The 90,082-nt window shown below is 65.9% G+C and carries 84 protein-coding genes, 1 rRNA gene and 1 pseudogene; 42 read left to right on the top strand and 44 right to left on the bottom strand.

The window, feature by feature from the left end; genetic code table 11:
* Positions 1–87 (top strand): 5S ribosomal RNA (gene rrf / locus E3N85_RS15005); the annotation flags it as partial.
* 425 nt (positions 88–512) lie between these two features.
* Here rrf and E3N85_RS15000 read toward each other — a convergent pair.
* A complete protein-coding gene (locus tag E3N85_RS15000) occupies positions 513–1,379 on the bottom strand; it encodes an RDD family protein (protein ID WP_134464484.1) in 867 nt (288 codons plus the stop codon).
* A gap of 17 nt (positions 1,380–1,396) precedes the next feature.
* On the opposite strand from E3N85_RS15000, the gene E3N85_RS14995 reads away from it, so the two are divergent.
* On the top strand, positions 1,397–2,392 hold the full coding sequence (locus E3N85_RS14995) for a stage II sporulation protein M (RefSeq protein ID WP_134464482.1): 996 nt from the start codon (positions 1,397–1,399) through the stop codon (positions 2,390–2,392).
* A 13-nt stretch (positions 2,393–2,405) separates the two neighbouring features.
* Here the strand turns inward: E3N85_RS14995 and E3N85_RS14990 are convergent, their stop codons facing one another.
* From E3N85_RS14990 to E3N85_RS14970, 5 genes are read right to left on the bottom strand one after another with little or no spacing between them, the layout of a single operon-like run.
* Positions 2,406–3,713: a DUF58 domain-containing protein gene (locus E3N85_RS14990; RefSeq protein ID WP_134464480.1), complete on the bottom strand. Its 1,308-nt coding sequence runs from the start codon at positions 3,711–3,713 to the stop codon at positions 2,406–2,408.
* 2 nt (positions 3,714–3,715) lie between these two features.
* The gene (locus E3N85_RS14985; protein ID WP_134464478.1) at positions 3,716–4,741 is read right to left on the bottom strand and encodes a MoxR family ATPase; all 1,026 of its coding nucleotides are present in this window, start codon (positions 4,739–4,741) and stop codon (positions 3,716–3,718) included.
* Complete coding sequence (locus E3N85_RS14980) at positions 4,738–6,078, bottom strand: DUF4350 domain-containing protein (protein WP_134464476.1); 1,341 nt, start codon at positions 6,076–6,078, stop codon at positions 4,738–4,740. The genes E3N85_RS14985 and E3N85_RS14980 overlap by 4 nt, the downstream gene beginning before the upstream one ends.
* Complete coding sequence (locus E3N85_RS14975) at positions 6,075–6,749, bottom strand: DUF4129 domain-containing protein (protein WP_241978534.1); 675 nt, start codon at positions 6,747–6,749, stop codon at positions 6,075–6,077. Before E3N85_RS14975 ends, E3N85_RS14980 begins: the two co-directional genes overlap by 4 nt.
* Before the next feature lie 41 nt (positions 6,750–6,790).
* Positions 6,791–7,945, bottom strand: a complete 1,155-nt coding sequence (locus E3N85_RS14970) for a glycerophosphoryl diester phosphodiesterase membrane domain-containing protein (protein WP_206751249.1) — start codon at positions 7,943–7,945, stop codon at positions 6,791–6,793.
* A 151-nt stretch (positions 7,946–8,096) separates the two neighbouring features.
* On the opposite strand from E3N85_RS14970, the gene mtrA reads away from it, so the two are divergent.
* The 6 genes from mtrA (at position 8,097) to secA (ending at position 16,827) form a co-directional block, all read left to right on the top strand.
* Positions 8,097–8,777, top strand: coding sequence for an MtrAB system response regulator MtrA (gene mtrA, locus E3N85_RS14965; RefSeq protein ID WP_134464472.1), 681 nt, complete (start codon positions 8,097–8,099; stop codon positions 8,775–8,777).
* Between the two features lie 23 nt (positions 8,778–8,800).
* The gene (gene mtrB / locus E3N85_RS14960; protein WP_134464470.1) at positions 8,801–10,471 is read left to right on the top strand and encodes an MtrAB system histidine kinase MtrB; all 1,671 of its coding nucleotides are present in this window, start codon (positions 8,801–8,803) and stop codon (positions 10,469–10,471) included.
* Complete coding sequence (locus E3N85_RS14955; protein WP_166783972.1) at positions 10,464–12,200, top strand: LpqB family beta-propeller domain-containing protein; 1,737 nt, start codon at positions 10,464–10,466, stop codon at positions 12,198–12,200. The genes mtrB and E3N85_RS14955 overlap by 8 nt, the downstream gene beginning before the upstream one ends.
* Positions 12,201–12,353: 153 nt before the next feature.
* Positions 12,354–13,091 carry a ComF family protein gene (locus E3N85_RS14950; RefSeq protein ID WP_134464466.1) on the top strand — a complete coding sequence of 246 codons (738 nt, stop codon included), beginning with the start codon at positions 12,354–12,356 and terminating at the stop codon, positions 13,089–13,091.
* An 86-nt stretch (positions 13,092–13,177) separates the two neighbouring features.
* Positions 13,178–13,882 (top strand): ribosome hibernation-promoting factor, HPF/YfiA family, encoded by a 705-nt coding sequence (hpf, locus tag E3N85_RS14945; protein ID WP_134464464.1) that lies wholly within the window; start codon positions 13,178–13,180, stop codon positions 13,880–13,882.
* Positions 13,883–14,019: 137 nt separating this feature from the next.
* Entirely contained in the window at positions 14,020–16,827 is a 2,808-nt protein-coding gene (secA, locus tag E3N85_RS14940) for a preprotein translocase subunit SecA (protein ID WP_134464462.1), read from the top strand.
* 72 nt (positions 16,828–16,899) lie between these two features.
* Here secA and E3N85_RS14935 read toward each other — a convergent pair whose 3' ends face one another.
* Entirely contained in the window at positions 16,900–17,328 is a 429-nt protein-coding gene (locus E3N85_RS14935) for an Rv3235 family protein (RefSeq protein WP_134464460.1), read from the bottom strand.
* Between the two features lie 93 nt (positions 17,329–17,421).
* Here E3N85_RS14935 and E3N85_RS14930 point away from each other — a divergent pair, with 93 nt between their 5' ends.
* From E3N85_RS14930 to E3N85_RS14915, 4 genes are all read left to right on the top strand, one after another.
* Complete coding sequence (locus tag E3N85_RS14930) at positions 17,422–18,060, top strand: hypothetical protein (protein WP_134464458.1); 639 nt, start codon at positions 17,422–17,424, stop codon at positions 18,058–18,060.
* A 75-nt stretch (positions 18,061–18,135) separates the two neighbouring features.
* On the top strand, positions 18,136–18,774 hold the full coding sequence (locus E3N85_RS14925) for a hypothetical protein (RefSeq protein WP_134464456.1): 639 nt from the start codon (positions 18,136–18,138) through the stop codon (positions 18,772–18,774).
* Positions 18,774–20,024: a regulator gene (locus E3N85_RS14920; protein ID WP_134464454.1), complete on the top strand. Its 1,251-nt coding sequence runs from the start codon at positions 18,774–18,776 to the stop codon at positions 20,022–20,024. Before E3N85_RS14925 ends, E3N85_RS14920 begins: the two co-directional genes overlap by 1 nt.
* Before the next feature lie 28 nt (positions 20,025–20,052).
* Positions 20,053–21,546 carry a sensor histidine kinase gene (locus E3N85_RS14915; RefSeq protein ID WP_134464452.1) on the top strand — a complete coding sequence of 498 codons (1,494 nt, stop codon included), beginning with the start codon at positions 20,053–20,055 and terminating at the stop codon, positions 21,544–21,546.
* 187 nt (positions 21,547–21,733) lie between these two features.
* Here the strand turns inward: E3N85_RS14915 and E3N85_RS14910 are convergent, their stop codons facing one another.
* Positions 21,734–21,982 carry a WhiB family transcriptional regulator gene (locus E3N85_RS14910; protein WP_035837005.1) on the bottom strand — a complete coding sequence of 83 codons (249 nt, stop codon included), beginning with the start codon at positions 21,980–21,982 and terminating at the stop codon, positions 21,734–21,736.
* A gap of 193 nt (positions 21,983–22,175) precedes the next feature.
* Between E3N85_RS14910 and E3N85_RS14905 the strand changes: the two genes are divergently transcribed.
* Positions 22,176–22,625, top strand: coding sequence for a hypothetical protein (locus E3N85_RS14905; RefSeq protein WP_134464450.1), 450 nt, complete (start codon positions 22,176–22,178; stop codon positions 22,623–22,625).
* 46 nt (positions 22,626–22,671) lie between these two features.
* Here E3N85_RS14905 and bcp read toward each other — a convergent pair whose 3' ends face one another.
* From bcp to aroA, 3 genes are read right to left on the bottom strand one after another with little or no spacing between them, the layout of a single operon-like run.
* Positions 22,672–23,151 (bottom strand): thioredoxin-dependent thiol peroxidase, encoded by a 480-nt coding sequence (gene bcp / locus E3N85_RS14900; RefSeq protein WP_134464448.1) that lies wholly within the window; start codon positions 23,149–23,151, stop codon positions 22,672–22,674.
* 39 nt (positions 23,152–23,190) lie between these two features.
* The gene (rsgA, locus tag E3N85_RS14895; RefSeq protein WP_134464446.1) at positions 23,191–24,351 is read right to left on the bottom strand and encodes a ribosome small subunit-dependent GTPase A; all 1,161 of its coding nucleotides are present in this window, start codon (positions 24,349–24,351) and stop codon (positions 23,191–23,193) included.
* The gene (gene aroA / locus E3N85_RS14890) at positions 24,352–25,713 is read right to left on the bottom strand and encodes a 3-phosphoshikimate 1-carboxyvinyltransferase (protein WP_134464444.1); all 1,362 of its coding nucleotides are present in this window, start codon (positions 25,711–25,713) and stop codon (positions 24,352–24,354) included.
* Positions 25,714–25,767: 54 nt separating this feature from the next.
* Between aroA and E3N85_RS14885 the strand changes: the two genes are divergently transcribed.
* Both E3N85_RS14885 and E3N85_RS14880 read left to right on the top strand, forming a co-directional pair.
* Positions 25,768–26,499 carry a sigma-70 family RNA polymerase sigma factor gene (locus tag E3N85_RS14885; RefSeq protein WP_241978533.1) on the top strand — a complete coding sequence of 244 codons (732 nt, stop codon included), beginning with the start codon at positions 25,768–25,770 and terminating at the stop codon, positions 26,497–26,499.
* Positions 26,496–26,738, top strand: coding sequence for a zf-HC2 domain-containing protein (locus E3N85_RS14880; RefSeq protein WP_134464442.1), 243 nt, complete (start codon positions 26,496–26,498; stop codon positions 26,736–26,738). The genes E3N85_RS14885 and E3N85_RS14880 overlap by 4 nt, the downstream gene beginning before the upstream one ends.
* Before the next feature lie 492 nt (positions 26,739–27,230).
* On the opposite strand, the gene E3N85_RS14875 is transcribed toward E3N85_RS14880, so the two are convergent.
* Positions 27,231–31,028, bottom strand: coding sequence for a multifunctional oxoglutarate decarboxylase/oxoglutarate dehydrogenase thiamine pyrophosphate-binding subunit/dihydrolipoyllysine-residue succinyltransferase subunit (locus tag E3N85_RS14875; protein ID WP_134464440.1), 3,798 nt, complete (start codon positions 31,026–31,028; stop codon positions 27,231–27,233).
* Positions 31,029–31,209: 181 nt separating this feature from the next.
* Here E3N85_RS14875 and E3N85_RS14870 point away from each other — a divergent pair, with 181 nt between their 5' ends.
* The 8 genes from E3N85_RS14870 to E3N85_RS14835 all read left to right on the top strand — a co-directional run bounded on the left by E3N85_RS14870 (position 31,210) and on the right by E3N85_RS14835 (position 41,095).
* Positions 31,210–32,649, top strand: a complete 1,440-nt coding sequence (locus E3N85_RS14870; RefSeq protein ID WP_134464438.1) for a GuaB1 family IMP dehydrogenase-related protein — start codon at positions 31,210–31,212, stop codon at positions 32,647–32,649.
* 142 nt (positions 32,650–32,791) lie between these two features.
* Complete coding sequence (locus tag E3N85_RS14865) at positions 32,792–34,129, top strand: hemolysin family protein (RefSeq protein WP_134464604.1); 1,338 nt, start codon at positions 32,792–32,794, stop codon at positions 34,127–34,129.
* Entirely contained in the window at positions 34,126–35,208 is a 1,083-nt protein-coding gene (locus E3N85_RS14860) for a hemolysin family protein (RefSeq protein ID WP_134464436.1), read from the top strand. Before E3N85_RS14865 ends, E3N85_RS14860 begins: the two co-directional genes overlap by 4 nt.
* Before the next feature lie 133 nt (positions 35,209–35,341).
* Positions 35,342–35,551 carry a hypothetical protein gene (locus E3N85_RS14855; RefSeq protein ID WP_134464434.1) on the top strand — a complete coding sequence of 70 codons (210 nt, stop codon included), beginning with the start codon at positions 35,342–35,344 and terminating at the stop codon, positions 35,549–35,551.
* A 21-nt stretch (positions 35,552–35,572) separates the two neighbouring features.
* Positions 35,573–36,448, top strand: coding sequence for an ADP/ATP-dependent (S)-NAD(P)H-hydrate dehydratase (locus tag E3N85_RS14850; RefSeq protein WP_134464432.1), 876 nt, complete (start codon positions 35,573–35,575; stop codon positions 36,446–36,448).
* A gap of 46 nt (positions 36,449–36,494) precedes the next feature.
* A complete protein-coding gene (locus E3N85_RS14845) occupies positions 36,495–37,742 on the top strand; it encodes a glycosyltransferase 87 family protein (RefSeq protein WP_134464430.1) in 1,248 nt (415 codons plus the stop codon).
* Positions 37,743–37,936: 194 nt separating this feature from the next.
* Complete coding sequence (locus tag E3N85_RS14840; protein WP_241978532.1) at positions 37,937–40,771, top strand: cation-transporting P-type ATPase; 2,835 nt, start codon at positions 37,937–37,939, stop codon at positions 40,769–40,771.
* A gap of 9 nt (positions 40,772–40,780) precedes the next feature.
* The gene (locus E3N85_RS14835) at positions 40,781–41,095 is read left to right on the top strand and encodes a thiamine-binding protein (protein ID WP_134464428.1); all 315 of its coding nucleotides are present in this window, start codon (positions 40,781–40,783) and stop codon (positions 41,093–41,095) included.
* 37 nt (positions 41,096–41,132) lie between these two features.
* On the opposite strand, the gene E3N85_RS14830 is transcribed toward E3N85_RS14835, so the two are convergent.
* The gene (locus E3N85_RS14830; protein ID WP_134464426.1) at positions 41,133–42,137 is read right to left on the bottom strand and encodes a TerC/Alx family metal homeostasis membrane protein; all 1,005 of its coding nucleotides are present in this window, start codon (positions 42,135–42,137) and stop codon (positions 41,133–41,135) included.
* Positions 42,138–42,254: 117 nt separating this feature from the next.
* On the opposite strand from E3N85_RS14830, the gene E3N85_RS14825 reads away from it, so the two are divergent.
* On the top strand, positions 42,255–42,755 hold the full coding sequence (locus E3N85_RS14825; RefSeq protein WP_241978531.1) for a universal stress protein: 501 nt from the start codon (positions 42,255–42,257) through the stop codon (positions 42,753–42,755).
* 103 nt (positions 42,756–42,858) lie between these two features.
* On the opposite strand, the gene E3N85_RS14820 is transcribed toward E3N85_RS14825, so the two are convergent.
* Together E3N85_RS14820 and E3N85_RS14815 are read right to left on the bottom strand one after the other, a co-directional pair.
* A complete protein-coding gene (locus E3N85_RS14820) occupies positions 42,859–43,137 on the bottom strand; it encodes a transcriptional regulator (protein WP_241978530.1) in 279 nt (92 codons plus the stop codon).
* Between the two features lie 29 nt (positions 43,138–43,166).
* Entirely contained in the window at positions 43,167–44,111 is a 945-nt protein-coding gene (locus E3N85_RS14815; RefSeq protein WP_134464422.1) for a sodium-dependent bicarbonate transport family permease, read from the bottom strand.
* 139 nt (positions 44,112–44,250) lie between these two features.
* Between E3N85_RS14815 and E3N85_RS14810 the strand changes: the two genes are divergently transcribed.
* Both E3N85_RS14810 and E3N85_RS14805 read left to right on the top strand, forming a co-directional pair.
* On the top strand, positions 44,251–44,535 hold the full coding sequence (locus E3N85_RS14810) for a helix-turn-helix domain-containing protein (protein ID WP_134464420.1): 285 nt from the start codon (positions 44,251–44,253) through the stop codon (positions 44,533–44,535).
* Positions 44,536–44,754: 219 nt separating this feature from the next.
* Positions 44,755–46,032 carry an MFS transporter gene (locus E3N85_RS14805; RefSeq protein WP_134464418.1) on the top strand — a complete coding sequence of 426 codons (1,278 nt, stop codon included), beginning with the start codon at positions 44,755–44,757 and terminating at the stop codon, positions 46,030–46,032.
* A gap of 59 nt (positions 46,033–46,091) precedes the next feature.
* On the opposite strand, the gene E3N85_RS14800 is transcribed toward E3N85_RS14805, so the two are convergent.
* From E3N85_RS14800 to E3N85_RS14775, 6 genes are all read right to left on the bottom strand, one after another.
* Positions 46,092–46,748: a response regulator transcription factor gene (locus E3N85_RS14800; protein ID WP_134464416.1), complete on the bottom strand. Its 657-nt coding sequence runs from the start codon at positions 46,746–46,748 to the stop codon at positions 46,092–46,094.
* A 45-nt stretch (positions 46,749–46,793) separates the two neighbouring features.
* On the bottom strand, positions 46,794–48,131 hold the full coding sequence (locus E3N85_RS14795; protein WP_134464414.1) for a hypothetical protein: 1,338 nt from the start codon (positions 48,129–48,131) through the stop codon (positions 46,794–46,796).
* Positions 48,128–49,297, bottom strand: a complete 1,170-nt coding sequence (locus E3N85_RS14790) for a sensor histidine kinase (protein WP_134464412.1) — start codon at positions 49,295–49,297, stop codon at positions 48,128–48,130. Before E3N85_RS14790 ends, E3N85_RS14795 begins: the two co-directional genes overlap by 4 nt.
* 71 nt (positions 49,298–49,368) lie before the next feature.
* Positions 49,369–50,571, bottom strand: a complete 1,203-nt coding sequence (locus E3N85_RS14785) for a homoserine O-acetyltransferase (RefSeq protein ID WP_134464410.1) — start codon at positions 50,569–50,571, stop codon at positions 49,369–49,371.
* A 111-nt stretch (positions 50,572–50,682) separates the two neighbouring features.
* Positions 50,683–52,014: a bifunctional o-acetylhomoserine/o-acetylserine sulfhydrylase gene (locus E3N85_RS14780; RefSeq protein WP_134464408.1), complete on the bottom strand. Its 1,332-nt coding sequence runs from the start codon at positions 52,012–52,014 to the stop codon at positions 50,683–50,685.
* 110 nt (positions 52,015–52,124) lie between these two features.
* Positions 52,125–53,222, bottom strand: a complete 1,098-nt coding sequence (locus E3N85_RS14775; protein WP_241978528.1) for an acyltransferase family protein — start codon at positions 53,220–53,222, stop codon at positions 52,125–52,127.
* A gap of 29 nt (positions 53,223–53,251) precedes the next feature.
* Between E3N85_RS14775 and E3N85_RS14770 the strand changes: the two genes are divergently transcribed.
* Entirely contained in the window at positions 53,252–54,034 is a 783-nt protein-coding gene (locus E3N85_RS14770; RefSeq protein ID WP_174722495.1) for an SDR family NAD(P)-dependent oxidoreductase, read from the top strand.
* A gap of 190 nt (positions 54,035–54,224) precedes the next feature.
* Here E3N85_RS14770 and E3N85_RS14765 read toward each other — a convergent pair whose 3' ends face one another.
* From E3N85_RS14765 to E3N85_RS14755, 3 genes are all read right to left on the bottom strand, one after another.
* Complete coding sequence (locus E3N85_RS14765) at positions 54,225–55,841, bottom strand: cation acetate symporter (protein WP_134464404.1); 1,617 nt, start codon at positions 55,839–55,841, stop codon at positions 54,225–54,227.
* Positions 55,838–56,185, bottom strand: a complete 348-nt coding sequence (locus tag E3N85_RS14760) for a DUF485 domain-containing protein (RefSeq protein ID WP_134464402.1) — start codon at positions 56,183–56,185, stop codon at positions 55,838–55,840. The genes E3N85_RS14765 and E3N85_RS14760 overlap by 4 nt, the downstream gene beginning before the upstream one ends.
* A 91-nt stretch (positions 56,186–56,276) precedes the next feature.
* Positions 56,277–58,205 carry an AMP-binding protein gene (locus E3N85_RS14755; RefSeq protein WP_134464400.1) on the bottom strand — a complete coding sequence of 643 codons (1,929 nt, stop codon included), beginning with the start codon at positions 58,203–58,205 and terminating at the stop codon, positions 56,277–56,279.
* Between the two features lie 88 nt (positions 58,206–58,293).
* On the opposite strand from E3N85_RS14755, the gene E3N85_RS14750 reads away from it, so the two are divergent.
* From E3N85_RS14750 to E3N85_RS14715, 8 genes are all read left to right on the top strand, one after another.
* Entirely contained in the window at positions 58,294–58,983 is a 690-nt protein-coding gene (locus tag E3N85_RS14750) for a GntR family transcriptional regulator (protein ID WP_241978527.1), read from the top strand.
* A 39-nt stretch (positions 58,984–59,022) separates the two neighbouring features.
* The gene (locus E3N85_RS14745; protein WP_134464398.1) at positions 59,023–60,558 is read left to right on the top strand and encodes an MmgE/PrpD family protein; all 1,536 of its coding nucleotides are present in this window, start codon (positions 59,023–59,025) and stop codon (positions 60,556–60,558) included.
* Positions 60,558–61,505 carry a methylisocitrate lyase gene (gene prpB, locus E3N85_RS14740; protein ID WP_134464396.1) on the top strand — a complete coding sequence of 316 codons (948 nt, stop codon included), beginning with the start codon at positions 60,558–60,560 and terminating at the stop codon, positions 61,503–61,505. The genes E3N85_RS14745 and prpB overlap by 1 nt, the downstream gene beginning before the upstream one ends.
* The gene (locus tag E3N85_RS14735; protein ID WP_134464394.1) at positions 61,498–62,646 is read left to right on the top strand and encodes a bifunctional 2-methylcitrate synthase/citrate synthase; all 1,149 of its coding nucleotides are present in this window, start codon (positions 61,498–61,500) and stop codon (positions 62,644–62,646) included. Before prpB ends, E3N85_RS14735 begins: the two co-directional genes overlap by 8 nt.
* 84 nt (positions 62,647–62,730) lie before the next feature.
* A complete protein-coding gene (locus E3N85_RS14730; protein WP_134464392.1) occupies positions 62,731–63,294 on the top strand; it encodes a phosphoribosyltransferase in 564 nt (187 codons plus the stop codon).
* Positions 63,291–63,998 carry a Type 1 glutamine amidotransferase-like domain-containing protein gene (locus E3N85_RS14725; protein WP_134464390.1) on the top strand — a complete coding sequence of 236 codons (708 nt, stop codon included), beginning with the start codon at positions 63,291–63,293 and terminating at the stop codon, positions 63,996–63,998. The genes E3N85_RS14730 and E3N85_RS14725 overlap by 4 nt, the downstream gene beginning before the upstream one ends.
* A gap of 7 nt (positions 63,999–64,005) precedes the next feature.
* Positions 64,006–64,728 (top strand): uracil-DNA glycosylase, encoded by a 723-nt coding sequence (locus tag E3N85_RS14720; RefSeq protein ID WP_134464388.1) that lies wholly within the window; start codon positions 64,006–64,008, stop codon positions 64,726–64,728.
* A complete protein-coding gene (locus E3N85_RS14715) occupies positions 64,721–65,299 on the top strand; it encodes a GNAT family N-acetyltransferase (protein ID WP_134464386.1) in 579 nt (192 codons plus the stop codon). The genes E3N85_RS14720 and E3N85_RS14715 overlap by 8 nt, the downstream gene beginning before the upstream one ends.
* A 106-nt stretch (positions 65,300–65,405) precedes the next feature.
* Here E3N85_RS14715 and E3N85_RS14710 read toward each other — a convergent pair whose 3' ends face one another.
* Together E3N85_RS14710 and E3N85_RS14705 are read right to left on the bottom strand one after the other, a co-directional pair.
* The gene (locus E3N85_RS14710; RefSeq protein ID WP_134464384.1) at positions 65,406–66,059 is read right to left on the bottom strand and encodes a YigZ family protein; all 654 of its coding nucleotides are present in this window, start codon (positions 66,057–66,059) and stop codon (positions 65,406–65,408) included.
* 99 nt (positions 66,060–66,158) lie between these two features.
* Positions 66,159–66,983 carry an SDR family oxidoreductase gene (locus tag E3N85_RS14705; RefSeq protein ID WP_134464382.1) on the bottom strand — a complete coding sequence of 275 codons (825 nt, stop codon included), beginning with the start codon at positions 66,981–66,983 and terminating at the stop codon, positions 66,159–66,161.
* Positions 66,984–67,059: 76 nt separating this feature from the next.
* Between E3N85_RS14705 and E3N85_RS14700 the strand changes: the two genes are divergently transcribed.
* On the top strand, positions 67,060–68,490 hold the full coding sequence (locus E3N85_RS14700) for an amidase (RefSeq protein ID WP_134464380.1): 1,431 nt from the start codon (positions 67,060–67,062) through the stop codon (positions 68,488–68,490).
* A 60-nt stretch (positions 68,491–68,550) separates the two neighbouring features.
* On the opposite strand, the pseudogene E3N85_RS17190 reads toward E3N85_RS14700, so the two are convergent.
* Positions 68,551–68,598: pseudogene (locus tag E3N85_RS17190) on the bottom strand (hypothetical protein); the annotation flags it as partial.
* 14 nt (positions 68,599–68,612) lie between these two features.
* Positions 68,613–68,921: an MMPL family transporter gene (locus E3N85_RS14695; protein ID WP_370289352.1), complete on the bottom strand. Its 309-nt coding sequence runs from the start codon at positions 68,919–68,921 to the stop codon at positions 68,613–68,615.
* Positions 68,922–69,028: 107 nt separating this feature from the next.
* Between E3N85_RS14695 and E3N85_RS14690 the strand changes: the two genes are divergently transcribed.
* On the top strand, positions 69,029–69,541 hold the full coding sequence (locus tag E3N85_RS14690) for a Fur family transcriptional regulator (RefSeq protein ID WP_134464378.1): 513 nt from the start codon (positions 69,029–69,031) through the stop codon (positions 69,539–69,541).
* Between the two features lie 48 nt (positions 69,542–69,589).
* Entirely contained in the window at positions 69,590–71,080 is a 1,491-nt protein-coding gene (locus tag E3N85_RS14685; protein WP_134464376.1) for a catalase, read from the top strand.
* Positions 71,081–71,243: 163 nt separating this feature from the next.
* On the opposite strand, the gene E3N85_RS14680 is transcribed toward E3N85_RS14685, so the two are convergent.
* Together E3N85_RS14680 and E3N85_RS14675 are read right to left on the bottom strand one after the other, a co-directional pair.
* Positions 71,244–71,603 (bottom strand): Fe-S oxidoreductase, encoded by a 360-nt coding sequence (locus E3N85_RS14680; RefSeq protein ID WP_134464374.1) that lies wholly within the window; start codon positions 71,601–71,603, stop codon positions 71,244–71,246.
* Positions 71,604–71,606: 3 nt separating this feature from the next.
* Positions 71,607–73,067 carry an NAD(P)/FAD-dependent oxidoreductase gene (locus E3N85_RS14675; RefSeq protein ID WP_134464372.1) on the bottom strand — a complete coding sequence of 487 codons (1,461 nt, stop codon included), beginning with the start codon at positions 73,065–73,067 and terminating at the stop codon, positions 71,607–71,609.
* Between the two features lie 311 nt (positions 73,068–73,378).
* Between E3N85_RS14675 and E3N85_RS14670 the strand changes: the two genes are divergently transcribed.
* Positions 73,379–74,362, top strand: a complete 984-nt coding sequence (locus E3N85_RS14670) for a diacylglycerol kinase family protein (protein WP_134464370.1) — start codon at positions 73,379–73,381, stop codon at positions 74,360–74,362.
* Positions 74,363–74,664: 302 nt separating this feature from the next.
* Here the strand turns inward: E3N85_RS14670 and E3N85_RS14665 are convergent, their stop codons facing one another.
* The 3 genes from E3N85_RS14665 to E3N85_RS14655 all read right to left on the bottom strand — a co-directional run bounded on the left by E3N85_RS14665 (position 74,665) and on the right by E3N85_RS14655 (position 77,150).
* On the bottom strand, positions 74,665–75,453 hold the full coding sequence (locus E3N85_RS14665; protein ID WP_134464368.1) for a crotonase/enoyl-CoA hydratase family protein: 789 nt from the start codon (positions 75,451–75,453) through the stop codon (positions 74,665–74,667).
* A 39-nt stretch (positions 75,454–75,492) separates the two neighbouring features.
* Positions 75,493–76,326: an arginase family protein gene (locus E3N85_RS14660; protein WP_134464594.1), complete on the bottom strand. Its 834-nt coding sequence runs from the start codon at positions 76,324–76,326 to the stop codon at positions 75,493–75,495.
* Between the two features lie 92 nt (positions 76,327–76,418).
* Positions 76,419–77,150 carry a PspA/IM30 family protein gene (locus E3N85_RS14655; protein WP_134464366.1) on the bottom strand — a complete coding sequence of 244 codons (732 nt, stop codon included), beginning with the start codon at positions 77,148–77,150 and terminating at the stop codon, positions 76,419–76,421.
* Positions 77,151–77,370: 220 nt separating this feature from the next.
* Here E3N85_RS14655 and E3N85_RS14650 point away from each other — a divergent pair, with 220 nt between their 5' ends.
* The gene (locus E3N85_RS14650) at positions 77,371–78,150 is read left to right on the top strand and encodes a gamma-glutamyl-gamma-aminobutyrate hydrolase family protein (protein ID WP_134464364.1); all 780 of its coding nucleotides are present in this window, start codon (positions 77,371–77,373) and stop codon (positions 78,148–78,150) included.
* Between the two features lie 274 nt (positions 78,151–78,424).
* On the opposite strand, the gene E3N85_RS17185 is transcribed toward E3N85_RS14650, so the two are convergent.
* Complete coding sequence (locus tag E3N85_RS17185; RefSeq protein ID WP_166783971.1) at positions 78,425–78,655, bottom strand: hypothetical protein; 231 nt, start codon at positions 78,653–78,655, stop codon at positions 78,425–78,427.
* A gap of 23 nt (positions 78,656–78,678) precedes the next feature.
* Between E3N85_RS17185 and E3N85_RS16395 the strand changes: the two genes are divergently transcribed.
* Positions 78,679–78,828 carry a hypothetical protein gene (locus E3N85_RS16395; protein ID WP_166783970.1) on the top strand — a complete coding sequence of 50 codons (150 nt, stop codon included), beginning with the start codon at positions 78,679–78,681 and terminating at the stop codon, positions 78,826–78,828.
* Between the two features lie 64 nt (positions 78,829–78,892).
* On the opposite strand, the gene E3N85_RS16390 is transcribed toward E3N85_RS16395, so the two are convergent.
* The 3 genes from E3N85_RS16390 to E3N85_RS14635 form a co-directional block, all read right to left on the bottom strand.
* Positions 78,893–79,063: a hypothetical protein gene (locus E3N85_RS16390; RefSeq protein WP_166783969.1), complete on the bottom strand. Its 171-nt coding sequence runs from the start codon at positions 79,061–79,063 to the stop codon at positions 78,893–78,895.
* Between the two features lie 198 nt (positions 79,064–79,261).
* Complete coding sequence (locus E3N85_RS14640) at positions 79,262–81,118, bottom strand: gamma-glutamyltransferase family protein (protein WP_134464362.1); 1,857 nt, start codon at positions 81,116–81,118, stop codon at positions 79,262–79,264.
* Between the two features lie 35 nt (positions 81,119–81,153).
* Entirely contained in the window at positions 81,154–81,792 is a 639-nt protein-coding gene (locus tag E3N85_RS14635; RefSeq protein WP_206751248.1) for a multicopper oxidase domain-containing protein, read from the bottom strand.
* Positions 81,793–82,081: 289 nt separating this feature from the next.
* Here E3N85_RS14635 and E3N85_RS14630 point away from each other — a divergent pair, with 289 nt between their 5' ends.
* A complete protein-coding gene (locus E3N85_RS14630; RefSeq protein WP_134464358.1) occupies positions 82,082–82,588 on the top strand; it encodes a hypothetical protein in 507 nt (168 codons plus the stop codon).
* Between the two features lie 110 nt (positions 82,589–82,698).
* Here E3N85_RS14630 and E3N85_RS14620 read toward each other — a convergent pair whose 3' ends face one another.
* The 7 genes from E3N85_RS14620 to E3N85_RS14590 form a co-directional block, all read right to left on the bottom strand.
* The gene (locus E3N85_RS14620; protein ID WP_134464356.1) at positions 82,699–83,631 is read right to left on the bottom strand and encodes an FHA domain-containing protein; all 933 of its coding nucleotides are present in this window, start codon (positions 83,629–83,631) and stop codon (positions 82,699–82,701) included.
* 2 nt (positions 83,632–83,633) lie between these two features.
* On the bottom strand, positions 83,634–83,906 hold the full coding sequence (locus tag E3N85_RS14615) for a hypothetical protein (RefSeq protein ID WP_370289349.1): 273 nt from the start codon (positions 83,904–83,906) through the stop codon (positions 83,634–83,636).
* 151 nt (positions 83,907–84,057) lie between these two features.
* Positions 84,058–84,336, bottom strand: coding sequence for an HPr family phosphocarrier protein (locus tag E3N85_RS14610; RefSeq protein WP_105035781.1), 279 nt, complete (start codon positions 84,334–84,336; stop codon positions 84,058–84,060).
* Between the two features lie 70 nt (positions 84,337–84,406).
* On the bottom strand, positions 84,407–86,149 hold the full coding sequence (ptsP, locus tag E3N85_RS14605; RefSeq protein WP_134464354.1) for a phosphoenolpyruvate--protein phosphotransferase: 1,743 nt from the start codon (positions 86,147–86,149) through the stop codon (positions 84,407–84,409).
* Between the two features lie 75 nt (positions 86,150–86,224).
* Positions 86,225–88,249, bottom strand: a complete 2,025-nt coding sequence (locus E3N85_RS14600) for a fructose-specific PTS transporter subunit EIIC (RefSeq protein ID WP_134464352.1) — start codon at positions 88,247–88,249, stop codon at positions 86,225–86,227.
* Positions 88,246–89,247, bottom strand: coding sequence for a 1-phosphofructokinase family hexose kinase (locus E3N85_RS14595; protein WP_134464350.1), 1,002 nt, complete (start codon positions 89,245–89,247; stop codon positions 88,246–88,248). Before E3N85_RS14595 ends, E3N85_RS14600 begins: the two co-directional genes overlap by 4 nt.
* On the bottom strand, positions 89,244–90,032 hold the full coding sequence (locus E3N85_RS14590) for a DeoR/GlpR family DNA-binding transcription regulator (protein WP_134464590.1): 789 nt from the start codon (positions 90,030–90,032) through the stop codon (positions 89,244–89,246). The genes E3N85_RS14595 and E3N85_RS14590 overlap by 4 nt, the downstream gene beginning before the upstream one ends.
* Positions 90,033–90,082 lie beyond the last annotated feature (50 nt).

The raw sequence follows: 90,082 nt of genomic DNA, 5'->3' as shown, positions 1-90,082 counted from the left end.
GGTCACATTCCGAACCCGGAAGCTAAGACTCTCAGCGCCGATGGTACTGCAGGGGGGACCCTGTGGGAGAGTAGGACACCGCCGGACTTAACTTAGAAAAACCAGAAACACCAGGAAAGCCATCCCTCAGGGGGTGGCTTTCCTGCGTTAACGGCCACCCAAGGGTGGCCTTTTCGCGTTAACCCGCTGTCACGATGCCTGCCACGCGCGGAGCCCACCACAACACCCCGACACGGCCCCACCACACACACAACCCACCACCACACACACAACCCACCACCCCACCCACGCGACGGAAGTCACGGGCTGTCGTGTGTGTGAAGCCGAGGGTCGGCGTACGTGGCGAAGCCAGGATCCCGCCCACGCGTCTGTCGCGGCGGGCGCAGCATCCGCTTGCGTACGTGTGGTCGCCTGTAGCCGGGCATCTGTTCGCACTGCACCGCCTGGGGTATCCGGTCTGCGCGCCGGCAAGCTGTTAGGCCACGCACTCACTGCAGGGCCTTGCTGTTTGATCAGCGGTCGGGGAAACCGTGGGGAAGCCCGGTCAGGACCGGGGCGAGGCGAGTAAGGCGCTCACGCTCGAGCAGGAGAGCGGTGTACTCACGTTCGCGGCGCACGGCCGCGACTCCGACCAGAAAGAACTCGGCCGGAACGTCGGGCAGCGGGGAGACGAAGGGGGAGACCTCTGCGGCCAGGGTCTGAGCCAGCCGTTCGCGGGTGAACGGCGTCAGGTGGACGGACTGCCGCAGGAACTGGGCGACGCGACGCGCCAGCCGGTCGGGCAGCCGAGCGATATCAACGGTCTGCGACCACGGCAGTAATGCCTCGGGCAGTGGCCGCGCAACTTCGCGGTTGCGCTGCACGCGTTCGTGCTGGCTGTAGGTGCCGGCAAGCAGATCGCCCAGACGTTTGGAGCGGTTGTTGAGCAGGGCCGTGGTTGCGGCCAAGCCGCCGAGGGTCATGATGACCTCGAGCACGCCGGTGAGGGCGCGAATGAAGGCGTGGCGCAGCGAAATTGCTCCACCGTCGTCACGCACAATGCGCGCGCCGATGGCCAACTTGCCGAGAGACCGGCCGTGCGTGAGCGTCTCGACCAGCACCGGCACGATCAGCAGGGAGAAGACGAAACCGGCAATCGACACAGCCTGGGTGAGCGCCGAATCGATGTCGCCCGCCAGGGTCGAAAAGAACGCCAGAAGAATGAGCAGATACAAGATCAAATAGGAGACCGTGTCGATGATCGAGCCGGCAGCGCGCAGAATGATGCTGGTCGGCCGCACGTCGAGCGCGACCGCCTCGCCGGTGATGAGCTCGTCGCCCGGGCGCAGTTCGTCGTCGTTCGTGGCGGCACGATCGGTGGGACGCGCGGTCTCCTTCATGTCTACTATTGAACCAGATGGATCTAGACGCATATACGGCCGCGCATCGCGCCGACTGGGACCGCCTGACCGAGCTCGGCGCCCGGCGGCGTCTGAGTGGTGCCCAGTCTGATGAACTCATCGAGCGCTATCAGGCCGGGGCCACCCAGCTCTCGGCGATCAAATCCACTGCCGGATCGACGCTGGAGGGTGACCGCTTGTCGGTTGGCCTGTCCCGTGCCCGGCTTCGGTTCACCGGGGTGAGCGCGAATGTGTTCGTGCAGATTCCGAAGTTTTTCGTCGCCCAGCTGCCGGCGGCCCTCTACCGGCTGCGCTGGCTCACCCTCGCGGTAGCCGTGGTCACCTTCGTCGTCGCCGGGCTCTACGCTGTGTGGGCCTACAACGACCCGCGCGTGCTGGCTAATCTTGGAACGGATGCCCAACTCGCCCAGTTGGCCAACGAGGACTTCGTCGGCTACTACTCCGCGAACCCGGCGGCCACCTTCACTGGTTTCGTCTGGACCAACAACGCCTGGATCGCGGCGCAGTGCATCGCCTTCGGCATCGTCGGCGTCTACGTGCCCTTCATCATTCTGCAAAATGCCATGAGTCTCGGTACCACCGCTGCGATCATGTTCGCCTACGACAAGGGCGACGTGTTCTTTCTCTACATCGCTCCGCACGGGTTGCTGGAGCTCACCGCGATCTTCGTCGCTGCGGCCGGCGGGCTGCTCATCTTCTGGGCCTGGATCGCCCCCGGCGCACGCACGCGCGGGCAGGCACTGGCTGAAGACGGCCGGGCGCTGTTCACGGTGGCCATCGGCCTCGTCTTCGTGCTGCTGGTATCGGGCATCATCGAAGGCTTTGTCACGTCGCAACCCTGGCCGTGGCCGATCAAGATCGGCATTGGAGCCATCGCGCTCGGCGCATTCCTGACCTACATGATCGGGCTCGGCGGCCGCGCGAGCCGGGCCGGTGAAACCGGCGACCTCGGCGAGTTCGAGGCCGGCAGCACGCGCATCTACGCCGCTTGACACGCCGCCCCGTTCAGAGCCGGCCGGCGGCCTTTAACGCGATGTACCGGTCGGCCAGGCCCGGCGGAAGCTGCGCGGGGGAGGCGGTGACCACATCCGCTCCCAGCTGACGGATGGCGGCCGACACTCGGGCCACGTCCAGCAGGGCCCGTTCCGCGGCGGCCGCCCGGTAGATCTCGTCACGTCCGCCGCGGGTAGCGGCCGCCTCGACGGTGGCCGGGTCGAGCACGGACGCCACGACGACTGTGTGCCGTTTCGTGAGCTGGGGCAGAACCGACAGCAGCCCCGTCGATGCCCCGGCAGCGTCGATCGAGGTGAGCAGCACGATCAGGGCGTGCTGGCTCGTGACAGACCGCACCTGGCCGGGAACTGCCGCCCAGTCCATCTCGATGAGTTCCGGGTCGATCATGGCCATGGAATCGACCAGCTGCGCAAGCAACGCCGCGCCAGTCGCGCCCTGCACGCGGCCGCGCACGCGGCGGTCAAAGGCGAGAAAGTCCACCCGGTCGCCGGCGACCGAGGTGAGGGCCGCGAGCAGCAGGGCGGCCTCGAATGCTGTGTCCAGCCGAGGCTCGTTGTTCACCCGTGCCGCCGACGTGCGCCCGGTGTCGAGCACGATGACGACGCGGCGATCGCGCTCCGGCCGCCAGGTGCGCACCGTCACGTCGTTGCGCCTGGCCGTGGCCCGCCAATCGATCGAGCGCACATCGTCACCGCGCACATACTCGCGCAGCGAGTCGAACTCGGTGCCCTGGCCGCGCACCATCACGCTCGTGCGCCCGTCCAGTTCCTTGAGCCGAGCAATTCTCGACGGCAAGTGCTTCCGGGCGTGAAACGGCGGCAAGACCCGGATGCGCCCCGGCGCATTGAGCGTGGCCTGACGGTTCCACAGACCCAGCGGTCCACGCGTGCGCACCGTCACGTGTTCGACCCGGCGTTCCCCACGACGAAACGGCGTGAGGGTGAGGGAGACGAGCCGTCGTTCCCCGCGCGGAATCACGACCCGGCTGCGATTGCGGCCGGCACCCGCAGACGGCTGCCAGGCATCCCGTACCACGGCGACCAGACGCCGGTGCCCGGTGTTGGTCAGGAATAATTCGCTCGTGACCGATTCGCCGAGTCGAACGCGGGTCGGCAGCATCCGCTCCACCGTGACGGCGCGTGGCGATGCCGCGAGCGCAAGGTCGATGCCGCCGAGCAGAAGCACGAACAGCAGCCAGAGCGCGAGCACGCCGGCGGCCGCTGTGAGGTCGGGCCCGAACAGCACGATGGGCACGACGCCGAGAGCGACGAGAAGAACGAACCGTCCGCTGAGCGTCATCGTTAGATCGGAACCTGAACCTGCTGCAAAACGCCGCGCAGAATGGCATCGACCGAGACACCCTCGAGTTCGGCTTCGGGGCGCAGCTGCACGCGGTGTCGCCAGACCGGCAGTGCCATCGCTTGCACGTGATCGGGCGTGATCGAGTTGTAGCCGTTCAGCCAGGCCCACGCCTTCGTGGCGGCGAGCAGCGCGGTCGTTCCGCGGGGGCTGACGCCGAGCTTGACCGAGGGGCTCGTGCGCGTGGCGCGCGCCAGGTCGACGATGTAGGCGAGCACATCCGCGCTGGACCCGACCCGCGAGACGGCCGTCTGGGCCGCAGCGAGTTCGGCAGCGCCGAGCACCGCGTTCACGCCGGCTCCGGCCAGGTCGCGTGGGTTGAATCCCGCCGCGTGGCGACGCAGCACCTCGATCTCATCGGTACGGGCGGGCACATCGAGTACGAGCTTGAGCAGAAACCTGTCGAGCTGCGCCTCGGGCAGCGTGTACGTGCCTTCGTATTCGATCGGGTTCATGGTCGCGGCCACGATGAACGGCTCCGGCAGTTTCAGCGACTCGCCGTCGACGCTGACCTGCCGCTCCTCCATGGCCTCGAGCAACGCCGACTGCGTCTTTGGCGGTGTGCGGTTGATCTCGTCGGCGAGCATGATGTTGGTGAACACCGGACCCTGCCGAAACTCAAACTCACCCGCACGAGCGTCGTAGATGAGCGATCCGGTCACATCGCCCGGCATCAGGTCGGGCGTGAACTGAATACGCTTGGTGTCGAGGCTCAGCGCGTGGCTGAGAGTGCGCACGAGCAGCGTCTTGGCGACGCCCGGCACGCCCTCGAGCAGCACGTGACCGCGGGCGAGCAGTGCGATGATCAATCCGGTCACCGCGCCGTCCTGACCGACGACGGCCTTGCCGACCTCGGTGCGCACCCGGTTGAGCGCCGCGCGCAGCTCGGCGGCATCCTCTGCGCTAAAGAATTCGGCGTCCCCAAGAACGGCATCGATGGGAGTGCTGGGAGTGGTGGGAGTCGTCATGGGTCCATTCTTTCGGCCGGTGGAGATACAAATTCATGAGTAGCGGATGCCGGCACAGCCCCGGCCCGCACGGCCTGACTGGTCGCCTGTTCGAGGGCTTGTAGGGCCTCAGAGAACGCCATCAGCTGCGCGTCGGAGCGGGGGAACGCATCGACCAGCACTCGCCGTACCTCATCCGGCGCACGGCCGGTGATCAGGGCGACCGAACCGATGACGTCTTCCAAATGCGCGAGACGCCCCAGACCGACGGTTCGGGCGAGGCGTTGCACGGCACCGACGCGCAGGGCATCGAGTGCGCGCAGCCGGGCGTTGCTCCGCGCATAGAGTCGGGCGCGACCCTCCATGGTCTCGCTCGCCTTTACCGTGACCGGCAGGTTCTCGGCTACGAGCGGCCCAAATCGCCGTCCGCGCCAGAAGGCGGCGGCGGCGGCGGCGAATACGAGCAACACGAGTGCGGGGCTGACCCAGCCCGGTGTCAACTCGGCGAGCGAGGGAGGTCCTGTGCGGGGAAGATCGGCCAGGGTTGGCAAATACCAGACCAGCGAGTCGCTCGGCCCGAGCAGCCCGAGGGCGAGCGCCGCATTGCCGTAGCCGGCCACGTTCTCGTTGTTGAATACGCGGGCGTCGGGCACGAGGGTGACGATGCCGCCGGTCGTGTCGTTCGATACCTGAACCAGCGAGTAGGTGTCGGAGCCGCTGGCAAAACACCCAGTGATCAGCGGATGCCCATCCCGGTTCGAAAGTGACAGGGTATCCCCGCCCGGCAGTAGCTCTTCGGCTCGGATCGCGGCTGGCACCGAGCAGCCGGCTGTCAGTGACTCCACTTTTGACACGCCGCCGAAGCCCACGGTCGCCGCCACCGCCTGAAGGGTCAGAAAATCGGGTGCGACGACGACGGTGCGCGCGGCGAGCGCGGTCAGCTCGGTCAGCTGATCACCGTCTAGGTAGCCGTTCTCGTCATAGAGCAGCACGGTCGAATCGCTCCCGACCGCGTCGCGCACCTCGGCCAGAGAGTCGGCTAACGTCACCGCGACGCCCTGCTGACGCAGCACCTCCACGAGTGCCATCGAGCCGGCCGGAGCCGCGTTGTCCCCGGCCAGCGCCCGACCAGCCGCGTTATTGGCGCCGGACAGGAACACGGCGACACTCGCGACCGCCACGATGCTGATAGCGGCAACCACCCAGAACGAAAAGCGGCGCAGCAGGGCGCGCAGGGTCGGCGTCGCCACGGTCGTCACGATCGGATCGCGCGCTGCGGCAACGCCGCCTGCCTCGCCGCTAGTGCGGCCGTTGCGGGCAGCGATGACCGTCTGCGACTCGAGTCGTGGCCTGCTCATGACCGGCCCGCCTCGGCCAACGGGGTGAGCGCGACCGGCGCCGCCGCACGCATCTCAGCTTCAAGCGTGGCGAGGGCGCGGTACTCGAGCTCGGTTCCGTCTTGTTCGAGGTAGCGCACCCGGTCGAAGATGTCTGCCGCCAGGGCCAGGGCCGGGCCATTCGACGGAAACGCGAGCCGGGCCCGCGCGGCGAAATCGTGTGCGGTTGTGCCCGGAGTGACCGAGAGCACCGTGCGCTCGGCGAGCCCGCGGGCCAGGGCGCGAAAAATTTCCTGGCAGGCCAGGCTCCAGTCGCCGCCGTTGGCCGCTGCGTCGGCCGCTGAGCGCATCGCCGCGCTGCTGCGCTGGTCGATCGTGCCGAACAGGCCGTCGGTAAACCGGCGTCGCCTGGCCAGTTTGGGAGCGCCGAACAGCAGCCAGCCCGTCACGAGCCCCGCAAGCACCAGAATGATCGCGACAACCGGCAGCCAGCCCTGCAAACCGCCGTCGCCGCCGATGGTCAGCGCGTTCAACCAATCGAGAAAGCCCTGTGACGCCCGGTCGAACCAGGTCGGCCTGGCCGCTTCGTAGGGAGCCTTGGCGAGTTCTTCGCGCAGCCACTGGCGAGCGTCAGGAGCGTCGGGAATCACCGGCACATCGCCCGGCGCGCCGGCGGCGATCCGGTCAACCACAGACCCAACCGACGATCCAAGCTGCGCTAGGCCCATCGTTGTCATGCCGCTGGGCGCCCGGTGCCGGAAACGGCCGGCAGCAGATACGGGTCGGGCACGTCGCCGCCCTGCGCGGCCGATTCGACGAAGCGGGCCAGTTCAAGATCAAGGCCCTCCTTGCGCATGCGCAGGTCGAGGTAGACGAGCGCGACGGCTGCCGACTGCACGACGGCTGCGACCGCCGCCACCGGAATGGCGATGATGAGGCTGAGGATCACGCTGAGAATCGACGATTGCTCGGCCAATGCGCCGGTCGGGTCGACCAGCATCGTACCCACTCCGAACAGCAACGAGACGGGTAGGGTGACGATCTGGCTGATCACCTGCACGATCAGGCCGACCAGCAGCAGCACTCCCAGGGTGCGCCAGAAATAGCCGCGGGTCAGCGACCACGACCGAATAACGGATGCCCGCACGCCCAGTTTCTCCAGCACGATCAGGCTCGGCACCGCGCTGGTTTTGGTATACAGGAATGCGCTCGCTGCCGTGAGCAGCAGACCGCCGAAGACGCCGACCAGCACACCGGCGACGATACCGGCGACATCGCCGACGCTCACCAGCAGCACGACGACACCGGCGATCACGGCCACGCCGAGCAGCAGGGCGACGGTCAGCAGCAGGGTCCACAGGGTCAGTGGCCAGAGGCGGGTCGCCGCCCGGCGCCACAGGGTGCCGAGCCGCAGTTTCTCGCCCAGGGTGGCGCGGGCCACCTCGACCACAATGACGGCCTGCAGCAGCGCGGACGCGATGACGGACAGCGCGATCGGAACGATCGCCGACAGAGCGCCTGCCAGCACTGATCCGGCGGTGACGGCATCGCGCTGGTCGAACGGGGCGCTATCGATGCGGTCGAGAGCCCAGAGAGTCACGAGTCCCATAATGACGACGGTGACGAGCATGATCACCGCCTGCACGATGAGGCCGCTGCCGAAGGTGGCCTTCGGATTGCGGCGCAACACCTGGAACGACGCACCGAGCAGCGTGCCGAACCCGATCGGTCGCAGTGGAATCAGCCCCGGTTTGGGCGGAGGTGCCCACCCCCGGCCGGCGTCACCGCTGTGGTGCGGTGCACTCTGGTACGGCGAGACGGGCGCCGAAAACTCCCCGCCGGGTAATGGAACGGAAGCATCGGGGGCTTGCCAGGGGTCGGTCACCATTCCATGCTGGCACAGGTCGATCAAGAAATGCGCTCGCAGGCACTCTGTCAGCGCGCTCGGCTACGCTTATGCCAGACTTTGTCCTACTCATCGGGCAATCTGTCCCGCGCACAATCGGAACACACGACGACTGTGTTTTGGAAAGAGAACTATGACCGCACGCATTTTGGTTATCGATGACGATACCGCCCTGTCCGAGATGATCGGCATCGTTTTGCAAGGGGAGGGCTTCAACCCGGGGTTCTGCGCCGACGGATCGCTCGCCCTCGAGACGTTTCGCGACGAGAAGCCCGACCTGGTCCTGCTCGACCTCATGTTGCCCGGCCTCGACGGCATCGAGGTGTGCCGGCTGATCCGCGCCGAATCAGGCGTACCGATCATCATGCTGACTGCGCGGTCTGACACCACCGACGTGGTCAAGGGCCTCGAGTCTGGTGCCGACGACTACATGGTGAAGCCGTTCAATCCCAAGGAACTCGTCGCTCGCATTCGCACCCGTCTGCGCCCGCCTGCCGCGGACGGCGCGCTCACCCTCCACGTCGGTGACCTTGTGGTGAACGCGGTCGGCCACGAAGTCACCCGCGGAACGGCCGCGATCAACCTCACCCCGCTTGAGTTCGACCTGCTGTTGGCCCTCGCCTCGAAACCCCAGCAGGTCTTCACCCGTGAAATGTTGCTGGAACAGGTCTGGGGTTACCACTACAAGGCCGACACCCGACTCGTGAATGTACACGTGCAGCGGCTGCGCGCCAAGGTTGAGCACGATCCCGACAATCCCAAGATCGTCATGACGGTGCGCGGCGTCGGTTACCGTGCTGGCACGGTCAGCTAGAGACCCAGGACCGGCATGAGGGCATGGCGACACCCGCAGGAACGGTTCAGGGCACCGTGCCGCAGCTGACGTATTGGAGCAGGCCGCGCGCCTGGCCGAGGCTGGTGCGCGCCTCCTGGCGTTCTTCCCTGCAATTTCGCACGATAACCGTTTCGGTCGCCCTCTCCGGGCTGGCGATTCTCGTCGTCGGCGTGTACATGTCGGTCAGCATCGGCAACGACTTGTTTCAATCTCGGCTCAGCCAGGTGCTGTTCGAATCGGACCGTGCGACCAGTGCCGCGCAGAGCCTGTTCGACTCCTCCGATGCCACCGACCGGGTGCAGGTGCAAAACCTACTCAGCTCGGCGCGCACCTCGATCTCCGCAACCTCGTCGAGCCGGCTGGTCGCCGTGCTGCGGGTGCCAGGCCAGGATCCGTCGACCGTCGCGCCGCTCGATTCGTCGACGTTCGGGCAATCCACCGGGGTGATCGGCGCCGATCTGCGCACCGAGGTGCAGGCCAACGACGGCGACCAGTTTTGGCAGTCGGTTACCCTGACCGGCAACGAGGCCGAGAGCATGCCGGGAATAGTTGTCGGGTCGCAGATCGCGGTTCCGGTGGCCGGCCGTTACGAGCTGTACATCGCCTACAGCCTGCAGGATGCCGAAGCGACACTGCTCTTCGTGCAGCAGACACTCGGGGTGGCCGGTGTCACCCTCGTTCTGCTGATCGGCGCTGTGTCGTGGATTGTCGTGCGTTTCGTCGTCACACCGCTGCGGGTAGCCGCCGAAACGAGCCAGAAACTCGCCTCCGGCGACCTCGCTGTGCGCATCCCCGAGAAGGGCGAAGACGTCATCGCCACCCTCGCCCGCTCCTTCAACGGTATGGCCGACAGCCTGCAGAGCCAGATTCGTGAACTCGCCGACCTCTCTGAGGTGCAGCAACGCTTCGTGTCGGATGTCTCGCACGAACTGCGCACGCCGCTGACGACCATCCGCCTGGCCGGGGATGTGCTCTACGACCAGCGGGCGAGTTTCCCCCCGGCTACCGGCCGCACCGCCGAGCTGCTGCACACCCAGGTCGAGCGGTTTGAGCTGCTGCTGAGCGACCTGCTCGAAATCAGCCGCTACGACGCCGGGTCGGTAGAACTGGAAAGCGAGCCGACCAACCTGGTCCATCTCGCCGAAGATGCCATCGACAGCCTGCGCTCCCTCGCCGAATCCAAGGGCAGCGACCTGCGACTGGTGGCGCCGGGAGGGTATCTGAACGCCGACGTCGATCCGCGGCGTATCCGCCGGGTGCTGCACAACCTCATCGGCAACGCGATCGAGCACGGTGAGGGCAAACCCGTCGTGGTGTCGGTCGACAGCGACGCGAGTGCGGTTGCGCTCGCCGTGCGCGACTACGGGCTGGGCATGAGCCAGGGCGAGGTCGCGCACGTCTTCGACCGGTTCTGGCGGGCGGATCCGTCTCGTCAGCGCACGATCGGCGGCACCGGGCTCGGGCTAGCCATCGCCCGCGAAGACGCGAGCGCGCACAACGGCTGGCTGCAGGTCTGGTCGAGTCCGGGCGCGGGTTCATGTTTTCGGTTGACCCTGCCGCGCACGACGCGGGGCCGGCTCGAATCGTCGCCGATCCCGCTGCCGCCCGACGACGCCGCGGGCATCGGCGAGGCCGGGCATGTGCCGGGAATGCGCGGAGGCCCGCATGACTAGTCCAGCACGGCTCCACACGTTACGGGGCCACGCCGTTCGGGGCCACGGCTCGGTGCGCGTCCTTCCGGCGCTGCTGGTGGCCATCAGCCTCGCCGTCGGTCTGGGCGCCTGCACCGGAATTCCACGCGACGGTGTGGTGCACGCCGGCAACGATATTGCGCCCGACGACAATCCGGCCCCGGTTTTTCTGCCGGCGCTGCCGCAAAAGGACGCGTCGACGGAATCCATCCTGCGCGGTTTCATCGATGCTTCCTCGAGCCCCGAGAACAATTACGACATCGCCCGCCAATTCCTGACCCCGGCCTTTCGCAGCAGTTGGGATCCCACCGCGGGGGTCACCGTCGACAACGGCTCCGGGCGCACCCTGACCGTCATCGAGGACAGCGCCACGCTCGTGGCCGTCACACCGCTCGCCGAGGTGGACCAGTCCGGGGAATATCGTGAGGTCGACGCCAGCCCGGTGCCACTGCGCTACGAATTTCAGCAGATCGGCGGCCAGTGGCGCATCAGCGCGGCCCCGAACGGCACTGTCATCGACGAGAACACGTTCAATGACGTGTTCAGCGCCCAGCCGGTCTACTTCTACGACCCGGGCTTTCGGTTTCTGGTTCCGGACCTGCGTTGGTTTCCGCGCGGTGCATCCGCTCCCACCAAACTCGTCAACGCCGTTTTGAACGGACCGAGTGCCTGGTTGGACGGCGCGGTGGCCACCGCATTCCCGGAAGGCTCCGCACTCACGGCCGACGCCGTGCAGGTGGTTCGGCGTCGGGCCATGGTCGACCTGAACAGCGAAGCGCTCAACGCCGACCGGCAAGCCCTCCAACGCATGAAAGCGCAGCTGGCAGCGAGCCTGCCGGCCGGCCTGTCGGTGGAGATCACCATCGACCAAAACTCTCAGGCCATCGATGATCTGGATGCTGGGGCTCCGCTCGTCGATCCGCGCGTCGACGCCCGGGCGCTCGTGCTGCGCGGTGCGGAGTTCGGTTTTCTTGCCGCGACCGGGCAGAATGTCACCGTGCTCGACGGTTTGTCCGACACGATTGCCCAGCTCGACCCGAGCGCGGTGACGCTCGCGTCGGGTCAGGGTGTGGCTGCCGTGCTCGCGAACGACGGCGTCTACGTCGTGCGAGCCGGTGACGAACCGAAACTGCTTGATTCGCGCGCGGGCTTGCTCGCGCCGTCCATCGACAACGACCGCTTCGTGTGGTCGGTGCCGGCAAACGATCCGAGCGCACTGGTCGTCTATAGCCCAGCAGGGGAGGCTACCGTGCTGACGACGCCGTGGCCAGAAGCCACCTCGATCACGGCCCTGAAAATCTCCCGCGACGGGGCTCGAATAATCGCACTGCTTGGCACCGGCACCGAAACTCGATTTGTCGTCGCCTCAATTACTCGCACGGGTGCAGCGCCGACCGGAATCGGCGCGCCGGTGCTGTTGGCGTCCGGCGGCGGAACCGGCCTCGACGCGACCTGGATCGATGAATTGACCGTCGCGTCGCTGAGCATCCTGCCTAGTGGCGACACACGCATCGTCGCGCAACAGATCGGCGGCGTCAGCTCCGTTCTGGAATCACCCGCGAGCAGCCGATTCATCGTCGGCAGTAACTCGGTGCGCGACCTGCGCACCCTCACCGACACCGGCAACCTCGAGGTACAACGCGGAGCGGGCTGGCAGGCCCGCATCGACGGCGTGACCCTGCTCGCCACCCAGCAGGGCATCGGCGGCTAAACCGGCTCGCACGAGCACCGGCCGGTGCCCGCCCAGCGGTCGGCAGCGCGCCGGCCAACCCGACAGCTCCTCCCCTGAAGTAGTCGCGTCCCGATTCTCCACCGCCAGCGAAGCCGGGCAGCACCGACCGACAGCCGGCGGCACACTGACGCCATGAGCCGACGGCTGCGTGACTATTTGACCCGCGCGGCCCGGGATGCGTGGGCTACCGTACTGCCCACCGAGTGCAGCGGCTGCGGAGTCGTCGACCGCGCGCTGTGCGCGAGCTGCCGACGGGCGCTGCTGCCTGCCGTGCACCCGGTCACCCGCGACGACGCTCGTATTTGGGCTGCGCTCACCTACGAGGGGGTAGCCCGCCATGTGATTGCCGCCTACAAGGACGGCGGGCGAACAGATGCCGCCGCCACGCTCGCCGCACCGCTGCGAGCGGCCATCGTGGCCGCACTCGCTGCCGTCCCCGGCGCTGTCCAACGGAGTGAGGCCGCGCCCCGCCGCCCCAGCAGCACCGGAATCCAGCTGGTAACCATCCCCTCGTCCACCCGGGCCTGGCGGGTGCGCGGATACCACCCGGTCGATGCCCTGCTGCACCGTGCCGGCCTGCATCCGTTCCCGGTATTGGCACAGCGCCAGGAGACCCTCGACCAGGTCGGCCTGGGCCGGGCGGCGCGGGCCGCGAACAAAGATCACAGCCTCGTAGCGACACGATCGCTTGTTGGCAGGCGGCTGATCCTCGTCGATGACATTGTGACCACCGGAGCGACCCTGCTCGAGGCGCAGCGTGCCGTGTTCGCAGCGGGCGGCACCGTCGTCGGCCTGGCGGTACTGGCGGAAACGCGGCGTCGGCAGCCCCAGCCGTCGCCCCCTGGGCAAACTGATCGACAAATACTGTGACATATCTGACTCCCACGGCTACGGTGGAGACAAAGGCGCGAAATGATCGCCCGGTTTTGGGGCGGTCCGCCAAATTGGAGGTCGTCATGGAAACTAACATCGTCGGACGCAACCTTGGGATCACGGATCGCTTCCGGGATTACGCGACGGAGAAGGCTGAGAAAATCGCCCTCCTCGCCGATAAGGCTCTTGCGCTCGAGATCAAGGTCAGCCGCCACCACGAGAAAAACGGCGCTGCCGCTGGCAACGATCGGGTCGAACTCACCCTGATCGGCAAGGGCCCGCTGGTGCGGGCCGAAGCAGACGGTTCCGACAAATACGCCGCCTTCGATGTGGCCCTCGGTCGTCTGCTCGAGCGGGTTCGCCGTGCCAAAGACCGCAAGAAGGTGCACCGCGGCGGCGCCCACCGTCCTACCTCGCTGCACGAGGCGTCCGCCGTCGGCTTCAGCGTCATCGACATCACACCGGCCGACGCCAAAACGCTCGAACGGGTACGCACCGGCGCGATCCCAATAGTGCAAGCGGATGCCCCCGAAGCCTCCGCCGAGGAAGACTACTGCCCCGTCGTCATCCGTCGCAAAGTATTCGCGGCGGCCCCCATGTCCGTTGACGATGCTCTCTATTTCATGGAGCTCGTCGGTCACGACTTCTACCTATTCCAGGACATCGAAACCAAGCGTCCAAGTGTGGTCTACCGCCGCAAGGGGTGGGACTACGGAGTCATCGAACTCGACGGTTCGGTCTCTGAGCTGCAGGAGGCCGTGCTCGTTGCCAGCGGGCGTGCCAACTGACCAACTAGCATTGCCTTAGCCGCCGACCAGGTCGGTGCTCTGGCATCTGCCAGACGAGAGGCGCAGGCGTGCGCTGCGGTGGTCCGATTGGATTGCCGCAGCGCAGGCATGCACCGTTTGACTAGTGGAGTACATTCGTGGCGTCAATTCTTGAAAAGGTTCTTCGTGTTGGTGAAGGCCGCGTCCTGCGCCGCCTGGAAAACTACGCGAAAGCCATCAACGCGCTGGAAGAAGACTTCCGCGAGCTCACCGACGACGAGCTGAAGAACGAGACCGTTACCCTTCGGGAACGGTACTCCAACGGCGAATCGCTCGATGATCTGCTGCCCGAGGCCTTCGCGGCCGTGCGCGAGGCCAGCACCCGCACCCTCGGCCTGCGTCACTTCGACGTGCAGCTCATGGGTGGCGCAGCCCTGCACCTCGGCAACATCGCCGAGATGAAGACCGGCGAGGGCAAGACTCTCGTCGCCACCACTGCCGCTTACCTCAACGCGATCAGCAGCCGAGGCGTGCACGTCATCACCGTCAACGACTACCTCGCGAGCTACCAGAGCGAGCTCATGGGTCGTGTCTTCCGCGCCCTCGGAATGACGACCGGATGCATCGTCTCCGGTCAGACTCCGGCGCAGCGTCGCGAAATGTATGCGGCCGACATTACCTACGGCACCAACAACGAGTTCGGTTTCGACTACCTGCGTGACAACATGGCGTGGCAGTCCAGCGACATGGTGCAGCGCGGCCACTACTTCGCTATCGTCGACGAGGTCGACTCGATCCTCATCGACGAGGCCCGCACGCCGCTGATCATCTCCGGACCGGCCTCGGGGGAAGCGAACCGCTGGTTCAACGAGTTCGCGAGTTTGGCCAAGCGCCTCGTCGCCGACGAAGACTTCGAAGTCGACGAGAAGAAGCGCACCATCGGTGTCCTCGAACCCGGCATCGAAAAGGTCGAGGACTATCTCGGCATCGACAACCTCTACGAATCGGCCAACACGCCGCTCATCTCCTTTCTGAACAACGCCATCAAGGCCAACGCCCTGTTCAAGAAAGACAAGGACTACGTCGTCATGAACGGCGAGGTGCTCATCGTCGACGAGCACACCGGCCGTATCCTGATGGGACGCCGCTACAACGAGGGTATCCACCAGGCGATCGAGGCCAAGGAGGGTGTCGCCGTCAAAGCAGAAAACCAGACCCTGGCCACCGTCACCCTGCAGAACTACTTCCGCCTGTACTCGAAGATCTCCGGTATGACCGGGACGGCCGAGACCGAGGCTGCCGAGTTCATGAGCACCTACAAGCTCGGTGTGGTGCCGATTCCCACCAACAAGCCGATGCAGCGCATCGACCAGTCCGACCTGATCTACAAGAACGAAGAGTCCAAGTTCCGCCAGGTCGTCGAAGACATCGCCCTGCGTCACGAGGCCGGCCAGCCGGTTCTGGTGGGCACGACGAGCGTCGAGAAAAGCGAATACCTGTCACGCCTGCTCGCCAAGAAGGGCGTGCGTCACGAGGTGCTCAACGCCAAGAACCACGCCAGAGAGGCCGCAATCGTCGCGCAGGCCGGCCGACTCGGTTCGGTCACCGTCGCCACCAACATGGCCGGTCGTGGTACCGACGTGATGCTCGGCGGCAACGCCGAATTCCTCGCCGTTGCGCAGATGAACGCGAAGGGCCTCAGCCCGGTCGAAACCCCCGACGAATACGAAATCGCCTGGGACGACGTGTTCACGGCGGTGAAGGCCGACGTCTCCGAAGAGGCCGAGAAAGTCATCGCCGCTGGAGGACTCTACGTGCTCGGCACCGAACGGCACGAGTCACGCCGCATCGACAACCAGCTGCGCGGACGCAGCGGACGACAGGGCGACCCGGGCGAGAGCCGGTTCTACCTCTCACTCACCGACGACCTCATGCGCCTGTTCAACGCCGGCGCCGCGGAGGCCCTCATGGGCCGCCAGGGCGTGCCCGACGATATGGCGATCGAATCCAAGGTCGTCAGCCGCGCCATTCGCAGCGCCCAGTCGCAGGTCGAGGGCCGAAACGCCGAGATCCGCAAGAACGTGCTCAAGTACGATGACGTTCTCAACCGTCAGCGCGAAGCCATCTACGGCGACCGCCGCCACATCCTCGAGGGCGACGACCTGCACGAGCGCACCCAAACCTTCCTCACCAACGTCATCGACGAGGTGCTCGGTGTGCACGCCGGCGATGGCAACGGCGACGACTGGGACTTCGACGCGATGTGGACCGAGCTCAAGTCCCTCTATCCGGTGGGGCTGACCATCGACGAGGTCGTGTCGGAGGCCGGCGACAAGGGCAGGATCAACCGCGACTTCATGCGCCGAGAGATCCTCTCCGACGCCAAGCTCGCCTACTCGCGTCGGGAAGAGTCCCTCGGGGCGCCGGCAATGCGCGAACTGGAACGCCGCGTGGTGCTTTCGGTGATCGACCGCCGCTGGCGCGACCACCTCTATGAGATGGACTATCTGAAAGACGGCATCGGGCTGCGCGCCATGGCCCAGCGTGACCCGTTGGTGGAGTACCAGCGCGAGGGTTTCGCGATGTTCCAGCAGATGATGGGTCAGATTCGCGAGGAGACCGTCGGATTCCTGTTCAACCTCGACGTCGAGGTGACGGCCGGTACCGGTGCCGTCGCCGGACCGGTCGTCGCGGCCAAGGGGCTCACCCCGGCCGACGCCTCCGAGGAGAAGCGGAGCTACACCGCCCCGAGCGATTCCGGCGGAGTCGAGGTGCGCAACCAGCGCGGCCAGATTCAGCAGGCTGCCACCGACCGGGCGCGACGCTCGACCACGGTCACAGCGAGCGACGACGAGTCGGCCGACGCAGGCGGCCCGCCCGGGCGCGGAGCGTTCGGGCAGAAAACCGCGGGTGACGCTCCGGTGAACCGGGCCGAGCGCCGTTCCCAGGGTAAGAAGACCACCTAGCGTCGGGCATCCGTTGGCTGGTCGGGCTCTGCGGCGCTTCGCGAGGCGTCCCGGCGTTTCAGGGCCTGAACCTCACATGACGACGATGACGGTGGCCTGCCAGCGCTGATCCAAACCCTCCAGCTGCAACGAGACGACGTGCGCCCGTCGTTTGTCGTAGACCAGGATGACGGCGTTAAATCCACCGGTATCGGTCGGCCAGGTCGTCACGTGGTCGATCCAGAGTCTCGGACGTTCGGCGGCCACGCCCGTGATGGCTCGCGCCCGGGCCGCGATGGATGCGCGAAAACGCAGGTGGGCATAGACGTCGTCGGTGACCCAGCGCGCGAGCTGCTCCAGGTCTCGTGCCCCGGCGATGACCTCGACGGCCCGGATGGCGAGGGCCCGCAGCACCGGCTCCGCCTCGGGCCGGTGCGAGATGCGCGTCGGTTGCGAACTTATCTGCTGCGCGTCGTGGCGACCCTGGTGGGCGGGGGATTGGCCGGTACCGGATGGCGTCATCGTTCCTCCATAGCTCGAACGTGCATCTTCTGTGGCGCAAAACCTAAGCAGCTTCGTCTCTAAGCTGTCGAGCGCTTATAGAGCCTGTGCACAATGCGAGCGGGAATGCTCTGCGTCGGCTACTTTCGACGTGTGCGCTGGGACGATCTGTTTGATGACCTTGAAGGGCAACTCGAACGCGAGCTGCATTCGGAGGCCGCTGACCTGCGCCTGCACGAGGAGCGCCAGCGCCTGGAAAAGCTCTCCCTGCGCACGCGCTTGAGTAACGTGGCGCGCTCGGCCGCGCTCGGTGACCCGCTGCGACTGCGCGTTGTGCTGGTGTCCGGAGAGACCCTCGCGTTACGCCCGACGACGCTCGGCCGCGACTGGCTCGCGGCCGATTTGCTCGATACGCAGAACGGTCGGGTGCAGTGCGTGATTCCGCTGTCGGCCATCGCCGGCGTGTTGCTCACCGAGGAGCAGAGTCTGATTTCCCTCGCCGTCGAGTCCGACGCCACCGGGAAGCTGATCGAACGCGTCGGCTTTCCCTTTGTACTGCGCGACCTATGCCGACGACGGCGCACCGTGGATCTCGACACCCGTGGCGGTGTCCTGGTCGGCACCATCGACCGGGTAGCGCGTGACCACCTGGATCTGGCGGTGCATCCCCTTGGAACGCTGCGCCGCGCATCGGAAGTTCTGCACTACCGTCTCGTACCGCTCTGGCAGATCCATGCCATTCGGCTCAGATAACTGTGGATAACTTTTCCGCGATGAGCCGCAGTCGGCCACGATAGAGGCCACCGATTCAGACAAGCGAGGTAAGGCATGAAAAAAGCCGGTCCCACCCGCACAACACGCCGCCGATTCTGGGTTGACCCCCGCTTCGTCATCGGCTTTGTGCTTGTCGTCGCGTCGATCGCGGGAGTCGGGGCGATTGTCGTCGGGAGCGATCAAACCACGGCGGTCTACACTGCGCGGCACACGCTCACCGTCGGCGACCAACTGCGCTCAACCGACCTCATCGAGACCCGCGTGCAACTCGGCGTTACCGCTGAGCTGTACCTCGTGCCAGCGTCCAACCTGAAGCGTGGCCTGCTGGTCACCCAGACGATTCTGGCCGGCGAACTCGTCGCTCGGTCGGCGGTCGCGGCGTCCTCGGGAAGTGATGCGACGAGTGTCGTCGTCGACGTTCCCGGTCGACTGGCTGCGTCCATCGTGGCCGGGTCCGTCGTCGACATTTGGTCGGCGCGGGCGACCGAGCCGAGCGAATACGCGCCGCCGACGGTCCTGGTGGGGCAGGCATCCGTCGTACGAATCGTCGAACCGACCGGCATCATCGCCGCCGACAACGGTCAATCCGTCGAGATGCTCGTGCCGAAGACCAACGTGGGTGCGGTTCTCGAAGCGATCATGAACGGTGATGCCCTCGCGATCGTGCCCGTGAACACTCCGGTGGGGCCGTAATGGCCAAACTCGCCCTCGTGCTGGACCGGGCGACCGAGCAACGCATGCTGGCGGACATCATCGATTGTGGGCACAGTCTGGTCACGCGCGTCGATACCGCGCGGGAATTTCTCGAGACGCTGTCGCACGGGCAGCCCCACGTCGTCGTGGTCAGTGGCCGGAGGGAATCCCTGACCGGTCAGCTGATCGCAGCGTGCGACGAACGCGGCATCCGGGTGGTCGCCCTCACCGCGACGGAACAGGAACGCCGGCACGCCGGCACGCTCGGCCTCTACGAAACAGTCGCTATCCCCTGCGACTGGTCGGAGATCGAAGACCTGCTCGTGTCGGGCGTCGTCTTTCCCTTGCGCGTAGGGGAGCGGCACTTCACTGGCGGCGCGCTCAACACCGGTTCGGTGATCGCGGTATGGGGGCCGTCCGGCGCTCCGGGGCGCACCACGCTGGCCATCAACATCGCGGCGGAAATCGCCGCCGTCGGCCACACCGTGGTGTTGGCCGACGTCGACACCTACAGCGCGTCGATCGCCCCGAGTCTCGGCATGCTCGATGAGGCTCCCGGGTTCGCCGCGGCGTGCCGGCTGGCCGGCAGCGACAGTTTGAACCAGTCGGAGCTCGAGCGCATCGCACAACGCTACAACTCGCCCAAGGGTGCCTTCTGGGTGCTCACCGGCCTTGGCCGGCCGTCGCGCTGGCCGGAATTATCGACCGAGCGCGTCTCCCGCACCATCGATGCGTTGCGGCACTGGGTGGATTACGTGGTGATTGACACCGGGTTCAGTCTGGAGAGCGACGAAGAACTGACCAGTGACATATTGGCGCCGCGCCGTAATGCTGCCACCATCACGGCCTTGCGGGCGGCCGACCATGTCGTCGCCTGCGGGCTCGCCGACCCGGTCGGCATGGCCCGGTTTTTGCGCGCGTGGAGCGACCTCGCCGACGTTACCGCGGGTAGTGCGGTCAGCGTCGTCATGAATCAGGTGCGGGCGAGCGCTGTCGGTTTGAATCCACGCGGGCAGGTAGCGGCCATGCTGTTACGCTTCGGCGGCATCGAGTCGCCTATTCTGGTGCCGTGCGACCAGGGCGCACTCGATGCGGCGGTGTTGACCGGTCGCACGCTGCGGGACGCGAGCCCGAAGTCTCCGGCTCGTCTGAGCATTCGTCGTTTTGTGCTCGACGACCTTATCGTCGCTCCAGCCGAAGAATCCAAGCGGATGCCGCGGCGCGGCCGCAAGGCAGCTCCGGCGGCATAAGGCCGGAGTTACACCTAGGCTATGGAGAGTGTCGACGCTCAGTGATCTCGTACTTGCCCAGGGCCGCAGCAGTGCGGAAGACGTGGACTGGCTGCACATGCTTGTCGCGGATGGTCAGCTGCTCGCCGACCTCGCCTTCGCCGACATTGTGGTGTGGGTTCCGACGAACTCTGGTAGCTTCGTCGCCGTCGCGCACTCGCGCCCGTCCAGTGCCGCCACCCTGTTCTACCGCGACTTCGTCGGCCAGCACATCAAGGTGGAGTGGCGCAACCAGGTCACCGAAGCCTTCGAGACCGCCAAGATCGTCGACACCACCGCGCCCGACTGGTACGAGGAGACTCCCACCCGGGTGCGCGCGATCCCGGTGCTGCGGAGACTGAGTACAACCGGTTCCGCGGTGACGGATGCCCCGGTGGCGGTGCTCACCCGCCACACCAACCTGAGTGAGACGCGCACACCCAGCCGCCAGGAACTGACCTTCGGCGACTGCGCCAATGACCTGTTCGCCATGATCGCGTCTGGCGACTTTCCCGACCTCGGAGCCCCGACCGGGCCGCGTCGCGGCGCACCGCGCGCGTCGGACGGGCTGTTGAGACTCGACGTCGACGGTCTGACCACCTTCGCCAGCCCGAACGCGCTCTCCGCGTTCAATCGCATGGGCTTCGCCGAGGAGCTCGAGGGGGAGTCCCTCGCCGAGGTCACCACGGGCCTGCTCACCGGCGCTGCCGTCGTCGACGAGTCGCTGCCGCTCGTGGTCACCGGGCGGGCGCCGTGGCGTACCGACATCGAGGCGCGCGGCGTGACGGTGTCGTTGCGGGCGATTCCCATTCGCAATCGCGGCGAACGGGTTGGTGCGATCATCCTGTCGCGGGATGTCACCGAACTGCGCCACCAGGAACGTGAGCTGATCACCAAGGATGCCACCATCCGGGAAATTCACCACCGGGTGAAAAACAACCTACAGACCGTCGCGTCGCTGCTGCGCATCCAGGCGCGGCGGACCCAGTCCGATCGAGCGCGGGAGGCACTGACCCAGGCGATGCGTCGGGTCGCGGCCATCGCCGTCGTGCACGACACCCTGTCGGAGGGGCTCAGTCAGATCGTCGACTTCGACGCCGTGTTCGAACGCGTGCTCCTGCTCACGGTGGAGGTCGCATCCTCGCACAACACGATTGTGCACCCCAAATCACGCGGAAGTTTTGGAACCCTGCCGAGCGCCTACGCCACGCCGCTCGCGCTCGTGCTGACCGAGCTCGTCACCAACGCGGTGGAACACGGCCTCGCCGGACGAGAGGGTGAGGTATCGATCGATGCCCAGCGCAGCGACGAGACCCTCACCGTCGTGGTGCGCGACACCGGGGCTGGACTGCCGGAGGGCAAGGTCGGGTCGGGCCTCGGAACGCAGATTGTGCGCACGCTCATTCAGGGTGAGCTCGGTGGCACGATCGACTGGCACACCATGATGGGCAGCGGCACCGAGGTGACGATCGAGATTCCCCTGCGCTTCGTGGAGGAAGGCTGACCTCGCCGCTCGTACGTTTTGAGCCCGCACGGTAGGTAGCTGCCGGGGCCAGTGCGTCACATCCGGACCGGGAGCGGATGGTGCGCTGTGCGCCCGCGCACTGCGGCTGGCGGGCATAAAAAAACGAGCCCACGGCCTCCGGGATTACCGGATGGCCATAGGCTCACGTTTTATGTTGTGCGGCTCGCTAGGAGGCGCGTCGGGCGCGTGCGGCGCGACGTTTGAGCGCGCGGCGCTCGTCTTCGCTCAGACCGCCCCAGACTCCCGAGTCCTGACCGGTCTCGAGTGCGTATTGCAGGCACACCTCGGTGACGTTGCATCGGGCGCACACCGACTTTGCCTTTTCGATCTGGTCCACGGCGGGTCCAGTATTGCCGACCGGAAAGAAAAGTTCCGGGTCGGCGGTGAGGCAGGCAGCTTTATCGCGCCAGTCCATAGGGATGCTCCTTTTGTTACATGGGTGCACGGCCGATTGGCCAGAGTTGCAGGGGTGACGGCCGGTTGCAGGAAAGTGGAATCTGCGCGATAACCGCGTTGAAACAGCTCACGTCCCTGTGAGCGTCAACCGGGCCTCAAATATCGTCCCATAATAGAGGTATCAAATCAATAGTTTTGTATGGCTTTTCGCTGTGAACAGCGGCTCTGGAGCGGGGCGCCCAGCCTGGATTGATCTCCGGGCGCTTCGCCGCGCCCCCCTGTTGGGGGCGTTGATTGCTTTCCTCGGCCTGGAAGCGCTCGCCCTGTGGGCCTTCAGTGCCTGGTGGGTGCTCGAACTGCTCATCGCCACCCCGAACTCGGTCGGTGCATCGCTGGCCCTGTTAGCCCTCCTCCTGGTCGCTGCCGTCTGGGTCAGCGCGATCACTGTCGGTGCGTTGCGCAGGCGTCCGTGGATCCGCGGCGCCGCGGTCACCTGGCAGCTCGTGCAGGTCATGATCGCTATCGGCAGTTTTCAGGGCATTGACGCCCGGCCTGATGTCGGCTGGGCGCTGCTGCTACCGTCGATCATCGTGCTCGTGCTGGTCTTCAACCCACGCGTGATCGCCGCGACCAGCCACGAACCCGAACCCGACGGCGACTGACCGGTCCCGTGCGGGCGCGGGTCACCGCAGCGGGGACAGGCGGAGCTCAGGAATCGAGGCCGAGCTTCTTGCGCAGGCCCGCGACGTGACCGGTGGCCTTGACGTTGTACAGGGCGTGGGTGATGATTCCCGCTTCGTCGAGGACAAACGTCGACCGGAGCACGCCGGTCACGATCTTTCCATACAGGTTCTTCTCGCCGTAGGCACCGTAGGCGCGGTGCACGTCAAGGTCGGTGTCGCTGAGCAGCGGAAAGTTGACAGCGTCGTTCTCCTGGAACTTCTTGAGCTTGGCCGGAGCATCTTTCGACAAGCCAAGCACCTGGTAACCGGCCGATTTGAGCGAGCCGAGGTTGTCCCGGAAGTCACAGGCCTGGGTCGTGCAACCAGGGCTCATCGCGGCCGGGTAGAAATACACGACGACCTTGCTGCCGGCAAAATCGGCCAACGAAACGGATGCCCCATCCTGGTCGGTCAGGGTGAACTGGGGGGCCGTGTCGCCGACTGCAAGGCGCGCTGAATCTGTCATGCTTCCATCGTATCCGCGCCGCGCGATCAGGGTTCCTTCTCAGCGGGCGGGCGCGAAGGTCGCGAGCAGGCGTTGCAGGGAGTCCAGACGGACCCGGCCGGTGTCGCCGAGTTCACCGGCCTCGACCGCCTCGACGATCGCGCAGTCCGGCGAACCGGGCAGGTGCGTGCAGCCGCGCGGGCAACGTTCCGCGATCGTGGCGAGATCGGTGAAAGCCTTTAGAATGTTGTCGGTGTTGATGTGACCCAGGCCGAAGGATCGCACGCCGGGAGTGTCGATGACCCAACCGCGGCCGGCCTCCGTTTCGAGGCGCAGCGACACCGTCGACGACGAGGTGTGGCGCCCGCGGCCGGTGACCGTGTTGACGACACCGATGGCCCGGTTCGTGCCCGGCACCAGCGCGTTCACGAGGGTGGACTTGCCGACGCCGGAATGTCCGACAAAGACCGTATCGTGACCGATGAGCGCCGCCGAGATAGCCTCGATCGGCATGCCGGCCTCGCCGCTTTGAAACACGGGCAGGTCGAGGCCGGCAAAGTTGGCCAGAAACGCTGCCGGGTCGGCGAGGTCGGTCTTGGTGATGCACAGTATGGGCTTCACGCCGGCGTCATAGGCCGCCACCAGGTAGCGATCTACCAGACGGATGCGCGGCTCCGGGTTGGCCGCAGCGACCACGATCAGCATCTGGTCGGCATTGGCGACGATGACGCGCTCGACGGCGTCGGTGTCGTCGGCGCTGCGTCGCAGCAGGGTGTCGCGCGGAACAAGGCGTACGATGCGCGCCAGGCTGCCCTCGGCGCCGGTTGTATCGCCGACGATGTCGACGCGGTCGCCGTTGACGACGGCTTTCTTGCGCAGTTCGCTCGCTCGGGCGGTCGTGATGCGGCGTTCGGTGGGCAGGTTCTCGTCGAGCATGACCGTATACCGTCCGCGGTCAACCGAGAGGATGCGTCCGGTCAGCGCATTCTCATGGCCCGGCCTGGTCTTCGTGCGGGGTTTACTGCCCTTGCGTCCGGCACGCACACGCACGCTCGACTCGTCGAACTCCGGTTCGTCGTCGTCGGGGGAGGCCCACCAGATATCGCCGGGATCGCCGACCAGGTCGTCAGTATGGTCAGGACCGGTGGAATGGTCAGGACCGACGGGATCGTCAGGACCGACGGGATCGTCAGGACCATTCGCGGCCGGCGCGACGGGCATCTACAGCGCCGTTCCGGTGATCAGAGTGTGCCACAGCTCGGGAAACTGGGGGAGGGTCTTGGCGGTCGTGCCGATGTTTTCGACCTCGACACCGGCCACTCGCAGGCCGATGAGCGCACCGGCCGTTGCCATGCGGTGGTCGGCGTAGCTGAGCCACTGGCCGCCGTGCAAGGGGGCCGGCTCGACGTGCAGGCCATCGGGCAGCTCGGTGACCTGGCCACCGAGTCGGTTGATCTCGGTGGCCAGTGCGGCGAGACGGTCGGTCTCGTGATTGCGAATGTGCCCGATGCCGGTGATGGTGCTCGGCGTCTCGGCGAGGGCGGCCAGGGCCACGAGGGTGCAGGCGAGTTCGCCGCCGGTGGAGAGATCAAGGTCGACGCCGAGAATGTGCTCGCCGCCCGTGACGGTGAGCCGGTCGCCAGCCCGGGTGACCGTAGCGCCGAACAGCGGGAGCAGCTGCTCCAGGTCGGCGCCGACCTGTGTGGTCGTCTTCGGCCAGCCGGTGATCGTGACACTGCCGCCGGATACGAGCGCGGCGCAGAGGAACGGCGCGGCGTTCGAGAGATCGGGTTCGATGTCGACGGTGCGACCGGCGATCTCACCCGGCTCGACAATCCATTCGCCGACCTTCGGCGTCGCCACGACGACTCCGCGCGAGCGCAGCACCTCGATGGTCATCTCGATGTGCGGCAGGCTCGGCAGCCGCTCGCCGGAGTGGGTGAGGTGCAACCCCTGCTCGAAGCGTGCTCCGGCCAGGAGCAGCCCCGAGACAAATTGGCTGGACGTGCCGGCGTCGATCGTCACGGCGCCGCCAGCGACCGCTCCGCGGCCATGTACGGTGAAGGGCAGCGCGCGCTTGCCATCGTCGTTGATATCGCCGCCGAGGTCCCGCAGCGCACCGATGATGGGTCCCATGGGGCGGCGGCGCGCACCGGCATCACCGTCGAAGGTCGTCGGGCCGAGGGCGAGGGCGGCCAACGCTGGCAGAAAGCGCATGACGGTGCCAGCCAGGCCGCAGTCGATTGTGGTGGAGCCGAGCAATTCGACTGGCGGAGTCACGCGCAGGTCGGTGCCGAACGCGCCGGCGCCGGCAACGGCCTCGATCGTGGCGCCGAGCTGGCGCAGTGCGTCGACCATGAGATCGCTGTCGCGCGAGTGCAGTGGCGCCCGCAACAGAGATGGCTCGCTGGCAAGAGCGGATGCCACCAGCTCCCGGTTGGTCAGCGATTTCGAGCCCGGCAGGGCCAGCACAGCCTGCAACGGAACGTCCGTGGTCGGCGCGGGCCACCAGACATCCTCTTCGGTCGGTGAATTGTCGCCGTACGGATCAAACTCCGGCTTGGAATATCTCGAGATCAACATCGGTTATCAGAATAGTCGGTCATAACAATCTGAGGGAGATCTAGAACGGTGTCAATGCTGCTGGAACGTCCCTTCGCTGTGGGTAAGAGCCTAGAATTGCCCGTGATGACTTCAGACACGCCCGTGAACTCGGAAGACCTTTCGAGCAGCGACATAGAACTCACACCACTCGCACCGACAAAAGCTGAACTGCGCGAGCAGACCCGCGGATTGTTCGAGGAGCAGGCGTTGCCGTTCCTCGACCAGCTGTATGCGGCAGCAATGCGCATGACGCGCAACCCGTCGGACGCGCAAGATCTCGTGCAGGAAACCTTTGTGAAGGCCTTTGCCGCGTTCGCGCAGTACGAGCAGGGCACCAATCTCAAGGCGTGGTTGTACCGAATTCTCACCAACACCTTCATCAATGCGTATCGCAAGAAGCAGCGTGAGCCCTATCAGGGCACCATTGATGAACTGGAAGACTGGCAGCTTGGCGGCGCCGAGTCGACCACCGCCATGTCGGGACGTTCGGCCGAGGCCGAGGCAATCGACCACCTGCCCGACAGTGCCGTCAAAGACGCACTGCAGTCCATTCCCGAAGACTTCCGACTCGCCGTGTACTTCGCCGACGTCGAAGGGTTCTCCTACCAGGAGATCGCCGAAATTATGAAAACCCCCATTGGCACAGTGATGAGCCGCCTGCACCGTGGCCGGCGGCTCCTGCGCGAGCTGTTGGCCGGCTACGCGGCTGAGCGCGGGCTGGGCACGGGCGAAGGCCAGAAAACATCCAGGAGCACACAAAAATGACCGACTGTGGTTGCGAGAAGGCCAAGGCCGAACTCGAAGAATACCTGCACAACGAACTGCGCAAGAACGATGCGGCCGACATCCAGGAGCACCTCGCCCATTGTTCTGACTGCAGCAGCGAACATCTCGTCGGGCGCACCCTGACCGAGGTAATGCAGCGTGCCTGCAAGGAGACCGCGCCCGAAGACCTGCGCGACCAGGTCTTGCTCAGGCTGCGCGCTCTGCAGGCGTCGCACTAAGCGCCGCCCCTGCGCCTGCAAGGCCCGAGATGGGTCGTCCCGAAATCTTTCTTTCCGCGACGGGTCCTGCGCGGTCGGACCGGCGATAGCGGCGTCGCCGCGGAAGAACATCGGGTAGCGACCAGATCCTGACCCGGTATCGACGGCTCGCCAGCCGAGCTCCTCGGTGTAGAACGCGATCGACCGATCGACCGATCGACGGACCGGCCGCGTCGGTTGTCATCGGGTTGATCCAACACTGCTCTGCGAGTCGGTTTTCCGTGCGAACGGGCCCCTGTTCGGATGGCCCGGGCCGAGAACCCTCGGCGGACTCGGGAAACGCACGTCCCGGCCGGGCGCATTCACACCGGGCGCATTCACACCGGGCGCATTCACACCGGGCGCATTCACACCGGGCGGGCAGCGCCGCTGCGCCAGCGTCGAGTCCGCCGGGGATACAGCAAGGGAGGGTGACGGTGTCGCCCTCCCTAGCATCACGTTGCCGCTACCGGGCTAGAGCGTCAGAGCCTCGCGTTGCAGCTTGGCCTGCTCGATCGCGTGGCGCTTGGCCGAACCCGCGGCCGGCGAGGCCGAAGCCGGACGGGAGAACAGACGCATGGCGCGCGGGCCGAGCTTGCTGGTCTCCAGGTAGAAGAAGGGCCAGGCACCCTGGTTCTCCGGTTCGTCCTGCACCCAGGCCAGTTCGGCATTCGGGTACTGGGCGGCCACGTTCTTCAAAGCGACGGCGGGCAGCGGGTAGAACTGCTCGACACGCACGAGGGCGATCTCGGGGTTCGGGTTCTTCTCGAGTTCGTTCAGCAGGTCGTAGTAGATCTTGCCAGCCATGAACAAGACGCGCTTGACGGCGTTCTTGTCGACGATACGGGCATCGTCGATGACCGTCTCGAACTTGCCGCTGGTGAGTTCGGCCACGGAACTCGTCGCGCCGCGCAAGCGCAGCATCGACTTGGGCGTGAACACGATCAACGGGCGGCGCGGGCGCATGTACGCCTGGCGGCGCAGAAGGTGGAAGTACGACGCGGGCGTCGACGGGCGCGCCACGGTCATGTTCTCCTCGGCACACAGCTGCAGGAACCGCTCGATGCGGGCCGACGAGTGGTCGGGGCCCTGGCCCTCGTAGCCGTGCGGCAGCAACAGCACCACGGATGACCGCTGGCCCCACTTCTGCTCGGCGGACGAGACGAACTGGTCGATGATGGTCTGCGCCCCATTGGCGAAGTCGCCGAACTGCGCCTCCCAAAGCACGAGGGCGTCGGCGCGTTCCACCGAGTAACCGTACTCGAAGCCCATGGCGGCGTATTCGCTCAGCAGCGAGTCGTAGATCCAGAATCGAGCCTGGTTGTCCTTCAGGTTGGCCAGTGGCAGCCATTCCTGGCCGTTCACCCGGTCGTGCAGCACCGCGTGACGCTGAACGAATGTGCCGCGGCGGGCATCCTGTCCGGCGAAACGCACCGGGGTACCCTCGACCAGCAGCGATCCGAGTGCGAGCAGTTCGCCGAAGCTCCAGTCGATGTTGCCGTTGCGGCTCATGTCGAGGCGCTTCTGCAGCAGCTGCTGTAGCTTGCTGTGCACGGTGAACCCGGCTGGCTTGTTGTTGAACGCGTCGCCGATGAGCTGAATGACACTCTCGGGAACGCCGGTCGTCTCGGGCTCGCCAGCGGCGTCCTCCCTGGCCTGCGCTTCCGCGTCGGCCCTGGCCTCGGCGGCCATTTCCGGGGTGATGATCGGAATCGACGCGGTCTGCGCGGCGTGGGTTTCGAGGAAAGCGCGCTCGAGGCGGTCCTGGAAGTCGCGGTGGGCGGCTTCGTATTCTTCCTCGGTGATGTCGCCACGGCCGACGAGCGCCTCGGTGTACAGCTTGCGCACACTGCGCTTGGCCTCGACCAGGTTATACATCAGCGGCTGGGTCATCGAGGGGTCGTCGCCCTCGTTGTGGCCACGACGGCGGTAGCAGATGAGGTCGACGACGACATCTTTCTTGAACTCCTGGCGGTAGGCGAACGCGAGTTCTCCCGCGCGCACGACGGCCTCGGGGTCATCCCCGTTGACGTGAAAGATCGGCGCCTGGATGGTCTTGGCGACGTCGGTCGCGTAGACGCTGGTGCGGGCATCCTGCGGCAGGGTCGTGAAGCCGAGCTGGTTGTTGACGACGATGTGCACGGTACCGCCGGTGCGGTAGCCGCGCAGCTGGGACATCTGCAGGGTTTCGAGCACGACGCCCTGGCCGGCCATCGCGGCGTCGCCGTGGATGAGGATCGGCAGGGTGGAGAAGGTGCCGATCGGCTTGCGATCCTGCTTGGCCCGCACGATGCCCTCGAGCACGCCGTCGCCGGCCTCGAGGTGGGATGGGTTCGCGGCCAGCGATACCGGAATCTCGGCACCGTCTTCACCGCGGAACATGCCCGTCGTGCCGAGGTGGTACTTCACGTCGCCGGAACCGTGCACGGTGCGCGGGTCCTGCGTTCCCTCGAACTCGCGGAAGATCTCACCGTAGGTCTTGCCGGCGATATTGGTGAGCACGTTCAGGCGGCCGCGGTGGGCCATGCCGATCGCGACCTCGTCGAGGCCCTGCTCGGCTGCGCCCTGCAGAATGGTGTCGAGCAGCGGAATGGTGCACTCGCCGCCTTCGAGGCTGAAGCGCTTCTGCCCCACGTACTTGGTCTGCAGGAACGTCTCGAAGGCTTCGGCCTCGTTGAGCTTGGCCAGAATGCGCATCTGCTCGTGGTGGGTGGGCTTGACGTACGACTTCTCGATCTTCTCCTGCACCCACTTGCGCTGCGCCGGGTCCTGAATATGCATGTACTCGATGCCGGTGGTGCGGCAGTACGAGTCGCGCAGCACTCCCAGGATGTCGCGCAGCAGCATCTGGCGCTTCGCTCCGAAACCGCCGGTCACGAAGGACCGGTCGAGGTCCCAGAAGGTGAGCCCGTGCGTGGCGATATCGAGGTCGGGGTGGCTGCGCTGTGAGTACTCGAGCGGGTCGATGTCGGCCATCAGGTGGCCGCGCACGCGGAACGAGTTGATCAGTTCCTGTACGCGAGCGGTCTTGTCAACGGCGCTCGCGAGGTCGACGCTGATATCCGGTGCCCAGTGGATCGGGTCGTACGGGATGCGCAGCGCTGAGAAGATCTCTTCGTAGAAGTTGTGCTGGCCGATCAAAAGCTCGTGCACGATCTTAAGGAACTCGCCCGAACCGGCTCCCTGGATGACGCGGTGGTCGTAGGTGCTCGTGAGGGTGATGGTCTTCGAGATGGCCAGGCCGGTGAGGGTCTTGACGCTCGATCCCTGGAACTCGGCGGGGTAGTCGAGGGCGCCGGCACCGATGATGCAGCCCTGGCCCTTCATGAGGCGCGGCACCGAATGCACGGTGCCGATACCGCCCGGGTTGGTCAAAGACAGGGTTGCGCCGGCGAAGTCGTCCGCGGTGAGCTTGTTCTGCCGTGCCCGGGTGACGAGGTCTTCGTAGGCGGCGAGGTACTCGCCGAACGTCATCGTGTCAGCGCGCTTGATTGCCGGGACCAGCAGGGCGCGGGTGCCGTCGGGCTTGGGCATGTCGATGGCCAGTCCCATGCCGACGTGGGCGGGGGCGACGACCGAGGGCTTGCCCTCGACCTCGTCGTAGTAGACATTCTGGCTGGGGAACATCTTGAGTGCACGAATCAGCGCCCACCCGATCAAGTGCGTGAAGGAGACCTTGCCGCCACGAGCTCGCTTCATGTGATTGTTCATGACGATGCGGTTGTCGATGAGCAGCTTGGCCGGAATCGTGCGCACGCTCGTGGCGGTTGGTACGGTCAGGCTCGTCACCATGTTGGTCGCGAGTGACTTTGCCATTCCGCGCAGCGGCGCGACTTTGTCTTGCCTGACCGGCGCGGACGTGTCGACGACGACAGCCTGCGGGCTCGTGACGGGGGCATCGGCTGGAACAGGGGTCGGCTTCGGCGCACTCGAGGTGGTGCGGGCCGTCGGCTGGTTCTCGGTGACGGGAACCGGAGCGGCGCCGCCGGGAGCGGCCTGCGCCAGCGGTGCTGCCGGCGCTGCTGCTGCGAGCGCTGCTGCAGGGGGAGCGGATGGTGCCGGGGGAGCGGATGGTGCCGATACGGCCGCCGGGGCGACCGTCGGGGTGTGCGCGGTCTGGTGGTAGCTCTCGAGCACCGGCCACCACGATTCATCAACCAACGTCTTGTCGATCAAATAGCGTTCATACAATTCGTCAACGAGCCACTCGTTTGCTCCGAATTCGCCCGACGTTGTTTCGTCAGAAGCTCCACCGGTTACCTGGCCTGACACCGTGGGATCGCCCACTCTCTGCTTTGAATTTGGATGCCCTCGGCGAGGTCGGTCGCCGGGTCAATCTGAGCTTTCATGAGCCTGTCGCTGACGATGTCGACCGCCAGGTCAGTCTGCATAACCAGCCTAATCCCATCAGACGCGACCATGGACACCCTTCTGAACGGCTAGCGTTCTTGGTATGCAGTTCTATGGAACCACGCCCAGCCACGATTTGACCTACTCCGACGTGTTCCTGGTGCCCGGACAGTCGGCCGTCACCAGCCGCCTGGATGTCTCGCTGGCTCCGAACGACGGGACCGGCGCCACAATACCGATCGTGTCGGCGAATATGAACTCGGTCACCGGGCCGCGCCTGGCGGCCTCGCTGGCCCGACGCGGCGGACTCGGGGTGCTGCCGCAGGACATGCACTTGCAAGACCTCGATGCGGCCATCCGCTGGGTGAAAGACCAGTCGGTTCGTTTCGATACGCCGTTCGTGTTTGCCCCCGACGCCACCGTCGAGACGGCACTGCGGCAAGTTCCGGCCGTTCCCGGGCAGGGAATTGTCATCCATTCCGCTGATGGTGGCTACCTCGGCTGCATCGTCGCCAGTCGTCTGGCGACCGCCCTGCCCGATGCTCGCCTCGGTGATCTGCTGCACGGTGAACTGACCGCGCTCGACGCCGATGACGTCGAGGGGCCGCGCCGTGCGTTCGACCTGATGATCGACGCCGACATCGACTTCGCCCCGGTGCTGCACCACGGCGTCGTCGTCGGAACGCTCAGTCGCAAGAGCGCTTTGCGCTCCACCCTCTACCAGCCCACGCTCGACGCGCACGGACGGCTCAAGGTCGCGGCGGCGATCGGCATCAATGGCGACGTCGCCGCGAAGGCTCGCGCGCTTGCCGCGGCCGGTGTCGACATTCTCGTGATCGATACCGCGCACGGCCATCAGGAGGGCATGCTGCGCGCGCTCGGCATTATCGCCGGCCTGAACCTCGGACTGCCGATCGTGGCAGGCAACGTGGTGACCAAGGACGCCGTGCGCGACCTGGTCGGTGCCGGCGCGACGATCGTCAAGGTCGGAGTCGGTCCGGGCGCCATGTGCACCACCCGCATGATGACCGCAGTGGGTCGGCCGCAATTCTCGGCCGTGCTCGAAACGGCGACCGCCGCACGTGAACTCGGCGCGCACGTCTGGGCAGACGGCGGGGTGCGCTACCCGCGGGACGTGGCCCTCGCGCTCGCCGCTGGTGCGGCATCCGTCATGATCGGTTCCTGGTTCGCCGGAACCACCGAAGCTCCCGGCACGCTGAATGTGGATGCCCGCGGCGGGGTCTACAAGGAAAGCTGGGGAATGGCGTCGACCAAAGCCGTTCAGGCGCGTTTCGAGCGCCTCGATGCGTACGACCTCGCCCGCAAGACCCTCTTCGCCGAGGGAATCTCGAGTTCGAAGATCTACCTCGACCCGCTGCGGCCGTCGATCGAGGACCTGCTCGACATGATCACCTCGGGCGTGCGCTCCTCGTTCACCTACGCCGGAGCCACCACCGTCGCCGACTTTCACGCAAAGGCTCTCGTCGGCATACAGTCGGCCGCTGGCTATGAAGAGGGCAAGGCACTGCCGGTCTCCTGGTAGTCGGGCGGTTCGAGGGCCGGGCGCGCAGACGGGGCGCCCGGTATACTCGGTGAGATAATGGATGACCCTCCCACCGCTGAACCCTCTCCCCATAAACCCTCGCCCGTAGTCGCCGGCGGTGAACTCCTTGTCTGAGCTAATCATGCTTGGGCTTGGCCTCATCCTGACCGTCGGCACGGGCCTTTTCGTCGCCAGTGAGTTCGCCCTGGTGAATCTCGACCGCGCCGACCTCGAAGCGCGGCAGGAGCGCGGGGCGACCCGCCTCGGCCTCACCATTGCGGCGCTGAAAATCACCTCGACGCACTTGTCGAGCGCGCAGCTAGGTATCACCTTGACCACCCTGCTCACCGGGTACACGATCGAACCGGCACTGTCGTCGCTGCTGTATGGCCCGCTCACGGCGGCCGGACTGCCCGTCGACCTGGTCCCGGTGTTCGGCACCACGATCGCCATCGTCGCGGCGACCCTCGTGTCGATGGTCATCGGTGAGCTGGTTCCGAAGAATTTCGCGCTCGCCCTGCCCATTCAGACTGCACGCCTGGTGATTCCGTTCCAGACCGTGTTCACGACCGTGTTCAAACCGGCCGTGCTGATGCTCAATAACAGCGCCAACGGTCTACTGCGCCTGGTCGGCATCGAACCGAAGGAAGAACTGTCGGGCGCCCGCACAGCCGAGGAACTCTCGTCGCTCGTGCGCCGTTCGGCCAGCGCCGGACTGCTCGAAAAAGACACCGCCACGTTGCTGCACCGCACGCTGTTGTTCTCCGGACACACGGCCTCGGATGTGATGACGCCGCGTCCACGCGTCGCGAGCATCCACCGCACCGATTCGGCGCAGGCCGTCATTGACCTCACCCGCTCCACCGGCTACTCGCGTTTTCCTGTCGTCGACGAAAGCGTCGACGACGTCGTGGGCATCGTGCACGTCAAGCAGGCGGTAGCCGTACCCCGCGCACGCCGAGCGGATGTGCCGGTGTCAGCCCTGCAGACCGACCCGGTCCGTGTGCCCGAGACCATGAAGCTCGACGACCTGCTCGGTGAACTGCGCGGCCGCGGCTATCAGATGGCGATCGTCGTCGACGAGTACGGCGGCACGGGCGGCGTCGTCACGCTGGAAGACCTGGTCGAGGAACTGGTCGGCGAGGTCGCCGACGAGCACGACCGGGCGCGGGCCGGCGTCGTGCGCTCACCCGACTCGCTGACCTTTCCCGGTATGCTCCGCCCCGACGAACTACTCGAACGCACGAGCGTTGTCGTGCCGGAGCAGGGCCCGTACGAGACCGTGGCCGGTTTTGTCATGAGCGAGCTGGGCCGGCTGCCGGTGATCGGCGATCGAGTGCCGGTTCGAGGCGGTTCCCTCACCGTGGAACGCCTCGAGGGGCGCCGCATCGACCGTCTGCGCTTCACCCCCGCGGCCGTGCCGCAACCCGCACTGGCAGTTGAAACGAAAACCGATCGAAAAAAGGTGAGCGACAAATGAGCGACTGGGCCGGAATCGCCTGGTTGGTCGTGCTCCTGGCCGCCAACGCTTTTTTCGTCGGAGCGGAGTTCGCCGTCATCTCGGCCCGCCGCTCGCAGATCGAACCGCTCGCCGAGGCCGGAAAACGCAGCGCCAAGACCGCGCTGTGGGCGATGGAACATGCCACGCTCATGCTCGCGACCTCCCAGCTGGGCATCACGGTGTGCTCGCTGCTCATTCTGAACGTCTCCGAGCCGGCGATCCACCACCTGCTGGAGGTGCCGCTGGCCCTGACCGGTCTGACCGACGCCACCATCGCCACCATCGCCTTCATCGTCGCGCTGCTGCTGGTCTCCTACCTCCACGTCGTATTCGGCGAGATGGTTCCGAAGAACCTGTCGTTCTCGGTGCCGGACCGGGCCGTGCTGCTGCTCGCGCCGCCGCTCGTGTTTGTCGCCCGGGTTTTCAAACCGCTGATCGTGACCCTCAACGCCTGCGCTAACGGTGTGTTGCGTTTGTTCGGAGTGCAGCCCAAAAGCGAGGCGACGAGCGCGTATACCCTCGACGAGGTCGCCACCATCGTCACTCAGTCCACCCGGGAGGGTGTGCTGAGCGACGGTACCGGCGCCCTCACCGCGGCGTTCGAGTTCACCAACCTCAAGGTGCGTGACGTGGCCGTCGGCCTCGGCAAACTGGTCAGCCTGCCGGAGTCGGCCACGGCGGCCGACGTGGAGCGGGCCGTGACACGCCATGGCTTCTCGCGCTATGTGCTCGCCGACGCTGAGGGTTACCTCACCGGCTATGTGCACCTGAAGGACGTGCTCGACCTCGATGCTGGGTCTGCTTCGGCTTCGGCCTCTGCTGCGACGCTGGCCGCACCCGACAGCTACGCGGGGCAGATCCCGGCCAAGCGCATCCGGGCCCTGATCTCTATTTTCGAAGACACCGACCTCGAAGACGCCCTCGCCACCATGCGTCGTTCGGGCGCGCACCTCGCGCGCTCGTTCACGGCCGAGGGCGAGACCACCGGGGTGCTCTTTCTCGAGGACATCATCGAGGAACTCGTCGGCGAAGTGCAAGACGCCACCCGCCGCGAGTAGCCGGTGCAACCGCGCGCAGCTCGCGCGTGATCTGGCGCGTGCCCGGCGTTTCCAGCGGGACGTGCTCGGGATGGGACCCGGGGAGGAACGCGTGGAAGGGGTGCTCTGCCGCACTTCGAATGGTGCCGCCGTCATGATCCAGGAAACCGACAATGCCGACACCGCGGCGAACACCGCGATCGGTTTCGACACCGACGGCAAGATCCTCTGCCTGTCGCAGACCAACCCGGTGGAGGACCTGCCGCGGCGCGAGCGGGACGGGTTGCAGTCCGCCAACTGCTGCCCGTCAGGGTGGCTGCCGACCCGGCGGGGCGGGTGGCGGCATCCGTCTGCGCAAATCTGAGAAACGACCTATCGTGGAGGCATGGTGAATCCCGGCGGTTGGCTTGAATGGGAGGCTGAACAGGCCCGCGACTGGATCTACCGGCCCCAGGCCGGCGACGACAAGTATTCGCGCGGCGTCCTCGGAGTGCGCACCGGTTCCAAGGACTACCCGGGGGCTGCGGTGCTCGGCGTTGACGCGGCCGTGCGCACCGGCGTCGGCATGGTGCGGTACCTCGGTCCGCGCCGCGCGGCCAACCTCGTGCTGCAGCGCCGGCCCGAAATAGTCACCGTGCCCGGCCGAGTGCAGGCCTGGCTGCTCGGCTCCGGCATCAACGCGACAACGAGAACGGATGCCGTCACCACCGCCCTGGCGGCAGCCCTCACCGATGGCCTGCCCACGGTCGTCGACGCGGGCGCCCTCGACCTGGTGTCGCGTGCGATCGGGCCGACCGTGATCACCCCGCACGCCGGCGAACTGGCCGCAATGCTCGAGGATGAGGCCGAGCCGGGCTCCGCCTCGCAGATCGCGGCCAATCCGGGCGAGTGGGCCATTCGCGCCGCCCGCCTGTTTGATGTGACGGTGCTGCTCAAGGGCGCCGTCACCCACGTGGCATCGCCGTCGGGCGCCCGACTGACCGTGTCGACCGGGCCGGCCTGGCTGGCCACCGCCGGGTCGGGCGACGTACTCGGCGGAATTCTGGGGGCGCTCCTCGCCACCCACGTCGACCAGATCGAAGCGGACGCCTCCTCCCTTGCCCCGCTCGCCGCGACCGCCGCGCTCCTGCACGCCCACGCTGCGAATCTCGCTTCCGCCGGCGGTCCGATCGCGGCCCTCGACGTGGCCGACGCCGTGCCGCAGGCCGTCGCCGCGTTGCTCGACCACGGTGTCGATGCAGGGCCTCACGTGACGCGCTAGAGCGGGATCGGACCCGGCAAGGCGGTTGGCTGTGCCAAGGTAAAGCGTGCGAATTCACGATAAGACCCGCAGTGCGCCCGGAACGCGGCTGGCGCTGCGGCATCCGCTCGCCGCACTGTGGTCGGCCTTTGTGCTCGTGCACCTGCTGCTGATCGTTTTAGCCCAGTACGGGCCGGGGTATCCGCTCGGCGACGTCGAAGTCGTGTACCGCCGCTGGGCCGAGAACGCGACGGCTGGCAGCATCGCGGGGATCACCGAGGATTTCGTGTACCCGGTGCTCGCCCTCGTGCCGATTGTCAGCGCGCTCGTCCTCGGCGGCCCGGCCTACCTCGGAACCTGGTTTGTGCTGGTGACGGGGTTGAACGCGGGGGCGTTCTTCGTGCTCCTGCGCCGGCCTTCGCAGTGGCTCGCAGCCGGGTGGTGGTTGGTCTTTCTGGCCATGCTCGGCCCGATCGCGCTCGTGCGCATCGACTCCGTGACAGTGCCGCTCTGCATTGTCGCCCTGCTCTGGCTGCGCCGGCGCCCGCTCTGGGGCACGGTGCTGCTCACGATCGCGACCTGGATCAAGATCTGGCCGGTGGCCGCGCTCGCCGCCCTGTTCGTGGCGTCGAGACTGCGCTGGCGGATGCTCGGAGTCGCTTCGGCAGTCACCGCGGCGGTCGTCGCTGCGGCCGCGATGCTCAGCCTGAGCCAAGGCAGCGGAATTCACGTGCTGAGCTTTGTGGCAGAGCAGGCCGGGCGGGGGATCCAGATCGAGTCGCCCGTCGCCGTGCCCTGGCTGTGGCAGGCCGCGCTCGGCGTGCCGGGCAGTCTCATCTATTACGATCATCAGATTCTCACGTTCCAGGTCGCCGGTGCGGGTGCCACTGCAATGAGTGCTCTGATGACGCCACTGCTCGCGCTGGCCGCCATCGCCGTATTACTGCTCGGCCTGCGAGCCCAGCGCCGGGGAGTGGGCTGGCTGGCTGTGCTGCCGCCGTTGACGCTCGCGTTGACGGTGTCCCTGATCGCGTTCAACAAGGTCGGATCGCCGCAGTTCATCAGCTGGCTGGCCGCACCGATCATTCTGGGGCTGGTCCTCAACGGCCGCGCGTGGCGTACGCCAGCACGCATCACTCTTGTGCTCGCCGTACTCACCCAGCTTGTCTACCCATACTTGTACGACTGGGTGCTCGTGGCGAACCCGCTCTTAGTCCTCGTGCTGAGCCTGCGCAACCTGCTCGAATTCGTGCTGCTCGGCTGGGCGCTCCGGGCGCTCTATCGGCCGAGTCCCGCGCAAATCCGGGCTACCTGACCACCCCACTCCAGGTGCACCCCTCGAAGCCGGAACAGGCGTCGATCAGGCGGAGAGCCTCAGGGACCTCTGACGAGACGCTCGTATACTCGGTGTTGGATTCCACGGTCGTGGTGTGGCTTGCGGGGCTGCTGATCTCAATGGCCCACCCGCGGTACTGCTATCGACCTCCACCGGTATTCAGGAGCATTCTTGTGAGTTCTCGATCCCGCCCGTCGCCGTCCGTCGGTGTCGGTGCTGAGCCCGCAGTGAAGCCCGTGGCGTGGCACACCCTCTCTGCCACGGTCGTCGCCACGATGTTGGACGTTGATCCCGGTGCCGGTCTGCACGACGGCTCGGTTGAGGCGCGACAGGGAGAGTACGGACCCAATCTCCTGGCCGAGCCCAGAAGAATACCGGCCTGGCGCAAGATCATCCGTCTGTTGGCGGAGAAAATGACGCTCGTGCTGGTGATCGCCGCGGTGGTGAGCGCCGTCGTCTCACGGGAATGGGAGACGCCCGTCGTTATCCTGGCGGTGATCATCCTGAACACGGCGTTGAATTATCTGCAGGAACGACGGGCCGAAAACAGCCTCCAGGCGTTGCGAACCATGTCTGCGGGAACGGCGGTGGTTCGCCGTAACGGCATCGAGCTGGAGGTTCCTCGGTCCGCGCTGGTGCCCGGAGATATTGTTCTGCTGGATGCCGGGGACTCCATTCCGGCCGACGGCCGCATCGTTGAAGAATCGCGGTTGCAGGTAGCCGAGGCCACACTGACCGGAGAATCCGAACCCGTCGGAAAGACGACGCATGCACTCACGGTTGCGAGCCTGCCGCCCGGCGACCGCGACAATATGGTCTTCATGAACACCGAGGTCACCCGTGGTCGGGCCACCATGATCGTCACCGCTACCGGTATGCGCACGGAGGTCGGTGCAATTGCGGCTTTGATCAGCGAGGTGAAGGGCGAAGGTACCCCCCTCCAAAAGAGGATTGACCAGTTGGCGCAGATGCTGACCCTGGTGGCCCTGCTCGTGGTGGCCGTTGTCTTCGTGCTGGGTCTCATGCGTGGGCAGTCGTGGTCCGACCTGCTGATCACCGCGGTGTCGCTGGCCGTGGCGACAATTCCAGAGGGACTCACGGCGGTCGTCGCATTCACTCTGGCGATGGGAGCCGCGCGGCTAGCGGGCCGTGGGGCCATTCTCAAGCAGCTCGCGGCGGTGGAAACCCTGGGCAGCGTCACTCATATCGCCACGGACAAGACCGGCACGCTGACCATGAACGAGATGACGGCACATCGCCTACACATTCATGGACACGATTTTCTGGTCACCGGCGAGGGCTATTCGACAAACGGGAAAATCCTGACCCCGGAGGACCTGCCGGTGCCCGACCTGACCGAGGCGTTATTGACGATGGCGCTGTGCAACGATGCCGTCATCCGTGACGGCAGGCTGGTGGGAGATCCGACGGAAGGTGCGTTGGTCGTGTTGGCCGAAAAGGGCGGTCTCGACGTTGAGGCGGCCCGGCAAGATCACCCGCGCGTGGCGGAGGTCCCGTTCGATTCTGAGTATAAATACATGGCCACCTTCCACCGTCTGGCGTCGACAACGTCCAATTCGAACCCGTCCGCGCCGCTGACCGTCGAACAGTGTCTGGCAAAGGGTGCCCCGGTCGCGCTGATGCAGCTGGCCGATTCGGTACTCACCGCGCAAGGAATCCGGCCGATCACCGAGGAACATCGCCGACGGATCCACGATGCCATCCAGAAACTAGCCGGAGAGGGCCTGCGCACACTCATGATCGCCGGGCGGCGGCTGGACACCGTTCTCCCAGATGACGAAAAATCGTTGCAGGCCATGGTCACCGCATTGACGATCTACGCAATCGTGGGAATTGTCGATCCTGCCCGTGCGGAGGCTGCCGAGGCCATCGCCGTGGCGCGGAGAGCTGGCATCCAAGTGCACATGATCACGGGCGATCACCTGATCACGGCTTCGGCCATCGCCAAGAATTTGGGTATCCCCGGCGACGCCGCGTCCGGTCTGGACCTGGACGAACTGGACGACGGCGAGCTTGGCCGACGTGCTGCCGGCTACGGCGTGTTGGCGCGGGTCACCCCGGCACACAAGATTCGAATGGTCAAGGCTCTGCAGAAGGGGGGCAATATCGTGGCGATGACCGGGGACGGTGTCAACGACGCCCCTGCCCTGAAGCAGGCCGACATCGGCATCGCAATGGGCATCACCGGGACGGATGTGTCCAAAGGCGCCGCGAATATGATCCTCACCGACGACAACTTCGCCACCATCGTGGCCGCGGTCAGAGAAGGCCGCGGCATCTATGCCAACATCCTGAAGTTCGTGAGATTCCAGCTCACCACAGCGTGGGGGTTCGTGCTCATCTTTTTGATTGCGGGCGTCACCGGGCTGGCCGGCGGTGCGCCGTTCACCGCCCTGCAGATCCTCTGGGTCAACATCATCATGGACGGCCCGCCCGCGCTCGCCCTCGGCGTGGATGCGGCGGAGCCGGGCACGATGTTGGAACAGCCTCGCCCGGCAAATGAACGGCTGCTGACCCGAGGTCGGCTCCTCCGAATCCTCGGGTTGGGGATCGTCATGGCCGCTGGCACCATCGCCGTCCTGACCCTCGCGCCGGTCGTGTTCCCGGACAGGGCCGATGATGCGGCATTCGCCAGCACCCTGGCGTTTACCACGTTCGTGTTCTACCAGGTGTTCAATCTGCTCAACGTGCGTTCGGACACGCACTCCGTATTCTCGATCCAGACCTTGACGAACCGGAGCATCTGGGGCGCCCTGGCGGCCGTGATCATCCTGCAGATCTGTGTGGTGCAGCTCCATGTTCTGCAGGGGCTCTTCGACACCACTGAACTCACTGCATCCCACTGGGGCCTGGCCGTCCTGGTGGGGTCTTCCGTGCTCTGGGTCGAGGAAATCGGTAAGTTCCTGGTGCGGTCGCGGGGCCGCCATCGGCGGGGCCAGGCCCCGAGTCGCAGTGCGCGCAATCCCAGCTCAGACCATCACATCTAAGGAGTCACAATGCTTGTAGCCTTTTCCGTTGCACCGTCCGTCGCCGCCGACTCGCAGGGGTCGGTGCACGACGCGGTCGCCGCGGCCGTGCGCATCGTGCGCGACTCCGGGCTGCCCAACCACACCGATTCCATGTTCACCACCATCGAGGGCGACTGGGACGAAGTCTTTGCCGTGATTAAGGCGGCGACCGCGGCGGTGGGAGCCTTCGGGCCGCGCGTTTCCCTCGTGCTGAAGGCCGACATCCGCCCAGGTCACTCTGAAGAGCTGATCGGCAAGCTCGAGCGCTTGGAGAAGGCACTGAAACACGGGGAATCCGACTGAGCCAAATGCCACACGGGCTGCACATCCCGACCGGCGGTTAGCTTGTCCGTTCGGAGTCGGGCGGATCCTCGGCAGACAGTGAGCCGGCGTGGGCGCGTATGGTCGGGTCCAGATGAACCTTGATCAGGCTGGCGATCGTGGTCACCGTCAAGACGACAGCGATGACGACAAGGCTCAGGTTGGTGCTGATCTCCGGCACGCGGTCGTCGATGCCGTGTCCCCAGTGCAGAACGAGTTTCACGCCGATGAAAGCGAGGATGAGCGCCAGACCGGTGGAGAGGTACACCAACCGGTCCAGGAGTCCCTTGACGAGAAAGAAAAGCGCACGCAGCCCGAGCAGGGCGAAGGCGTTGGCGGTGAAGACGATGTACGGTTCCTCGGTGATACCGAAGATCGCCGGGATCGAGTCGAGCGCGAACAAGAGATCGGTACTGCCGATTGCCAGCAGCACGATAAAAAGTGGCGTCACTGCGCGGCGGCCGGCGCTGCGGGTGAAGAGTCGACCGCCGTCATATTCCGTCGTAACGGTCAGGCCGCGACGGGCCACACGGACCAGAACGTTGTCGTGCACGTCAGGGTCGACGTTGCGGTGCCGGTAGAGCTGCACGGCCGTCACGACCAACACCAGGCCGAAGATCAGGAACATGAAAGAGAACAGCGAGAGAAGTGCTGCCCCCAGAGCGATGAAGATCGCTCGCAGGAGCAGGGCCAGTGCTATTCCGAAGATCAGAACCTTCTGCTGATACTGTGCCGGAACGGCGAAAGTTGACATGATGATCACAAAAACGAAGAGGTTGTCAATGGACAGGCTCTTCTCGACGATGTAGCCGGCGAAGTATTCCGAACCGAAGGCCCAACCCACCTGGGCGGCGAAAACCAAGCCGAAGACGATCGCCACAGCGATGTAGAGGACCGAAGAGAGTGCAGCTTCGCGGAACTTGACCACGTGCGGTCGAGCGGCGGCCAGGCCCAGGTCCAGCGCGAGCAACCCGAGAATGAGTCCGATGGTCAACGTCCAGCGGAGCGCAGTAACTTCGAGCATCGGTGACCTTCCTGTCGTCGTGAGCGAGTGCATCCGCGGTTCGTCCACTAATGATAGACGTATGAAACATAATTCAGTAATCTGAAGGCGTGCTTTTACCGATAAGGAGGACTACCCATGAGCGTTGACGGCGCGATGGACATCGTTGAATTTCTGCCCGCTGCGAGCAACAGCATCGTGGTCGGACATGATGGCTCGGACTGTGCCGATCACGCATTGGCCATGGCCCTTGAACTCGCCGACCAGTTGCACGTCCCCGTCGTTGTCGTGCGCGCGTGGTCCATTGCGACAGCTCCACGGCCATCAAGCTGGCAGTTCGGATACGTTTCTTCGTTCGATGAGTACTTCTCAGCGGTGCACGATGAACTGGTGCAGGACGCGCGGACCAGCGTCGAGAACCATCCCGCCGTCTTGGTGAGTTACCGGGCGGTTCATGCCAGCCCCGCAAAGAGCCTCATCGCCGTCTCCCGGAACGCGCGTATTCTCGTTGTTGGATCCCGCGGTCGAGGCGGCCTCGCGGGGATGCTGCTCGGTTCCGTGAGTGAGCAGTGCGTGCGGCACTCGACATCCCCCGTCCTGGTCGTGCGGCAGCGGGCGCTCAAGCTGGAACACGAATAAACCTGACCGATGCAGGAGTTTCAGTGGCCCACCCTGCATCGGTGCAGACTTACGGACGGGCACCGATGCCGCAGGCAGATCACCGGAGGACCCTGGGTGGGTCTCAGAACTTTTCAGGCCGGAGTACCTCGATATCGCTCACGAACAGGATCATGGCGTAGTCGTCGTAGTACTGCTCCTGAAAGTAGGTGGTGATATTTTCAGCCGTCGCTGTGTCGCACACCACCTCGATGCGGATGTTCCCACTCGCTTCCCAGCCGGCGTTGCGAGTACCACGGCTCCCCTTGCCACGCGCGTCGGTGATGGTGTACCCGTGGGCGTGAAGCCGATCGATATCCCGGACGAGCGTGCTCTCCAGAGCAGCTTCGGTGATGACGGTCAAGAGCTTGCGTGTATGCCGGAGCATCGGGTTCAACCTTTCGCGAACGTATGAGCCCACACTGCGAGCGCGTGGTAGAGCGGGATCCCGATCAGGACGTTGAACGGGAATGTTATCCCGAGCGCACCGGCCAGGGACAGGGTGGGGTTGGCTTCGGGTACAGAGATGCGCATGGCCGCCGGTACCGCGATGTAGGACGCACTGGCCGCCAGAGTCGCCAGGATGGTCGTTCCTCCGATGGAGAGGCCCAGAGACCACCCCAGCCACGTTCCCACCAGCGCCGAAAAAAGCGGCATTGCGATTGCAAAGACCACCAGAAATGGGCCGTGTCGGCGCAGGCTTCCCATCTGTGTCGCCATAATCAAGCCCATCTCCAGCAGAAAAAGAGCGAGAATTCCCTTGAAGAGATCCACGAACAGCGGTTCGATGGACGACAACCCGTCCGGGCCAGCTACCCAGCCGATGAGCAGTCCGCCCAGGAGCAGCACGATGCCTTTCCCCAGGAACACTTCATGGGCGATCGACTTCCACCGCGTCTCGCGCGAGATGCCTCGCGCGAGCACAATTCCTACCAGAATTGCCGGCACTTCCAGCAGCACCAGAAGCAGCGGCATGTGTTCTTCGAACGAGATCTGCTGGCTGCCGAGGTAGGCGACGGCCACGGCGTAGGTGCCCACGCTCACGGAACCGTAATGGGCGGCGATAGAGGCCGCATCCGCTCGCTTGAAGCGGCCCAGATAGCGCAGCACGGGGAACGCGAGCAGGGTGAGGCCAAAACCCATGGCCACCACGGCCAGCATCTGCGGCAACAGGTCGGCGAAGGGCTGCCTGGAGAGTTCCACGCCGCCTTTGAGGCCAATGGCCAGCAACAGCACGATACTGACGAACTCGTAAATCGCCGCCGGAAGACGCAACTCTGAACGCAGGAGGCCGGCCACTGCTCCGAGCAGGAAGAAGAGAATGATGGGATCGATCACATTGTGGCTCTCTGATTTACTCTGCTTGAAGTTCGAAGAAGCGGCGCGACTCCATGGTGACCAACCCGTCAATACGCGCTGACCAATACGTGCTAACACTAGCGTGTATTGCGGAGCGTGTGTCGTCTATGATGAGACGATGGCCGCATGGACCTTTCTCACTAATCACGCACACGTTCTGCTCTGCGTTTCTCAAGACCCCGGGATGCGATTGCGCGATATCGCTGTCGAGGTGGGGATCACCGAACGCGCCGCCCAGCGCATCATCGCCGAACTCGTCGCAGATGGCTATCTCACGCGTCAACGCGACGGACGGCGCAACAGCTATCAGCTCTACCCCGAGCTTCCTCTCCGGCATCCCCTGGAACGACACCACAAAATTGGTGAGCTTCTCGGAGCGCTTGGATCCATAGACCGTGAGTAGCCACCGCGGTCGAAGCTGCCATCCGCCGCTGCCCGCATTGCTGCCCGTATCGCTGCCCGTATCGCTGCACTGGCGAATTCACCGACCGAAGCCACGCTGACCCACAATTTTGTGACAACTCGACCAGTGACGCTGCCCTACCCGCGACACGCTGGTCGCGCAGAGGATGGGCGGTGTGCAAGCAGGTCACGAGAGCGCCATGGGGATTAGGCTTTACGCATGCCCCTCACAGCTGACGGGTCGACGCAGCTGTCGTCGACCCGAATTCGTCTTGCCCTCCTTGCCCTCGCCCTGGGCGGGTTCGGCATCGGTGCGACCGAATTCGTCGCCATGGGCTTGCTGCCCAACCTCGCCGCCGACCTGCTGCCGGGCCTCTACGCCAGCGCACCGGATGTCGCCAACGCGCAGGCCGGCTGGCTCATCTCGGCCTACGCCCTCGGCGTGGTCGTCGGCGCGCCGACCATCGCCGCAGCCGCCGCCCGCTGGCCGCGCAAACAGTTGCTGCTCGGGTTGCTGACCGCGTTCACCCTCGGCACGATCGCGTCGGCCTTGCTGCCCACCTTCGAGACCGTGCTCGCCGCCCGGTTCGTCGCCGGGCTGCCGCACGGCGCCTATTTCGGCATCGCCTCGCTCGTCGCCGCACACCTGATGGGCCCGGGTAAGCGGGCTCGTGGCATCGCGATCGTGTTGAGCGGCCTGACCATCTCCAACGTGATCGGAGTGCCGACGATCACGTGGATCGGCCAGATGAGCGGATGGCGCGTGGCCTACCTCGTCGTCGCCGCCATTTTCGCGTTCACCTTCGTGGCCGTGGCCGTGTTCGTGCCCTTCCAGACCGGCAACCCCAAAGCCACCATGCGCGCTGAGTTGCGAGCGTTCCGCCAGCTGCAGGTCTGGATCACCCTCTCGATCGGGGCGATCGGCTTCGGTGGGCTCTTTGCCGTTTACACCTATGTTGCCCCGCTGGTGATCGAGATCACCGGGCTGGCCGCCGCCGCCGTACCGCTCATCCTGGTGGTCGTCGGCCTCGGCATGACGGCCGGGAACTTTGCCGGGGGAGCATTGGCCGACTGGAGCGTTCGCCGCACGATGTACATCGCCTTCGCGGTGCTCATCATCGCCCTGGTCACTCTCAGCCTGTCGGCGCAGTACCTGGCCGGGCTGCTGGTCGGCGTGTTCCTGATCGGCGCGGCGGCATCCGCTCTGTCACCGACCATTCAAGCCCGGCTGATGGACGTCGCCCACGAAAGCCAGTCGCTGGCCGCGGCGCTGAACCATTCCGCGCTCAACGTCGGAAACGCCCTGGGCGCGGCCCTCGGTGGGGTCGCCATCGCGGCGGGGCTCGGCTATCTCGCCCCGGTCTGGATCGGTGTCGGCCTGAGCGCGCTCGGTGTGCTGCTGACCCTGCTCACCTTCAGTATCGACCGTCGACGCCGCCAGCACGGCCAGCACGTGCCCTACGGGACCCAGCTCATCCCGGTCGTCCGCCCGCGTTAACGCAGCTGGCCGGCCAGCATGGGAAAATGCTGGCCGGCCAGGTGCGCGAATGCTTTGTCCTAGTCTGTCTGGAGCAGGATGCCGTCGCGGATGGCGCGCTTGCGCAGCGCGACCTTGGTTCCCACGTCGTACCCGGCGAGACGGTACTTCTCGCGAATGCGCTTGAGGTAACTCTTGGCGGTCTCCTCGGAAATGCCGAGCTGATAGGCGACGGCCTTCACCGGCTCGCCGGCACCGTACAGCGCCATGACCCGGCGTTCCTGGGCGCTGAGGCGCGGGCCTTCAGCGTTCTCGGTCGAGTTGAGCGCGTAGTCCAGTTCAGCGGAAATGTACGACTGGCCGTTGTAGGCAGCGCGAATGGCGTCGACGATCATGTTCGCCTCTTCGCTCTTCACGAGGTAACCGAGCGCGCCCGCCGCGAGTGCTTCGCGCACGAGGGCCGGCTCGGAATAGGTGCTCATGAGCACGGTCTTCACGCCGGTCGTTTTGAGCGTCGAAATCTTCAGGGACACGGGAATGTTGTCCTTGAGATCGAGGTCGAGCAGCACGACGTCGACCGGAAATTCGGGATGGGTCAGGAGTTCGGGCCACGTGGTCACGGCCGCCACCATCTCGATGTCGTCGGCAGCGCTTCGGATCCACTCGGTGAGTGCCCCCAGGAGCATCCTGTGGTCGTCAACAAGGGCCAAGCGGATGGGGCGGTCTGACGTCGTCATATTATGTCTCCTACTGTGTGCACCATATCGTCAAACTACTCCATATTAGGCATCCGCAGGATTGTCGACGCTGCACTCGATGTCTACCCTGAGACTACCGGTGGGATTTGAATCCACATGGGGTCCAATGGCCCTGATTGCCTGCCAGGTTTCCGGATCGACACGCCGCCTGGATACCCCAGTAGTGGTCAGTTCGATGGGAAAAAGCACCTTCCGCTGCACACCCACCCCGTGTGGGGGGGAAATTGGGCCCAGGCGCAAACACACGGATGCCCCTGACCGTGCGGTATCCCCGATCAGAAGCCAAATCGTCAGCAGCAAGCCATCGCGCTGCGGCGGCGACAGTAGACCGGCCAGACCGGCTGGATCGTTGAGGGTGACGACGGGACCGAGAAATTCGCTCTCGGTGATGGCATGGTGCAGCCAGGTTTCGGTGCGGCCCTTGATCAGATGCAGTCGCAGTTGGGTGGCCAGGGAGGCGGCCGTCGTCGCTGTCGAAGGCACCAGCGGCAGTGCGGTGCGGCCCTGGGCGACATCGTCGAGCAGAGTTTCCGCATCGAAATCGAGCCGAGCCAACTGTTCGGAGGCGAGCATGCCGACCGCGAACCGCGGCTGCGACACGGTGCTCTGCACCAGCACCAGGTCGAGTTCTCGCTGCACCATTCGCCGAAACGCCTGCACGACACTCGCGCCGACCAGGGGCGGCGCCACCGCCAGGGCGGTGGAGAGAATGTCCGGGCCGAGGGTGAGTAGGTCCTCGCGTGCTTCGAACAGGGTCACTGCGCTCATCGTCAGACCGAGAGCGACGGTAGCCAGGGTGATTTCGCCGGTCTCCCGCAACGTCACGATCGACAGCAGAAAAGCGCCGACGGCCGGGGCTGCGGTGGGAAAGGCCGCCGCGCCCGCCACTCCCCAGGAGCCGGGCAGATCCAGCGCCACCACGACCGCGCACGCACCGAGGGCTGCCAAAAACAGCCAGAGCGGCAGGCGGGAAACCAATTTACGCACCGCGCAGTGCACGGTTACCGCGGTCGCGAGCAGAATCACCCAGGCCAGAACGCTCAGCACCGGAATGCGCGTCGGGTCGCACTGAATGATCAGCCGCGCGAGCAGAAACAGCGCGATGAACGCCCCGCTGATGCTCATGCCGATACCCAGATGACGCGCACCCAAACCGTTCTGGTCTGACCGGAACACGGCGACGCGGCCGTGACCACGCAGAATCGTGCGCGGAAACCGTAACGGCAGAAGGTCGGCTCGTGTTCTCCGGTCAGCGGCTGCCGGCGGCCAGCTGCGTTCCGCGGAACCGCCGAGCAGGCGCGAACCGACACCGCGCGCCCGCGGGTGGGTGGCAATGGGCGCGGTATCGCTGAATGGGGTCATTTGGGAACCTCCAGGACGACCGTCGTTCCGGCACCGATCGAGGAGAACAGGCGTGCGTTGCCACCGACGTCCCGCAACCGGGCGATGACCGATTCGGCGACGCCGAGCCGTTCAGACCCCACCTGGCCGAGATCGAAGCCGACCCCGGTATCGGTGACCATCGCGCGAACGGTCGTGTCGTCATCCGTGATGGTCACGTCGGCGTGATCGACTCCGGAGTGACGGCGCACGTTTTCGAGGCATTCTGACAGGGCCAATAGGAAGGAATCCAGCACGTTGCTGTGCAGCTGCACCTGGCCGCTGCCGTGCCAGTTGACCGTCAGGCCCAGGCGTTCAAACCGCTGGCGAACAGCGTCGAGGGTGTCGCCGAGGGTGAGCACGGTCGCCGATTCCAAACTGTAGACCCCGGAACTCCGCGGGGTCGGCAGGCCGCCGAGGCGTAATTGGCGCAGTAGTCGGGCATCGTCGCCCGCCTGTTTTTGCAGGGCGATCGGGCTGACCCCGACGCCGGAGTGGGCGAGTAGGGTCAGGGTGGCCAGCACCGTATCGTGCAGCAATCGGGCGTCCTGGCGGCGCCGCGCTTCCAGCTCGCTCGCGTGCCGCTCGGCACGGTGCGCCCGCCCGATGGCGGCGATGCGGTGCATCACCCGGGGCACGCTCTGCGCGATCCACCAGGAAGCGAGGGTGAATGACAGCCACATGGCCGCGGTCAGGGCCAGCAACACCGTTCGGTCGGGCGCGCCAACCGTCGCCACGGCCACGCTCGTGACGGTGAGCGCGAAGAACGACAGCAGCAGCAGCAGCCGGCGCACACTGGTGAGCAGCATGGCCGCGACGACGCACACCGGCGCGCTGGAGACCATGCCAATCACGCTCTCCTCGATCAGGTTCAAGGGTCGGCCGGGGTGGCTGGTGAAGCCGACGAGCAGGATGATGGAGATGCCGCTGAGAACGGTCACGAAGGCCCAGCGCAGGGCCCCGGTATTGCCGAGCAGGAATTGACCGGCGGCCAGAATGAGCAGGAGCAGGCCGGCACCGATGCGGGTTTCGATGTTGATTCCGGCGGGTACCAGCAGGCAGGCCAGTGTCGTAGCCGTACCGCTCAGCCCGGCCGCCTGCACCGCTCTTCGCAGGAGACGGTCGCGCTCCTTGAGAATGCGTTGCATGGATGCCTGTCCGGTTGGTGATAAACGTGTTCTATCAGCACCATACCGGGCGGGACACATGCGGGTACGCTTTAGTGCAACACCCGCCGGATCTGGGCGCCGATTGCTTCGTTCTCAATGAGGAAGCCATCGTGACCATACCCGGATTCCAGTACCACCGCGGTGGAGCCATCGACATTGTTCGGTAGGTGCGCAGCGATGGTGCGCTGGCCATCGACCGGAAACAATCGATCACTGTCGATTCCTACGACGATCGAGCGGGCCGTGACCCGGCCGAGGGCGGCCGCGATGCCGCCGCGACCGCGACCGACATCGTGGGAGTTCATGGCTTCGACCAGCACGATGTAGCTGTTGGCATCGAAGCGGCGGGTGAATTTGTTGCCATGAAAGTCGAGGTACGATTCCACGGCGAAGCGGCCGTTGGCGCCGAGCGGGCTGATGCCGCTTTGCCAGCCACGGTCGAAGCGGGCGTTGAGCTCGGCCGGGCTTCGGTAGTTCAACAGGGCCATGCGACGGGCCAGGGCAAGCCCGCGCGTGGGGCCGTCGCCATCCGCTTCGTCGTAGTAGTCGCCGGCTCGATAAGCCGGGTCGGTGCGAATGGCCGCGATCTGCACCGAGTTGAGGGCGATCTGGTCGGCGGTGGTGCGGGGCGGTGCAGCCAGGATGATCAGGCGTTCTACCCGGTCGGGGTCGTCGATAGCCCATTCGAGAGCGTGCATGCCGCCCATGGAACCGCCGATGACGGCTGCCCAGCGGTCAATGCCGAGTTGGTCGGTGAACACCCGCTGGGCGCCCACCTGGTCGCGAATGGTCAGATAGGGAAAGCGGATGCCCCACTCCAGCCCGTCGGGCGCCAGCGAGGCCGGTCCGGTGCTGCCCTGACAACCGCCGAGCATGTTCGGCGCCACCACGAACCACCGCTCGGTGTCGATGGCAAGGCCGGGACCGACGATGCCGTCCCACCATCCTCCGGTCTCCTGCCCGGGACCGGGCGTTCCGGCCACGTGGCTATCACCGGTGAGGGCATGCAGCACGAGCACGGCGTTGTCGCCGGCCGGGCTGAGGGTGCCCCAGGTCTCGTAGGCGAGGCGGGCCATCGGCAAGCTGCCCCCGGCCTCGAAGGTGATCGGGCCCAGGTTGGCGAACTGTCGGTGGCCAACCGGGTCACCGTCGCGCCAGGCACCGGTCGCCGGAGGCTTGCCGAGTACCGAGCGCGCCTGGGCTTCGGTGATGAAGCTCGACGGGACCGTGTCTGCTGAAGATTGCCATTCCATACACGTCTATTCTGGTCGCCGAAGGACCTGCCCGGGCGTATGTTACGTTGTGCGCCCGGGCAGGCCCGTTCCGGTGCTGCCTGACGGGTGGGCGTGGTTGTCTCCGGCGTGTCAGGCGTCAGCGCGGTCGCGCTCGACGACGGCGCGCGCGGCAGCCAGGCCGGCTGCAAGGTCGGCCTTCAAATCCGCGACGTTCTCGATGCCCACGGAGAGCCGCACCAGGCCGGGAGTGACGCCGGCCGTGAGCTGCTCCTCCGGGGTGAGCTGGGCGTGCGTGGTCGAGGCGGGATGAATGACCAGGGAGCGCACATCACCGATGTTGGCGAGGTGGCTGAACAGGCTCAGGTTGTCGACGAGGGCGCGGCCGGCCGCGACACCGCCCTTGAGCTCGAATGAGAGTACCGCTCCGACGCCGAGCGGAGCGTACTTGTTGGCGGCGGCATACCAGGGGCTCGACGGCAGCCCGGCGTAGTTCACCGAGGCGATGTCTTCGTGGTCGTCGAGCCACTCGGCGATGCTCTGAGCGTTCTGCACGTGGCGCTCGATGCGCAGACTGAGCGTCTCGATGCCCTGGATGAGCTGCCAGGCGCTCGCCGGGGCGATGGCGCTTCCGAGGTCGCGCAGCAGCTGCACACGGGCCTTGATGACGTAGGCGATTCCGTCACCGACCGCGGTGGTGTAGCTGGCCCCGTGGTAGGACGGGTCGGGTTCGGTCAGGCCGGGGAATTTCTCGACATTCTTCGACCATTCGAACGTGCCGCCGTCCACGAGCACCCCACCGATGATGGTGCCGTGACCGCCGAGAAATTTGGTGGCGGAGTGCACGATGATGTCGGCACCGTGCTCGAACGGGCGAATGAGGTAGGGGGTGGCGATCGTGTTGTCGACGATCAGCGGGATGCCGGCCGCGTGGGCGACATCCGCTACCAAACTGATGTCGAGCACGTTGATGCGCGGGTTGCCGATGGTCTCCGCGAAGAAGAGCTTGGTGTTCGGGCGCACCGCGCGCTGCCACTCGGCCGCGTCATCCTGGTCTGCGACGAAGGTGACCTCGATGCCGAGCTTGGCCAGGGTGTACTTGAACAGGTTGTAGGTGCCGCCGTAGATCGAACTCGACGACACGATGTGGTCGCCGGCCTGGGCAATGTTCAGCACCGCGAATGTGGATGCCGACTGGCCACTGGACAGCAGCAGCGCGGCGGTGCCGCCCTCGAGCGCGGCAACGCGCTCTTCGACGACGGCCTGGGTGGGGTTCTGGATGCGGGTGTAAATGTTGCCAAACTCGGCCAGCGCGAACAGGTTCTGCGCGTGCTCGGCACTGTTGAAGACATACGAGGTGGTCTGGTAGATCGGGGTGGCGCGCGCGTTCGTGACCGGGTCGGGCCGGGCGCCGGAGTGAACCTGCTTGGTCTCAAACTTCCACGATGAAGAATTGTCGGTCACAGTAGCCTCCGGATCACTCAGCGCGGACTGTCCGGCTTCGCCCCGAGCATATGAAACGGCGCATGGCCGTGCAAGAGCGGGCGAAACACAACGTCACGTTGTCGCGGCGGTTAGGTGCGCTCGCGATGTGGGAACACGATCGTGCCGGTCGGCGTCGCTATGGTCGGGCGAAACAGCCACCGGGCTTTCGGTTCGACGAGGGGCCGAACCAGCCGTCGAACGATGGGCAGCGACAGCAGGAAGGAGGTAGCCACGCTCAGCACGATCATGCCCGGCAATACCCACGCGGGCTGCGGCCCGTCGAGCACACCCGTTTCGCGCAGCGGATACAGCACGAAGGTGTGCAGCAGGTAGATGTACATCGTGGCCGTGCCGAGGTTGGTCACCCAGGTCGTGCGGCGCGGAATCAGCATGAGGAACGCCACGATGAGCGCAAATGCGAGCAGCATGACGGCCAAACGGATGCCGCCGGCCCAGAACTCGGAATACCCGAATATCGCGTACGCCTCGTCGTAGAGCAGGAATCGGCGCACCTGCAGGGTGCGCAGGGTCCCGATGTTGAGCCCGATCAGCAGATACAGCAGGGCGAACAGCCCGATCGCCCCGGTTCGCCAACGCCAGATCAGGCCATCACGCAGTTCGAGCCAGGTATCGGTCAGCTGCCACTGGCGCAGCTTCCAGCCGAAGACGAAGAATGGCAGCAGCCCGAGGGTGCGGGACAGGGTGAACGTGCCGTCGATATTGGGCAGGTAGCCGGCCCCGATCGAGATGATAATGCTGATGATGAGGGGGTAGCGCAGAAGCACGAGGTAGGGCAGGACAATCCGCCAGAGCAGCAGGGCGAGCAGAAACCACAGCGTCCAGCTCGCGGTGGAGTAGTCCAGAACGAACTTGCCGCCGAGAATCCAGCGCAGCACCGTCCAGATTGTCTCGAAGATGACGTACGGGAAAATGATGTCGGTGAGCAGCCGGTGCATCTGCCGCGCGTCTGGTGGTCCTGACTTGGCGAAGTAGCCGCTCACGGCCACGAAGACCGGTACGTGGAAGGCGTAAATGAACAGATACAGCGTGTAGGCGACATCCGCTTCGCCGATGAGTTTGAGAATCGCGTGGCCGATCAGCACGAGGGTGACGGCCACCCAGCGCGCGTTGTCCCAGAGGGGTACGCGACGCTTCTGTGGTGGAGTGGTGGTGTCCAGTTCGCTCATTGACACCATTCTCCCGCCACAATGGATAAATGAGTATTCGACGAGTGGTTGTGACCGGAGCAAGTTCAGGAATTGGAGCAGCGACGGCACGCCTGTTCCGGGAGCATGGCTGGGACGTGGTGGGGGTCGCGCGGCGGGCCGACCGTCTCAAAACGCTGCAAGCCGAAACCGGAGCGGATGTCTTCACCGCCGATCTCACGGTACAGGCGGATGTCGACGCCTTGCGCGACTACCTCGCCGCCAGCGGCCCGGTGCACGCCCTCGTCAACAATGCCGGCGGCGCCAAGGGTCTCGACTCGGTCGAGGCGGGCAGCATCGAAGACTGGGCCTGGATGTTCGAGATCAACGTGCTCGCCGTCAAGCGGGTCACCACGGCCATCCTGCCGCTGCTGCGCGCCGGCATCGACTCCGGGGCGGGGTCGGCCGATATCGTGACCGTCACGTCGATTGCGGGCCATGTCGCCTATCTGGGCGGTGGCGGCTACAACGCGGCGAAGTTCGCCGCGCACGCCATGACCGAGGTGCTGCGCCTCGAACTGTCGGGGGAGCCGATTCGGGTGATCGAGATCGCGCCGGGCATGGTCAAAACGGATGAGTTCGGTCTGGTTCGCTTCGACGGTGACGCCGACAAGGCTGTCGCGGCCTACGACAACGTGCCCGACCCGCTCTCGGCCGAGGACATCGCCGAGACCATCGTCTCGAGCGTGGAACGGCCCGCGCACGTGAACCTCGACCTGATCGTGATCAAGCCGGTCGCCCAGGCCGCTACGACCCGGATCGCTCGCGGCGAGCTCAAGGTTCGCGAGCCCTGAGCGCCCGCGGATTTTCTCCGCGGTCCGCGGCGGCAGCGGGTCATCCGCTCCGCGCTCACAACTCGCCACCGCGCGGTCGACCCGCCGCCGCTACTGCTAAGTCGCCGCCACTTCTGGGGGTCGCGGGGGACAGGAAACGGGCCGGACGGGATCGTGAGATCCCGGCCGGCCCGTTCAGTGTTGCGCGCGGTTAGTGCTCGACAGCCTTCTCGGCGCCGTGTCCGGTGAGGGAGCGCACGGCCATCTCGGCGGCAAGCTTCGGGCTCTCCTTCGTGGTGCTGGTGACCGATCCGAGCCAGCCCAGGAAGAATCCGAGCGGGATCGAGACGATACCCGGGTTGCTGAGCGGGAAGATCGCGAAGTTCACGTCGGCACCGAACATCGAGGTGTCGGTGCCCGAGAACACCGGCGAGAAGATGATCAGCAGTACAGCCGACGACAGTCCGCCGTACATGCTCCACACCGCGCCCCGGGTGGTGAAACGACGCCAGAACAGGGAGTACAGAATGGTCGGCAGGTTAGCGCTCGCCGCGACGGCGAAGGCCAGTGCCACCAGGAAGGCGATGTTCTGCCCCTGCACGCCGATACCACCGGCAATGGCGAGAATACCAATCACGACAACCGTGCGACGGGCGATCTTGACCTCGTCGTCGGGGTTTCCCTTGCCCTTCTTGATGACAGATCCGTAGATGTCGTGCGCGAAGCTCGTTGCCGCCGTGATGGTGATTCCGGCCACCACCGCCAGGATCGTCGCGAACGCGATGGCCGAGATGAAGCCGAGCAACAGCGGGCCACCGAGAGCGAGCGCGAGCAGCGGGGCTGCCGAGTTGACTCCACCGGGAGCGGCGAGCACGGTGTCAGCACCGACGAGCGACGCGGCACCGAAGCCGAGCACCAGGGTGAAGATGTAGAACGCGCCGATGAGCCAGATGGCCCAGACGACCGAACGACGAGCTTCTTTCGCGGTCGGAACCGTGTAGAAACGCATGAGCACGTGCGGCAGGCCGGCGGTTCCGAGAACCAGGGCGAGGGCGAGCGAGATGAAGTCGAGCGGGTTGGCGCCGTACTTCAGGCCCGGAGCGAGGATCGCGTCGCCCGCGGTGGAGAGGGCGACCGCGCTGTCGAGCAGTGTCGACAGATTGAAGCCGTTGATGGCCATCACCCAGACGCTCATGGCGAGCGCACCGATGATGAGCAGGAACGCCTTGACGATTTGCACCCAGGTGGTGCCCTTCATGCCGCCGACCAGTACGTAGACGATCATCAGCCCGCCGACTATGGTAACGACGATGGACTGCCCGAGCTTGTCGTTGATGCCCAGGAGCAGCGAGACGAGTCCGCCGGCTCCGGCCATCTGCGCCAGCAGGTAGAAGAAGCAGACCGCCAGGGTGGTGGTGGCCGCTGCCACCCGCACGGGACCCTGTTTGAGCCGGAAGGACAGCACATCGGCCATGGTGAACTTGGCCGTGTTGCGCATGAGCTCGGCGACCAGGAGCAGGGCGACCAGCCACGCAACGAGGAATCCGATCGAGTACATGAAGCCGTCGTAGCCGGTGACGGCGATCGCACCGACAATGCCCAGGAACGACGCGGCCGAGAGATAATCGCCGGCGATGGCGAACCCGTTCTGCGGTCCGGTGAACGAGCGGCCGCCGGCGTAGTAGTCCGCGGCCGTCTTGTTGTTGCGGCCCGAGCGGATCACGATGATCAGGGTCACCGCGACAAAGGCGAGAAAGATCGAGATGTTGAGCACCGGGTTGTTTTCGACCGGTTTGACCGCGGTGGCCAGAAAGTGCAGTGTGTTCATCGTTGTTCCATCCGCTCGAGTTCGCCGCGAAGTTCTTCGGTCAGGGGGTCGATCTTGCGGTTGGCGAAGGTGACATAACCCATGGTGATCGCAAAGGTGGTGACGAATTGGCCGAGGCCGAGTACCAGGCCGATATTGATGCGACCCAACACCGGGGTCGCCATGAATTCAGGCAGGTAGGCCGCCGCGAGTACGTAGGCGAAGTACCAGACCAGAAAGAAGATGGCCAGCGGGACCACGAACTTGTTGCGCGTTTTCTTCAAGTGTAAAAACTGGGGCGTCTTCTCATACGCCTCGTAATCGATGCGGGACTTCGGTGGGGCGTCTTTCACTGATTCACTCATGGGGCTTCCTTGCCTTGAGAACGGAAAAATACGTGGTGCGGGAAAAGTGGGGGGTGCGCGGTGCGGGTGGGAGGTGGTCGTAGCCGATCGTTTATGAAACGGATGCTGACAGCGCGCGTTTCAGATCGTCAAGAACGGTGGGGTCTTCGATGGTGGGAGGGACCAGATATTCTTCACCGTCGACGATCTGCCGAATGGTTTTACGAAGAATCTTCCCCGACCGCGTTTTGGGCAGTCTGTCGAGTATAGTCACGTCGCGAAACGCTGCGACCGGGCCGACATGCTCGCGCACCAGGGCGACGAGTTCCGCGGTGAGAACGGTGTGATCGATCCGACTGCCGGCCTTGAGCGTGACGAAACCAGCGGCACGCTGACCCTTGACCGGGTCGTGCACGCCGAGCACCGCGCACTCGGCGACGGCCGGATGCAGGGTGAGAACCTCTTCGAGCGAACCGGTCGACAGACGGTGCCCGGCCACGTTGATGACGTCGTCGGTGCGGCCCATCACGAACAGGTATCCGTCGGCATCGAAGTGACCGGAGTCTCCGGTGGCGTAGTAGCCGGGAAAAGCGGTCAGGTAGGAACTGGCGAACCGTTCCTCACTGCCCCAGACCCCGAGGAGGGTTCCGGGCGGCAATGGAAGCCGAATGGCGATGTTGCCGTCTGTGCCGGTCTTCTCGATCGGCCTGCCCGCCGAATCCAGAATGGCGACGTCATACCCGGGCACCGGAACGGTGGCCGAGCCCGGTTTGGTCGGCAACTCTTCGATGCCGAGCAGATTGGCGCAGATCGCCCAGCCGGTCTCGGTCTGCCACCAATGATCGATGACCGGGCAGTGCAGCCCGTTGTTGGCCCAGTGGAAGGTCTCGGGGTCGAGGCGTTCGCCGGCCAAAAACAGGCTGGTCAGGCTCGACACGTCGTGCTGTTCCAGCTCCAGCAGATCCGGATCAACGCGGCGAATTGCCCGGATGGCGGTCGGCGCGGTGAACAGAACCTTCACCTGATAGTCGTCGACGACACGCCAGAAGGCGCCAGCATCCGGGGTTCCGATCGGTTTGCCCTCGTAGAGGACCGTGGTCGCCCCGGCCAGCAGCGGGGCGTAGACGATATACGAGTGACCGACCACCCAGCCGACGTCGGAGGCAGCCCAGTAGACATCGCCCGGCCCCACGTTGTAGACGTTGCGCATCGACCAGTTGAGGGCGACGGCGTGGCCGCCGTTGTCGCGAATGATGCCCTTGGGCTTGCCGGTCGTGCCGGAGGTGTACAGGATGTATAGCGGGTCGTCGGAATGCAGGGCGACCGGGGCGGCCGGTGTTGCCTTCGCTTCTTCGTCTGCCCAGTCCAGCCAGACCGCATCCGTTTCAGAACGGTCCTGATAGTTTGCCGCCGACTCCGGGATGCTGTCCCGGTTGCGCACGATCACCGTGTGTACCGAGCCCTGGCTGAGCGCCAGTGCTTTCTCGACCAGCGGCAGGTATTCCACGGTGCGACCCGGTTCCAGACCCCCGGATGCCGTGACAATGACACTCGGTCGAGCGTCATCAATGCGCACGGCCAGTTCCGTCGCGGCGAAACCGCCGAAGACGACCGAATGCACTGCACCGATGCGCGCACAGGCCAGCATGGCGACAACGGCCTCGGGAATCATGGGCAGGTAGATGATGACCCGGTCCCCGGTTCCGACACCGGTGGCGCGCAGGGCGCCGGCGAATTTGGCGACCCGACCGAGCAGATCGAGGTAGCTCAGCTGAACCCGGGTGCCCGTCATGGCCGAGTCGTAGATCAATGCCGTGTGGGCACCCCGACCGGCCAGAACGTGACGATCGAGGGCGTTGAAGCTCGTGTTGAGCGTTCCCCCTGGAAACCAGCTGCCGGTCGCTTTTCCGTCGACGGCGAGGGCGCTCGTCGGCGGCACGACCCAGTCGATGCCAGCGGCGGCCTCCAACCAGAAGTCCTCCGGCGATGAAATGCTGCGTCGCCAGGCCTCCTGGTAGCCCCCGCCGGATATGCCGCTCATGGTTCCCTTCCCCATTGAAATGCCTCTGTATACAAAGAGTGGTTGAAGTATTGCATACAACCCAGCTCTGTGGAATAGGATCACTGTTGTGTATACAGAAACCGCAGCGGTGGGGTCAGAGGTACCGCTTCGAGCCAGTGAGCGGGCATACCGTCAGCTGCGTGAGGAGATTTTGAACGGACTCCTCGCCCCCGGTGCCGGCCTGCTCGAAGTCGAACAGGCCGACCGTATCGGTGTCTCCCGAACCCCGCTGAGAGAAGCGGTGGCTCGACTGATCGCCGACGGGCTCGTCGTCGGGCGTCGCGGTCGCGGCTTCGAAGTGACCGACATCTCTGTCGACAGCATCTCCGAGCTGTACGAATTACGTCAGGCGCTCGAAGTGCAGGCCAGTCGACTGGCCGCACTTCGCCGCGATCCTACGCTGTTCGTCGAACTGCGCGAAGCCTTCGTCACTGCTCCAGACCTTCTGGACCTGGGCGATGTCGGGGTCCACCAGTACTACGCACTGATCGATCAACTCGATGACGCTGTCGACGCTGCCGTCGAAAATCCCTTTCTGGTCGGTGCCCTGCGCGCCGTTCGCACCCACCTGGCCCGCATCCGTCGGCTCGCTCGTCGAAATCCGTCCCGGCTTCGTGCCGCAGCGGCCGAGCACCTGCTGATTCTCGATGCCATCATCGCCGGTGATCCGTCGCTGGCGGCCCACGCCACCCATATTCATCTTCACCAAAGCCTTGTGAATGTCCTCGCGGCGATCGATGAGGACTCGGCACGGTAGTCGATAAACGACTGCGGCCGACTAACGAAGGGATCAACCGTGCAGCTCCACCACGTTCGAGTTCACCGAAGCGACGAGAATCTGGCCCGCCAGGACCAGCTGGCCTGGAAGATAGCCGAGGTCGCCGCGGATCCCGCCGCAGTCTCCGAGGAAGTGACCGAGATGGTCATCAACCGGGTGATCGACAACGCCGCAGTGGCCGCGGCCAGCCTGACCCGTCGCCCGGTGATCGCCGCCCGCTCGCAGGCACTCGCGCACCCGCGTTCCAGCGGTGGCGACGGTGCGAGCGTGTTCGGCCTGGCGCCGGCTCGTCGCGTCTCCCCGGAGTGGGCGGCGTGGGCGAATGGTGTCGCCGTGCGTGAACTCGACTACCATGACACCTTCCTGGCCGCCGAATACTCGCACCCGGGCGACAACATCCCACCGATCACGGCGGTCGCCCAGCACCTCGCAGCGTCGCGTGGCCTGACCGGCCGTGACCTGATTCGCGGCATCGCCACCGGCTACGAGATCCAGATCGACCTGGTGAAATCGATCAGCCTGCACGCGCACAAGATCGACCACGTGGCCCACCTCGGCCCGTCGGTTGCTGCCGGCATCGGAACCCTCCTCGGTCTCGACAAGGAGATCATCTTTCACGCCATCGGCCAGGCGCTGCACACCACGACCGCGACTCGCCAGTCGAGAAAGGGGGAAATCTCCTCCTGGAAGGCCCACGCCCCGGCATTCGCCGGCAAGATGGCCGTCGAAGCCATCGACCGGGCGCTGCGCGGTGAGACCAGCCCGACCCCGATCTACGAGGGCGAAGACGGCGTCATCGCCTGGCTGCTCGACGGACCAGACGGCTCCTACGACGTCTCGCTGCCGGCCGCTGGCAGCATCAAGCGTGCCATCCTTGACAGCTATACCAAGGAGCATTCGGCCGAATATCAGGCGCAGGCCTGGATCGACCTCGCGCGCCGACTGCACAACGAGCACCCCGAACTGCTCGTGGCCGGCGCGATCACGAGCATCGTCATCCACACCAGTCACCACACGCACTACGTGATCGGCTCCGGCGCCAACGACCCGCAGAAATACGACCCCATGGCGAGCCGCGAAACCCTCGACCACTCCATTCCCTATATCTTCACGGTGGCCCTGCAGGACGGAACCTGGAACCACGTCGATTCCTACCGCCCCGAGCGCGCTGGCCGCCCCGACACGATCGCCCTGTGGAACACCGTCACCACGAAGGAGGACGAGGAGTGGACGCGCCGCTACCACTCCCTGGACCCGGCCGAGAAGGCCTTCGGGGGTCGCGTCGAAATCGAGCTCAGCAACGGAACCCGCCTGGTCGACGAGATCGCCGTGGCCGATGCGCATCCGCTCGGCGCTCGACCCTTCGCCCGCGCGGAATACATCAACAAGTTCCGCACGCTGGCCGTGCCGGTGATGGAGGAATCCGAGATTGAACGCTTCCTCGCCCTGGCGCAGCGCCTGCCGGAGCTGAGGCCCGCCGACCTCGGCGGCCTGACCATTGTGGCCAAGCCGGGCCTGCTGGCCTCGATTGCCACCCCGAACGGAATCTTCTAATGCTCTACGCCAGCGTGACGGCAGCCGACAAGCGCATCGCGCTCAGGGCTGGCCTGTCGAGCGGAAAGATTCTGCGCTATCCCGGCGCGTTCAACCCGCTCTCGGCCAAGCTCATCCAGCAGAAGGGATTCGAGGGCGTCTATATTTCGGGCGCGGTGCTCTCGGCCGACCTCGGCCTGCCCGACATCGGCCTGACCACCCTCACCGAGGTGGCCGGCCGGTCGCAGCAGATCGCCCGCATGACCGACCTGCCGGCGATCGTCGACGCCGATACCGGTTTCGGCGAGCCGATGAACGTGGCGCGCACGATTCAGACCCTGGAAGACGCCGGACTTGCCGGCATGCACATCGAGGACCAGGTCAACCCGAAACGTTGCGGCCACCTCGACGGCAAGCAGGTCGTGGATGCCGACACCGCGATCAAACGCATCCGCGCTGCGGTCGATGCGCGCCGGGACGCGAACTTTCTCGTGATGGCGCGCACCGACATCCGTGCCGTTGACGGGTTGGACGCGGCCGTGACCCGCGCGAAGCAATTGCAGGATGCCGGAGCCGACGCGATCTTCCCCGAGGCGATGGGGAGCCTGGCCGAATTCGAAACGATTCGGGCAGCCGTGTCGGTGCCGATCCTGGCCAACATGACCGAGTTCGGCAAGGGCGAGCTATACACGGTGCAGCAGCTCGAAGACGTGGGCATGAATCTGGTGATCTTTCCGGTGTCGCTGCTGCGCCTCGCAATGGGCTCGGCCGCGCGCGGACTCGACGCGATCGAGCAGCACGGCTCGCTCAGCACGATGCTGCCCGAGATGCAGCATCGGGCCGACCTGTACGAATTGCTCGATTATGCGTCGTACAGCCGGTTCGATTCGGGTATCTTCGATTTCACCCTGAACCCGCATATTTCGACGCCCAGTTCGGCGCAAGGTCTAAAGGAGCACAATGTCTGACACCGAAACACTGCCACACGTCACTCCGCACATTTACAAGGGCCTGACCGGCGTCGTCGTCGACACGACCGCGGTCTCCAAGGTCAACCCGGAGACCAACTCGCTGCTCTACCGGGGCTATCCGGTGCAGGAACTCGCGGCCAGGAAGAGCTTTGAAGAGGTCGCCTACCTGCTCTGGCACGGCGAACTACCCGATGAACAGCAGCTCGCCGACTTCGAGGCGCTCGAGCGGTCGGTGCGGCACCTCAGCCCGATGATCAAGCGCATCATCGACGAGCTGCCGCTCACCACGCACCCGATGGATGTCGTGCGCACCGCGGTGAGCGTCATCGGCGCCAGTGATCCGGACGCCGAGAACCCTTCGGCGGAATCCGACCTCGCCAAGTCGATTCGCCTGTTCGCCCAGCTGCCCGCAATCGTCTCCTACGATCAGCGTCGCCGCCACGGCCTCGATCTGGTCGAACCGCGCGACGACCTCGGCTACTCGGCGAACTTTCTGCACATGACTTTCGGCGAGGTGCCGGAACTCGTCGTCGTCAACGCCTTCGACGTGTCGATGATTCTCTACGCTGAGCACTCGTTCAACGCGTCCACGTTCACCGCGCGGGTCATCACCTCGACCCTGTCCGATTTGTATTCGGCCGTGACCGGTGCGGTGGGGGCGCTCAAGGGAGCCCTGCACGGCGGCGCCAACGAGGCCGTCATGCACACCTTCACCGAGATCGGTGTCGGTGAAGGTGCGGCCGCGCGGGCCGAACCGTGGCTGGCCCAGGCACTGGCCGATAAGCGCAAGATCATGGGTTTCGGGCACCGCGTCTACAAGAGTGGCGACTCGCGGGTTCCGACGATGCGTACCGCGCTCGTCACCCTGGTCGACCACTACCAGAAGCCGGAACTGCTCGAACTGTACGAAGCCCTCGAAACGGCGATGACGACGCGCAAGGCGATTCTGCCCAACCTCGACTACCCGTCGGGCCCCGCCTATCACCTGATGGGCTTCGATACCCTCACCTTCACGCCGATCTTCGTCGCGGCGCGGATCACCGGGTGGACCGCACACATCATGGAGCAGAAGAAGAGCAACGCCCTCATTCGCCCGTTGTCGGCCTACAACGGCGTCGACCAGCGTCAGGTTCCCTAGCATTTTCTTGAAGCGGATGCCGCGCTGCCCGTTGGCAGCGCGGCATCCGCTTCGTGCGCGCTCAGACATAGCTAGCATTGACGGATGACACTCGATGCCCAGGATGCGCCCACTCCGCTCGTGATCGACCGCGAAATTCTGCAGTGGACCGACTTCGCCGCGGCGTCGCGCGAGCTGGCGACTCACGTGCGGGGCAGTGGCTTTCACCCCGATGTGGTGATCGCCATCGCCCGTGGCGGCCTGCTGCTGGCCGGCGCCGTTTCGTATGCGCTCGGCACCAAGAACTGCGGCAGCATCAACGTGGAGTTCTACACCGGCATCGACGAACGTCTGCCCGAGCCCGTGCTGTCGGCCCCGATGCTCGACGCTCCGGCCCTCGCCGGTAAGCGGGTGCTGCTCGTCGATGACGTTTCCGACTCTGGCCACACGCTTGCGCTCGTGCTGCGTCTGCTCGGCGAGACCGCGCTGGAGGTACGCACCGCGACGCTCTACACCAAGCCGCGCACCGCGCTCGTGCCCGATTTCACCTGGCGCGAAACCGACAAGTGGATCGTATTTCCGTGGTCGGTGCTGCCGCCGGTTGCGGGCGCCCCCGCAAGCAGCGCGCCGCAAGCGCTCGCCGCAGCGACGGCCGAGGTCGCCGCGTGAGCGTGCACCTGGTCGGCGGTGGGGGAGACCCCGCGCACGACGCCGCAGTGTTCACAACGTTCCTGTCCGAGGTGACGTCGCGGGCCTCCCTGGCCGGCCGCGATGAACCGATTGTCGCGATCGTCACCGTGGGCCCCGGTAGCGCACACGCCGAGGAACTGGCCGAGTCGCTCGGCGACGACGTGCAGACCCGCCGCAGCACGCTCGCTCCGGGTGATACCGCCGCCCTCACGGCGATTTCCACCGTCGACGGCATCATCATCGGCGGCGGGGTGACGCCCGACTACCTCGCCGCTCTGCTGCCGATTGCCGGCGAGATCCGCCGCCAGGTGTCGAGTGGTGTGCCCTACCTCGGCTTCTCGGCCGGCGCCATGATCGCGGCCGAACGTGCCCTCATCGGCGGCTGGCGCATCGGCGGCGTCGAGGTCACGCCGGAACACGTCTCGGAGGGCCTCGATGAAATCACCCTGGCCCAGGGGATCGGTCTGCTCGACGTCACGGTCGATGTGCACGCTGCCCAGTCCGGCAGCCTGTCGCGACTGATCGCAGCGACCGAGGCGGGCCTGATCGACGGCGGCCTGGCCATCGACGAGAATACCGTGCTCGTGATCGGCGAGGGCGCGCTCGGTGTGCTCGGAGCCGGCAGCGTCTGGCGGGTCAGTCAGGCCGACGGTGGCGTTCTCGTGAGCACCATCGGCGCCTGACCCGCTCGTGAACCTCGATGCGCTCGCGGCGACCGGGCAGATCGACCCGGGCTGGGCGAGAGCACTCGCCCCCGTGGCCGACGACCTGGCCCGGGTGGGCGATTTTCTGGCGGGTGAACGGGCGGCCGGCCACGCCGTGTTGCCCGCGCCGGAGCACCTGCTGCGCGCGTTTCGGCAACCGTTCGACGCCGTGCGGGTGCTCATCGTCGGACAGGACCCGTACCCTACGCCGGGGCATCCGATCGGTTTGGCCTTCGCCGTCAACGCCGACGTGCGGCCCGTGCCGCGGAGCCTTGGCAACATCTACACCGAGCTCGGGGCCGACATGGGCCTGCCGCGCCCCGAGCACGGCGACCTCTCGGCGTGGTCCGACCAGGGGGTATTGCTGCTCAACCGGGTGCTCAGCGTGCGGGCCGGCGCGGCCGGATCGCATCGCCGCCACGGCTGGGAAAGCGTGACCGATCAGGCGATCCGTGCTCTCGTGCGGCGGCGGCATCCGCTCGTCGCGATTTTGTGGGGCAAGGATGCCGGCGCGCTTCGGTCCCTGCTCGGCGACACGCCCGTCATCGAATCAGCGCACCCGAGCCCCCTCTCAGCCCGCCGCGGCTTTTTCGGCTCCCGGCCGTTCAGCAGCGCCAACCGGCTGCTCACCGTGCAGGGAGCGGCATCGGTGCAGTGGGCTCTTCCGGTAATCTGGAACCAACCAGAAAGGGGAGTGCCCGGTGCTTGAGGAAGAATACGAGACTCGTCGTCGGCTGCCCCGCCATCTGCGGCCGGAAGTCGCGGTCGAGGCACCGTTCGAATACACGTTGCGCGAGGTTCGCGCCACGGACCTGCCGCACATTCGCGAGATCTACAACTACTACGTCGCCAACAGCACCGTCACCTTTGACGAAGATGCAATGACGCTCACCGAGTGGCGCGACAAGTTCTACTACCTGAACAAGCAGGGCATGCCGTTCGTCGTCGCCGTCTCGCCGGCCGGTCAGATTCTCGGGTATGCCCTGGTCAGCCCGTGGAAGCAGAAGAAGGCCTACCGATTCACGGTCGAGAATTCGATCTACCTCGGCGCAGCGTCGACCGGTAAAGGTCTTGGCCGTGAGCTGCTCGGCGAGCTGATCAAACAGTCCAAGGCGGCTGGTCTGAAAGAGATCATCGCCGTCATCGCCGACCAGGGAGCGGATGCCTCGATCAAGCTGCACCGCGACTTCGGCTTCGACGAGATCGGCCGCATGGGCAAGGTCGGGTTCAAGTTCGAGCGCTGGCTCGGCACGATTCTGCTGCAAAAAAGCCTGAAGTAGCGCCGCCGCGCCGGCGTGCGTGCCCAGCGATCTGTGCGCCCCGACCCCCGCTGCACAAGAACGCCCGTGGGCGCCACAGGAGCACGTGATGACGTATCGCCGTTGATTACCGTTCGACGTCGACCCATTCGTGGCCGAGGGCCTCCAGTTCCGCGGTTCCGGCTGTTACCCGGGCGACGATCGCGGCGAGCCGCGTCGCGTCGTCATCAGCAATCTTCAGCACCGCGTCGAGCCCATAATGCGTACCCAGGATGAGCACTCCGCGCTGGCGCAACTCGGCCTCGATGCGACCGGCATCCGCGTGGGGCAGGGCGAGCGTGAACAGTTCACGGCGTGCGCGCTCCACCACCAGCCCCAGGGACTGGGCCGCGTCGATCGCGGTGAGAACAGCCTCGGAGTAGGCGCGAACCAGGCCGCCAGCACCGAGAAGTGTGCCACCGAAGTAGCGGGTGACGACGGCCACGCAGTCGACGAAACCTCGCCCGGACAGCGCCTCGAGCATGGGTCGCCCCGCAGTTCCCGACGGTTCACCGTCGTCATTCGCCCGACGCACCTGATCGGGAGCGCCGGATGACCCGAGCACGAATGCCGAGCAGTGGTGGCGAGCGCCCCAGTGCGCCCTACGTGCGTCGTCGATCGCAGCGCGCGCGGCATCCTCTGTCTCGGTTCTGACCAGGCGGCACAGAAATCTAGATCGCTTCACTTCGATCTCGGCATCAACACGGCTGCCGACGCCGCCGTGCAAAGTGAGATCGGGCATGCGTCCAGTCTCGCGCATCCGCGTGATCGGTGCCCCGTGCAGCAGAAGACCGGCCGGGGCCGGGGCAGCGATCGGTATCTTCGCCAGGGATGGAGTTCGTTACCTGGTGGCGCGTGGCGTGTTCATTCGCCCGACCGCGTTGAGCACGGCGCGCCGGGGGGAGATGCTGGCCATCCGGGCGAGCAGCGCGTTGCGCGCGCCGACCAGCACGACCGACGGCGTCACCGACCGGTCGAGGGCGGCGAAGGAGGCACGCATGACCTCGTCGACGGTCAGCGGCGTGCCCTTCCTACCGCCGCTGGTCTGGGCGATCTCGAAGAACTCGGTGTCGGCGGGGCCCGGGCAGATCGCGGTGACCTTGAGGCCGCTCGCGCGGGTCTCGTAGCTGACCGCTTCGGTGTAGCTGAGCACGTAGGCTTTGGTCGCCCCGTAGACCGCCATGCGCGGCACCGGCTGGAACGCTGCTGTGCTCGCCAGATTCACGAGCGCCGCGGTGTGCGGATGCAGCGAGGCCGTCTCGACCAGATCGGGCAGGAAGGCATGGGTCAGCGCGGTCAGTGCGTGCACGTTGAGGGCGACCTGCTCCGTCTCCCGTGCCTGGTCGGAGTCGAGAACCGTGCCGAAGGTAGCGAAGCCGGCGTTGTTGACGAGGGTACCGATGGTGATCGCCCGCTCGCGCAGGTCGGAGACCAGCTCGGGGACGGCATCCGCTCTGCTGAGATCAAGCGGAATCACGGTGGAGACCGTGCCGTATTGCTCGGCCAGGTCGACCGCGAGCGCCTCCAGCCGCGCCTGCCGGCGGGCGACGAGCACGAGGTCCGCGCCGCGCTGGGCAAGCTCGTGGGCATATCCGACGCCGAGTCCGCTCGACGCTCCGGTGATGAGCGCGGTGGTACCGATGGGATTGTACAGAGCGCTCTTCATGGCTTGAGGCTAGCGTTCCTGAGTGCGCATGACCTAGTCGGCTCGCCGCCCGGTCTCGTCGAACTAGGCTCGGGACATGGCTGACCCACACGAACTGACCGCCCTGGAACAATGGCAGGCCCTGCAGCGCAGCGACATCAGCCCGAGCGAGCTCGTGGAGCACTACCTCGCCCGCATCGAAAAGTTCAACCCAGCCCTCGGTGCCTTCGTCACCGTGACCGCGGATGCCGCCCGGGCTCGGGCTCGACACGTTGAGGAGCGGATGCCGCGTACCGCGCCGCTCTGGGGACTTCCGTTCGCCGACAAAGACCTGCACCTGCGCGCCGGGGTGCGGGCCGGGTTCGGGTCGCGTCTGTTTGCCGACTATGTGCCCGACGAATCCGATGACCTCGTACAGGCGCTCGATGACGCCGGGGGAGTCAGCCTCGGCAAGACCAACACACCCGAATTCGGGCTCGCCTCGTACACCGAAAGCCGCGCCGCCCCGCAGGCCCGCACCCCGTGGAACCTTGCGCTCGGAGCCGGCGGATCCAGCGGCGGCGCCGCCGCCGCCGTCGCCGCCCGGCTCCTGCCGTTCGCGCCGGGCTCCGACGGCGGCGGGTCGATTCGTATTCCCGCTGCCGCCTGCGGGCTGGTGGGCCTCAAGCCGAGCCGCGGGCGCGTTCCGGCCGCCTCCGGAATCGACAAGCTCGGCGGCCTCCCGGTTGGCGGTCCGCTGGCCCGCACGGTAGCGGATGCGGCCCTGCTGCTCGACGCCATGATCGCGCCCAGAGACGGTCACCCCGACCACCACTACGCCCTGCGGGCCCCGGGCGAGGAGACGCCGCTGCTGGCGGCGGCGGTGCGCGGCGAAGGGCGTTTTCAGCTCGGCGTTATGACCACCTCGGCCTGGGACAACGACTACGAGATTGCGCTCGCACCCGAAGCTGAGGACGCCCTCTCCCGTGCCGTCACCGAATTCGCCGCGCTGAACCACGGTCTCGAAGAGACGGCGCTCGCGCCCGACCCGAGTTACGTGCCGGCTTTCCGCACGATCTGGCAGGCCGGAGCGGCGAGCATCCCCGCCGAGACCGAGGCCGAGATCGACCTGCTCGAGCCGTTGACCCAGTGGCTGCTCGCCCGGGGCCGTGCCCTCAGCGCGCGCGACCTCGCCGAGGCGCTCGCCGCGCTGACCGCGTTCGAGCGCTCATTCATCCACCAGCTGTCGAGGTTCGATGCCGTACTCACCCCGGCCATGGCCCTGACGCCGCGCCCGGTCGGTTGGTACGACGCGCACGACGCCGAGGTGAACTTCGCGCAGCAGGTGCAGTACACGCCGTTCACCTCGATGATCAATGTGAGCGGCCTGCCGGCCATCGTGCTGCCGGTGCATCAGACCGACGACGGCCTGCCGATGGGCGTGCAGCTCATCGGCCGCCCGGGCGGCGAAGCCACCCTGCTCTCGCTCGGCGCGCAGCTGGAACGCCGCATCCGCTGGCAGGACCGGGTGCCGCCCGAGGCGGCGTAGTTCCGGCTGGCGGCGCACCGGCCGCGACGGCCACCAGAACCGGTCGTCGACCAAGAAGACCAGGGCCGGCACGAGAACGATGCGCACGACGAGGGTGTCGAGCAGCACCCCGATGCAGACGATCACACCAATCTGGGTGAGGGCGACGACGGGCAGCACCCGAGTACGGCGAAAACGGCCGCAATCAGAATGCCGGCGCTCGTGATCACCGCGCCGGTCGAAGAGAGCGCCCGCACCATTCCCTCCCGGGTGCCGTAGCGCCGGGCTTCTTCGCGGGCGCGAGCGGTCAGAAAGATGTTGTAGTCCACACCGAGTGCCACGAGGAAGAGAAAAGCGAACAACACGACGTTGGTATCGAACGCGGCAAAGCCAAGCAGATTTTGAAAGATCAGGTTGGAGGCGCCGAGGCTGGCGAAGAAGGTGCCGAGCACGCTAACAATGAGCAGATCCTTGGTGTCAGCTACCCAAACCAGCCAGATAATCCGTGCCAGAGCGCAATTTGTTTTGAGTTAGTCAAAACAAATGTTAGGGTCGAAGCATGACCTTGACCAATGCGAGAGACGACGACGGAGGAATCCGCCTGGCCGCGGCCGACGCTGGTCTGCTCGAAGTCAGCATCCGCTCGGCCGGTCTCAAGATGACCGCGCCGCGTCTGGCCGTGCTGCGGGCCCTCACCGATCGGCCGCACTCCAACGCCGACACCCTGTTCGGAGCGGTGCGCACGGACCTGCCGGGCACCTCGCTGCAGGCGGTCTACGGTGTACTCGCCTCGTTCACCGCCGCTGGGCTCGTACGCAAGATCGAACCGGCCGGCTCGCCCGCCCTGTTCGAGCGCCGGGTCGGCGACAACCACCACCACATCGTCTGCACCCGCTGCAGCGTGGTGCACGACGTGGACTGCGCCGTCGGCCACGCCCCCTGCCTCACCCCAGCGGATGTGCTCGGCTTCGACGTGCGGGCCGCCGAGGTCATTTACTGGGGCCTCTGCGCACAGTGCCAGCTCGACACCACGAGCCGCCCCGCCGAGCACACCGATACCTTCCATCCCTAACTTTCTCTCCGACAACCTCGCGTTGCTGATGCACTATCAAGGAGCACCATGACTAGCAAGCCCACTACCGACCAAACGGGAACTCCCGTCGCCAGCGACGCGCACTCCCTCACCGTTGGCGCCGACGGCGTCACCGCGCTGCACGACCGCTACCTGGTCGAGAAACTCGCCCAGTTCAACCGCGAGCGCATCCCGGAGCGCATCGTGCACGCCAAGGGCGGCGGAGCGCACGGCGAGTTCGTCGTCACCGGCGACGTCTCGAAGTACACCCGCGCCGCCGTGTTCCAGCCGGGCACGGTCACACCGACCCTGCAGCGTTTCTCCAGCGTCGCCGGCGAGCAGGGCAGTCCGGACACCTGGCGCGACGTGCGCGGTTTCTCGGTCAAGTTCTACACGACCGAGGGCAACTACGACATCGTCGGTAACAACACCCCGGTCTTCTTCATCCGCGACGGCATGAAGTTCCCCGACTTCATCCACTCACAGAAGCGTCTGCCGGGTACCGGTCTGCGCGACGCGACCATGCAGTGGGACTTCTGGACCCTGTCCCCGGAGTCAGCCCACCAGGTCACGTACCTCATGGGCGACCGCGGCCTGCCGCGCTCGTGGCGTGAGATGCCCGGCTTCGGTTCGCACACCTACCAGTGGATCAACGCCGCGGGCGAGCGCTTCTGGGTGAAGTACCACTTCGAATCCAACCAGGGCAACGTCGAGATGGAAGGTTCAGAGGCCGAACTCCTCGCCGGAGCGGATGCCGACTACTACCGTCGCGACCTGTCCGACGCCATCGCCGCCGGCAACTTCCCGTCGTGGAACGTGTCCGTGCAGGTCATGCCGTACGAGCAGGGCAACACCTACCGGTTCAACCCGTTCGACGTGACCAAGGTCTGGCCGCACGCCGACTTCCCGTTGATTCCGGTTGGCACCCACACCCTCAACCGCAACCCGGAGAACTTCTTCGCGGAGATCGAGCAGTCAGCGTTCTCGCCGGCCAACTTCGTGCCCGGCATCGCGGCAAGCCCCGACAAGATGCTCATGGCGCGTATCTTCTCCTACCCCGACGCGCAGCGCTACCGCGTGGGTACCAACTTTGCGCAGTTGCCGGTGAACGCGCCGAAGAGCCCGGTCAACAACTATTCGCAGGATGGCGCGCAGCGCCACCACTACAACGCACCGAGCGAACCGAACTACGCGCCGAACTCCCTCGGCGGCCCCGTCGCCGACCCGGCCGCTGCCGGCGAGGGCGCGTGGGAAGGCGACGGAACGCTGCTGCGTGCCGCCGCAACCCTACGCAGCGAAGACAGCGATTTCGGCCAGGCCGGAACGTTGTACCGCGAGGTCTACGACGATGCCGCCAAGGCGCGCCTGCTCGACACCATCACCGGTGCCATCAGCGGCGTGACCCGCGCCGAGGTCACCGAGCGGGCAATCTGGTACTGGACCAGCGTTGACGCCGACCTCGGTGCGAAGCTGCGCGCGAACCTGGCCGTGTTCGCCGAGGCCGCCGCGGTCGACGCCGAGTACGTCGCCGCGCAGTAGCACCAGCGCACCACGGAACACAGACACCGCCCGGCCTGCACGCAGGCCGGGCGGTGTCTGTTCCCGGATCGTGTACACCCCACGGAGATTGGCGCGGGTCGCCGAGATGTGAGACGAATCGGCGTGATCTGGCGACAATCACCGCAGTTATGCGCGCACCGAGCTACCGGAGGTAGCCGCCCTTTTTCAGGCCAGCCTCGATCTCGAAGCCATTTTTGAGCGGATTACGCCCGGCGACCGCGTACAGCAGAGGAAAGACCAGGCCGAACCGCTCCCACTGGCGTTTGTGCACGGCCTCGTGCTCGAGCACATCCGTCGTGACGTTGGCATTGGTGAGGTAGCAGCCGCCCACGCACGAGCCGCCGCGACCGAATGTCCAAGACGGCATGCCGCGAAACACGAACAGGCCGGCCCGTTTCTCGACGCGACCGGTGCTCCAGATTGAGCCCCAGACCAATCCGACCGCGGTCGCGTAGAGGTACCCGGTCCGGCTCACGAATGAATCAAAGAGCAAGCGACGCATGCCCTATCGTGCCTCGTCGGTGAACCCGGGGCGACCGTAGGCTTCGAGCAGTCGCAGCCAGACTTCGCTCAGGGTCGGGTAGCTCGGCACCGCGTGCCACAGCCGGTTGATCGGCACTTCGCCGACGATGGCGACCGTGGCCGAGTGCAGCAGCTCGGCCACGTCCTGCCCGACGAAGGTGGCGCCCAGAATGACCTCGCGGTCCAGATCGACCACCGCTCGCGCCTTGCCAACGTAGCCGACCGCCAGCACGGCGGCGCCGCCCAGGTTGCCCAGGTCGTAATCCAGAATGCGGATACGAAACCCCGCTTTCACAGCGGCCGCCGCGGTCAGCCCCACCGAGGCAACCTCCGGGTCGGTGAAAGTCACCTGCGGCACCGCGGCGTGGTCGGCGGTCGCCACGTGCGCGCCCCACGGTGCATCGTCGACCACCGAGCCGGCCGCCCGGGCCACGATCGCGTCGCCGGCCGCCCGAGCCTGATATTTGCCCTGGTGGGTGAGCAGAGCCCGGTGGTTGACGTCGCCGGTGGCATAGAGCCAGTCGCCGGCCAGCGCGGGGGAGTCGCCCTGCACGAGGAGCGTGTCATCGACGGCGAGCCGGTCGTCTGCATCGAGGCCGACCGTGTCGAGGCCGAGGTCGTGCGTGCGCGGCAGGCGTCCAATGGCCACGAGCACCGTGTCGGATGCGACCATGGTGCCGTCATCGAGGGAGAGAATGACCGTGCCGTCGGTGTCACGGTGTGCCTTGGTCGTGGACGGGCCGACGAGCACGGTCACACCGTTCTCTCGCAGGGCGGCGGTGACGAGCTCACCGGCGAATGGTTCCTGCCCGCCGAGCAGGGCACTGCGGGCGATCACGGTCACCGACGACCCGAGTGACGCATAGGCCGCGGCCATTTCCGCGGCGACGACCCCGCCACCGATCACGGCCAGGCGTGGCGGAATCTGCTTGGCGCTCGTTGCGTCACGGCTGGTCCACGGTTCGACATCTTTCAGGCCGTCAATGTCGGGCAGCACCGCCGCCGAGCCGGTGCTGACGACGACAGCGTGCGTGGCGGTCAGTACGGTCACGGTGCCATCGTCGCCGGTCACGGTGACTTCGCGCACAGCGGTGAGGCGGGCATGGCCACGTACCAGAGCAATGCCGGCTGACTCGAGCCATTTCGCCTGGCCATCATCTTTCCAGTGGCTGGTAATGGAGTCGCGTTGGTTGAGGGCGGCGCGCACGTCAATGGTTCCGGTGACGGCCTCGGCGGCGCCCGGTACCCGACGGGCCGCGGCGAGGGCGGCGCCGCTTCGCAGCAGAGCCTTCGACGGCATGCAGGCCCAGTAGGAGCACTCACCGCCGACGAGGTCGTTTTCAACGACGACCGTGCGCAGGCCACCCTGGGCGGTGCGGTCCGCGACGTTCTCTCCGACAGCGCCGCCGCCGATCACGATGACGTCGTAGCTCTGACTCGACATTGAATCTCCTGACTGAGGGTGTATTTGCTGGTCCACGCTGTGCCAGCCATTGCTGCCCGGCCGCGTGGTCACTGCGGTCGGGACGCCGAGATGTTGAATCTGAGCAGCCTACCCTGTCGTTCTCACGCAGTATATGAACGTTTGCTTGGCGGCTCGAACCTACGGCATATTCTGACCCTGCGGTTTAAAGCCGGTTAGGGTGCCTGCATGTTAGCTCAGGTGATAGTTCCCGCCCTGTATCCGATGCCCGAGGCGCTCCGTTTCAGCACTCGACCGGATGGCTTCTCGGTCGAACAGCCTTCGAGCTCATCATGAGAGACGCAACGTCCGCAGCAAAACGACAGCGCGCTGCGGTTATTTACAATCCGATCAAGGTTGATCTGGATGCGATTGCCTCCGTCGTCGCGCAGGAGGAGGAAGCGAATAAGTGGGATGAAACCGTGTGGCTTCCCACGAGCGAGGATGACCCGGGGCAGGGTCGCGCGAAGGAGGTCCTCGAGTCGGGCGCTTCGGTCGTCATCGTTGCCGGTGGAGACGGCACCGTTCGCGCCGTCGCCGAGGGCCTTCAAGGCGGATCCATTCCCATGGCGCTGCTGCCGTCTGGAACGGGCAACCTGTTGGCGCGCAATCTCGACCTCAGCCTGGACGATATCGAACTCGCCGTGCACACCGCCTTTACCGGTGTCGACCGAAAAATCGATCTGGGGCTAATCGAGATCACTCGTGCAGACAGGGCCACGTCGCATCACGTGTTCCTGGTCATGGCCGGACTGGGTCTGGACGCGAAAATGCTGGCGAACACCGACGACGACCTGAAGAAAAAGGCCGGCTGGCTGGCCTATGTGACAGCACTCGCCCTGACCTTGCGCGACAAGAACGAGTTGCGGTTTCACTACGCCCTTGACCGCGGTCCTTCCCGCGCAACTCGGGCGCATACCATCATTGTCGCCAATTGTGGTTCCCTGCCATCGAACATCGTTCTGCTGCCCGACGCTGCCGTCGACGATGGGGAGTTCGATATCGCGCTGCTGCGCCCGGAGGGAATCGTGGGCTGGGTGCAAATTTTTGTCAAGGTGATCTGGGAGAACGGAGTCCTTCGACGAACGAAGGCCGGTCGCGCCCTGATGACCAGGGAGGTCAGCGCGCTGCGCTACGTGAGGGCCACCGAACTCGGTGTCCGGCTGCAACACGCGGAGCAGATCGAACTCGATGGCGACGGTTTCGGGGCAGCTCTGGAATTTCACGTCCGGGTGGACCCGGGCGGCCTGACCATCAAGCTTCCGCCGAGCTCGTGACGACTCCCACGCCCACGCCCGTGTGCGTGATCGTGCATGTGCAGTTGTGGGTTCGGGACTACGTATATGCCGCCAGACGACGGATGGGCGCGCTCACCTCGCGCTCCCGCTCCGGTGGGTTTGAGGCCGGCGACCGGTGGTCATTTTCGGCTCCTGGCTAAGCGTCACGTTGTCGATACTGTCATGACAGTGTTGGCCGATCTCGGGCAATTCCCTCGTTAGCGTCAGCGCCCAGTGACGGCCAACCCCGGGAGCGCGATCAGGTACTTGTCGGCCGGGGCCGGGGCCGGGGCTGGGGCGGGCTAGCGGCCGACGAAGACGGCGGGGGTGCGGGTCACGAAGGCCTGCATACCGATGCGGGAGTCCTCGGTCGCGGCGAGGCGGGCCAGCGCGGGCTGCAGCGCTGCCTCAGCAGATGCCGCTCCGTCGCGCTCGGCCAGGCGCGCGTTGGCGAGGGTGGCCGCGACAGCGAGCGGAGCCTGCGCGGCGATCTTCTCGGCGAGTTCGAGGGCTCGGTCGAACTGAGCGCCGTCTGGCACGATTTCTTGCACGAGGCCCAGGCGGCGCGCCTCGGCGGCATCGAACAGCTCGCCGGTGAGCAGCCACCGCATGGCGTTACCCCAGCCAGCCGCGCGTGGAAAACGAATGGTCGCGCCGCCGAACGGCAAAATGCCCCGGCTGACTTCGATCTGGCCGAACCGGGTCGATTCGGCGGCGACGACGATGTCGCTCGCGAGCATCAGCTCGATGCCGAGGGTGAGGCACGTGCCCTGCACGGCGACGACGACGGGCTTGGTGAGGGATTCGCCATCCACTTGCCACGGGTTGATGCCGCCCTCCGGCACCATCTCGATCCCGTTCGGGCCAAGCCGGGGGCCGATATCGGCGAGGTCGAGTCCAGCCGTGAAGTGCTCGCCGACCGCGTAGACCAAACCGACGCGCAGCCCGGGGTCGCGGTCGAGCTCACCGTAGGCGAGCGCCAGTTGCTGCAGCAGGGAGAAATCGGCGGCATTGCGTTTATCGGGCCGGTTGAACCCGATCAGCAGAACATGGCCGCGGCGTTCGGTGAGAATGCGGGGCTGGTCGGTCATGGGGTCTCCATTGGTTCGAGATGCGCAGACAGGGAGCGGCTAGCGCGTGAGGGCACCGATGATGCGCAGGATGCTCGGCAGGTCGTCGGTCGCCGCTTCGGGCGAGGCGGGTGCGAACCCGGTGATGGTCGCGCCGGCGAGGGTGAACTCGGCGCGTAGCGCGGTAATCGCGCCGCCGAGATCGGCCACGCTCAGGCCGAAGGGAATGAGATTGTTGAGACCGATGAGCGCCGACGGGTCGAGCACATCAAGGTCGATGTGTACGAAGACGTGCTTGGCGCCGGTTTGCGCGACGGCCGCGACGAGCGCGGCCGGGTCGGTCAGCTCGGAGCACGACATGCTCACCAGACTGAGCTCTTGGAGCAGCAGGTCTTCGGCGTCGTCGACGTCGCGAATGCCGGCCAGCACGACGTTGTGTAGGGGCACGCTGCTCGCTGGTGCCAGCTCGAGTTCGGTTGGCCCCTCGCCGCTGATCGCGCGCAGGGCCATGCCGCAGAACCCGCCCGACGGCGACGATTCGGGCGTGTGCAGGTCGGGGTGGGCGTCGAACCAGACGACGGCCAGGTCGCCCGGATGTGTGCGTGCCGCGTGTTCGACCGCAGCCAGCGCGATCCCGCAGTCACCGCCGATGGACAGGGCCCAGTCGGTGGTGTCGTTCAGGACCCTGGTGTGGCGCTCGCGCACCTGTTGAATCGCCGAGAACCGGTGCACGCCGGTATCGAGTGCATCACCGGCCTCGACCGGCACATCGACCAGGCGCGTGGCCGAGAAGGGCAGGTCGCCCTGAATAGCCGCGGCTCCGTCGACCAGGCGCATCGCACGCGGAGAAATCGAACCCTGCCATTGCGGTACTACAACGAAGATGGGAGCCATACCCCAGTATGGCGCAGCGACCAAGGCCGGCAGTATCCGCTTCGCCAGAAGCGAATTCTGCCGCCGCGGATACTGCCGGTCACCTGCCCCGGTTAGCGCTCCAGCGCGGCGGTCGAGCCTGCCTTGAGGGCTGCGAGGCGGGCATCCACTTCGGTGAGCTCGCCGAGGTCATCGAGGCTTTCAAACTGGGCGTCGAGGCTCGACGCGGCGAGTTCCTGGGCACCGCGTACGCGGGCTTCTTCGCGACGGATCTTGTCTTCGAAGCGGTTGACCTCGCTGGTCGGGTCCATCATGTCGATGCTCTTGACGGCGTCCATCACCTGCGCCTGCGCCTTGGCGGTCTTGGAGCGCGCGATCAGTTCGGCGCGCTTGTTCGTGAGCTGTACCAGCTTCTCTTTCATGGCGTTCAGGCCGGTCTTGAGCTGGTTGACGACGGCGGTCTGCGCCTGAATCTGTGGTTCGGCGGTCTTGACCTCCTTCTCGGAGGTGAGCTGACGGCCGAGCGCAACCTTCGCGAGGTTGTCGAACTTGTCGGCGTCGGCGGCATTGCCGACCGTCCGCAACTCATCGGCCTTGCGACTTGCGGAGAGGGCCTTGTCGCCCCACTCCACGGCGGCTTCCTGGTCTTCGCGGTAGTCGTCTTCGAGCAGACGCAGGTTACCGATGGTCTCGGCGATCGCGCTTTCGGCGTCGGCGATGCTGCTCGAGAAGTCGCGCACCATCTGGTCGAGCATTTTCGCGGGATCTTCCGCCGAGTCGAGGATTGCGTTGATGTTCGCTTTCGCGAGCTGGGAAATACGGCCGAAGATGGACTGCTTGGTCATTCGGGTGTCCCTTCCAGGAGAGTCGACCTGGCCCAGGAAATTCGCCAGGAAAGTGCGTGCATGCTCAAAGCTTAGGGTGACCGGCAGTCCCGAGTCTGGGAACCTCATAAAATCCGCGACGAGGGGACATTGCCCAGTGTTACAGGGCGGTTCGCGTGCTACACCCGCGCCGCCCACAATGGAAACAGCGCAGCAGGATCGATACCGACGGGAGCCCGGCATGAACGAAGAATTCACGAACCGCATGCTCGCCGTCGTCGAGGTCACCGGGGCGCGTCCCGACCGTCCCGCCTATCACGCCAAGGTGCAGGTGCTCAATTCCCGCGTCGTCGCCGACGCCGAAACGGCCGGATGGGTCGTCACACGGGTCGCCGCTGCCGACGTCACGGCCGACGAATTACTGCGCATCACCGCGGATGCCGATGCCGTCGTCATCGTCGGCGGCGAAGACGTCACACCCCACTTCTACGGCGGCAGCTCAGGCTACGAGGGGGAGACGGCGCACTTCTCCACCGCCGACGAGGGCCAGATCGCCCTCGTGCAGCGAGCCTTCGCGCTCGGCACCCCGCTGCTGGGCATCTGCCGTGGCCTGCAGATTATCAATGTCGCCCTGGGCGGCACCCTCATCCAGCACATCGACGACGGCATCCACAAGAACATCGGCGTGCCGATCGATGAAATCCTGTCCACCCACGACGTCTCCCTGAGCATCGACAGCACCCTCGCGGCCAGCCTTGGCCGGGTCGAGATCTCGGTGCAGAGCGCCCACCATCAGGTCGTCGACCGCCTCGGCGCCGGACTGGTTGCCGCCGCGCACGCTTCCGACGGCCTGATCGAAGCCCTCGAACACGCGACCGCACCGATCACCGGTGTGCAGTGGCACCCCGAAGCGCCCGATTCCCCGGCCGATCAGCTGGCTCGGCTCCTGGCCGGCCTGGCCGCGCAGCATGCGGCCCGCGCGCTGGCCGAGCGCCCGGGCGCCGCGGCCCTCGCCGCGTAGGGTCCGAGGCTCGCCCGGCGTCACGCGGGCGCAAGTAATCGTGGTGTCCGGCTGCCGCGCAGCCATGTCGAACGTCGTCCGTGATCGTGATCGTGGGTGCGAGCGTCACCAGCCGCACTTTGCCAGCACTGACCAGGAACGAAAGAGCCCCGACACTTCTCGCCTGGGGGAGGTGAGAAATATGTCGGGGCCAATCGTTGGAGTGGGGGAACTCCGTGAGCAACGGTACGGGGTGCGGCCTGAGAAGAGGCTGAAAAAAGTAGAAAAATGTAGCCTACTCCCGCTGCGCGCGGATCGTATCCTGGTCGGTCGGTTTGTTATGGATTTGTTGCAATGCAAAGTCATCGATCGCTCCGGCGTCCCGGTCCTCGCCGCACCCGCCGATACGGTCGCCGGGCTGCTGGTGGAGATCAGTCACATCGGCCGCGACCCGCAGCGCGGCGGTTACGAGCGACCGGTTTTCTCCGCCGCTGAATTCGCCCTCCGCGACTGGTTTCTCGCCCATGCGACCAAACGCGGCCGACGAACGTGATCGCCTCGCAGGTGGACCTGTGGCTCGACGCACGGCATCCCGACGACGCCGAGGCCGGCGCACGTTCCCTGGCCCTGGTGCTGGCCGACCTTTTGATCCATGCGCGGGAGGAGACCCGCGAGCTGTGTGACCGCACCCGGCGTTGAACACCAGGACGCGGTGCCGCCCCGAGCATCGGGCCGGCGCCGTCTCGTGGGTCGATCGGTGCGGTCAGGCGGCCCGGTGTTTTGCAGTGCCCACCGCGTTCGCGGAGTGCGCCCACTCGAGCAGCTCGGCCTGCGCACGTCGGCGGCTCGCAGCAGTCTGTTTGGGGGGCACCGGAACGGTCATCCGGGAGCCGGGGCAATCCTTGGTGGAGTCGGCCAGAAAATGATATGTCACGAACCGGGTATCCGACGTGATCCATACCATTTGCTGGCATTCTGGGCACTCTGTCTGCAACATTTTCACGATTGTCCGTTCCATCGCCGACCCTGGTAACCGGTTCGATAGCTCCAATGTACTGGGGATAGACAGGTCGATGTCCTCCCCCTTCGTGGGGACAGCAGAAAACGCGAAACGGTGCTATTTTCCACAGGGCTAGCGACCGGCTGCGTACCCCTGGGCTCCACGCGGATTGGCCGCTGACTGCAGCAATCCGGTCTGCGGGTCGCGGGTGACGGCCGAGATGCGGCCGAGTGCCCAGCCTCCGGCTCGGGTGACGCGGTGGCCGCGCTGTTCCAGCTGTTCGATGACCGCCTCGCCCAGTCGGTCTTCGACCACCGCGCCGCCAGGCTCCCAGGTGCGGGGCCAGAACGAGCTCGGGAATGCGGTGCTGTGAAAGGCGGGCGCATCGATGGCCTGCTGCGGCGTGTAACCGCCGACGATCGTGCGCAGCAGGTAGAGCAGCTGCCATTGGTCCTGCTGGTCGCCGCCGGGGGAGCCCAGCGCCGTCACCGCCTGGCCGTCCTTCAGCACGAGGGTCGGGGTCAGGGTGGTGCGTGGGCGCATGCCGCCGGTCAGGGCCGAGGGCGCACCGGGCTCGAGCCAGGTCATCTGCAGGCGCGAACCGAGGCAGAAGCCCAGCTCGGGAATGGTCGGCGACGACTGCAACCAGCCGCCAGACGGCGTCGCTGCGACCATGTTGCCCCAGCGGTCGACGACGTCGATGTGGCAGGTGTCGCCGCGCATCTCACCGGTTGAGAGCACCTCGGGTTCTGCTGCGGCCCGAGTCGGTGCGGCGACCGTCGGCTCGCCGACACCGACGGATGCCCCGGCACCCTGCTCCGAAAGCGCCGCCGTGCTGTACTCGGTGCGCAGCACCGGATAGTAGGGCGCATGGTCGGGAACGATGCCCGGGCGAAACTCCTGCGAGGCCTGATCCGTGATGAGCGCCCGACGGGTGGCCGCGTAGTCGGCCGAGAGCAAGTAGTCCAGCGGCACGCTGGCGTCGCCGTAGTATGCCTCGCGGTCGGCGATCGCAAGCTTCTGGGCCTCGAGAATGGTGTGCGCGCCGAGAGCGGTCGACGGGTCGAGCCGCTCGTCATCGAAGCCATCGAGAATCATCAGGGTTTGCAACAGGGCAGGTCCCTGGCCCCAGGCACCGGTCTTGGCGATCGTGTGGCCACGAAACACAACGCTCGTGGCCTCTTCGATGCTCGCTTCGAAACCGGCCAGGTCGGCCAGGGTCATCACGCCGGCGTGGTCGGTACCGGAGGAGTGCCGGTGCGCCGAGCGCCCGAAGCGGACGATGGCGCGGGCCACGAACCCCTCCCGCCATTCCCACCGGGCCGCGTCGATGCGGCCCTCGCGGGTGACGGCGGCCGAGTCCGCGCTCGCCGCGAGCAGGCGCGCAAGGCTGGTCGCCCAGGCCTTATTGGTGACGAGGTCGCCGGCGTGGGGGAGGTGACCGTTCGGCATCCACTGCGCCGCGGAGGTCGGCCAGTGCTCGGTGAACAGCGCTGCGACCGAGCCGATCGTGGCGACGACCCGGCCGAGTATCGGATGTCCCTCGCGCGCGTACCCGAGGGCGAAGGCGAGCACCTCGGGCAGTTCCCAGGTGCCGTAGTCGCGGAGCAGCAGGAGCCAGGCGTCGACGGCGCCGGGAACGGCCGCGGCGAGTGCACCGGATCCTGGTACGAGGTCGAGTCCCTCTGACCGGTAGTGGTCGATGGTGGCGGCCTGCGGGGCTGGACCCTGCCCCATCAACACGCGCGGGGTATCCGGTTCACTCGCCGTGACGAACACGCCGGTCATATCGCCGCCCGGCCCGTTCAGGTGCGGTTCAACGACGTGCAAGACGAAGGCACCGGCGACGGCCGCGTCGAAGGCGTTGCCGTCTCGCTCGAGCACGGCCTGGGCGCACGCGGTGGCCAGCCAGTGCGTTGAGGCGGTCATGCCGAACGTTCCCTGCAGGGTTGGACGGGTGGTGAAGACGTTCGGAGCGGTATAGGTCACCCTTCTACCCTCGCACGAGTGCTGGAGGGGAAATGTTACGGCCTGACCCGGTACCGGGTCAGCATCCCCGCCGTGATGTGGTCGTTCACGTGGCAGTGGAACAGCCAGGTGCCCACGTCGTCAGGAACCATGTCGGCGATCATCATGCTGGCCGGCAGCAGGCTGACCACGTCGGTGCGCATACCGAGGGCAACGACCGTGTTGCCGTGCCAGTGCGGCGTGTGCAGGTCGACCTCGGTGCCCATGCCCATGAGATACCAGCGCACTCGCTGGTATCTCTTTACCGTCATCGAGGACAGCGGCTGGTTACCGAAGACATACCCATTGACGGTGTGCATGAGGTTGCTCTCACCGAACTCTTCGTTGGCCGGATCGACGCTCGCCGGGTCGGTCGTGAACCGGTCCATGTTTCGAGCCAGATACGGGCTCGCGATCTCGTCGCTGACCGTGAGCTGAACGAAGAGCTCGCGGTCGACGTCGATCGGCGTTCCGTCGGGCCGGGCGGAACCGGCGCGGGTGATCACCATCGGTCCGACCAGTCCGGCGTAGTCATCGGCCACCTCGTCGGTATGGGCGTGGTAGCCGAGTAGGCCCGACATCGCCAGAAAGAAGGCGATGGTCAGGACCGCCGCAACCACGACGACGCCGAGTGGCCAGTTGCGCAGACGGCGCACAGGCGCTCGATGACGTGGTCGGACGGATACTTCGATCTCAACCATCATGACTTCTCGTGCGGGCAGGGCGAGCACCGGCGGGCTGCGCTCAAGTACAGGTTCGGCATTACCCATACCTTGGAAAAATGCTGACGCGATGAGCGCATTCCGACGGCCGGAAACTCCGGATCAATAGCGTCGAGCGGGATCGAATCGTGCAATGATCAGGCGTACCAGTTCGCGCGCGACCCGTCACAGACCCCGCACGGTCTGATAGCGAGGCGCCGGTCCGACGACGTGGAGACGCACGATGAACTTTGATTGGGAATTCAACGGGCTGCCGCTGCACGTACTGATCGTGCATGCCGTCGTGATCGTGGTGCCGCTAGCCGCTCTGTGCGCGGTGCTCACCGCGTTCTGGCCGGCTGGTCGGCGCCGACTGGGCATTGTGACGCCGCTCGTGGCCCTCGCCGCACTGGTGCTGGTTCCACTGGCGGTGCAAGCGGGAGAGTGGCTGCAATCACGTCTGGTTAATGTCACCCTGCTGCTCGGTGCGCACACGTCGCTCGGTCGTACACTGCTGCCGTGGGCGATCGCGCTCTTTATCGTGGCCGCACTGCAGTGGACCTGGTATCGCTACATCGCGGCCCCGGGGGCCCGTTTCGCATCCGCTCTGCCGAGCCGCACGGGGCGCCTCACGGTCAACATCGCTCTGGACCTGGTCGTTCTGGTGACTGCCATCGGCTCGGTCATAACCGTCGCCCTCATCGGAGAATCGGGATCGCGGGCGGTCTGGACCGGCCTCTTCACCCCGTAAAATTCGGTACCGCGAGTACCGCGAGTACCGCGAGTACCGCGAGTACCGCGAGTACCGCGAGTACCGCGAGTACCGCCGGTGCCGCTCGGGGCATGCGGCACCGGCGAGATTCAGGCGCGGGGCCGGGGCGGCTGCGGCTTCTGGTAAGCAAATTCGCCGCCTACCCGGCCACCGAACGGGCGGCCATGGTCGGCGAACTCCTCTCGAAAGTAGCCCATCCGCCACGGACCCATTTCGAGGCGAGAGCCGGTGCGCAGAATCTGGCCGTTTCCGACAGCGCGTCCGTCATCAGCCGCCAGGGAGCTGGACCCCACTTCGCCGATCGGAAACAAACAGTACTCGTCGTTGTCATCGTGACGAATCTTGGCGTGCAGGGGTTCGAGCCCGGGTAGTTGCAGGTCGGCATCTGCGGAAGAGCCGATCGTCGTGGTGCCCGGTAATAGGTCGAATTCGCGGGGCATCTGCCCATTCCAATACTTTGACCCCACCACGAAGATGAGGCGCGGGCGCCCGCTTCCATGCGTGTAGTGCGTCGTCGTCACCCGCCGGCGGTTGCGCCGGATGAAGGTCGGTGCCAGCGGAAAAACCGTCGACGGGGGGAGTGGAATAGCCACCGGCATCCGGGCGTGCCCGCGCAGGCGCGCCTGCACGAGCGGGCCCAGGGCCGAGGGTGAACCAAGCACGATGTGGGGAGACCTGGTCACCAGGCGTTGCGGCACGGATGCATGCACATCGCCGAAGCGGGCGATCAGACCGATCGGTCCCGTGACAGAGACGGTCAGTTTTCGAGCCGCGAGCTCCGCAGCGATCGCTCGCAGCGGCTCCGTGTTGAGCGCTCGTCCCTGAACGAAGATTTCCGGGTTGCTCGTGTAGATGGTGACGTTGGATCCTTCAGCGGTGATCGTGCCTTGCATGGTGTCCGTTGCTCCCGCAGTATCCCCGGTCGAACCGGTTGAAGAGTCATCGGCTCCACCCAGCGGTTCCACCAGTGAGAACGCCAGATCGATGTGCAGGCGAACGGAAGACCCCGTGGTCGAGCTCACGACTAGCCGCGGGCGGGATCGGAGTCGACTGTTTTTTCTTCGCTCGTGGTCACCCGCAGGGTGCCGTTGAGCTTCCAAACGGCCCGCGGTGCATCGGGGCCGATATCGCGTGGGACCTCGACGACCATGTCAATGAAGCTGTAGTTGATGGCTGCACCCTTGCCGGTGAGATACGACCACATTTCCTGACCGAGATCGGCCCAGTCCTTGATGGTGTGCTCTTCGTCTCCGGCGTTCTTTTCGACGTTTCCCAGGTAAGTCTGTCGTTCGGTCACAGTAGAATCCTTCTCCGTCGCACGCAGGGTGGTAGCGGGGGTTTCAGGAAGATTCCCCCGATCAGATCGGCACCGAACTGAATACCGATCGATTTGCCCAGCATAGTTACGTGGTTGTGCGGGGTAAAGGCTTTTACCGAACTGCACGTTCCTATTCGGCGTCGAGGTCGGTCTCGAGAATTTTGACCAGGGACTCCAGAGCCTCGTCGGCACCCTCCCCTTCAGCCCGCAGCACGACGGTGTCACCGTTGGAGGCGCCGAGGCTCATGATCGAGAGAATACTCGAGGCGTCCATGGCATCGTCGGCCGGCTCGCCGGCCATGGCGATGGTGACCTCGAGCGGCAGCTCGCCGACGGCGGCGACAAAAATACCCGCCGGCCGAGCGTGCAGGCCGACGCGGCTGGCAATGACGGCGGTTCGTTCAGACATGGGATCCTCCAGGATCGGCGAGTGAAAAGTAGGGCTACAGGTGTGGGCGGTGAAGCGGGGAGTGACTGAGTCAGAGACCCAACTCAGTAAGTATGGGTAGTTTCTCGCGAACAATGCGACGGGCGTCCGTGGCCGAGTGCGCCGTCAGAGCCAGTGCGGCCAATCCCTGGGTCTCGGTGAGCGTCACGCTCGCGAGCACGGCGGCCACGGCGGAGAGGGCCCGCGCGGTCATCGACAGGGTCGAGACACCGAGTCCGACCAGCACGACCGCCAGGGCGGGGTCGGCCGCAGCCTCGCCACAGACCCCGACAGGCTTGTCGTGTCCCTCGTCACGGGACCCGGCCACGGTCAACCGAATCAACTGCAGCACGGCGGGCTGCCATGGCGTGTTGAGGGAGGCGAGCGGGCCGAGCTGGCGGTCGGCCGCCATAGCGTACTGGGTGAGATCGTTGGTGCCGAGACTCACGAAGTCGACGTGCCCAAGAATACTCGCCGCGGTCAAGGCGGCCGAGGGAACTTCGACCATGACACCGGGCGTCTGCAGCCCGGCGGCCTGGCAGAGGCCAGCGAAGTGCTCGGCCTCCTCGGCGGTGGAGATCATCGGGGCCATCACCCAGACCTCGGCTTCGGTTCCCTCAGCCGCCAGCGCGATGGCTGCAAGCTGACGCTCGAGCACCCCAGGAGAGGTTAAATCGGTGCGGTAACCGCGCACACCGAGCGCCGGGTTCGGCTCGGAGGCATCGGTCAGAAACGGCAACGGCTTGTCGGCGCCGGCGTCGAGGGTGCGCACGACAACTTTCTTGCCGGGAAAAGCATCGAACACGCCACGGTAGGCCTCGACCTGTTCCGCCAGCGACGGTTCGGTGTCGCGTTCCAAAAAACAGAATTCGGTACGCAGCAGGCCAACGCCCTCGGCGCCGGCCGCCGCGGCCTTGACCGCATCCTTCGCACCGCCCACGTTCGAGAGCAGCGGAACTAGATGGCCGTCCTTGAGCCGCCCGGTCCCGTCGAACACGGCGAGGGCGGCGGTCGTCGTCGCCCACCCATTCGCGAGGGCGACCTCGTCAGCGCCGGGGTCGACCAGAATGGTGCCGGCGGCCCCGTCGACGAAGACCAGGGTGCCATCGGCGAGGGCGTCGACCCCCACTGCGGCGACCACGGCCGGCAGCCCGAGGGCCCGGGCGATGATGGCCGTGTGCGATTGCGGTCCACCGCTCGAGGTGACCAGCGCGAGCACCTTCGCCGGGTCGAGGGTGGCGGTGTCGGCCGGCGCAAGGTCCTCGCCGACCAGAATGAACGGGGTGTCCGAATACGGAATTCCAGGGGCCGGAACGCCGCGCAGCTCGGCGACGATGCGCCCGCGCACATCAAGAACGTCGGTTGCTCGCTCGGCCATATAGCCGCCGAGGTTGTGCAGCATCTCGGCGACCGAGGCGGCGGCGTCCCAGATTGCTCGTTCCGCCGAGGCGCCGGTGGTGATGAGCTTGACGGCCGCTTTGATCAGCATCGGGTCGTTCGCCATCAGAGCCGTGGCCTCGAGCACCTCCCGGCCGGCGCCGGAGGCGCCGACCGAGCGAGTGGTGAGGTTGATCTGCACGGCTTTCGCAGCGGCACGCAAGGCAGTGGATGCTTCCTCCGGCGACGTTCCCTCGGCCAGACGCTCGCCCATGGCGGGTTCGCGCACGGCCTGGGGCATCAACAAAATGGAGCCGATGATGCGTCCGGGGCTGACTCCGACTCCAGCGAAGGTGCGGCCGGTTTCGGACTTGTCTGTACTGGCCTTGCCTGGGAGCGTCTGCACGATCGTCCTCATTCCTTTGATCCCCAGCGGGCGGCTGGCGTCACTGTACTGCGTGTCGTTCCGCGCGGGTATCTAGTGCTTGTCGGGTCACGCGTTCACGAGAACGGCTTCCGGGGCATCAACCGGGCGCTTCCGCACCGCGTAACGCTTGAGCCCGACGACCGCGAACGCCGATACAACAGTACCGATCACGATCGCGAGCAGGAACAGCAGGAAGTTGTCGATGGCGAAGAACACGAATACTCCACCGTGCGGCGCCTTGCTCGTGATATTCCAGGCCATCGACAGCCCGCCCGTGACGGCGGCGCCGAGCATGGCAGCCGGGATCACCCGGAACACGTCGGCGGCGGCGAACGGAATGGCGCCTTCGGAGATGAACGAGGCACCAAGCAGCCACGCCGCCTTGCCGTTTTCACGCTCGACCAGGCTGAACAGCTTCTTGTCGAGCACGGTGGCGAGGGCCATTGCCAGCGGCGGCACCATGCCGGCGGCCATGACCGCGGCCATGATCTGCCACGGCGCCTGGTTGGCCAGGCTTGCCGCGCCGAGGCCGGCGACGGCGAACGCGTAGGCGACCTTGTTCACCGGGCCACCGAGGTCGAAGGCCATCATGAGGCCCAGGATGACACCGAGAATCACAGCGGATGCCCCGGTCATGCCGTTCAGCCAGTCACCGAGACCCACGGTCAGCAGCGCGATGGGCCCGCCGAGAACGATGAACATCAAACCGGAGGCGACGATCGACGCGATGAGGGGAATGATTACGACGGGCATCAGGCTGCGCAGCCAACGCGGAACGTTGAGCTTGGCGAAGCTCGCGGCCACGACACCGGCGAGCAGGCCGCCGACGATACCGCCGAGGAATCCAGCACCCATGAAACCGGCGACGGAGCCGGCGACGAAGCCCGGTGCGATACCGGGACGGTCGGCGATGGCGAAGGAGATGTAGCCGGCCAGTGCAGGAACCAGGAAACCCATCGACAGGGCGCCGATCTTGAAGAAGACCGCCCCGAGATAGACACCCAACCCGCCGAGAACGTTCGCCCCGCCGTCCGGCAGATTGAAGAGGCTGTTGTTCAGCACGACCTTGTCGGCTACATCCGTGATCGCGTAGCCGCCGAGCAAAAAGCCGAGGGCGATGAGCAGGCCTCCGCCGGCGACGAAGGGAATCATGTAGCTGACACCGGTGAGCAGCGCGCGCTTGAGCTTCTGGCCCAGGTGCTCGCTCTTCTCCGTCGCATCATTCTGGTCAACGGTTCCACTGACCCGACGGGCATTCGGGTTGAGGGCAGCCGCGAGGGCCTCCTCGATCAACCGGCCGGGTTCGTCGATGCCGCGCTTGACCGGGGCGTTGATGACGGGCTTGCCAGCGAAGCGTTCCCGGCCGCGCACGTCAACATCGACGGCGAAGATCACAGCGTCGGCCGCAGCGATGACCGCGGGGTCGAGCGGGGTGAGGCCGGCCGACCCCTGCGTCTCCACATGGAGGTCGACTCCAACCGCTTTAGCCGCGGCAACCAGGGAGTCGGCGGCCATGTAGGTGTGCGCGATGCCGGTCGGGCAGGCGGTGACGGCGACGATTCGCTTCATGCCGGTCCGTGCCGGACCGGTGCCGGTATTGGCACTGTCACCGGCCGCGTGGGCGCCAGTGGCAACCGGTACGGGGGCAACGACGTTGTTGACGAGTTCGACGATCTGCTGCGTGTTCGATGCATCGCGCAGCGCAGCGGTGAAGTCCTTCTTCATGAGCGACCGGGCCAGCTTGGCCAAAATCTTCAGGTGCTCCTGGTCGGCACCGTCCGGTGCTGCAATAAGAAAGACGAGGTCGGCCGGGCCGTCTTTCGAGCCGAAATCGACCGGGGTCGACAGGCGCGCGAGCGCGAGCGTGGGCTCCAGCACGGCGGTGGAGCGGCAATGTGGGATAGCGAGGCCCCCCGGGATGCCGGTGGCGGTCTTCGCCTCGCGGGCGAGGGCATCCGCGTAGAGAGCCTCGATTTCCGTGGCCCGACCCGACGCGACGACGAGCTCGGCCAGGTGCCGAATGACGTCTTTCGGTTCGGAACCGAGATAGGTGTCCAGAGCGACAAGCTCCGGGGTAATCAGTGCACTCACTGGTCATCCTCCTTTGGATGTGTGGCCAGTACCGGCCGGAGGGCCGGTGCTGGGGCAAGGTCCGTCACGGTGACGGCGCCGGGGTTGGTTTGGTGCAGGGCGGGAACAGTGGAACCGGGTAGGGAGGCTGCGGCGGCGCCGTGGGCGGTGGCCTGGCGCAGGCAGGCGGGGGCACTCGCGCCCAGATTGCTTTGCAGCAGGTAGCCGGCCAGCGCGGAGTCGCCGGCGCCGACGGTGCTGACGGCACGCATCGGGGGAGTGGTAGCGAGCCAGCTGCCCTCGGCGGTGACGAGGACGGCACCCTTCGCTCCGAGGGTCGCGAGCACGGCACCGACACCGCCCGCGATGAGAACGCGAGCCGCGTCGACCACGAGGTCGGGGTTCGCTTCGAGCGTGTCGCCGTCAAAGAGTCCGCTGAGCTCGGCGAGTTCTTCGCCGTTGGGCTTGAGCAGATCGGGGTGGGCCAGCGCCGCGGCGGCGAGGGGACCGCCCGAGGAATCCACGGCGACCTTCGGTGCGTCGCTGCCGAGTCGGGAGCGCAGCTCACGAATGATCCGGGCATAGAAATCGTCGGGCACGCCGGGTGGAACCGACCCGGCCAGCACGAGCCAGCTCGCGCCGACCGACTGCTGAAGCACGAGGTCGACGAGGGCGTCCTGCTGGGTGAGGCTCAGCACCGGGCCGGGTTCGTTGAGCTTTGTCGTGGTGCCGTCGGGTTCGGTGATCGCGACATTGCTCCGCAGCGGCTGGCCGATCGGCAGGCCGAGGTGCGGGATCTGGTGGCTGGTCAGGGCGAGCAGCACCGGATCGTCGGCGTCGCCCGGCAGAATGGCAAGGCTTCCGATGCCGCTCGCTTCGAGGGCGCGGCAGATGTTGACGCCCTTGCCGCCGGGTTCGCCGTGGGCGGCGACCGCGCGCTGCACCTCGCCGCGCGCGAGCGGGCCGGCCAGCTCGATGGTGCGGTCGAGGCTCGGGTTGGGGGTCAGAGTGACGATCATGCGATCACCACGTCGACATCGGCCGTGGCGAGGGCGGCGGCAAGATCAGCGGATGGCGCAGCATCCGTTATCAGGGTATCGATCGCCGAGAGGGTGGCAAAGCACACCAGTGTTTCCTGGTCGAGCTTGCTGGCGTCGGCGAGCACGACGACCCGCCGGGCCGAGGTGACGATCGCCGACTTGACGGCCGCTTCGACCGAGTCCGGCGTACTGAGCCCGAAAGCGGCGCTGATGCCGTTGGCGCCGATGAAGGCGATGTCGGGTCGGAGCGCACCGAGCTGCGCGACAGTGCCGGCGCCGACGATGGCGCTGGTCAGTCCACGCACGCGACCGCCGAGAATGTGCAGCTGGATCGTCTCGTTGCGGGAGAGCATGCCGGCGATCGGCACCGCGTTGGTGATCACAAGCAGCTGGTCACCGGTGACGGTGGGGGTCCAGCCGGCCAGGCGGTCGGCGAGGCGCTCGGTGGTGCTTCCAGCGTCGAGCAGGATCGAACCGGTGCGGCTCGAGGGAATCATGCGCATGGCCGCGTCGGCAATGCGTGATTTTTCGTCGAGACGCTGCGTCTGGCGTTCGTCGAGGCTCGGTTCCGACAGGCTCAGGCGGTCGATGGCGACGGCTCCGCCGTGCACACGGCGCAACTGGCGGGCGGCTTCGAGGGTGTCGAGGTCGCGGCGTACGGTCTCGGCGGTGATGGCGAATCGTGTGGCCAGGTCGGCCACGGTGACTCGACCCTGGGTTACCACGAGTGCGGCGATCAAGAGTTGACGTTCTTCGGCGAACACGAATGCCTCCTCGACGGTGAGTGACATTGTCACAAAAAGTTGGATTCATT

The organism is Cryobacterium sp. Hz9 (assembly GCF_004402825.1).
GTDB lineage: Bacteria > Actinomycetota > Actinomycetes > Actinomycetales > Microbacteriaceae > Cryobacterium > Cryobacterium gelidum.
Note: the sequence above shows the minus strand (reverse complement) of the source record. Positions and strands in the feature narration are given on the sequence as shown.

Bases quoted from the DNA above. Each gene is read 5' to 3' on its own strand.
- E3N85_RS15000 (WP_134464484.1), bottom strand. From the start codon at position 1,379: ATGAAGGAGACCGCGCGTCCCACCGATCGTGCCGCCACGAACGACGAC.
- E3N85_RS14995 (WP_134464482.1), top strand. From the start codon at position 1,397: ATGGATCTAGACGCATATACGGCCGCGCATCGCGCCGACTGGGACCGC.
- E3N85_RS14990 (WP_134464480.1), bottom strand. From the start codon at position 3,713: ATGACGCTCAGCGGACGGTTCGTTCTTCTCGTCGCTCTCGGCGTCGTG.
- E3N85_RS14985 (WP_134464478.1), bottom strand. From the start codon at position 4,741: ATGACGACTCCCACCACTCCCAGCACTCCCATCGATGCCGTTCTTGGG.
- E3N85_RS14980 (WP_134464476.1), bottom strand. From the start codon at position 6,078: ATGAGCAGGCCACGACTCGAGTCGCAGACGGTCATCGCTGCCCGCAAC.
- E3N85_RS14970 (WP_206751249.1), bottom strand. From the start codon at position 7,945: ATGGTGACCGACCCCTGGCAAGCCCCCGATGCTTCCGTTCCATTACCC.
- mtrA (WP_134464472.1), top strand. From the start codon at position 8,097: ATGACCGCACGCATTTTGGTTATCGATGACGATACCGCCCTGTCCGAG.
- mtrB (WP_134464470.1), top strand. From the start codon at position 8,801: ATGGCGACACCCGCAGGAACGGTTCAGGGCACCGTGCCGCAGCTGACG.
- E3N85_RS14955 (WP_166783972.1), top strand. From the start codon at position 10,464: ATGACTAGTCCAGCACGGCTCCACACGTTACGGGGCCACGCCGTTCGG.
- E3N85_RS14950 (WP_134464466.1), top strand. From the start codon at position 12,354: ATGAGCCGACGGCTGCGTGACTATTTGACCCGCGCGGCCCGGGATGCG.
- hpf (WP_134464464.1), top strand. From the start codon at position 13,178: ATGGAAACTAACATCGTCGGACGCAACCTTGGGATCACGGATCGCTTC.
- E3N85_RS14935 (WP_134464460.1), bottom strand. From the start codon at position 17,328: ATGACGCCATCCGGTACCGGCCAATCCCCCGCCCACCAGGGTCGCCAC.
- E3N85_RS14930 (WP_134464458.1), top strand. From the start codon at position 17,422: ATGCGAGCGGGAATGCTCTGCGTCGGCTACTTTCGACGTGTGCGCTGG.
- E3N85_RS14925 (WP_134464456.1), top strand. From the start codon at position 18,136: ATGAAAAAAGCCGGTCCCACCCGCACAACACGCCGCCGATTCTGGGTT.
- E3N85_RS14920 (WP_134464454.1), top strand. From the start codon at position 18,774: ATGGCCAAACTCGCCCTCGTGCTGGACCGGGCGACCGAGCAACGCATG.
- E3N85_RS14910 (WP_035837005.1), bottom strand. From the start codon at position 21,982: ATGGACTGGCGCGATAAAGCTGCCTGCCTCACCGCCGACCCGGAACTT.
- bcp (WP_134464448.1), bottom strand. From the start codon at position 23,151: ATGACAGATTCAGCGCGCCTTGCAGTCGGCGACACGGCCCCCCAGTTC.
- rsgA (WP_134464446.1), bottom strand. From the start codon at position 24,351: ATGCCCGTCGCGCCGGCCGCGAATGGTCCTGACGATCCCGTCGGTCCT.
- aroA (WP_134464444.1), bottom strand. From the start codon at position 25,713: ATGTTGATCTCGAGATATTCCAAGCCGGAGTTTGATCCGTACGGCGAC.
- E3N85_RS14885 (WP_241978533.1), top strand. From the start codon at position 25,768: ATGCTGCTGGAACGTCCCTTCGCTGTGGGTAAGAGCCTAGAATTGCCC.
- E3N85_RS14880 (WP_134464442.1), top strand. From the start codon at position 26,496: ATGACCGACTGTGGTTGCGAGAAGGCCAAGGCCGAACTCGAAGAATAC.
- E3N85_RS14870 (WP_134464438.1), top strand. From the start codon at position 31,210: ATGCAGTTCTATGGAACCACGCCCAGCCACGATTTGACCTACTCCGAC.
- E3N85_RS14865 (WP_134464604.1), top strand. From the start codon at position 32,792: ATGCTTGGGCTTGGCCTCATCCTGACCGTCGGCACGGGCCTTTTCGTC.
- E3N85_RS14860 (WP_134464436.1), top strand. From the start codon at position 34,126: ATGAGCGACTGGGCCGGAATCGCCTGGTTGGTCGTGCTCCTGGCCGCC.
- E3N85_RS14855 (WP_134464434.1), top strand. From the start codon at position 35,342: ATGATCCAGGAAACCGACAATGCCGACACCGCGGCGAACACCGCGATC.
- E3N85_RS14850 (WP_134464432.1), top strand. From the start codon at position 35,573: ATGGTGAATCCCGGCGGTTGGCTTGAATGGGAGGCTGAACAGGCCCGC.
- E3N85_RS14835 (WP_134464428.1), top strand. From the start codon at position 40,781: ATGCTTGTAGCCTTTTCCGTTGCACCGTCCGTCGCCGCCGACTCGCAG.
- E3N85_RS14830 (WP_134464426.1), bottom strand. From the start codon at position 42,137: ATGCTCGAAGTTACTGCGCTCCGCTGGACGTTGACCATCGGACTCATT.
- E3N85_RS14825 (WP_241978531.1), top strand. From the start codon at position 42,255: ATGAGCGTTGACGGCGCGATGGACATCGTTGAATTTCTGCCCGCTGCG.
- E3N85_RS14810 (WP_134464420.1), top strand. From the start codon at position 44,251: ATGGCCGCATGGACCTTTCTCACTAATCACGCACACGTTCTGCTCTGC.
- E3N85_RS14805 (WP_134464418.1), top strand. From the start codon at position 44,755: ATGCCCCTCACAGCTGACGGGTCGACGCAGCTGTCGTCGACCCGAATT.
- E3N85_RS14800 (WP_134464416.1), bottom strand. From the start codon at position 46,748: ATGACGACGTCAGACCGCCCCATCCGCTTGGCCCTTGTTGACGACCAC.
- E3N85_RS14795 (WP_134464414.1), bottom strand. From the start codon at position 48,131: ATGACCCCATTCAGCGATACCGCGCCCATTGCCACCCACCCGCGGGCG.
- E3N85_RS14790 (WP_134464412.1), bottom strand. From the start codon at position 49,297: ATGCAACGCATTCTCAAGGAGCGCGACCGTCTCCTGCGAAGAGCGGTG.
- E3N85_RS14785 (WP_134464410.1), bottom strand. From the start codon at position 50,571: ATGGAATGGCAATCTTCAGCAGACACGGTCCCGTCGAGCTTCATCACC.
- E3N85_RS14775 (WP_241978528.1), bottom strand. From the start codon at position 53,222: ATGAGCGAACTGGACACCACCACTCCACCACAGAAGCGTCGCGTACCC.
- E3N85_RS14770 (WP_174722495.1), top strand. From the start codon at position 53,252: ATGAGTATTCGACGAGTGGTTGTGACCGGAGCAAGTTCAGGAATTGGA.
- E3N85_RS14765 (WP_134464404.1), bottom strand. From the start codon at position 55,841: ATGAACACACTGCACTTTCTGGCCACCGCGGTCAAACCGGTCGAAAAC.
- E3N85_RS14760 (WP_134464402.1), bottom strand. From the start codon at position 56,185: ATGAGTGAATCAGTGAAAGACGCCCCACCGAAGTCCCGCATCGATTAC.
- E3N85_RS14755 (WP_134464400.1), bottom strand. From the start codon at position 58,205: ATGAGCGGCATATCCGGCGGGGGCTACCAGGAGGCCTGGCGACGCAGC.
- prpB (WP_134464396.1), top strand. From the start codon at position 60,558: ATGCTCTACGCCAGCGTGACGGCAGCCGACAAGCGCATCGCGCTCAGG.
- E3N85_RS14735 (WP_134464394.1), top strand. From the start codon at position 61,498: ATGTCTGACACCGAAACACTGCCACACGTCACTCCGCACATTTACAAG.
- E3N85_RS14730 (WP_134464392.1), top strand. From the start codon at position 62,731: ATGACACTCGATGCCCAGGATGCGCCCACTCCGCTCGTGATCGACCGC.
- E3N85_RS14710 (WP_134464384.1), bottom strand. From the start codon at position 66,059: ATGCCCGATCTCACTTTGCACGGCGGCGTCGGCAGCCGTGTTGATGCC.
- E3N85_RS14705 (WP_134464382.1), bottom strand. From the start codon at position 66,983: ATGAAGAGCGCTCTGTACAATCCCATCGGTACCACCGCGCTCATCACC.
- E3N85_RS14700 (WP_134464380.1), top strand. From the start codon at position 67,060: ATGGCTGACCCACACGAACTGACCGCCCTGGAACAATGGCAGGCCCTG.
- E3N85_RS14690 (WP_134464378.1), top strand. From the start codon at position 69,029: ATGACCTTGACCAATGCGAGAGACGACGACGGAGGAATCCGCCTGGCC.
- E3N85_RS14685 (WP_134464376.1), top strand. From the start codon at position 69,590: ATGACTAGCAAGCCCACTACCGACCAAACGGGAACTCCCGTCGCCAGC.
- E3N85_RS14680 (WP_134464374.1), bottom strand. From the start codon at position 71,603: ATGCGTCGCTTGCTCTTTGATTCATTCGTGAGCCGGACCGGGTACCTC.
- E3N85_RS14675 (WP_134464372.1), bottom strand. From the start codon at position 73,067: ATGTCGAGTCAGAGCTACGACGTCATCGTGATCGGCGGCGGCGCTGTC.
- E3N85_RS14670 (WP_134464370.1), top strand. From the start codon at position 73,379: ATGAGAGACGCAACGTCCGCAGCAAAACGACAGCGCGCTGCGGTTATT.
- E3N85_RS14665 (WP_134464368.1), bottom strand. From the start codon at position 75,453: ATGACCGACCAGCCCCGCATTCTCACCGAACGCCGCGGCCATGTTCTG.
- E3N85_RS14660 (WP_134464594.1), bottom strand. From the start codon at position 76,326: ATGGCTCCCATCTTCGTTGTAGTACCGCAATGGCAGGGTTCGATTTCT.
- E3N85_RS14655 (WP_134464366.1), bottom strand. From the start codon at position 77,150: ATGACCAAGCAGTCCATCTTCGGCCGTATTTCCCAGCTCGCGAAAGCG.
- E3N85_RS14650 (WP_134464364.1), top strand. From the start codon at position 77,371: ATGAACGAAGAATTCACGAACCGCATGCTCGCCGTCGTCGAGGTCACC.
- E3N85_RS17185 (WP_166783971.1), bottom strand. From the start codon at position 78,655: ATGGGCGAGAAACCAGTCGCGGAGGGCGAATTCAGCGGCGGAGAAAAC.
- E3N85_RS14630 (WP_134464358.1), top strand. From the start codon at position 82,082: ATGAACTTTGATTGGGAATTCAACGGGCTGCCGCTGCACGTACTGATC.
- E3N85_RS14610 (WP_105035781.1), bottom strand. From the start codon at position 84,336: ATGTCTGAACGAACCGCCGTCATTGCCAGCCGCGTCGGCCTGCACGCT.
- ptsP (WP_134464354.1), bottom strand. From the start codon at position 86,149: ATGAGGACGATCGTGCAGACGCTCCCAGGCAAGGCCAGTACAGACAAG.
- E3N85_RS14595 (WP_134464350.1), bottom strand. From the start codon at position 89,247: ATGATCGTCACTCTGACCCCCAACCCGAGCCTCGACCGCACCATCGAG.